This window comes from Enterococcus sp. 6D12_DIV0197 (genome assembly GCF_002174385.1).
GTDB classification, from domain to species: domain Bacteria; phylum Bacillota; class Bacilli; order Lactobacillales; family Enterococcaceae; genus Enterococcus_D; species Enterococcus_D casseliflavus.
In genome coordinates, this window is the sequence record NZ_NIBN01000001.1 from 3,513,363 (window position 1) to 3,604,914 (window position 91,552).

The window sequence follows — 91,552 nt, forward strand, 5'->3', positions numbered from 1 at the left end:
GATAGTAAACCAATCAAGGGATCGGCAGTGAAAATCAAGATAAAAAAACCAACCAAGAAGAAGAAAACGTGCTCAATTCCAGCGATATGCTTTTTGTATTCAGGAACAAGCTCATGACGGTTCAAACTTAAAGTTGTCTCCCAAGCTAGCAAAAACACCATTGCGCTCACAGCCGACAACCCAATCCCACGAATATCTGATCTCCCACGAATTATAGGTCTAATTGGGGAGCTATGATATGTTTCAAATAATATTGCAGCCCCCATAATTATATGATCAATGATGGAATAGATTTTTCCTTTTCGCTTGTATAACGTCACTTGATCCGTTTTCCCCAATACAAAGCCCCCTATTCTATTCATAAATGAGTATATTTTTGAAAAAACTTTTCCTATGGCACTGAGGTATGGACGTAAACTCCGAAGACACTATTTGCGAAATAAAAAGTTTATGGACATGATCCACATATAGAAGAGTGCACCTCCTACTAGAAATAAAAAGCTGTATACATAAATATAGCCCATGTAGCATTTTCTTTTTTTGTAATAAAAGGCTTGATAGTAGTCAAAAGCGAATAAACACCGTATCAAAGCGAACAGTAACATACGTAGATTGAGAAAATACAATCGATCTAAGTGATACATAATCTGTTCCAAAGGTAGTTGGTTTCGAAAAAGCAAATGATTAATTAAGCTTTCTGATCTGAATAAAAGCAAAATAAAAGAGACGAGTAAACCGAGAAAAAAGCTGATTTCTATACTATGTTTTTTTTCTTTAGGAATGTTTTTATGCGCATTCAACAAATAGGTCTTATAAAGAGAGTAGGACATTAATACGCTAAATAAGCCACCTACCATATACTCGTTCGTCCCCGGAATATGTAAATACTTAGGAATCGTAAGCGGAAAAGAATGATATGCACTAAAACAAAGGGCTGAGGTGATCACTAGATAATCAATCAAAGCATACAATTTTCCTTTAGTTGTATCATCGTCGAATATCTTGAATTTTTTCACTTCCCTCCTCTTTTAGTAAGCAAGGTTATCTGCTTAGGGATACCTCCAAAAATTAAGACGAAATAACTAATCCTACATTTTTTAAACAAATTAATCAAATTTAAATAAAATAACTCATTTTTGTCTTTTTATATGATAAATTTAACTTGTATAACACGTGTTGTCAAACTTTAATTATGAGGAGGAATTGAAATGAAGCAAAAATATTCAGTTATATTGTTACTTGTCGTTTTACTGAGTGGTTTTTTCTCACCAATCACGGCATATACTGTCAGTGAGAGTGGCAATTTTGCAGATGTTCCTGATGACCATTACGAAAAAGCGAATCTATTGGTCGCCCTTGAAGAAGAGCTAGTAGAAATCGGTTTATCTTTGGAAATCTTTGCTAATACGAGTATCGATTTTGAAAATTTACAGTACCAGTCACTATTGCCAGCAGAGGAGCGTTCAGAAAGAAATTTACCAGCTGTTACGCCGGTCGTTCCTTTTGAGTTTCCTAAAGTCAAACAATTTGCCACTAGAATTTACGGGAACAATCCCACCAATGATCAACTTATGCACACATTTATGCTTTATTATTTTGATGTGCATGATTATGAGCGCAATGCTGGGCTGGTGGGTGACAGACTTCCCCTTCGTTACTACCCTGAGTATTACACCTTCAATGACACCAACGCTTACAATGCCTTTCTTAGAACCACTACGGGAGCCAAGTACTTGAATTTTGCGTTATCATCTTATAATGCGGTAACTAGTCTTAAAGATTATTTTTCAAATCTAGATATCTACAACCTTAAAAATCATGTCTCTAACGTAAAAAAATCCATTGCGGGATATAAGAACGCTGATGAATTGAAGTCTATTGCCGAGGACCTCTTTGAATATTTCACTGAAGAAAAATTTTCATTAGAATCCATAAACTCCCCAGAAAAATTCATGGAAGAAATTTCCAAGATGATCGATACACAAGAAACCATTGATCAAGCTTCGAAAAAGGCTATAAAAGGGATGTATGACACCGTTTTAGACTCTGTCTTTCTTTTACTCCTGGGTGCAAATCCAATTGGGATAGCGGGAATCGCTACCATGTATGTTACCGCTATGGCGACAATGTACGTATCTATTATTGATCTTGCTGCCATCAATACTTTAGCGGGTACGCGAAACAGCCGGCTAAACTTTAGACAGCTTAATAATTGGGGTATGTGGTAGCAAATAAAAATCAATTTGTTACATAACCCACCAATTAATATATAAAGAAGGAGCCTTCGAAAATCAATTGATTTTCGAAGGCTCCTTCTTCTATCGTTGTTTATTTCTGTAAAGCTTTTTTCATCATACTGATCACAGAATCAAATTGGGAATGCTCATTGACGACTTGATCGGCTTTTTGCCGATTGGGGCGGTCTTTTAGAAAGTCGAAGATTTGGTTTTCATTCTGGATGCCTAATTTAGCCATAAACTCATCCAAGTTCTGAAAATCCGTATACTTTTGTAAGAAGTCATTGTTCAACAACGCCTTTACATCAAGATCCCCTTTTTGATACGCTTGATAAAGGCTAGTCAGTTCACTGAAACTGAAATTTGCTTTTAATTGATCCATCCATCCCATTTATGCTTCCTCCTTTGCAGAAATGATTTTCGCGCCTAGGGTATTTTCAAAATGGCGTAGTGCCCATTCATGTCCGACCGCGTCAAAGCTGGCAACGGTATCTGCATCGATCACCAGTTGGTAGCCTAAATTATAGGCATCCACTGCTGTATGCAAGACACAGATGTCGGTACAAACGCCGGTCAGGTACAATTCCGTAATCCCTCTTTCCCGCAGACGGATGTCCAAGTCGGTACCGCTAAACGCGGAGTAATGACGCTTGTCGATCCAATAGACATTTGGCGCTTCCTGATAGTTTTCATAAAGCGGTGCTAGACGGCCGTAGAGATGTCGCCCCGCACTGCCCGCAAGATTGTGGGGTGGGAACAAGCGGTTTTCAGGATGATAGTTGTCTGTTTCCTCATGACGATCAATGGCAAAAACGACATACTCACCGGCTTCGATAAAGGCTTGCGTCCGAGCCACTAAGGCAGCTTCAATCGCTTGCCCAGCAGCACCCGTGGTCAATCGTCCCTCATCTGCAACAAAATCAAACGTATAATCAATGGATAGTAATGCTCTCATGCTTTCTTCCTCCTCTTACGAATCGGCTCCCCTGTTTTTTAAGTTACTTTAATGTTTCAACGAATGCCAACACCATTTCAGCGGAACGCTTGCCAGCTTCTAAGATAAACTCATCAAAAGAGACGGTTGCTGCGTGGTCGGCGGTGTCGCTGATCGCGCGCACGATCAAGAAAGGAATATTGAATTGCTGCGCGGTCTGTGCGATCGCGGCGCCTTCCATCTCACAAGCCAAGGCATCTGGAAAATGTCCTAAAATCTCCTGTACTTTTTGCGGGTCATGAATGAAGCTGTCACCGGTAACGATCAGTCCCTTTTTCACGGTATGATGAGTCGCTTCTGCGGCTTTCGTCATCTCACTGATCAAATAGCGGCTGGCTTCATAATACAAAGGCATCCCACCAGGCAGCTGGCCATATTCATAACCAAAGCCCGTCACATCGACATCAAAATAGGCCACTTTATCTGAGATCACTAAATCCCCTACTTGTAAACCGGCACCGATCCCACCAGCTGATCCAGTATTGATCACCATATTGACCCCGTATTGTTGGATCAATAAACTAGTGGTGATCGATGCCAGAACTTTGCCGATACCTGAACGAACGACGATCACTTCATGATTGCCGATACTTCCTGAAATAAATAGTGCGCCGCCGCGTTCCCAAGAAAGCGGTGAAATCAACTGTTCCCGCAACGCCTTGATTTCTTCCTCCATTGCACCAATAATACCAATTTTCATGTGTTTGCCTCCTACTTCTCGTTTATTTTTCATCCTTTAAAATGAAAAACAACAGAAATTCCCACGTATCTACTGACGTGTTTTTCTTCTTTCATGATAAACTAGTTTTGACGAAACGAACAGTTTTTTGTCATTATAAAAGGAGGCACTTATGTCTGAAATTTTCAACGCCATGGCAGCAAAATACGATACCCCTGAACGGATCGCGTTAGCACAATTAGTCACCCAAACCCTTGAACCTTATTTTAAAGACAACCAGCATCAAACTCTGATCGATATCGGCGGCGGTACCGGCCTAGTAAGTCTGCCCTTAGCAGCTTATGTCCAGCACTTAGCCATCTGGGATACTGCCCCTAACATGATCGAGGTTTCTGAAAAAAAAATCAACCAACTGCAGCTGGCCAATGCTTCTGCAACTGTCCACGATCTGCTGCAAGAATCCTTACAAGCAAAAGCAGACGCGGTGCTGCTATCTCTCGTCTTGCTGCATATTCCTGACACAGCCGCTATGATGGAAAAACTATACGACTTGCTACAGCCAGGAGGAACCTTTTATCTAGTGGATTTTCTCAAAAATCCCGCCGTGTCTCACCCGCTGGTTCATAATGGGTTCGATCCTGCCGCATTGACTCAACTGGCAGAGACGACTGGGTTTACTGCCACTTCCTTTACCGTTTTTCATGAAGCGGATCATTTGTTCATGAATCAGCCAGCTGCCATGTTTTTAGCTATTTTGAAAAAGCCGACCGAATAACAAAAAAGCCGCACTTGCAGAAGATGCAGGGGCGGCTTTTTCTTAGTACTAGATGAATCACAACAAAAAGATCGCTAAACCAACGACGACTAACAATAAAGTGACGATCACAATGGCTTTCATTAAAAAACGGTTCAGATCCCGAGATTTCTGGTTCTCACCGGCACGGGTCTTCGTGATTTCTTTGTTTTTCTTGCGCACTTTTCGGTAGTGGTTATCAATTTGTTTTTCTTTTTGTTTCCATTCTTTCTTGCTTTGCTTTTCTACGATTTGCTGATTGCGTTCAGCTGCCGCTTGTTCTTCTTCGCGTCTGCGTCGAAGCTCACTGCGGGTGATCAATGGTTCTTTAGGCAAGTCCGTTCCTCCGTTTCAATTCCAGCAACTCCCAAAAATGGATCGCAAACACGGTCTTCGCATCACAGATCGTTCCATCAGCGATAGCGGCTTGTGCTTGCTCTAAGGTCAATTCATAGACTTCCAGCACTTCATCTTCGTCTTGCGGTAAGGGATTTGTCACTTTTTCCAGCTCTTTGGCATAATAGACGTGCAAGAGCTCATTAGCAAAGCCTGGTGAAAGGTACATAGAAGAAACGTGCTCCAGCGTTTTTGCACGATAGCCAGTCTCTTCTTCTAATTCCCGGGCGCCAGTCAAATCTGGACGAGCACCTTCTCCTGGATCGATTTTTCCTGCTGGTATCTCTAAAATCACTCGCTCTAACGGTTTTCTGAATTGACGAACGAACAGCATTTTGTTCTCACTTGTCAAGGCGATCACGGCAACACCACCAGGGTGAAAGACTAGTTCGCGTTTACTGGTCCCGCCATTTGGCAAGGAGACATCATCAACGACCACATCAATGATCTTGCCATGGAAAATTTCATTCCGTTGGATCGTTTTTTCTTCAAAATCTTTAAATTCTAACATCTATCGACACCTAACTTTCCTCATACGTCTTATCTATCAAACACTTTAGCATAATTTAGAAAAAATATCTTCTTAAGAAATAGCAAGAAAGCTTATGAATTTACTAAAAATCGGAAAATCCACCCCAAGTCTGATATTTTTCTTTTAGTGAACATGCTAAAATAAAGATGTCGAATAACCCAATCTACTTGTCCAAGAGATTTTTAGGAGGAGGAAAAATGAAAAAAAACATCTGGCTGATCGTTGGTGCGATCGTCCTCATCAGTATTATTTTTAACGTAGTAGGCGATTCATTTGCGAGCCTATTATTAATCGTCGGTGCGATTTTAGTCTACGTCGGTATTAGAGGGCGTAAAGTTCCAGCAGCCGATCCACAAGTTTTGCCTTCTTTAACGAGAGAACGAGAAGCCCATTACTTGAAAAGCGGAATGACTGCTCGTGAGATCGAATTGTTCCGTGAAACGATGAATCAGACGAAACACCAAATCGATAAATACCAAAAAAATATCACTAGCAATAACAAGTTAAAAGCCATTGACTTGCGTCACGATGCCTTGCGTGCCTCAAAAGCTCTTTTCAAAGAACTCGTGAAAGAACCGACCAAACTGCCTTTGGCAAGTCATTTCCTTTATACACACTTGCCCAACATGGTCGATTTGACCGATAAGTTCATTGAAATCAATAGCCATGAGATCAAAAGTCGTGAGACCTATGATAAAATCGAGGAAAGCACCCAAATCATCGAGCAAATGGCTTCCTTGATCGCCAAAGACTACTCCCAATTTGTAGCAGACGATCTTGATGACATGGATGTTGAGTTATCCATTGCCAAACAAAGCATAAAACGAGATAATGAATAGGGATAGATTCTGATTGGCAACAAGAAAAGAATCTAAAAAAAATCTAGCCCAGGCTAGATTTTTTTCGAAAGCAGACAATTATTAGGAGGAGTTATTATGAGTGAAACACCAAATCAAGTAAAACCCGTAACGGATACGCTTGACGATTTATTGAACAACCCATTTTCAACCCCTGTCGACACGTTGACCACCACTCAACAAGCGGAAATCAGTCAGCTGAAAGAACAGCAAACGGCACCGCGTTTGATTGATAAATTACCGCCAGAGCGTCAAGCACAGGCCCAAGAATTAGCCAGCAAGATCGATGCGACCGACCAGCAAGCGGTCATCACCTATGGTGCAGCTGCCCAAACCAAACTTGGAGAGTTTTCCCAATCCATGTTGAACCATGTCCAAGCAGCTGATATCGGCCCTGTGGGCGACTCATTAACGGAGTTGATGTATCGCTTGCAAGAAGCCAATCCAGACGAACTGCGTGCAGGGGAAGGCAACTTATTCAAGCGAATGTTTGGTAAAGTAAAACAATCCATTTTTGAAATCACCGCTAAATACCAAAAAATCGGTGCCCAAATCGACAAGATCGCCGTCAAATTGGATAAAGAAAAAGACGGTTTGCTAAAAGACAACATGATGTTGGAACAGTTGTATCAAAAGAACAAAGATTACTTTGATGCATTGAACATCTACATTGCCGCTGGCGAGTTGAAGATGCAAGAATTGCAAACCAAAATCATTCCTGAAGCCATGAAAAAAGCAGAAGAAACGAATGATCAAATGGACGTACAGATCGCCAACGATTACACGCAATTTCTTGATCGTTTAGACAAACGGACTCATGACTTGCGCTTGGCACGTCAAATCACGATCCAACAGGCACCGCAAATTCGCCTGATCCAAAACACGAACCAAGCGTTAGCAGAAAAAATCCAAGCTTCTGTCAATACAGCGATCCCACTATGGAAAAACCAAGTGGTCATTGCCTTGACTTTATTGCGTCAAAAAGATGCAGTTACGGCACAACGCCAAGTTTCTGAGACCACCAATGATCTATTGAAGAAAAACTCAGAAATGTTGAAAGTTTCTGCTATTGAAACAGCGAAAGAAAACGAGCGCGGCATCGTCGATATCGAAACCTTGCAAAAAACACAAAACGACCTTGTGGAAACGATCCAAGAAACATTACGGATCCAAAAAGAAGGAAAAGAAAAACGTCGTGCTGCCGAAGTGGAATTGGGTCATCTAGAAGAAGACTTGAAAGACCGCTTATTGGATTTAACCAGCAACAAGTAAACGAAACGCCACACATGAAAGAAAGCCCCTCTTTGGTGACCTGAATGGTCAGCCAAAGAGGGGCTTTCGATGTTGAAAGTAGGAACTGCATTGAGCGTCTACCTATTTTTTCACCAACTCTAATGGTGAATCGATTTGTTCAGCGACTGTTTTTCCTTGGAAATGGTCAAACGCTGCCTGCAATGCAAGGCGGCCCATTTCTTCTGGTTTTTGAGCGATCGTTGCCGTCATTCTACCTTCTTCGATGGCTTTGAGTCCGTCTTCAGTACCGTCAAACCCGACAATCACTACGCCTTCTCGGTTTCCCATCGCTTCGGCTGCCCCTAAAGCCATTTCATCGTTTTGAGCAAAGACGCCTTGAATGTCATTGTTGGCTTGGAGGATATTTTCCATAACCGTTAATCCTTCTGCTCGATTGAAGTTTGCGGATTGCTTTTCAACAACATCCAGTTTGTCTTTGGCATAATCATCAAAGCCTTTTCCTCGCTCTCTGGTTGCAGAAGCGCCAGGGACGCCTTCAAGTTCTACCACTTTTGCGTTTTCCCCTAATTGTTCGAGAATAAATTCTGCTGCCATTTTTCCACCTTCTTCGTTATTGGAGGCAACCGTCGTCAAAAGCGTTCCTCCATCGCTACTACGGTCGATGGCAATAACTGGGATGTTGGCATTATTAGCGGCTTCAACAGCTGGGACGATAGCAGCAGAATCAACGGGATTGATCAAAAGCACATCCACGCCTTGTTGGATCAAATCATCAATATCATTGCTTTGCTTGGCAGTATCATCTTGGGCATCAACAAAGCGTACATCGGTGTCATTTTCCTCAGCCAATTGATTGATCCCCTCTTGCATGGAAACAAAAAATGGGTTATTGAGGGTGGAGATCGATACACCAACTGTCAATTCTGAAGCTGCTTTTTCCTCACTTTGTGTCTCACTACTGCCGCCGTTGTCCAATGTTGCCGCTCCACATCCAGAAAGTACCAATAAGCCTGCTGCCAATAAAAACATTTTTTTCATAATAGATCCTCCTATTTTTTATTTCCTTTTCCGATCCAGTAACACTGCAATTACGATCACGATCCCTTTAACGATTTGTTGATAAAAACTTGAGACACCCAATAGATTTAGACCATTGTTCAACGTACCAATGATCAATGCCCCGATCAACGTGCCAAAAATTCTGCCTCTTCCACCAGATAAGCTCGTACCACCTAAAACGACTGCTGCAATCGCATCCATCTCATAGGCTTGCCCTGCTGTTGGTTGCGCAGAATTCAGCCTAGAAGTGATGATCATGCCACTGATTGAAGCCATCAATCCAGAGATCGAATAAATGATCAGTTTTATCTTATCGATTTTCACCCCAGCAATAAAAGCGGCCTTTTCATTGCCACCGATGGCATAGGTTTTTCGTCCGAAGGCGGTGCGATGAAGCAACAAGAACAAAAGAAAGAACACGAGAAACATCAATACGACTGGAAAAGGAATCCCGAAAAGATACCCACGACCAATAAAGCTGAATAGAAAGCTGTCACCTAGTCCAGTGATTGGATTTCCATTGGTGTACACTAAGGTAGCGCCCCGATAGATCGTCATCGTTGCTAAGGTTGCGATAAACGGCGCCATTTTTCCTTTTGAAATCAGTAGTCCATTCAACGCACCAAGGATCGCTCCACTTAGTAACCCAATCAAAATAGCGACTAAAGGTGACACCCCATTGGCCATCATTCCTGCTGTCAAGGCACTGGAAAGTGCCAAGGTGGACCCTACAGACAAATCAATGCCCCCAGTCAAAATGACAAAGGTCATTCCAAATGCAATAAAGCCATTCGCTGCGACTTGCCGCAAAAGATTCAACAAATTACTGGGTGATAAAAAGCTTGGATTTAAGGCAGTGACAGCAGCCACTAGAGCAATCAAAGCGAGTAAAGGTCCCAATTTACTAATTGATTCCGAGAGTTGTTTTGTTTTCATACCACTTTTTTCCATATTAGTTTCCTCCTGTCGCATACGTCATGATCTTCTCTTGTGTGGCTTCTTGCCGAGAGAGTTCCCCTGATATTTTTCCTTCGTGTAAAACAATGATGCGATCGCTGACACCTAGCACTTCTGGTAGATCACTAGAAACCATCAAAATCGCAATACCACGTTCCGCTAACTCATTCATCAGCTGATAAATCTCTCGTTTGGCACCTACGTCTACTCCGCGTGTCGGTTCATCTAAAATCAATACTTTTGGTCCGACACCGATCCACTTCGCCAAAACCACTTTTTGCTGATTTCCACCAGAAAGCTCGCTGGCTAAATTCTGGGCACTCATCGTTTTGATGCGTAAGCGCTCGATCATTAACGCAACGAAACTGGCTTCAGTCTTGCTATCGACCATGCCTGTTTTGACAAAATTATCAATGCTGGGCAAACTGATATTATCGGTCAGGGAAAAGTCTAAGACCAAGCCTTCCGTTTTCCGATTTTCTGTTAGAAAGCCAAAGCCATTGGCGATTGCCTTTGAAGGCGAAGAGTTTTTCACTTCTTGCCCTTCGACGATTAAGGTACCGCTTTCAATTTCATCTAAACCAAATATTCCTCGCATGACTTCTGTGCGTCCAGCACCCATTAAACCTGAGAACCCAAGGATCTCACCTGCTCTGACTTGAAAATTGATGCCTTGGTAAACTTTAGAAGCTGCTGTTAAATTTTTTACTTCAAAAACGACTTCACCGATCTGCGCTTGTTTTTCTGGATAATAATCAGCTAACTCTCTACCGACCATTTTCTTCACGACCTCTTCCATCGTCGTATCCTCCGTCTTTTTCGTATCGATCGATAGACCATCCCGCATCACAGTGATCTTGTCACTTATTTTGAAAATCTCCTCCATTCGGTGAGAGATATAAACGATCGCTACGCCGTTTTCTTTCAAGCGACGAATGATTTGAAACAAATTATTAATTTCCTTATCCGACAAGGCAGCAGTCGGTTCATCCATGATCAACACCTTGGCATCAGTCATCAGCGCTTTCGTGATCTCGATCATTTGCTGTTGCCCGACTGAAAGTTCATCCACTTCTTTTTGAAGGGGGATCTGAATCCCTAACTGTTCAAAGACTGCCTGCGCTTTGCTTGCCATTTTCTTCGTATCTAGTAGCCCAAAGGTGGTTTTCAATTCCCGATTCAAGAACAAGTTATCCAACACAGTCATCTGTTCCCAGTTATTCATTTCTTGATGGATAAAGCTCACACCGGCTTGTTCGGCTTCCTTCGGATCGGCGTAGTTCGTTTCTTTGCCATCGATCAAAATCGTCCCTGCATCTTTGGCATGTAACCCAGTTAAAATGTTCATCAACGTTGACTTGCCTGCCCCATTTTCTCCCATTAGGGCATGGATTTCTCCAGGGTACAATGTTAGTGAGACATCTCTTAACACTTGATTCTTCCCAAAGGATTTCTCAATATTGCTCATCTCGACTTGCACATGATTTCCTCCTGTCTCTTTAGAAGATAACGGCTGCTTGTAAAATAATGTTTGAATAGGGTGTCGCTTCCCCTGTTCGAATAATGGCTTTGCTTTCCTTTGTTTCTTCTTTGAATGCCTCATGTGGAACAAAACGAATCGGAACATTCGGGAACGTTTTTTGAATCAATTGCCACTGCTCCGCATTCTCCGTTTTTATTTCCTCTGCTAAAACGATCGCCTCGACTGCCATCTCTTGTTGCATTACTAATAACACCTCTTCAAAACTCGGACTACCTAGTTTTAATGCCAGATCGATTTTTTTCACCCCTGTGGGTACTGGCAACCCCAAGTCCCCGATCGTAAGCTGATCGGTGTGGCCTAAATCCGCCAATAATTTGTCGATCTCACTATTTAATGCCCCATGCTTCTTCATACAATGGACTCTCCTTCATTTCCTTTAATGTAGGCATTCCGCCTTGAGCACCATATCCTTTGACGGAGATTGCTGCTGCTAAGTTGGCAAAGGCAATGGCGTTTTCTAAGGGAACACCTGCTAAAATCCCTACTGCTAATGCACCATTGAAGGTATCACCAGCTCCCGTAGTATCGACCGCAGCAACTGGAAAGGCAGGAACTAAGACCTCGGACTTCCCATTATGGAAAATCGCTCCTTTGGCACCTAGGGTAACGATCAATCGATTAGGGTAGGCTGCTAAAACGTCAGCAAGCTTTTGATTGGGGAAAAGTAACTTAAACTCATGTTCATTAGGGGTCAGATACCCCACCTTAGATAACATACGCGGATTGAGCTTTCTCGCAGGTGCTGGATTATATAAAACAGGGATTTTTGCTTCCCAACACCAGTCGATGATGGCTTCATTGGCTTCTTGGGGAATCTCGTTTTGCAAAATCACTAAATCAGCCTCTGTGATGTTTCCTTTTATTTCGGAAAAGCGAGCTAAATCAAGCGCATTATTGGCGCCAGGTATGACAATGATGCTATTGTCATTTTCATGCAAAATGATATGCGCGGCACCAGATGGAAAATGTGTAACGGGTTCCACATTCTCCGTAGAAACGCCGTTCACGTTTAAGTTTTCGACGATTTCATTTCCGAAGCGATCGGTTCCTACATGGCCTAGCATTGCTACTTCTGCGCCTAAACGGCTAGCGGCGATGGCTTGGTTTGCTCCTTTGCCGCCAAAATTCGTGTCAAATTTTTCCCCAAAAACCGTTTCTCCTTGATTGGGTTTCACCTTCGTAGTGACTACAAAATCTGTTGCCATACTACCAATGACGATGATCTTATTCAATTGGCGTTCCTCCATTTCTTACTGTCTCTCTTTCTTCTAAATGAACAGGAAGGATGATTTTTTTCTGTTCAATAAATTGATCGTTGATCAATGCAAAGAGCATTTCTGCTCCTTTGTAACCTACTTGATAAGCAGGCTGATGGATCGTCGTCAAGCGTGGCACCACCAATTTACTGATGGGAATATCGTCATAGCCGATCACTTGAAGTTGTTCTGGGATCTTTACGCCATGATGATAAGCCTCTTGCATGATGGCAATCGCATGGGTATCACTTGGGGCAATCACACTATCGACAGTGGGATGTTCTAAAAAAACTTGTTTCGCTGTCAAGGTCGCATCCTCTAAGAGAAAGGATGTGGATTTCACTAGTGCATAAGGAACTTGTGCTTTTTTCAATGTGTATTCAACACTCAATAAACGATCCCGAGCACGGGTGACAGATTCAGGCCCAGCAATCACGACTACCTTTTTGGGGTCACCTTTTAAGATCGCTTCAGCAGCAAGTTCGCCGCCTTGAAGGTCATCCGAATAAACCCCATATTCGACATCTTGATCGATCCGATCCAAGACGACCGTCGGAATATTGCTTTGGGTACGATTTTTATTTTCGACAGCGGAAAGAATCCCCGCCACATTGTTTTGCTCAAACGCACGTAAATATTCATTGGCTTTCTCATTGTCTTCTTGAATGTTGCCAAGGATGACTTGATAGCCTTTTTTTTGTAGAAAGTCTTCGACGCCTTTGGCTACTAGCGGAAAAAACGGGTTGGATATATCAGGAAGTAGCAAACCAATCAATTTTGACTTTTTCTGATACAGCGAACGTGCGACTTCATTGGGGGAATAATTCAATTCATTGATCGCCTGATGGATTTTCTCACGGGCTTTTTCGCTCACATAGCCAGTCCCATTCATGGCTCTTGAAACTGTCGCCACGGAAAGTCCAGCTAAATTGGCGACATCTTTAATTGTTGGCATGTTGCTCCCCTCCTGTGTAACCGATTACACACATATCATAGCCGAACTTTGTGAAAATTGCAAGGAGAAATAAAAAAACTTTTTCCCCTTGGTGTCCCCTTCTCCTAAAAAATGCGTTTTGCTGCATAAATAGCCGCATTTCGAGAAAGCGAGACTTTCTCGAAATGCGGCAAAAGATTTGATGAGCGCAGCGACATATCTTTTATTTCCTAACGGTAAAGCTCATTTTTCAATGAAATGAAACTTCAAAGTGATTGACGCCGTCTTGATCCACCGTCAAACTGATTTGCGCCTGCAGCATTTCTGTGATGGCTTTGGCGATGGCTAAACCTAACCCATAGCCACCGTCTTGATGGTTGCGAGAAGGATCCCCGCGGTAAAAGCGATCAAAGACATAGGGAATTTTTTCTTCAGGGATCGGGCAACCACTGTTAGAGACTTGCAGCACCGTTTTTCGTTGGCGTTCAACGAGTGCCACTGTGACGGTTTCTCCAGTAGGTGTATATTTCAAGGCATTGTCTACCAATATCATGGTCAATTGCCGCAAGGCTTGCTCATTGCTTTCAAGACTCACCTGTTTAGCGATCTGTTCCTGATAGTGGATCCCTTTTTCCAGTGCAATGGCCTCCATGCTTTGATAAACACTTTGCACGACTTGACTGGCATCGATCACCGAACGCACGACTTCTTGCTCGGCACTTTCGAATTTGGTCAGCATCAATAAGCTATTTACTAGCTCATCCATCCGTTCGGAACCTAACTGGATGTTTTCCAGCCATTTCATTTGGCTTTCCAAGGTTTCTTCTGGACTGCCAGCTAATACCTCAGCATTGACTTGAATGATCGCCAGTGGTGTTTTCAACTCATGGGAAGCGTTAGAAACAAACTCTTTTTGTTTGCGCCAAGCCAGCTCAACTGGTCGTAAGGCTCGATTGGCGACATAAAAGCTAGCGATATAAATACTGGCTAAGGCTAAGACCCCGATGAGCAAAAGCGTGGTTCTTAAGTTGCTTAGACTGGTTTTGTAGTCGGTGACATCAAAGAACAGCACTTGATAAAATGGCTCGTAATTATTGATACTGGTGGAATATTCCCCCGTCGAATCATGATTGATCGAATAATGACTAAAGGAAGTCACCAAAAAGAGCGCATACCGCCAGTCTCGGTCATTTACCTTCACTTCATTGGGAATCTCCTCTTGTTTCGTTGCGGCATCGACCAAGGCTTCATAAAGATCACTCTCATCGACACCCTCATCAATACTTTGAATCACGACATCCATTTGATCCACGTCGACTAGAGCGATCTCTCTGAACTCACTGGTACTATTCGTGATGGTCAATATCATTGGATACTCTGGGTCTGTCAGTGACTGTCGGGTCTCCTCCTCATCCAACGGTACCGCAGCTAAGGTGTTGGCTTCTTGCGAGATCAATGATTGGATCTCGTTTTCAATTTGGGTGGCATTCAAAATATAGATAAAGGTAAAGGCACCTAAGACAATGATTGAGATCAACGCCATATTAAACCACAGCATTTTGTTCCGTAATTTTTTTAACATGGCGGCTCCTTGCTCTGCAAAATATACCCCGCATTGCGGATCGTGCGAATGCCGATATCCGCTTCAAGCAGCGTCAGTTTTTTCCGCAGTAAAGACACATAGATCTCAACGCGGTTTTCTTCCACATCGGGATCAAAGCCCCAAATCTTATTGATGATGGTTTCTTTTGATAAAATCACTTTAGGTCTGGATAAAAATAGCTCCATCAGTTTCATTTCTTTGGGTGACAGCACCACTTGATTGGTCGTCGTAGCCAACTGCAGCTCATTACGCGCCAAGACCACGTTGCCAAATGCTAACTGGTCTTCTTGATAATCCAAGTCTTTTCTTCTACTTAATGAACGAATCCGTGCCAGCAGCTCTTTCATTTGAAAGGGTTTCGTCAAGTAATCATCTGCCCCTGCATCCAAGCCGAGCACTTTGTCATCAACTTCGCTTTTGGCCGTCAACATAATGATCGGCGTGCGAATATTTTGCTTGCGTAACGTCTTTAGCAATGTGATCCCATCTATTTTTGGCAGCATGATATCCAAAACGAGAAGGTCATACACCCCACTTGCTGCGTAGTCCAACCCAGTCTCGCCATCATACGCCAAATCAACGGAATAATGCTGTTTTTTCAATAAGCTGGCAACCGCTTCTGCGATCGATGGCTCATCTTCTACGAATAAGATCCGCATCGGTCAGTCCCCCTTTTACACTCATCATTTCTTTTTTTCAATCACTTTTCGGTCAGCACAATCATTCCTGTAGGATCATTCCAATTGTTCTCCAATAAACCGTTCTGTTGAAACGATCCGCACGTGTTCGCTGGATTGATGAATCCACATGTGTAGCAACAATGCTACCATACCGCTTAACAAAAAGACAAACAGCTTTTTCCTAAGGTCTTGAAAATTCTCTTGATGACGCATGGGTTTCCTCCTTTTTGCAGGTCATCGATAAATCCGCTCGGCTATTCTGGATCAGTAGCCGCTGGGGCTGTCTGATTGCCTAAGCTGATATCGAAGGTGATCGTATCTTCTAACGGTAAAAACTGATTGAACTTGCTCATCCCCACGATTGTCCCGTAGGGTTCTGCTGAATTGACATAACGGACTTGATAGCTGATGTTCGCCCCTTTTGAACGGAATTCATCAAAGAAGAGTTTTTGCAGATCCCCTTCAAGGAGCTCGCTTCGACGGTAATCTTTGATATACGGTTGACCTGCCGAATAGACAACTTCAATGCCTTGGTCATCTTTGCTGGTTAAGACGGTCCCGGCGGTCTCACTTTGCGAGATCAATTGTCCGTAGGGCAGACTCTGAGTAAACTGCATCCGCATCCGCACAGTGACCCCCTCAACAGCGGCCTGGGCATCATCTGGTAAAATCGTTGAAAAGTCAGGGACGGTGACCCCTTTCCCTAGGGAAATCGTTACTTGAAACGCATCCCGTTTCGCGATTTTTTCTTTTGGTGCCACGCTTTGTTCAATGACTTTGCCTTCTTCCACAGTATCCGAAGCCTGTTCTTTGATTTCAAGCTCCAGCTCATGGGCTTTCCCCCATGTTTCTACCTCTGCACGGGTTTTATCACGAAAGTCTGGTACTTCAATATCTTTTTCAAAGGTTTCTTCGCCTTTGGAATAAAAGACTCGTCCGACATCTCGACGATGATAGTTTTCTTGCGAGACTTCTTTATTGGTAAATTCTACTCGAATCGGTGCTTTTTCCTCGATCTCATCGTGGTATTCATCGACGATCGTCAAATTGCTGGCTTGATTTTTTTCGATCCACTCTGCTGCCTCGTCCCTCGTCATTTCCATAAAGTCTGGCAATGCCAATTTCTCTTCTGGATCTGGGCCTTGGCTCACCGTTAGATGCAGGGTGCTTCTTTTTCTGACTCGACTTCTGGCGGCTTCTTCTTGGGCGATCACTTGATTGGCTGGGGCTTCATCATAGGCAGGCGTCACATCGATCGCAAGATCATGTTCCGCCGCCCATTCCCTGACTTCTGAGATCTCTTTGTCCACAAAGTTATCCAGTCGGACGTACGCCAATTGGAAAAATAAAAAGCCGCTGAGTAGAAGTAGCCCGAGTAACGCACCAAGCCCCAGCAGTCGTTTTTTCCGCCGTTTCTTTTTGAAGGAGGGATCGTGTTCGATCCCCTCTTCTAAGGAAGCTGAACCTTTTTCTTTGCGGGAAGCACGGGAAGAAGGTGCTTTAGCTGTAGCTGATTCCTTGTCTGGCTCTTTCGGTTCTTCTTCAAACTTCGATAAAAAATCACTCATAGGCCGTCAACGCACCTTTTTTCAAATAAAATGTCTGATCCGACTGCTTGGCAATTTCAGTCGAATGCGTCACTACGATGATGCACTTGTTGTGTAAAGTAGCTAAATCTTTAAAAATATCCACGATTTCTTGCTCCATGCCTTCATCCAAATTTCCCGTCGGCTCATCGGCTAAAATGATATCAACATTGGTCGCTAAGGCGCGAGCGATAGCGACCCGCTGTTGCTCCCCACCGGAGAGCTGATTGACGAAACGATCGGCTTTCGTGGAGGTGATTCCGATATAATCCAGCAAGCGATACGCAATTTGATCGTGTTGATCGGGAAGCTTGTTGTCTGAGATCGCCATCGAAACAAGGACATTTTCTAATGCCGTCAAATAAGGGATCAAGTTGTAACTTTGAAAAATCAAACTGATCTTGTTGCGGCGATACTCTTCATAGCCGATCGTTTTGATATTTTTTCCTTCAAAAAATACTTCCCCATCAGTTGGTTGATCCAATGCGCTGATCAAGGAAAGAAAGGTGGTCTTTCCTGAGCCTGATTTCCCTAAAATCGTGTAAAATTTACCCTTTTCAAAGGAGATATTGGTTTTATCTAAAATCTTCCGACGATTCTCACCATCTTGGTAGTAATACGTCATCTCTTTGGTTTCTAAAATTGCCATGTTCTTCGCTCCTTACAGCATGATTTTTTTCGGATTCAAACGTAATATATATAACAGCGGCACCACTGCCGAAAGCAAGATCGTCACGATCCCGGTCGCTAAAAAGACAATGATATAAGACAGGGTGTATTGAACGCGAAACGCATCATTGATCGTTGCTTGATCGATTTTCGGTACGCCCACAAAGAATTGCTCCACCCCTGCTTGATTTGCTTCTAGCATACTGCTGGATAACAAAGATTCAGAAACCATCTTGCCCAGCATATTCCCTGTGACCAAGGAGATCAGCATTGCACTGACACCAATCAACAGGAGTTCGAGCACGATTTGTGCAAACACGTATTTCCGTCGTTCCCCTAACGAAAGGTAGATGCCTAACTCATATTTACGATCTCGGGTAAACAAGACAATGACCAAGGAGATAATAATCAAGGAAGCAATCACCGCAATCACTACGACATATGAGGAAATCTGTGATAAGCGATTCATGCTGGTTCCCACGCGGTCATACTCATCCGTAGATGCATTGACCTTATAGCCATTTGGCAAGAGCGGTGTCACCTCTTGTTTGAATTGCTCTGCATCTTCTGGTTGATTCAAAATAAATTGCGGGGTGAAGTAATCTTCACCCGAACCGAAATCTGTCGCTGGAAACGCCGCTTGCTGTCCCGCACGTTCCTCTTCAACAATCGTTTTCACGGCATCATTCGGCATATAGATACGATTGAAGGGCCGGTCATCAAATGCAAACGAGCTGGCCATACCATCTTGTCCTTGATTATTTGCTTTTTCTAAGCTGGTATTTTTAAAGATCCCGACGATTTCGATTGGGTAATCATTGCCTTTTTGCTTTTCAGGGTCCATCCCTGACGAATAATCGACAAACTGTCCATCTAAGACCATAGTGTCCCCAACGGTCAAGCCGTTTTCCTGAGCCATCTCTTCCGATATCAAGCCCACACGTTTTCCGGTGCGCTGTTCCTCTTCAGTAAAAAAGCGTCCCTGTGTTAAATCCACCGTATCTTCTTCAAAATCCAACGGCTTTAAGAGATTGGTTCCTGTTAAATAAACCCAAGGAGATATTCCTCCGAAAATCATGACATTGTCGTCGTCCTCTTCAGGACTAAAACGATAAGGTTTGAAGTTTTCAACAGCAATCGTTGCTTCTCGCAAATAATCGTACTGCTTGACCTCGGAGCGCTCACCGATCTGTTTGATCAGCTCCTCTGGCAACGGCTGAATCTCCTCCATACTTGCACTGCCATCACTATTTGCCATCATCGCTTCATGATCGACTTCAATCGTTGCCAGCGAGCCTAATTGATTTTTGATCTGCTTTTCGACATTTTGAGTCGATTGATTGACCGCAATTGCGCCAGCGATCACATTTCCTAATATCAGAATAACAGCAAACAATATCGCAGATTTCCCTCGCTTTCTCGTCACACTCAACCATGCTCGTTTCATATAATTCAATTGCCAACATCCTCTCTTTTTTTCTCTAACAAAAGCATACTGGATGAACCTTTAGTGAATCTGTCATTTGCAATTTTTTTCAAAAAAAGCAGAATCGTAGGGAACGTTTGATAAAAAAGACTGTCGTTTCAATGATCGACTCAAGCATTCATCAGAATGTGAATGACAAAAGAACATACCTCCCAAAAGATTTCTTTGGGAGGCTATGCTATAGTTAACAAAAAAAGACAAAGACCACATCTGGGTCTTTGTCTTTTCGCTATCTTATTCGTCGATTTTCTCATTTAATTCGCTGTTACGATAGCCATATACAAAATAGATTGCGATTCCGATCACTAAAGAGATCCCAAAAACGATCCAGGTCGCCGTTTGCAGACGGGTCATCAAGAAGAGACAGCTGGCAACGGACAACAAAGGCAATAACGGTACTAGGGGTACTTTAAATTCACCTTTAGCAGGTGGCCCCATCATCTTCCGCAGCTTGATGATCCCTAAGGACATTAAGATCATATACGACAATGCCGCAATGTTGGTCAATTCTGCCAAGATATTCAACGGGAAAGCTGCCGCAAAGAAGAAAGCAAAAACACCAGCGATGTAGGTCGCTTTCTTTGGTGTTTTATGCTTAGGATCGATGGCTTGCATGGCTTTTGGCAATAACCCATCTTTACTGATGGCATATAACAGACGCGCCAAAGAGTACATCATAGCGATCGTCACTGTTAATAAGGTCAAGATCGCCCCTACGGAAATGATTGATCCGACCACTCCATGACCGACATAACGCATCGCAAAAGCCACCGGATCATTGACTCCTAATTCAGCAAACGGCACGATTCCCGTCATGATCAGTGTGACAATGATATAAAGGACTGTTGCGATCGCAATGGACCCAATGATCCCCCGAGGGACATTTTTCTTTGCATCTTCAACTTCTTCCGCCGCCATTGCGACGGCATCAAAGCCAAGAAAAGCAAAGAAGACTAACGCTGCACCATTAAAGACGCCTGAAAAACCAAAGGGCATAAAGGGCTGCCAGTTGTCTGGTTCCACGAAAAAGGCACCAAAGACGATAAACAAGAGGATCACGCCGAATTTCACCCATACCATGGCATTATTCAAACGCAACGCTTTTTTCGCTTCTTGGCTGACCCACAAGGTTACGAAAATAATGACTAAACCAGCAATCAGATCAATGTAGGTCCCCTTGCTTGGATCATAACCGCCCGTCAAAGCGGTTGGTAAATGGATATCCGCACTGGCCAAGAAGCCTTGCACATAGCCTGACCAGCCAGATGCCACCGAAGAAACGGCCAATAAGAACTCGCAAATCAAAAACCAGCCTGCCAGCCACGCGGTAAATTCACCAAAAACGACATACAGATACGAATAGGCGCCCCCTAAAACAGGGATCCGAGAAGCAAATTCCGCAAAAGAAAGCCCTGATAACACAACAACGATACCAGCTACAACAAAGGAAAGAATCAATGCCGGTCCGGCATACTCAGCAGAAGCAGTCCCTGTAACAACAAAGATACCTGTGCCGATAATGGCGCCGATCCCCAACATAATCAAATCTTTTAACTTCAACTCTTTTTTTAAATTCGTCACACTTTCCCGTTGTATGACTTTTTTTCGAAATAAATCCATAACTCCTCCTCAAAAATATAAGTTTATGTTGCTTTCATATACCCCAGCAAAACACCACCGATAATCACCAGCAGACAACCAATCACCACATAACGCAGTTCTTTCTTGGTTTTCTTTTCGCCGAGAATAAAAATCCCGCCTAGCGTTGAAATGATGATCCCCATCTGCGACAATGAGAAGCCCACCGCGAGTCCGACTTGCTGAACCGTGATCAGCATGCAGACATTTCCGATGCCCCATAACAACCCTGACAAAGTATTTTTCCCTACAAAACGGTCGACCTTCGTCTTCCTTAAAGCAAATAGGCTGGCACCGATCAGCATGCCGACACTTTGTGGCAAAATAATCGCCAAGGGGTCCAATCCTGCCCAAGTAATCAAAATCGTATAGGCGCCGTAACCGATCGTTGATGAAATCAATGCCCGAAATCCTTTAGGAAAATCAAGCATCTTGCTGCCAGCTTCTACCGGACTTTCGCCATCTTGACGAGCGGTCAGATACGCCCCGATCACCAACAAGATCAATGCGCTAACACCTAGTGCATAATCGCGGGTCTGTGTCCATTCTGCAAAAAACAATGCACCAGCGACTGTATTTAAAATCAGCTGCATGCCGGTTGAAAGCGGCAGTCCAACAGACACACCTAAATATTTCATGCCATGGAATTGACCATTTTGACCGACGGACCAAAAAAGACCAGACAAAAGACCGATCAAAATCACCTTTCCATCAATCACTGGCATCGTCACAAAAAATACGACCAGAGAAAAGAAAAAGGCACCAATCGTCATTCCAAGCGTTTGCTGGTTCGCATCCCCGCCAAGTTTGGCACTTACTAAACCAATGCTGCCCCACGCAAACATTGGTACTAATGCAACGAGTATCTCCATTTCATTCATCCTTACCATTCAATTTTAAACACAGGCTTTAGTGTATCAGTGAAAACGTTCTAGGGACAAGTGATTTTTGTCAAAAAACACAAAAAGATACTCGAAAAAAAGCAGATTAGCGTTTTTCCTCATAATAACTCAACAATGGAAAGAACAGCGTCATGGTGGTTCCTTTTCCAACTGTCGACGAAGCCGTTAGCTCGATGCCTAATTCCTTCGCCAAACTTTTCGCTAAAAAGAGCCCCAATCCCGTCGAGTGGGTGTCCGTTTGGCGCCCATTTTCGCCCGTAAAGCCTTTATCAAAGATGCGCCGCATGTCTTCTTTAGGAATGCCAATCCCACTATCTTGCAAGTGGAGATAGGTCCCTTGGGCATCTTTTTCGATCCGAATCGTCAGCTGCCCATTTTGTGGTGTGTACTTCACGGCATTGCTGACCAGCTGTCGAAAGATAAAGCCGAGCCATTTTTCATCGGTCAACACTTGCTGATCCTCGCCTTCAACGGCATAGTGCAGGTTCTTTTGGATAAAATAATTGGCCTGACTGCGTAAAACTGGCTGGATGACGGCTTTCAATGAAATTTCTTGCACCAGATAATCTTTTGAAAAGCTGTCCAAGCGGGCGACGTATAAGACTTGCTCGACGTATTCGTTCATGCGGTTCAATTCATTTTCTAGTAAGATGAATTTTTCATCGGGAATATCAAATTCGATCGAATGCAAAAGCAATCGTGATGCAGCTAAAGGGACTTTGATCTCATGGACCCACGAATCGATGTATTCCTTTTGTTCTTCTTGATTGCTGACGACTTGCTGCATCAATTCTTGGTGCTCTCGGATCAACTGATTGATGTAGGATTCGATCCGTTCTTCTTCCGCCGAGCGTGCTCCTTGCAAGTAGTTTTGCAGCAAGCTGTCTCCAGGCTTTGGGGTGATTTTTTGCCAAAAACGCCGCTTAGATAAGTAGCTGACTGCTAAAAAGAACACCATCAAGACACTTTGCATCAAAAAGAGATAGCCGACTGTGCCCCAATCCATCGGGGAATGAGGAGTCAGCCAAAAAACTAAGACCGTCAACACGAAAAAGACTAGCCAACCGATAAACAGCAGCCAACGATCTTTCAAAAAACTGCGCAAAACTCGCCACTTTGTCATGGTACGATATACCCTTGACCAACCTTGGTCTCAATGTAGCCGTTCATCCCCGCTTGTTCGATTTTTCGTCGCAAACGATTGATATTGACCGTCAAGGTATTGTCGTCTACAAATCGCTCGTCATCCCATAAGGCCCGCAAGAGTTTTTCCCGACTTAAAATCTTGCCGTGATTTTTCATTAAAATATACAGCAGGCGGTATTCGTTTTTGCTAAGATCGATGCTTTCGCCATTGATATACATGCTGCTGTTGTCGATATTGAGGGTCAAACCGTTATGCACTAACGTTTCACTGCTGCTTTCTACATAGTTGTAGGAACGGCGCAGCAGCGCATTGATTTTTGCAATCAGAACGTCGATCTCAAAAGGTTTTGTCACAAAATCGTCCGCTCCCATATTCATGGCCATGATCATATCCATATTGGTATTGCGGCTAGAAATAAAAATGATTGGTACTTTGGAAGCTTCGCGGATTTTTTGACACCAATAGTAGCCATCAAAAACCGGCAAGTTGATATCCAGTAAAATCAGTTGGGGCTCTTGTTCTTCAAAGTCAGTCAACACTTGATGGAAATCCGTCGTGCCAAAGGTCTCAAACTGCCATTTTTCTAGTTCTTCGATAATCAGTTGGCGAATCACCGCTTCATCTTCTACTACCATTATTTTTGCCATATCCGTGAATTCCCTCACTTTGTGTAATTTTCTCCTCTTTACTTTATCAAATATCAAAAACGAATGCGAACATTAATCGCCGTTTTTAGCAAACCCTAAAAAACCTCGCCACTGACGGTAGAAGCCAGTGGCGAGGCAAAGCAAAAATGTCTATTGGGTTATTCGATGATCTCTACCGTCTCGATCAGTAATTTACCGATAAACAATAAGATTCCATCGAAAAAAAGCACACTCATGTTGACACCTAATAACATCGATAACCGTTCAACGACATCGATTTTTGGTCGTTTGTTCAAGTAACGAAACAAGAAAAAATTCACACCATACGTCACTGCCATGATCAGCAGCATCAAGATCACCATTTTAGTTCCCTGCTTTTCTTCAAATTTTTGGTTGCTGTGCTAAAAACTGTGTCAGTTTGCTTTGATCGATGGCTTCATACTGCGATAGGAAGCGACCGATCGCTTGAACGACTGCCGGTAGATGACCCGCTTCATCATTTTCGATCTGCAGCACCAGCAGTGGTTCGTGCAGACTCATTCGCAGCAAGAACCAGCCTTGGCCATAGGGCGCTGTCAAGTTGATGCGAATGCCTTCCTCATTTTCTGGATCGATCTGCCAGCCTGGAACCAAATGATCGGCTAAATCCGCGATCACTTGGCGACCATAGTCTTGATAGTCGGCTTGTTGGATCGCAAAGCGCAATTCTTGGGTCTCGTCGGGTTGTTGCAACGCCGCGATCAGCTCATCCAGTGTCGTGCCTTGCTGTTGCAATTGTGGCAGCATCATCAAGAGCTTGGCGATCACGTACGCCCCGTCATCTAAAAAGAAATTTTCTTTAAACGCGGCATGCCCGCTGGTTTCGATGGCTAACTGTGTGTCCAGTCCTGCTTCATTCAATTCGATCGCTTTGTTGATCACATTGCGGTAGCCAGAAATATAGCGTACTTGCTGCCCTCCCAGTGCTTCGATAAAGGTTTTTAAATGATTAGAGGTTGGCGAATTGGTGACGATACGCGTGCCAGGGTGTTCCGCTAAGATGATCTTGCTTAATACAGCGATCATATTGTTGCGGTTCAAGGGCTCACCGCTTTTGGTCACGACGGCCGAGCGGTCGACATCGGTATCGAAAATAATGCCTAAATCAGCTTGTTCCCGCAAGACGGCTTCACGGATACTTGCCATTGCCTCTTTATTGTCTGGATTTGGGATATGATTGGGAAAATGCCCATCCGGTTCTAAAAATTGCGAGCCATTCGTATCTGCCCCTAGCGGCAGCAATACTTTTTCAGCAAAAAAGCCGCCGGCGCCATTGCCTGCATCAACAATGATCTTTAATCCAGCCAAAGGTTTTTCCTCATTGGTTCCTATCCCTTGGCGAATTTTTTGCAGTAGATCTTGGGCATAAGGCGTCAGCAAGTCTTTTTGCTGATAGCTTCCTTTTTCCGCTGCCTCATGAACGGTAGTGTGGGTCAAAATATAGTGGATATCCGTTTTTTCGGCACCGCCTTGGCGGCTGAAAATTTTATTCCATTAAAGTAATAAGGCAAATGACTCGCTGTCAGCATCACACCAGCATCACAGTCGAAATCCGCAAACTGTGTACTCATAAACATGGCAGGTGTCGTTGCCAAGCCGCAATCGATCACTGCCACGCCTTCTTGCTGCAGCTGTGCCATCAACACTTCTTGCAGTGCTTCGCCACTCAAGCGACTGTCACGACCGACTGCCACGCGAAAAGGACCGCTGCCCTTTGTTGCCAACCAGTTGCGCAAGCCCGAAGCAACTTGCCGAACCGCTTGCTCTGTCAGTATCACCTGCTCTTTTTCTGTTGCGATCGCAATTCCTCGAATATCAGAACCATTTTGCAAATCAACGATGTTCATTTCCTCCACCCCTTCTTGTAACCGGAATCAATTTTATTATACCAGAGAAAAAAGGAAATGAAATTGCTTTTTAGTATTTTTTACTATAAATAGTTTGCTTCCCTTACTCTTTAAACGGAATCCCTTCCAGTTGCAGTAGTCGGCGTTTGGTTGCTAACCCGCCCCTGTACCCAGTCAAGCGACCGTTTTTTCCTAACACACGATGACAAGGAACCACGATCATCATCGGGTTACGCCCCACTGCATTTGCGACAGCGCGGACAGCAGTCGGTCGTTGAATGCGCAGCGCCAAGTCACTATACGTAGTGGTTTGTCCATAAGGAATTTGGGTCAGTGCATGCCAAACGGTTTGTTGAAACGGTGTCCCGACAAAATCAAACGCAAAAGTAAATGTCACTGGTTCCCCTGCAAAATAAGCTTGCAGCTGCGCTTCAATTACTGGATCAAGGTCAGCTGTACTACTGATTTCAGCCAATGGAAAGAACTTGAGTAATTCATGATGATCCTGCTGCCGACCAAAATAAACTAGCCCTTTTTCCGATTGGACCACTTCATACCACTCATCATCTAAAACGATCTTTGCCAATGCTAGTTTCATGTTTTCACCTCATGGAATCCATTTTTCGCAGCACAACTGCTGACGTGCTGCCGCCGTTGTGCGGCTGTCTCAGTGACAGTATACCATTTTTTCGAGCTGCGCAAAAAAACCGACTGGCTTACTGCCAATCGGACGTTGCAAACAAGGGAAAAATAGGTAGATCGCCAGTCGCTGCAGCTTCAAGCCGTAGCCATGGCAGGATCAATCCAATTCGATTTTTCCAGTATAGAGCTGATAATAGGTGCCTTTTTCCGCCAATAGCGTTTCATGAGTCCCCCGCTCAATGATACGGCCATGATCCATCACCATGATGGCATCTGAGTTTTGGATCGTAGACAATCGATGGGCAATCACAAACACGGTCCGTCCAGACATCAAACGGTCCATCCCTGATTGGACGATCCGCTCTGTACGGGTATCGATGCTTGAGGTGGCTTCGTCTAAGATCATCACTGGCGGATCAGCGATCGCTGCCCGCGCAATTGCCAACAGCTGACGTTGCCCTTGGGAAAGCCCTTCGCCATCGCCCGTGATTACGGTGTCGTATTTTTCTGGCAAGTGGTTGATAAACATGTCGGCATTGGCTAATTTCGCAGCTGCCAGCACTTCTTCATCACTAGCATCCAGTTTTCCGAAGCGAATATTCTCGCGAATCGTTCCAGTAAACAAATGGGTGTCTTGCAACACGATCCCTAAGGAGCGGCGCAGGGATTCAAGATGGATTTTTTCAATATTGATGCCATCATAACGAATCTTCCCGTCTTGGATGTTGTAGAACCGATTGATCAAATTGGTGATCGTTGTCTTACCAGCACCTGTGGCACCAACAAAAGCAACTTTTTGCCCAGGCTCTGCATACAGATTGATATCATGTAAGACCAGTTGATTATCGACATAGCCGAAATCAACATCTTCAAATCGCACGTCTCCCGTCACTTCCGTATAGGTAATGGTCCCATCCTCGTGGGGATGTTTCCACGCCCACGTGCCTGTTCGTTCTTTGGTTTCAACTAGCTGACCTTGCGACCATTTGGCATTGACCAGTGTGACGTAGCCATGATCGATTTCTGGCGTTTCATCTAATAGATGGAAGATCCGCTCGGCACCAGCTAACGCCATGATCACAAAGTTGATTTGTTGTGACACCTGGCTGATAGGACCATTTAATGAACGGCTCAGCTGCAAGAAAGAAGCGATCATCCCGACCGTTAGGCCAGAAACACCATTGATGGCAAACAGGCCCCCAATGATGGCGATCAAGACATATTGGACATTCAGTAAGTTCATCATGATCGGCATCAAGGTATTGGCATTGACATTGGCTTTAGTGGCACTTTCTTGTAGTTGGTCATTTAAGGCATCAAATTCTTCCATGACGATTTTTTCATGATTGAAGATCTTGACGACTTTTTGCCCGTGCATCATTTCTTCGATATACCCGTTGACAGCGCCTAAATCTCGTTGCTGTGCGCCAAAGAAGCGGCCGCTGCGGCGAGAAATGATGCGGATCACATTCAGCATCAAAATAATCGACAGCATCACGAACAAAGTCAATGGGACACTGATGGAGAACATGGCGATAAAGACAGAACAAAAGGTTACCGCCGCCATCATCAAGTTTGGAATACTTTGGGAGATCATTTGGCGCAACGTATCCGTATCGTTGGTAAAGTGACTCATGATGTCGCCATCTGAGCGGGCATCAAAGTAACCGACGGGTAGAGACTGCATATGCGTAAACATTTGGTCACGGATTTTTTTCTGCGTCCCCTCACTGATCTTGACCATCATAAAGTTATAGATCAGTGCGGCCAAGATCCCAATCAGGTAGATGATCGCCATTTGAACGATCGCCCGAAACAAACCGCCAAAATCAGGATTGGCTTGCCCTAAAAGCGGTGTGATATGATCGTCGATCACGACTTGTAAAAACAACGAACCGCGAACGTTGGCAAAGGCACTTAATAAGATCATAACAACGACGAATAGAAGTTGTCCTTTGTAGTCGCCAAACATCGTCCGCAATAAGCGTTTCAATGTGCGCTTGGGATTTGCTGCTTGTCTATTCTTCACCTTCACCAAATCCTTTCTGCTGCGAATGGTACACTTCTTGATAGATGGCATTGTTTGCCAATAATTCTTCATGGGTACCGATGCCGTTGATTTTGCCATCATCCATTACGATGATCCGATCGGCGTCTTCGATCGAATTGATCCGTTGGGAAATAATGATCGTCGTCGTTCCAGGGATTTCTCGTTTCAAGCCTTCACGAATACTGCGGTCGGTTTTGGTATCGACGGCACTGGTAGAATCATCGAGGATCAAGATTTTCGGTTTCTTCAACAAGGCACGAGCAATCGTCAACCGTTGTTTTTGTCCACCAGAAACATTGTTTCCTCCTTGTGAGATCTGCGTTTCATATTTATCCGGAAATTCTTGAATGAAGGGATCGGCTTGTGCGATCGTTGCCACGCGCTGGATCTCTTCATCCGACGCTTCTTCATTGCCCCAACGTAAATTGTCGTTGATGGTGCCGCTGAAAAGGGCATTGTTTTGCAAGACCATACTTACTTGGTCCCGCAATGCTTCTAAATCATAGTCGCGAACATCATGACCGCCGACGATGACACGCCCTTCAATCACATCATATAAGCGCGGGATCAGCTGGACGAGGGTGGATTTTCCGCTCCCGGTCCCGCCAATGACTCCAATGACTTCCCCGGATTCGATACGCAGATTTGCATCCGTCAGCGCCAGCTTGTTTTTGTCATTGGCGTAACTAAAGCCGACATTCTCAAAAACGATGGAGCCGTCTTTGATCTCTTTGACTGGATCGGCGGGATTTTTCAAGTCACTTTCTTCATCTAATACTTCTACGACCCGTTCTGCCGACGTTCGTGCGATCAAAATCTGCACGAAAGCCATCGACATCATCATCAAGCTCATCAAAATCTGCATCGTGTAGTTGAACATGCTGACTAACTCACCAGTGGTCAGGCTGCTTTGTTCCACGATCAGCTGGGCACCAAACCATGACAGGAGCAGCATACACGTATAGACAGAAAATTGCATCAATGGCATGTTGAAAGAGACGATTCGTTGCGCAAGCGTGAAATTCCGATAAACATCGGTGGACACTTCGCCAAACAGTTCTTCTTGCTGTTCTTCCCGGACATACGATTTCACGACGCGAACCCCTTGTAAATTTTCTTGCACCACATTATTCAGGCGGTCATAAATGCGGAATACTTTTAGAAACAGCGGGTGGGCAAAACGTATAACTAAAGCCAGACCAATCGCTAAGATCGGTAAAACAACCAGATAGATCGTCATAAGTTCTGGACTGATGGTGCTAACCATTGCAAGTGAAAAAATCAGAACTAACGGACTACGGACCAGAATACGAATAATCATTTGGTAAGCATTTTGGACGTTGGTCACGTCAGTGGTCAAGCGGGTGATCAAACTGGAGGAAGAAAAGCGGTCAATGTTTGAAAAGGAAAAATCTTGGATTCGGCGAAACAGATTGTGCCGCAGGTTGCGGGCAAAACCAGCCGAAGCGATCGCTGCCGTTCGTCCGCCAAGCGTTCCTAAAAGTAATGCGATCAAGGAACATAAAAAAAGCAAGCCGCCATCTCTTAGAATCACACCGGCGTCTCCTTTTTCGATCCCTTGGTCGATCATCATGGCCATGATCAGGGGCATAATGACATCTAAGGCAACCTCTCCTGCTACATACACAGGGGTCAGCAAGCTGTCCTTCTTATAGCTGCCAACATTCGCGAGTAATTTTTTTATCATTTGTTTCGTCCCTTCTATAGATGGCACTGCGGAGCCATTTTTTATCGTTACCATCAAGTTTACTTTATCGACCCAGCGATTTCAAGCGGCTCGCTTGTGTTTTTTTTACAATTAGTAAGTAAAAAGCACCCTTCCAAAAAGAAGGATGCTTGCTTTTTTGATGCGGTTTGAAAAAGCACTTAGTAAGGATTATTCGGTAGCGTTTGAACCAGCGGTACTGATCGGTTCATCGACATCGTCGCCCCCATCCTCTACTGGAGGCGTTTGGGTACTGCCTTGCAGATTGCCGCGGCTGATCCCGATGGTGATCCACGTTTCTAGGGGAATAAACTCGCCGTAGCGGCTCATTTCAACAACGGTTCCTTTTGGTTCCGCCGAATCGACATAGTAGATTTCATAATAGACATTGGCGCCTTTTGATTTGTATTCATCAAAGAATAGTTTTGGCAAGTCGCCTTCCGTTGCTTGGAAACGGATGTCTTTTAAATATGGTCGGCCTAATGAGTAGACGACTTTGACGGTTGGCAAAGTATCGCTTTCGCTGTATTCTTTGCCTGCTTCTTCCGACTGGCTCAAGAAACTACCATACGCCACTTGATCGGAATAGACTGTGCTGACTTGCAGCGGGATTTTCGATTCTAGTCCTTGGGCTTCTTCGATCGTGTATTGTGAAAAATCTGGAACGGTCAATGCTTGGCCTTTTGAGACCTTCACCACAAATTCATCTTTTTTCGCGAGTTTGCTGCCTTTGACTGGTTCTTGTGAAACCACCAGATCCAGGGCGACACTGTCAGAAAAGACGGTTTCTTCTTTGTATTTCAAGTCATTCTTTTTCGCCCATTCAGAAGCTTCACTCTTGGCTTTGCCCGTAAAATCAGGTACTTCAATATTTTTTTCAAAGACTTCTTTCCCTTTTGAATAATAGACACTCAAACGGTCTTTGCGTTTGTATTCCGCCAAATCAAGCTCTTTGTTGGCCGCCTCTTGTTTAATAAAGGCTTCTGCTGCTACATTGTCGTCAAATTGTTCGATCAAAGAGAGGTTCTCGGCTTTATTGCTGGCGATCCATTCTTTTGCTTCGGTCACTTGCATCGCTGAAAAATCTGGCAGCTCTAAGCGTTCTTCAGGATCAGGCCCGAGACTCGCCGTCAGTGTCAATGTGGCACCCTTCTTGATCTTTTTGTCAGGGTCAACACTTTGGTCAATCACTTGGTTGACGTCTTTGTCAAAATCATATTCTTGCTCTACTTTGATAGCGACGCCTTCTTCCATGCCCCACGTCCGCGCTTCTGACAGATCTTGGGCAGTGAAATCTGGCACCTTCACATGGGTCATTTGATAGTAGACGATCCCAATCACGGCAACCGCCAAGGCGGTCAGTAGGGCAATTAGCAAGATTTTTTTCTGCTTACGCTTTTTGTAGGTCGGATCAAATTCCGTTTCTTCTTTCCCAAACCGGCTGACTGGTTCCTTTGATGCTACCTTCTCCGTCGAAGAACTCGCCGCTTTTGCTTCAGTCGTCTGTGTTTGTTGACGGGCTGCCGAACGACTCAGTGGCTCACTAGCGGTCGACTCTTCTGATTGGTGAACCGTCGTCGGCTCTGCTGGTTTGCCCGCTTGCTCCGCGCTACTTGCGTTTTGATCTCCGACAGGTTCGCTGGGTTTTTTCTCGTGATCGGGCGTGGGTTTCTTTTTGCCATCATAGTTGTCCGGGCTAAAATTTGATAAAAAATCACTCATGTTTGCTCAACACACCTTTACGTAAATACAATACTTCATCCGCTTGTTGAGCGATCTCGTTGGCGTGGGTCACGACGATCACACATTTGTTGTGGACGTGTGCCAGCTCTTTAAAGATATCGATGATTTCTTGTTCCATTTCTTCATCCAAATTCCCGGTTGGTTCGTCTGCTAAAATGATATCGACATTGGTGGCTAACGCCCGGGCGATCGCTACCCGTTGTTGTTCCCCACCAGATAATTGATTGACGAGACGATCGGCTTTTTCTTTAGTGATGCCTATATAATCCAGCAAATTGTACGCCACTTCTCGTTGATTGTCTGGCAGCTGATTTTTCGTAATCGCCATCGGCACTAAGACATTTTCGACTGCACTCAAATAGGGAATCAGATTATAGCTTTGGAAAATGATACTGATGTCGTCGCGGCGATAATTCTCATGCCCGATTTTTTCGATATCGGTGCCTTCATAAAGTACTTGACCGCTTTTCGGACTATCCAACGCACTGATCAAGGATAAAAACGTCGTTTTTCCCGAACCAGATTGTCCTAAGATGGCATAGAAAGTCCCTTTTTCAAAAGAAACAGAGGTCTCTTTCAGTATATAGCGGCGCTGATCGCCGTCTTGGTAATAGTAATCGACTGCTTTCGTTTCTAATAAAGTCATCGTTGGTTCCTCCTACATCATGATTTTCTTTGGATTCAAGCGTAAAATATACAATAGCGGTAAAATCGCTGAGAGTAAGACAGTTCCTAGACCTAACAGCAGATACGTGATGATGTAGCCGGCTGAGAAGGATACTTGATAAGCATTTTTGATATCCATGTAATCAATATTAGCTGCCATCATACTGCCATAATAAACACCGCCCATCTCATTTTGATTGCTCATCCAATCGTTTTGCATCAAGGTATTTGAAACGGCACCACCTAATAAGTTCCCGGTCACTAAGGACAATAGCAATGCGGCTAAACTAACCAGCAAGACTTCAATCACGATCTGACCAATGACTTTCCCCCGACTTTCCCCCAAGGAAAGATAGATGCCTAATTCTTGTTTCCGATCTCGTAAGAAAAGCAAGACCACTAAGGAAATGATAAAGATGGTAGCGATCGATGCAATGATCACGATGTAATTTGCGATCACTCCTAAACGAGTAAAACCACCGGCGATCTGCTCGTATTGATCCGTATTGGCAACGACGCGGTAGTATTGGGGCAATAACGCACCGGCTTCTTGTTTAAAGGCTTCGACGTCATCCGTTGAATTTAGGACAAAGATCGGTTGATAAAAGTTATCTGCATCTTCATCGATTGTTTCACCCCAAACCTTCTCTGCTTGAATCTTAGTGTAATCGAGGACTAGATTATTACTAGCATAAAACGTATTGATTTGATCCATCACTTGCCATATCGTATCGGAGTTTTGACTACCACTTTGATCCGATGAATCATTTTGATTGCTCTGATCTTTTTTAACTACCGAAAAAATCCCAGCGATCGTCACAGGATAATCAAAGCTGGCACTGTTGCTGTCATCACTAGTTTCTTCTGTGCCATCGTTTTCTTCGTCATCCACGATCTCGCTTCCACCGCCCATCATGGTATCTGTCCGGATATCCCAAACCAACTGATCACCAACGCTCAAGTTATTCAGTTCAGCAACTTCTTTACTGATCAATACCGCATTCGTCAGTTCATTTAAATCTTTTTCCGTTAGGCCTTCGCCTTCATCGAGACGAATCAACCCTTCTTGCATATCTATTGGCTGTGTCAAATTGCCGCCTTTCAATGTGAAATATTGACCGCCCATCTGTATTGAACCATCTTCTGGTACATACGCTTTCAGTTCTTTCGTTTCTAAACTGCCCATCATTTGATAGTCATATTGTTTGACATAGCTTAACTGACCGATTTGCTTATAAACATCCAGCGCTGGTGGTTTCGGATAAAAATCCTCTTGAGACCGCTCTTCGTCCGAAGCATCCGCATGATCTTTTTCAAAACCTTCCCAATCCATTTCCACCGTAGCTACGTTCCCCATTTTGCGTTTCGTCTCTCGCTCCACGTTGGCAGTGGATTGTTGAATTGCAACAGCACCAGCGATCACATTGCCTAGAATAAATAGAACTAAAAATAAAATAAATGATTTCCCTTTTCTTCTGGTGATACTCTTTAATGCACGCTGCCAAAAGTTCATTGTTTTTTCCTCCAGTGACATTATTTTTTAACAATTATTCCATACTTCTCCCTCAAGAACAATCGCAATAAAGGGACGTTTTTCGAATTTTAAATATTAAAAAACGAGTACAAACGATATTTCCATTTAAAAACCCTTATAAAAGAACAAGAAAAAGATGTTAAATAACAAATAAAAGAATGGTGTTTTTGCTAACAGTTTTGTAAGATTTCCCGATTTCAACTTAAATTTTACTTGGATTCCATCAAAAATGCTTGGCGCTTTCGAGCGTATAAAAAAACGAAGGAATTCTCTCACTCTTTCCCAGCGAGAAAATCCTTCGTTTTGTATCACTTATTTTTCTTTCGTATCGATCACGATCGTCACCGGGCCATCATTGACCAAGGCGACTTGCATATCTGCACCAAATTTTCCAGTAGCAACAGTGATCCCTTCTGCTTTTAAGCCTTCATTAAAAGCTTCGTAAAGCGGGATCGCAATACTTGGCGGTGCCGCTTGAATGAAGCTGGGGCGATTGCCTTTCTTGGTCTCCCCATAGAGGGTGAACTGTGAAATACTCAAGACGGCGCCATTTATACTTTCCAGTGACCGATTCATTTTACCTTCTTCGTCTTCAAAAACCCGCAGATTTTTGATTTTTCTTATGAGATAAGCCACATCGTCGCCTGTATCCTCATGGGTGATCCCCAATAAAACCATAAACCCTTGTTGGATCGCACCGACGATAGTCTCCTCAATCGACACACTTGCTTGACTGACTCGCTGAATCACTGCCCGCATTCTTTCTCATCCCTTCGTACGTCTGACGCTGTAAACATCTGGAATCTGCTTGATCTTATCAACGATCGATTTCAAATGAGTCAAATTCTGAATCGCCACCGTGATGCGGATCGTTGCCATTTTGTCTTTGTTGGTTTTGGCTTCGACACTCACTAAGCGCTTCGTGACAGTGTTGACTGTCTGTAAGACATCATTGAGCAACCCAGAACGATCATAGCCGTAGATCTCAAGATCGGCATCGTATTCTTTGTTGATGTCGGTGGCATCTTCCCACTCAACATCGATCAAACGGTTCGCGGCGTCTTTGTTTTGAACATTGGGACAATCGCTACGGTGGATCGAGATTCCTCGGCCTTTGGTAATGTAGCCGACGATCGAATCTCCAGGGACCGGATTGCAGCAGCGGGAGATACGGATCAACAAGTTATCGACCCCTTCAATGACAATGCCGCCTTCGTGACGAACCTTCATTTTTTCTGGTTCTTTTTTCGTCGGTTGATTGATCATCTCTTGGACTTGCTGCTTTTGCTTCTCGATTTGTTTCTCGCGCCGTTCTTCTTCGGTCAAACGGTTGGCTAAAGTCGTGGGACTAACTTCCCCATAGCCGACAGAGGCAAATAGATCATCTTCTGTTTGGTAGTTGAACCGTTCGCAAGCTTCCGCCATTTTGCTTTTCGTCAAAAATTCTTTCGGCACAAAGCCCATATCTTGTAAGGTACGAACCACTGCCTCATGCCCTTTGATGATGTTTTCATCACGATCTTGGGCTTTAAAAAATCGTTTGATTTTGTTCTTCGCTTTGCTGGTAGCCACTAGTTTGACCCAGTCGCGGCTTGGACCAAAGGAATTTGGTGAGGTCAAGATCTCGATAATGTCCCCATTTTTTAGCTTGTAGTCCAATTGGACCATCTTGCCGTTGACCTTGGCGCCGGTGGTTTTGTTACCGATGTCGGTATGGATGCTATAGGCAAAATCCAGGGGACTGGAGCCTTGAGGCAACTCCGTCACATCACCTTTTGGCGTAAATACATAGACTTTGTCGCTGAAAATATCGCCTTTGACACCTTCCATAAATTCAGAAGCATCATAGCTTTCATCTTGTAGTTCCAAGATTTCTCGGAACCAGCCAACTTGTTGGGTCATCTTGTCGGCTCTGACTTTTTCGGTCTTGCCTTCTTTATAGGCCCAGTGCGCAGCAACCCCAAATTCAGCGATCTCATGCATTTCATGGGTCCGAATTTGGATCTCGACAGGATTGCCTTTGGGACCAATGACCGTCGTATGCAGCGATTGGTACATGTTGGCTTTTGGCATCGCGATATAATCCTTGAACCGTCCAGGCATTGGTTTCCATTTTGTATGGATCGTTCCCAAAACCGCATAACAATCTTTGATGGAGTCAACGATCACTCGGATCGCCAACAAATCATAGATTTCATTGAACTGTTTCTTTTGGTCTTTCATCTTGCGATAGATCGAGTAAATATGCTTTGGTCGGCCATAGATCTCAGCATAGATATCTAGTTCCTCGGTGGCGATTCGAATCTCTTCTACGGTTTCAGAAACGTAAGATTCCCGTTCTTCTCGCTTTGTCTGCATCAAATGCACGATTCGGTAATATTGCTGTGGATTCAAATAACGCAAAGAAATATCTTCTAATTCCCATTTGATGCGGCTGATCCCTAAACGATGAGCCAATGGGGCATAGATTTCCATCGTTTCTTGGGCGATGCGGCGTTGTTTGTCTTCCCGCAGATGTTTCAACGTACGCATATTATGTAAACGGTCAGCCAGTTTGACCATGATGACCCGTAAATCTTGCGCCATGGCGATCAACATTTTTCGATGATTTTCTGCTAATTGTTCTTCGTGAGATTTGTACTTGATCTTACCCAGCTTGGTCACGCCATCCACTAGCATCGCTACATCGGCACCGAATTCTTCTTTCAGATCGGCTAACGTCACATCGGTATCTTCGACGACATCATGCAAAAAACCAGTTGCAACGGTATGAGGATCCATCTGCAATTCTGCCAAGATCCCCGCAACTTGGATTGGATGAATAATGTAAGGCTCGCCGGATTTACGGAATTGTTCTTTGTGGGCTTCTGTCGCGTAATCTAATGCTTTTTGGACAAAGGCAACATGCTCTTCACTCATATAATGAGCGACCAATTTGATGACATTGGGCCCGGTCAATATAACTTCTTTTGCCATTCATTCCGCCTCCTGCTTTTCTTTTTTGTGCTATCAAAAAGGCAGACAGAAGTCGCTGTTAACGTTTCGTCACGCACCCAAAGCCTTGCGGACAAACGTTCTAAGCATGGGACTCCTGTCTAACCTGCAGTTCTTATTTTAGTAGTATTATTATACAAATTTTTCAGCTATTTTTCAATCGCTGTTGTTCAAAGCACATCGGGCGACGGCTGGTCCTTAAGCAATTCTTCAAAAACATGATACGAAAGCCCGATTTTCTCAGCGCCAGCAGCCTGTAGTGATTGCAGCGCTTGTTCATCTACTGTGTCAGGATTGATCTGGATCGACAGTTGACTACCACCATCTAAGGAAAACAAGCTCACGTCATGCAATGCTTCTGCTAGTGGTTGTTTTTGCCCTAACACGATCTTTGGCCAAGCTTCTTCTTTCAAGCGTTGTGCTACTTGGATCTTCGTCAATTCATTCATGATCTCGGTTTGCACAGCTAAGCGGATCTCTCCTCCTGTCAAGGTCAAGGAGCGGATCGTTTCAGTCAGCTCCGCAAAGCCACGATCATTTTCCATGAAGGAAGAAGCTGGCAGCCAGACTTCCAAAAAATCGGCGCCTTCCATAAACGCCCGACCAATTTCAAACGCCACCTTTGCCAGTGTTCCTTGGGCAAGGGGGTAATCGATCACTGCGCCGATTTGTAGGGAAGAGCCTTGTGCCAAGATTTTCGCTCGCCGAATGGCACTAGGCAAAACGACGACTTCCTTTAAGGTCGTCTTATATTGATTGATAAAATCCTTCAAGACCCAGTCGGTCAGATCGGCCGTCAACAAACGGACACTGATTGCTTCTTGGTTCTTATTCATCAACTCACATCCTCTTTAATTCCGTTAGCACACTGACAGCACTTAAAAAATAAAACGGTGCTGTTTCTGTTCGTAAAATTCGAGGGCCTAACCCGCATAATTTGGCGTTGTTTTGCTGGGCTTCTTCGATTTCGGAGGGGGTCAGACCGCCTTCTGGACCAAAGATCGCTAAAACTTTGCTGCCAACAGGCAATGCGGTGATCACTTGCAGCAGCATCGCCGCTTCTCCTTGCTTGGCTGATTCTTCATAAGCCACTAGGACCGCATCATACTGACTGAGGCTTTGCCAAAATGCTTTGGCGTTATCCAGCAGCGTGATGGCTGGCGCGATCTGCCGTTGGGACTGCTCCGCCGCTTCTTGAGCGATTTTTTGCAGCCGTTGCTGCTTTTTCTGTAATTTCTTTTGATCCCATTTCACGACCGAAGTTTGCGCAGGAAAACCGATAAAGGCTGCCGCCCCCAGCTCCGTTCCTTTTTGAACGATCAAGTCCAGCTTGTCGCCTTTCGGGTAGCCGCTAGCGATCGTGACCTGCAGCGGCAATTCCTTGTCCTGCTGTTCTTTTTCGACTTCCTCTAAGTACACCGTTTCTTCATCGGCTTCTTTGATCTTGGCGATGATCGCCAAATGATCCTCAAAGACTAAACCGACTTTTGCCCCGGGAGTCATGCGCATCACTCGGATCATATGGTGGAAGGGTTCACCTGAAACGGCAAACACCGCTTTTGCTTCATAAGGCTCCTGTAAAAAATATCGCTGCATCTTACTCTACCTCTGGTTTTTTAAAGGCGATCGCATACCAGTCTTTTTGATTGAACAACTGATCGATCTCAAAGCCTTGTGCGATCATGGCATCGATCACTAATTGTTTTTTCGTCTCAATGATCCCAGAAACGATCAAGGTCCCTTCTTGCTTCAATAGACGCCACGCATCAGGGATCATCAATAAAATGATGTCCGCTAAAATATTGGCAACGATAAGATCAGCAGGGACCGTCACTCCTTGCAAGAGATCATTGGCCTGCACGGTCACATCGTGAGCAATGGGGTTCATCGCCATATTTTCTTGGGCGGACCTCACAGCGACTTCATCTAGATCATAAGCGAACACGTCTTTGGCACCTAAATATTTACTGGCGATACTCAACACGCCTGAGCCCGTCCCGACATCTAAGACGGTTTCACCGCCTCGCAAGTAGACTTCTAGGGCTTGTAATGTCAAGCGTGTCGTAGGATGCGTGCCGGTTCCAAAAGCCATCCCCGGATCAAGGGTGATGATCTTTTCATCTTCTTGCAGCGGTTGATAGTTTTCCCAGCTCGGCACGATCGTCAGATAGCGGGAGATACGGACTGGATGGTAATATTTTTTCCAGGCCGTCGCCCATGCTTCTTCCACGACCTCGCTCGTTGTGATGGTGTTTTTGCCGATCGCCAAACCATATTCTGGCAGACGGTCGATGGCTGCTTTGATCGTCGGCAGCACTTCTGGTAAAAAGATCGTCTCTGGGAAATAGGCACTGACTTGGGCGCCTTCTTCTAAGGTCGTATAGGTTTCTTTATCCAAAATTTCGCCATACGCATCGCTTTTAAAATTTTCGATATCTAAAACGTCCTCGATCGCTACCCCACTTGCTCCGTGTTCCATTAAAATATTGGCGACTGCTTCCACTGCTTCGCTAGCTGTCGCTACGGTTACTTCATTCCATTTCATGTTCGTTCTCCTTAGTAACTAGGGTACGGGATCATGGTTTCCCCAGCTCCCGCTTGATAGTTCGTCATTTTCTCCACAAATTCTTCTTCGTTGAATCGCAATTCAAAGATCGCTTCTTCACTGTCATCGTTCAAGAAATCAAGCAGGTCGCTTTGGCCTTCTTCTAAAATTTCTTGAATGTAATCAACCAATCCGTCTAACAAGGCTTTTTGGATCCCTTTTTTCCCTGCATAAGGGATCGTCGCTAAATAATCTTCTTCATCAAACGTTGATTTTTGTGGATCATACAGCAAAATCCCATCTTCAAATTCAATGATCGCTTCTTCTGATGCCACACCTTGTGCATCGTCGATCTGCACGTGGTGAGGATTTTCAGCAAACAAGCGCAGCACCAATTCGATCGTATGATTTTTGGCATCCCAATCGATCGCCACATCATAGTCGGTGATTTTTTTCGTTAATCGCTGATCTAAGTAAGTCAATATCGTTTCTTTCGCCATCACTATTCCTTCTTTCTTAACACCATCCATGGTCTTGCTGAACAGCGGTTTTTCGTATATTTGTCAAATACGGATTGCCAGCCACCGCAAAACGAAGCGGCATCTGGGTCCATTCCCCTTTATTTGGGATACCGATCCGAGGCAATGCCAAAATTTCTTTTGGGGTACGTCGGCGCTCAGGAACCAAATGCAGCGGGCTTGTAAAAATCGATTCTCCATAAAGCTCAGCGGGGATCTGCAGTGCCTGTACCAGTTTCCCGGGGCCGTTGGCTACATCCGGTCCTGTTTTTTGTCGTTGTTGTTCCATCAAGGCGATCCCATCCACCGGTTCTAGCCCGCGAATCATGATTCCTTGCGGGATGCCTTTTGGCTGCGTAATAAAGTTGACGATTCGATGCGTATGCATCGTATATAAATAAATCGTACCTGGTTCCTGATACATCGCCCGAACTCTTGGTGTGTTTCGCATGCCCACACTATGAGCCGCCAGATCATCGGGACCTAGATACGCTTCACAATCCACGATATACCCACCTACTGTTCCTTCTGGGGTCTCATGTTCCAAATACATTCCTAATAAGGCACGTGCGATGGTCGTTGTCGGCTGTGTCGCAAAAAGTGCCATTAATTCATCCATTCTCATCACCCTCTTTATTCTACACAATTCTCGGCGAACTTACTATCTTTGACTACAGAGTTACGACGTTCTCAACGATTTCTTTTCAACGAACCTGATTTTTGCTGACTGAGTGGAAAATAAGCGCCCTTTTGTTTCTGTAAAGACGCAAATCAGCTTGTTTATGAGAATATACGTTCTTATGTTATACTTACAGGAAAAGGAGAGGATCGTTTTATGCAGCAGCCACTTGCTTATCGAATGCGGCCACGGAACTTAGATGAAGTCGTCGGACAGCAGCATTTGGTTGGCCCGGGGAAAATCATTCGCCGAATGGTCGAAGCCAAAATGCTTTCTTCGATGATCCTATACGGACCGCCGGGAACCGGAAAAACCAGCATTGCCAGTGCGATCGCCGGCTCGACACGCTATGCGTTTCGCATGCTGAACGCCGCCACAGATACAAAAAAAGACCTGCAGATCGTGGCAGAGGAAGCCAAAATGAGCGGTACTGTCATTTTACTGCTTGATGAAGTCCATCGACTAGACAAGACAAAACAAGACTTTTTACTGCCCCATTTAGAAAGCGGCAAGATCATTATGATCGGTGCCACGACGGAAAATCCCTACATTACGATCAATCCAGCGATTCGCAGTCGGACACAGATTTTTGAAGTCAAACCGCTCCAAGAAGAAGACATTTTGACCGCCATTGATCAAGCCTTAGCAGATGAAACTCGCGGACTTGGATCAGAAACCATCGTATTGACCGATGATGCCCGCTTGCATCTCTCGCGAGCGACCAACGGTGATTTACGAAGTGCGCTAAACGGCTTAGAGCTCGCTGCTCGTTCCACCCCAAAAGGACCAGACGGCATTATTCATTTGACCTTAGCGATCATCGAAGAGTGCGTCCAGCGTAAAGCATTGACCCACGATAAAGATGGGGATGCGCACTATGATGTGATCTCTGCTTTTCAAAAATCGATTCGCGGCAGCGATGTGGATGGTGCGCTGCATTACTTAGGTCGTTTAGTAGAGGCAGGCGATCTGGCGATCATTTGTCGGCGCTTGATGGTCATCGGCTATGAAGACATTGGTTTAGCTAACCCAGCAGCCGCTGCTCGAACCGTCAATGCTGTGTTAGCCGCTGAACGTTTGGGCTTGCCAGAAGCTCGGATTCCGTTAGCCGATACAGTGGTCGATCTATGTCTGTCACCAAAATCCAACTCTGCCTACATGGCATTGGATGCAGCGATCGCAGATATTCGCAGCGGTAAAGCTGGCGATGTCCCGGATCATTTACGAGACAGTCATTACAAGGGTGCCCAAAGCTTGAATCGGGGTGTCGGCTATCAATACCCGCATAATTTTGATGATGCCTGGGTCGATCAGCAATACTTACCTGATAAGCTGAAAAATACTCATTATTACCAACCAAAAGCCACTGGTAAATATGAGCAAGCCTTAGGTCAACGGTACCAACAATTGCAGCAGCGAAAGAAAAAAAACTAGGTACTTAAAAAAAATAGCGACTTTTTGGTATCGTTTTCAAACAACTTTATTGCACCTTCGTCATTCCTATGCTACTATAAGGGTGGGAATTCTGTGATGTACGAGTTGTCCCTTTTGTGTGTTGACCGAACATTTTTATTGATATCTTGGGATCCGTCTTGTGTCAATGCTGGTAACATGCCTTTTCCTTTGGTAGTTCGAAGCTTAGACCGTGGAACCCACCTGCTAGAATTTGCGGGATCAATACTATGGGAAAAAGAACGGCATCAACGGATATTACCCATTCTTTTTAGAATGTGCCATCTGTTTTTAACAGATGGCTTTTTTGCGTTTTCTAACCGATAGCAACAGTGAAACGTCCTTGCCTGACATCAGAGTAAGGGTGGCTTTTGCTATTCTTTCTAGGGTTCGCTATACTAAACTTATCAACTTAGGACAGGATGGCGTATGTTTATGATTCTTCTATTATTTACGATCGTGGCACTCGTGTTATTCGGCACCAGTTATTTGCTTTATGCCAAACAAGCGATTTTTTTCACTTTGATCCCTACCACCGAGGCGAATAAGGTCTTCTTAAAAACCTATAGTCTCATTCATTTCCTTTTAGGCGTGGTGGCATTGGTTGTGGGCTTTGTCGATAAGGAGCTGATTGCCTTGTTTTATTTGGCTTTATTGCTGCTCTCTTCCGCATCTTTCAGCATCTTGTTGGCACAAAAAATGAAAAAAAAGAAAGATTAGGTTTTCTTTTTCCAGAAAAAAGCATTACAATAAAAGTAGAAGATAACAGATGGGAGTGTTTCTTATGTTACAACAATATCAACGAATCATGGTAGCCGTCGATGGGTCTAGCGAGTCAGAATTAGCCTTCAAAAAAGCCGTGAACGTGGCACAGCGGAATGATTCTGAATTGGTTTTAGCACATGTGATCGACACTCGTGCCTTTCAAACCGTTTCTTCTTTTGACGGCATGCTTGCTGAACAAGCAACCGAAATGGCCAAACAAACCTTGAAAGACTATGAGGATTATGCCCGCAAGCATCAAGTAACTGCGGTCAAAACGGTGATCGAATACGGCTCGCCAAAACCGATCATTGCCAAACAATTGCCAGAAGATCACGACATCGATTTGATTATGATCGGTGCCACTGGTTTAAATGCCGTGGAACGAATCTTTATCGGTTCCGTTTCTGAGTATGTCATTCGCCATGCCGGCTGTGATGTGTTAGTTGTACGGACAGACCTAGAAAACAAAGTCCCAGCAAAAGACCACACGAAAGCTTAATAGTGAGACGACCTGCCGCTGCTTGGCAGGTTTTTTTTGTACAAAAAAAACCGTGACAAAAGCAAAAGAGGCAACGAGCGCTCAGGTCTCATTGGTCTTTTTGACTTTGGTCACAGCTCTTTGACAAGTCGGTTATCCAAACTTGTACAGCAAAAAATGAAAGCAAAGTAATAGGTACTCCTATCTAACCATGTTTCCGCTTGATTGTAAATAGTTTTTCTGAATTTTCTGAATAAATAGTTAATTTACCCATCCTTAAATAAAAAAAGCAAAGCGTCGCTTCCCTTAGGAAAAACGACGCCAAAATCTATGGTGATAATGGGCTATCCAAAGGACGCTGGTCAAGAGGATCACAAAGAAAACCGGACCATTCAATAACCAAAAATTAACCGAAGTCGCAGCAAAGCCGTAAAGGATGATAACAATGATGGAAAGAAACAGCGTTGCGATCGTTCCAATGGCTAACCCAAGACTCCCCGCCCCTCTCGTAAACAATTGACTGATGTTGGTCCAATCCAAAAGCAGCAGCCGATAATCACGAGCAAAATATTTCAAGCACAAAAGAAAACTGCTCCAAAGTGCCCCGATTAGAAAAGAGACAGCCAAAATCAGCGGCATTCTGAACAGAAGGACTGCTGCCAGCACGATGACTGCCGTTAAGCTCAGCTGCAAAACGACCCCAAAGCGGAATTTTTCCCGCAAGTAGCGCTTCATCGATAGCGGCAAGGAGCGGACAAACAAGAAATTCTCCTGATCCAATGAGATCAAATTACTGATAAAAGAAGTCGGGTTGACCATCAATGCTGCCAAGGCGATCCCCGCCACAAAAACGACACCGATAAACCGCTCATCCAATTCACTTAACTGAATCGCTCCTGTAAACACAAAGGACACTAAGAAAATAATGGGCATCAGCAACGAAGAAGAAAAGACTTGCATGATCAAATTCGGATCTCGGATCAACTGCGAATTGTAATTAAACAACAGCTGGCCCAAGCCTTGATTGGGTTTATGCTTCCGACGAACACTCCCTTGGTTGGGCGCCGCGGCTGCCACTTGCTCATAAAACTTCGGCAAGATCAATCGATAGAGGGCAAAAAGCAACACGCCTGCTGTGGCGATGATCCCTAGCAAGCTAAGCAAACCAGTCGTTTGAAACGGTGCCACCATCACATAATAAAAGGGCAATAAAAAGCTGATCGCTCCCCGATCTACCACGTCTGTCTCATAAGTATTCACCTGATTCATCATTAAGACCCCGATCACAACAACCAGCATCGTCACGCCTAGCAATAAACTAGTGACCAATTTTTTATGCTTCAAGAAAAACTTGGTGCGCGTCAGGCTGAAGACGATCAAGCTGCAAATGCTGAAGATCAAGACTAAAAACAAGCCGAACAGCAAGAACGCCCATAAGATCGTCAGCAAGAAAAAGACATTTGCCCGAATCCCTGTTAGGAGAAATAAGACCAACAGAGGAAAAATAAACGGCGCAACGGTGAGAAATACCACCACGATCTTTGCCAGAAAAATTTCACTCTGTCGAAAGGGCAGCGGCAAATACGCTGGCAGATCTTGACTCTCGAAAAAAACATTGTAAATGGACGAAATCCCTTGGGAAAAGCCTAAGATCCCGAACAAAGCGACATAAGCGGTAAAAAAGCCTGGCATCTGACTAAAATCCAATGTGATCATCGTCAACCCATAGACTAGCAGAAACACTACCCCAGAAAGCGCATATTGAAACAGCAAATAACTGGTCAAGGTCGAACCAGCCTTGCCTTTTTTGCGGGCTTTGTCTGTCAATTGGGGATTGGCATACCGCAAATTAACGGAGGTCAGAGTCAGAAATTGTTGTTTTCGCATCTACGCTTCCTCCGCTTCTGCAAGAATCGCTTCTTCTTGACTTCTCCCAGTCATTTGCAGATAGATCGTTTCCAAAGAAAGCGACGGATGCTGTGCCAGCAAATCTGCCACTGAGCCATTGTACAGCAGCTCGCCTTTTTTCAAAATCGCCAATTGATCACACAACTGCTGGGCGGTGTCTAAGACATGGGTGGAAAAAATCACGGTCTTGCCCTTGGCAGCATGCTGTTTCATCATTTCTTTTAAATCATACGCCGCTTGGGGATCTAAGCCTTGTAACGGTTCATCCAAGATCCAAATGTCAGGATCGGGGATCAATGCCCCAATCAGCAGCGTTTTTTGCCGCATTCCATGGGAAAAGCTGGCGATGGTCTCTTCTTCATGAGATAGCATATCAAACAAGCGTCCTAATTTTTGCAAACGCTCGGCCTTTTCCGCTGCTGGCACCTCATACGCTGCGGCAATCAAGTCCCAATACTCCCCTGCCGTTAGCTGTAAAAACAAATCGGGGGTGTCCGGCACATAAGCAATTTGTTTTTTTATCGCTTCTCGATGTTCCACAAGGGATTGGCCATCAAAATAGATTTCCCCACTCGTTGGCTGCAAAATACTCACTAAGCTTTTGATCGTGGTCGACTTCCCTGCTCCGTTGTGTCCCAGAAAGCCAAAGATCTCCCCTTGACGGATCGTCAGGGAAAGATCAGACAACGCTTTTTTTGGTCCATACTGTTTCGTCAGATTCTTGATCTCAATCATTTTCCTGCCTCCTTATTCCATACCTATTGTTATCTTACGCTGAAAAGCAGGAAATGAAAAATGTTTATTGCCATTTTTAACAAATCAATTGACAGGAGCTGTAAAAACAAAGATAATAAGAGCACTTTAGGGGAGTAGCACATGGATCGTTCCATGATCTTAGATCAACAGCAAGCGGGAATCCGCTGGTTTAAGATGTTTCTTGCAAGACCTAAGTGGCAAGGGGCCGCTTAGGTCTTTTTGCAGTTTAAAATGGAGGGAAAACAGTCAATGAGTTCAAGTAAAATGAAAAAAGTGACCGCCGGCGGACTTTTAGTCGCCATGGGGGTGGTCTACGGTGATATCGGTACGAGCCCGCTTTACGTAATGAAAGCACTGGTGGAGGACAATGGCGGACTACGCACCCTAACACCCGATTTTATCTTAGGTAGCGTCTCGCTCGTCTTTTGGACGCTGACCTTGTTAACGACGATCAAGTACGTCTTGATCGCATTAAACGCGGATAATCATGGAGAAGGCGGGATTTTCTCCCTTTATACTCTCGTTCGTAAAAACAGCCGCTATTTGATTATTCCAGCAATCATCGGGGGCGCAGCCTTGCTAGCAGATGGCGTGTTGACGCCAGCCGTGACGGTGACCACTGCCATCGAAGGATTACGGGGGATTCCAGTCTTTTTTGATCGCTTCGGCAATGACCAATCGATCATCGTCGGCATCACCTTAGCAATCTTATTGGTCCTCTTTGCCCTGCAGCGCTTTGGAACTGAGTTTGTCGGCAAAGCCTTCGGACCGATCATGCTAGGCTGGTTCACTTTCTTAGGGATCGTCGGCGTGATGAACTTTGCTGGTGACCTTTCGGTGATTCGCGCCCTTGATCCCCGTTATGCGATCAATTTGCTCTTTAGTCCCGATAACAGTGCCGGTCTCTTTATTCTCGGCAATATCTTTTTGGCAACGACTGGTGCGGAAGCCCTCTACTCGGACTTAGGTCACGTGGGCAAGAAAAACATTTATGCCAGCTGGCCCTATATCAAAATCTGCTTGATGCTAAATTACTTTGGTCAAGCTGCGTGGTTGCTGCAAGTCTATCAAAACCCGACTTATCAAGAAATCGAAAACTTGAATCCATTCTTCCAAGCGTTGCCGCAAGGGTGGACAGTCTTTGGTGTCAGCTTTGCCACCCTCGCTGCCATCATAGCTTCGCAAGCCCTGCTGTCTGGCTCCTTTACCCTGGTTTCTGAAGCCATCAAGTTGAAACTATTGCCGCGGATGCAAATCATCTATCCGGGGGCGTCTATCGGGCAAATGTATATTCCTGCCTTGAACACCTTGCTGTGGATCGCCTGTTCTGGCGTGGTCTTGTTCTTCCAGACCTCTACTCGGATGGAAGCTGCTTATGGATTGGCCATTACGGTAACGATGTTGATGACCACTATTTTGCTGTATTTCTACTTGCACCAAAACAAGAAGACCCGTTTCTTGGCACCGTTCATCACGCTCTTTTTTGCAGCGATCGAGGGGATTTTCTTTATCTCCAGTGCGACCAAATTTTTCCATGGCGGTTACGTTGCCATCTTATTAGCTAGCGTGATCATCGGCGTGATGCTGATTTGGGAATGGGGCAATCGTATTCAAGAAAATGCTGCCGAAGAAGTTGCGCTTTCTACCTACATCCCTCAATTGAAACAGTTGCGGGAAGATGATTCTTTGCCGTTATCTCAGACGAACGTCGTCTTCATGGTTCCTAAACTGCAAGACGATCAGATCGGTCAGCAGTTCATCTATTCCATTTTAGATAAACGGCCAAAACGTGCCAAAGTGTATTGGTTCGTCAATGTGGAAGTCACCGACGAACCCTATACGAAAAAATATGAAGTTTCGATGGCAGATACCGATTTTATCGTTAAACTAAAGCTTTATCTCGGCTTTCGGGTGCCGCAAGAAGTCAATCTCTACATTCGCCAAATCATTCAAGAATTGATGAAAGATGGTCGCTTGCCGCTGCAGCCGCAACGCTACTCCTTAACGCCTGGACGCAATGTGGGCGATTTCCAATTCGTGATGATCGAAGAAGAGCTGTCGAATGCAACTGCATTAAGCAAATGGCAGAAGCAAGTTATGCAGACGAAGCTTTTTATCAAACGCCATACCATTTCACCTGAACGCTGGTTCGGCTTAGAATACAGCGATGTGGTTCATGAGACCGTTCCATTAGTCATCGGTCAGATGAAAGAAAGCTCTCTGACAGAATTACGCATCGAGGAACGCTAAGAAACCGCCAGTACTGGTTGAACTTTCTGATACTTTCAGGTACACTGAAAAGACAAAGACACAAAGGAGGGGAAACTACCATGATGCGCATGACTAAAATAACAAGTAATGAAAATTACCAACGATACCATATCGCATTTAGCCATGCAATTGGTTTTACAGTTGCTGTTGACGGGACGAGTCTGTCCAAAACAGTTACATTTACGTAAAATCAATGGCCATCTCAAGGTATTTTTCTCAAGAGAATCTGAGTTTAAATAACACTGGCCATGGATATCCATGGCCTTTTTGAGTGGTCTCAAGGAGAGAGATCATGATCATACAAGCAATTGCTATTAAAAAAACCATCGGCGGGAATCCGTTATTTGAGGAGTTAGCCTGCCAAATCGAAGCTGGGGAAAAAATTGCCCTAGTCGGCATCAACGGAACGGGCAAATCAACCTTTTTACAAATCTTGACTGGCAGTGAAGGCGTCGATAGCGGCGTTATCAGCCGCCAAAAAGGCTTGAGGATCGGGACGGTCGAGCAAGAGCTGACAGTTTCTGAAGCAACCGTTACCCACTACCTGCTCCATTCTGCTGCTACCATTCAAGAACTCAAGCAGCAAATGAGCCATTACGAAGCCTTGATGGCAGAACCCGATACTGATTTAGAGAAGTGTCTGATCCGTTATGGCGAGCTGCAGCAGCGCTTTGAAGAGCTGGGCGGCTATGGATTAGAAGACCGAATTTCCGCGATCTTACAAGGCTTAGGAATTCCCCATCGACAGGACGCACGCTTAACAGAGCTTAGCGGCGGTGAACGGGTCAAAGTCGCTTTAGCTAAAGTGTTAGTTGCCGATGCTGACCTGCTGTTACTGGATGAACCAACCAATCACTTGGATCTTTCCAGTATCCGCTGGTTAGAAAATTATTTACAGAACACGAAAAAAGCGGTTCTAGTCGTTTCGCACGATCGGCACTTTCTCGATCAAGTCACCACCAAGACCTGGGAACTGGAAGAAGGCGCCTTGGTTGAGTATCCTGGAAATTACAGCCGATTTCGTGTCTTAAAAGAAGCTCGCTTGGCGGAGCTGACCAAAAATTACGAACTGCAGCAAAAAGAAGTCCAGCGGCTGAAAGTCATGATTCGTCGGTTTCGTCAGTGGGGCCATGAAGGAGACAATGAATCCTTCTTCAAAAAAGCCAAAGAATTGGAACGCCGCCTAGCGAAACTTACACTGGTCAAACCGCCAGCGCCCCCGAAAAATCGGCTGCAAGGCTTGGCAAATGGCGGAAAATCAGGCAAAGAGGTATTCATCGTTCGCGACTTGCACCAGCAATATGCCGATCAGCTCCTATTCAAAGACAGTAGTTTTGCAATCTACCGTGGGGAGCATCTAGCCATCATCGGCGACAATGGTACCGGAAAATCAACCTTACTCAAATTACTTCTCGGTGAGGAGCTTCCTAGCGGCGGCACTATCAAGCGCGGCAGCAGCTTACAAATCGGCTATTTGCCCCAACAGCTGCAGTTTGCCGATCCTGAGAGTCGCTTGTTGGCCTACGTACAGACGTTGACAGGAAACGAAGAGGCTGCTCGTCGGCAATTGGCCAAAAGTGGGTTTTATCAAAGTGATGTGGCCAAACGAATCAAAGATTTATCTGGTGGTGAAAAAATCCGTTTGGCGTTACTGAAACTCTTTTTAGAAAAAATCAACGTCCTGATTTTGGATGAACCAACCAATCACCTCGACAGCTATGCCCGAGAAGAAATTGAAGAAATGCTGCAAGATTATCAAGGGACCCTGCTGGCGGTCAGCCATGACCGCTACTTTTTACAGCAGCACTTCCAAGAAGCTCTGGTCATTGCACAGCAGCAGATCACGCGCCAGTCCCTGAGCCCCTTGATTGACTAAGAGATTGATTCGCAACAAAAAAACTTGATTTTCCTACCGTATGCATGGGTTGTTCAATCCATGCATAGGCGGAAAATCAAGTTTTTATTTTTTGATCAATGAATGTTGCCGATCAAGTTGCGGATCGGTTTTCTAGCTAAATACAAGATGATGCCGACAACAACGGCTACTCCGCCGACGATGCCATAGTACATCCCTTCTGTTTGCGGTGTGTAGAACCGAGCGATTTGCGCATTGATGGCTTGTGAAGAAGCGTCTGCTAACAACCAAATCGCCAAGGTTTGTGCTTCGAAGGCTTTCGGCGCTAGTTTGGTCGTCACCGACAAGCCCACCGGTGAAAGACACATTTCCCCTGCAATCATGATGAAGAAGCTCAATACCAACCATAATGGGCTGACCCGTTCTTCTACTCCAAACAAGAGGCTTGGCAGCATTAGCAATAGAAAAGACAAACCGGCTAAGACTAAACCGATGGCAAACTTCACTTCTGTCCGTGGCTGACGAGAGCCTAGTTTGGTCCACAACCAGACAAAGACAGGCGTCAGTAAGACGACAAAAAGTGGATTTAAGGTTTGATACAAACTTGCTGGAATATTGATGCCGAATAACGTTGATTGCGTACGGTCAGCGGCAAACAATGCCAAGATCGATGAGCCTTGTTCTTCCAATGACCAAAAGACGATCGCTGACAAAAACAGCGGAATGTAGGCCAACACTTTTTTCTTTTCATCTGGTGTGACATCTTTCGAACGGAGCATTTTGGTAAAGTAGTAGATCGGTAAGAAAATACCTAGAACACTGATAAAGTTGATGAAGAAATCAACCGTCAGATGGCCAGTTGCAGCTGCTGCACCAAACAACACTGCCAATGCGAGAAGAACCAGAACGACTGCTCGGAAGAAGGTTTTCTTTTCGGCAGCCGATAAGGGATTCGTTGGCGCGATCGCTACATTTTTCAACGTGGTTTTTCCTTGCACATAATACTGCACCAAACCGATGAACATCCCGATAGCAGCAATCGAAAAGCCTAAGTGGTAGTTGACCTCTTGTCCTAAGATCCCGACGATGATCGGTGCTAACAAGCCGCCAATATTGATCCCCATATAGAAAATCGAGAAACCAGCATCCCGACGGATATCGTCTTTGGTGTATAAATGCCCCACCATACCCGACACGTTGGATTTCAAGAGTCCGGTTCCGATGACGATCAGCATCATGGACACAAACAACGCTGGAATCCCTAAAGGTGTTGCCAAAACGATGTGTCCTAACATGATCAAGGTCCCACCATAAAAGACGGATTTATTTGATCCTAACAGACGGTCCGAGATCCAACCGCCAACAATACTTGACATATACACTAAGGAACCGTAAATCGACATGATCGCTACAGCCGTTCCTTTTGGCAACCCTAAGCCGCCGTTGGCAACTGCATCGTACATGAAGTACACCAAAATCGCCCGCATACCATAATAACTGAATCGTTCCCACATTTCCGTGAAGAATAAAGTCGACAGCCCTCGCGGCTGACCTAAGAATGTTTTTTCTTTTTCCATATGTAATGGCCCCTTATAAAAATTAATGAAAATAAAATAGCGGAATTTTTCTGAAAATTCACAAATGCCAGTTTATTCCCATTTGGCAACTTTTACAAGGGTATTTCCCTGAGAACACCTTGTAAAAAAGGAGAGAAATTTAAATTCAAATGAAAGCAAAATGAGAAGCCCTCCACCTAGGTGCAGTATGAGCCAATTTTAATATGTATAATTATTAAATTATCTGTTTAAAAAATTAGAAAATGGTCTTCACCAATTTTTCTCTCTAGCCCCATTTGCGGACTTTCCTACAAAAAAACACATGCAAGCATTTCTCTTGCATGTGTTTCAGCTTCTATTCTAAGGAAGGTTTTCGCTTAGCCGCGTAAACGTTCCACATCGCGAGCGATCATTAATTCTTCATCTGTTGGGATCAAAAGTACTTTGACTTTTGACTCTTCAGTTGAGATCACTAATTCTTCGCCGCGTTTTGCATTTTGATCGGCATCTAATTCGCAACCAAACCAAGTCATGCCTTTGATAACTTCGCTGCGGACGTGGGCATCATTTTCACCGATACCGGCAGTAAAGACGATCGCATCAACACCGTTCATGGTTGTGACATAGCCACCGATGTATTTACGGATGCGGTCAGTAAAGACGTCATAAGCAACTTTGACTTCTTCTTTGTCGTAGTTTGCTTCTAGATCGCGCATGTCGCTGGAAATACCAGTTAAGCCTAATAAACCAGATTTTTTGTTTAAAACATCCACCATTTCATCGATATTCAAATCTAATTTTTCCATTAAGTAAGGCAAAACAGCAGGATCGATGTCACCTGAACGTGTGCCCATCGTTACACCAGCTAATGGCGTGAAGCCCATTGATGTATCTACTGATTTTCCGCCGTCAACCGCAGTGATCGACGCACCGTTCCCTAGATGGCAAGTGATGATTTTTAATTCTTCGATTGGTTTACCTAACATTTCTGCTGCACGCTCAGAAACATAACGGTGGCTTGTACCGTGGAAGCCGTATTTACGTACTTTAAATTCGTTATAGTACTCTAATGGCAAGCTGTATAGGTAATTGTGTTTTGGCATCGTTGCATGGAAAGAAGTATCAAAAACAGCGACACTGATGATTTCTGGCAAGATTTTTTTGAAAGCAGTGATCCCCATCAAGTTTGCTGGGTTGTGTAATGGCGCAAATTCAGCCAATGCTTGGATGCGTTCCATCACTTCGTCTGTGATCACAACTGAATCAGGGAAATCTTCTCCGCCGTGAACAACGCGGTGACCGACGCCAGTGATTTCATCATAGGCACCTAAAATGTTTAATTCGATCAGTTGATCCAATAACATTTTTACAGCTACTTCGTGATCGTTGATGTCGATGATTTGTTCGAATTTTTGATCTTCCCCATATTTGATGGTAAAGATAGAATCTTTCAAACCGATTCGTTCAACGATTCCTTTAGCGACAACTGTTTCCTCTGGCATTTGATATAATTGCCATTTTAAACTTGAACTTCCAGCATTGATTGCGATTGTTTTTGACATGATGATCTCCTTATCCGAATTATATTACAGATTTGCTGCTTTCCAAGCCGCAAATTGTTCAAAAAGTTTTGTGATGTTCTTTGGTTCTTTCAGTGAGGCTAGCTTGACCAGCAAGACTTCGTCTGCTTGTTTGCTTGTCCCTCCATGGTTTTGTAAAAGCAAAATACTTTTACGTGAATGTTCATTTTTAAAGAGTTCTTCAGGAAGCTGAATCATTCCTTGCAAATAAACCTTTTCTTTCAGCCATTTTTTCAAAAATTCACTCTGTTCCGTTTCCAAGAAGTTGCTTGGTACTAAGAACAAACCGTAACCGCCAGCTTTGACATAGTTCATCGCTTGTTCCATCAACAAATGATGGGCGTAACTGTGCCCTTCTGGAGCCGCCGTAATGAAGCTGCGGGCTTTGTCATCTTGTGGGTAATAGCCCACCGGTAGATCGCTGATCGCCAGATCCATCGGTTCGATCAAAAGCTCTTGCAAGCCATCTTGATGGAACAAATGCAAGGGCGCTTTGGTCCATTCGCCAGTCGCAGCTGCGATCGCCAACAAGGTTTCGTCAATATCCACACCGGTTCCTTCTACTGGACGCTTCGCTAATTGCAGATTCAGCAAGACTGTCAATAAGAGATTCCCCATGCCTACCGATAAATCAAGAAGTTTCACTGGTTGGTCGGCACTACTCAACTGCTCGATCAAATAGACGAATAAAAACCCAAGACTATCTGGTGTCAGTTGGTGATTGGCCTGCAGGCGCTCCGTTTGGCTGCCTTTCAACAAAACCAACTGCGCAAGCTTGCGTTTTTCTTCTGCCGATAGTTCCATTGCTCGAATTTCTTGATAGATGGTTTCTAAACGAGCAGCAGTTGCTTCATCTGGTACCCCATCGATCACGCGAACTTGGTATTGATCAACAAAATTTTCGATCGTCTCTACGTAAGCATCAAAAAAAGACGTTTCCAATGCGTTTTGAAGCAGTTGGATCGCTTCAACGGTCAAATGAAAAGACGTTTCCATTTTTTCTGCGGACATCTTGCACCTCTTTTCAAAACTATAACAACATATATACCTGTTTAATTTTAGCCGATTCATCCAAAATAATCAATCGCTTTCGTTTAGAATAATTTGTGAAGCTGTAAACATTCTTTTTCTATTTCTGTATGAAAAAGGATGGTCGAAACAACCATCCTTTTCCTGTACTATTTTTCTTGGTCATCTGTGTCTATTTCAGGCTCTTCTTCGGGTAACAAAAAGGTAAATGTAAAGCGGCGGCTTTTGACATGGCACTCGATCTGTAAGAGTTGTCCTTGCCGTTCATAGGTTAACTTTCCTACATTATAAAGTCGTGACCCTTGATCTGCCAATTCGTTTTGCAAGAATTCCGCATGAAACAGTTCGCTCATGATGCGGGCTTCATAGGTTTCAATGGTTTTTGTATAAAAAAGGGCTGTTGTGCGGCTGTTTTCTAACACTAGCAATAACATCAAGCTCAACAGCTGCACAAACAACAATGCTGTGAGTAAAATACCGCCTTTATGCCGACTCTTGTGTGTGAATTTTCCATTGTCCAATTTTCTGCTCTCCATTCTCAAAGGAAACGGTAAAGCGGATCGCTGCGCCAATTTTCTCAAAAGACACATCCGTTACTTCTGTCAATAGTGGTTGATACCCATTGTTGTCCCGCTTTCGCAGCACGCGATTGATGCGATCGATGGTGACCGAATTGTTTTGACTGCTTCGCAAATACAGTGTGGTCTCACTGAACGATAGATAGGTACAGGTACTTAATTCCCGTTCCAGCTGAAACAAAAACACATGCCATTCTTGATCTTTGCGAGCCATGATCTGCTGATTGACGGGTGCGAGGTGCTTAACGATCCCGCTGATCAGCAATAAGCAGATCGCCAATACCCATAAAGACAACAGACACTCCAACAAAGTAAAGCCTTTACTCTTCATACACGATCTCCCAGAGCTGCTCGCAACTTTGGATGCGTGCTTGTTGATGCTGCGCTGCTTGCCAAAAGCGAACTTGATAGACTGCCTGACGCTGCGTCGTGTAGGTAATGGTTGACGCATCAAAGGAGTGGTTCTGGACTTCTTCATACAGCACCCGCAGCATTTGGGCTTTTTCTTGCAATGCCGCACTTTGCGTCAGTGAAGCGGTCTGCATTGCTAAAAACAGTAACACACAAGTTGCCAAGACCCCAAAGCCAATCAGGCTTTCTGCTAAGATGAACCCACTATTCAACGATTTTTTCATAACGGCCACTCCCAAATAAAAACTTATAGCTGATGGTTTGCTTTTTCTCCTGCCAATAGAAAATGATCCTTCGCAGACTGCTGTTGTTGCCGGATTGACTACTAAAAAGAATATCGGGAAACGCCTGCATCGCTAGTTGAGGAGGAACGTCGATCTTGGTGACTGGCTCAGTTGCAGCGCCGTAAAATGAAACAGTTGGTGTTGGCTCTGCTTGATAGATTGCTCGGGTTTGTGTGTTATCGATGATGGCCGATTGCTGCAAGGTATAGAGTCCTTTTTCTAAGCGAGCACAAAAGCCGAAAACTTCCGCAGAGCGTTGATAGTACTCGATAGCCACGACGGGGAAAAAGAGAAAGAGACTACTGACCAAGAGTACCAAGAGACTTTCCATCAAGGTAAACCCAGAAAATCCCCTAGTGCCATTGTTCTCACTTTCTCTGCTCATAAATCGCATATTGTTCCTCAGATACATACCCTTCTGCAATCAATTCTTCTTTCGAAGGCACCCGATCTTCATTTAGACGAAAGAGTTCGATCTGGGTTTCCACTACTTTCACGATCGCCGCATTTCCTTTCTCATCAATGATTCCTCTTTGATTGGCAAGATTTGGGACAAACAACAAAACCAAAATACTGATCACTAATAAAACGACTAGCATTTCAACCAATGTAAAGCCTTTTTTGACACGCCAAATCCCCTGCTTGCGAGGAGATGCTACTTTCTTTTCTATCATTCGATCACTCCTTGGATATTTCCATAGATTGGTAAAAACATAGCGGCATAGATCCCAACGATCATTAAAGCAACCAACAAAAAAATCAGAGGCTGAACCCAGTGAATGGCTTTTTCGATTCGTTGAAACAAGCGTTCCATCAATAATTGACTGTATAAAAAAAGCTCTTCTCCTAACTTTCCTCGTACTTCTCCTTGAAAGACGATCAAAGAAAATTCGGGTGTGAGAAACGAGAAATGACGAAGTTTTTCTGGGAGTTCGCCCCCAAGTGTCAAGGTCACTCGCAGTTCTCGTGCTAATTCTTGGATCAAGGTAGCTTTATTGGTGTGCTCCATACACTCAATGATCTGTTGGATATCTAACCCTTGCTGAAACAACTTGCCCCATTCCAATGCGAAAAAACTCGTGTGATAACTCGTGTACAATGCTCCGAACAATGGCAGGTGGCTAAAAAACACAGCTTTTTGCAAGGCAGTGCGGCGGGCAAACACCCAGCGGCTGATCACAAAAAGCAGCACACTTAACAACAAGAAGAGGATAAGTACTGCTGGTGCCCAAGTGATGGCGCGAATGCCCCAATGACCTTCGTCGATCATGCCAGAGGCTAGCAATTGGGGCAATAAAAAGCGGTGCATCCCAAAAAGCGCCGCTATTAAAAAGACCAGTAACAAAAGCGGATAGGCAGCTACTTTGTACAGCAGCTGTTTTTGCTTGTTGACCAATTTATGGTAGTCGACCATCCGCCGCAAGGTCGCCGTGAGATCCCCATGATTTTCTGCTAAATGAAGCTGACTTTTTTCAGTAGCCGATAACGACAACGGCGCTACCGCTGCTGCAAAGCTTTGCCCTTGGGCGAGATGGACAATTAGCTGTTCGATCACAGGTTCAGAAAACTGGCGGCTGCGCAGCAGCACTTGGAGGCTTTCTTGTAGGGAAAAGCCACTCTCCAATAACACCGTGAAGGTGACTAAGAGGGCTTCAGTTGCACGGCGTGGTAGCTGGGGCTTCTTTTTCATAAACTTCATCGCTGATCCACCCACTTTCTTTCACTTGTTTTAATACGTGCTGCCACTGTTTTTCCACTTGCCCCTCATAAAAGTGATATGCCAGCAATCCATGAGGTTCATTCGCTTCATTTGGCAACAATCGCTGATAAATGATCCCTTGCAGCGCATGTGCCAGACGATCGTCTGTCCCGAGCAATTCCAGCAGCCGCGTCTTGGTTTCTGCTACACCTCGGGCATGGATCGTGGCAAATACTCGGTGACCTGTCAGAGCGGCTCGTACAGCGGCTTGCGCCGTTTCTTTGTTACGAATCTCGCCGATCAAAAGCAGGTCTGGACGATGCCGCAAGGACAAGCGAATCAATTCATCATAGTCTTGTTCGATCTTCAAATTGGTTTGCAGCTGTAAAAAGCGCGGCTCCTCGATCTCCACAGGATCTTCGATGGTAATGATTTGCCCCTTGGTTGCCCGAGCTAATTGATACATGAGGGTCGATTTCCCTGAGCCAGTGGGGCCAGAAAACAAATACAGCCCTCTTTGTTTGGTTGCCTGTTGGATCTGCTGGACGTCTTCTGCAAAAAAATAGCGCAGGTGCTCCTGAGTCAAAGGATAAAGAAACCGCATCACGAGACTTTCACGCCCTTGGTAATCACCGACTGTGGAAATGCGCAGCCGCTGCAGCTGATCGCCTAACGGATAACTGACTGCTCCTAACTGAGCTTTGCGTCGTTCTCCCACCTCCATTCCTCCTAAAAATTTGAAGCGAGTGATCAGCTGCTGGGCTTCTTCGTTGGTCAGTACTTGATAGGTCTTTCTGAGATAGCTTTTACTGAAAATCACCTCCATCTGTGTACCGCTCGGCAAAATGGCCAGATCCTGCATGCGTTCTTGTCTGCCATAGTGAATCAACTCATCTGAGAATGCTTGAATATCCACGACTTATCCCTCCTAAAAAGAAATACGCAAGCCTTTTGAGAATAGAAAAAAAAGACGAAGCAAATTTGCTTCGTCTTTCGTCTCTTCTTTATTCCTGCGGGTCTTTTGCCACAAATTGGGCTTCCACCCGATAGATTCGCTGCCCGCGGCTTGAGAATTTTTCTTCATATTCCGTCATGATATTGTTCTCAAAGGTACTGTTATGCAGGTCCAACCAAACTTGTTTGATGATCATGCCATATTGAGAAAAGCTCGCTAAGGAATACTCAAACAATCCTTGGTTGTCCGTTTTGAAATGGATTTCGCCATTAGGTCGTAAAATTTGCTCGTCCACCGCTAAAAAGGCTTTAGAAGTCAAACGGCGCTTCTCATGCTTCTTCTTAGGCCATGGATCAGAAAAATTCAAATAGATCTGGTCTACTTCATTGTCTTCAAAATAGTTGGTCAAAGCCGAACCATCCACATGCAGCAGCTGCAAGTTTGGGATCTCCTGCTCGATCATTTTATCCAGTGCGATCGAAACGACACTGATCTGCATCTCTACCCCAATATAATTGATTTCGGGATGAGCTTTCGCCATTTCCGTAATAAATTGACCTTTTCCCATGCCGATCTCGATGTGTAGCGGATGATCATTGCCAAAGCGTTCATGCCAACGCCCTTTCCATTCGGTAGGCTCTGCAACGACGTATTGTGGATGAGCTTCAATCAGCTCTTTTGCACCTGCACGTTTTCTTACTCTCATGTTTCTTCCTTTCCGAAAAAACAAGATGGAACCAAATTGCCTCGCTCCATCTTCTCTTCATTCACTATAAATTCGTTTTAATTGTAAAATCTCTGCATTCATGGCTTTGTAATCGCCCCGCAGATAATATTTTTTGACCTCTTGCAGCATACTCAACAATGCATACCAATAAATTTTTTCGATCACTTCGCTGCTGCTATGGATACCGTAGCGCACCAGCCAATGGGACCAGCTGGATAGCGGCACATAGTGACCTAAAATAGTCCCGATATCGATTGCTGGATCTGCAAACATCACGGAATCCCAATCGACTAAATACAAATAGTTTTGACAAACCAGCCAATTTCGATAATTGACATCGCCATGGACGACCGCGGCTTTTTGCTCGTCAAAAGCTGGAATATTGGCTTTTAAATACTCGGTAACCAAATGAATAAAACGGTTTTGAGCCACCGCAGAAGGCAGCTGATCTTGATAATCCATCAGCATTTGTTCAGGCGATCTGACTTGTCCGCCGATTTTGCTTAGCATCTGTGCCAGCGTTTTTGAATGATGCAAGTGATACAACACATCAATGACGTCATTTCTTTGGCCGATCTCATCGGGATCTAAGACCCGTCCATCCAGCCATTCTTGTGCGGAGAGCGTATCCCCATTTCCCGTCCGTTTCGTCCAGACGAGTTTGGGTGCAATGCCCTCTTTAGAGAGTGCCGCAAGCATCGGGGTCGTATTTCGTTTGATAAAGACTTTGTCGTTGTCCTTGAGCCCGATATAGGCTTTCCCGGTGTCGCCTTTGATCGGCCGCATACGCCAATCTTGATCCAAGCGAATATCCATCCTAGCTTCTCTCCTTATTTCGCAGTACCTCTTATTCTAGCTTCCTAAAGGGTTGCCGTCAAGCGCATATGCGTTCGCTTTTTGTAAGAGAGGTTTCCTGAGGATCAGGCGTGCATTTTCTTTAATCGCCCTGGCAAGTAGATGCCTAAAAAAAGACCCGCAAAGAGGAAGAAGCCCACAAAAGCGATGCCCCCTTGCCAAACAACGGGCAAGCGCCAGCAACAGATCACGCCGAAAAAAACAGTCGTCACAAGCAAAAGTGACCCGATAATTTTTTTGATTGCTGCGGCTTTTTGTTTTTCTGGCACGGGATACAAATGGGTCAAAACCATGTATTGAAATTCATTGATCAAAGGGATCAGTTGGAAACCGATCAGATAAAGAAACAAGCAGCCGATCAGCAGACTGATCCAAAGCTCATCGACAAAGAATAAGACGAAGCCACCAATCAAGGATAAACGGACATAAAGACCGCCGTATTGCCCACCACGAATCACTCGGCGCAAGTAAAGATAAAGATACGTATTGCTTTGGGCTGGTTTGATCTTTGCCAGCAACCAGTCGAGGTATTTGCGTCGTTTGGCTTCCGTCGTGATTTGGGGAACATCTGTAAACAAGTTGATAAACCGATAGATCCGTAATAAGCGCGATTGCTCGGCTTGGATCATATAGTCCCAATCCAAGAGCTGACGATTAGATTTCACGCCAAAGAGGAACCAGATTGATTGGAGGATGCTGATCACCAACCCTAGCCAAGGTGCTACATAAATACTGGCAAGTGTGGCAGCTAACGCACTGGCGAACCAGATTCCTCGCTGCTGTTTGACTTGCTGCTGTGTTTCTTGATACAACCGAATCCGCTGCAGTGAAAGATCCCCCAGTTTTAACAGCCACATCATTCCTAAAAAGAAGGGAAAGGAAGCAAATGTACTGTTTGCGGTGACCACGACCAAAGGCATCGTTGCTCCTACGGCTAAAAATAAGACCCCAAAGGGCAGCCAGAGGGAATAACGCAGGGCTTGACTGAGGTAACTTCTCATTTGCCCTTCTTTGGCTAACAGAAAAATCAAATCTGCCGGTTTCGTCAGTGTCGCTAAGCGTCCCAGCGGTAAAACGAAGAGCCAAACAGCGACCACGATGATGCCGCCTAATGGAAACGGCCGCGGCAATGTTTTTAGCAATTCTGAATAATACAGCCCCAGACCTCCCACTAAGAAGGTGCTGATCAAAGCAAAATGATCATTGAAGACATAGCGCAAATAGCGTGTCATCTGTTTTTGATGCCGCTGTAAGCGTTGCGAGAAAAACTGCTTCATGCTTGACTCTCCTTTGTCAGTGCGAGGTACAGATCATCAAGGGAGGCTTCTGGTGCTTGAAATTGGCTTCTTAGCTGCGCCAATGTCCCTTGTGCGCGGATCTCACCGTTATGCAGTAGGATGAATTTGTCACAATACTTCTCTGCGGTTGCTAAAATATGGGTGGACATCAAAATTGATGCCCCGGTTTGTTTCATCTCATTCATCAGTTCCAATAACGCATTGATCGCTAAAGGATCTAATCCTAGAAAAGGTTCATCAATGATGTAGACGCTTGGCTCAATCAAAAAGGCACACAGCACCATGACTTTTTGTTTCATTCCTTTTGAGAAGTTTGCTGGGAACCAATCGAGTTTGTTTTCTAAGCGAAAGGTTTTTAACAAACGCTCCGCTCGCTTCATGGCTTCTTCTTGCGGAAGGTCATAGGCCATCGCTGTCACTTCAATGTGCTCTCTTAAGGTCAATTCTTCATATAAAGATGGGGTTTCGGGAATATACCCGATTTGTTTGCGGTATTGCTCTGGGTTTTCCTTTAAGGTCAAGCCGTCGATCGTGATCGTCCCGCTGTGAGGTTGCAGTAACCCGATGATTTCTTTGATCGTCGTACTCTTCCCCGCCCCATTCAAGCCAATCAGACCAACGAGCTCACCATCGCCGATCGTAAAATCAATATTTTTTAAGACTGGCAGCTGGTTATAACCGCCTGTCACATTCGCTACTTGTAAAGTCATTCTTTTCCTCCGATTCGCCTAATTACGGCTTTCTGTCAACGTAGGCTCTTTTTTTCAATCCGCTAGCAAAACCGTTGCTTATTTTTCTTTATTCGTGACTTGTAAGATAAATTCGTTTTCTCCCACTGTAATGGTTTCTTGCGGCAATTCTTGACTGCCAAAGCGTTCTTGCCACAGTTGTGCATCACTCGCTGGAAAAATGACCATTTGAATCGCACCGGCGGCAAGACGGGTGGTAAAGGCTTGAACAGCAGCAGGTTCAGCATAGGAAACCAGACTGATCCTCAACTCTTCTTTTTGATACCCTTGGTCGATCGCCCAGGTCTCAATGGCTGTCTCCAATTCACTCTGCACCGTAGGGTCCATCGCTGTTTCAGTGACGATGGCGGCATTGACTACTTCTTCTTTTGGACGCGTTAGCGAATAGGTGATCGAACCTGCGAACACCACAAAAAGCATGATCGCAATCAACCATTCTTTATAGGCATAAGCCAAGTAGCGGAGCTTCGCTGAAGTCGTTGTTTTTTTCTGTAAGGTTTCTTTGATGATCGGTTTCATAGGTTCCTTCTTTCCAATTGATTTCTGATATTAAGTCTAGGGTTGTTGGAATCTAAATGCAAGCGTTTCTCGCTCGCTTTTCGCATTTCTTTAAAAAAGCGCCTTTGTTGAAGGAACAGTTGCCTTGTTCCGACTTTTTCAAAGAGGAAACCAGACGAAAAAAAGCAAAATATGGTAAAGTAGAGGTAATAGATCAAGGAGGTTTTTTTACAATGGAAAATTGTATTTTTTGTAAAATCAACAATCGTGAGATCCCTAGCTACAAAGTCTACGAGGATGAGCAAGTTTATGCCTTTTTAGATATTTCCCAAGTCACCCCTGGTCATACATTGGTGATTCCCAAAACCCATGTGACGGATATTTTTGAGTACGATGAAACGTTGGCAGCAGCGGTTTTTGCCCGCATCCCTAAGATTGCTCGGGCGATCGAAAAAGCATTCCCTGAGATCGAAGGCTTAAATATCATCAACAACAATAAAGAATTGGCGTACCAATCGGTCTTCCATTCCCATGTCCATTTGATTCCTCGTTACAGCAAAGACGATGATTTCAAGATCCATTTTGGCAATCACGCAGACAATTACACGGGGGAAGAACTAGCGGCAATCGCCGAAAAAATTGGAAAGCAGGTGGACTAAATGATCGGCAATTTTCTTAAAGGACTATTATTCGGGTCCATCGCCGGCGGCTTAGGCGGTTTGCTTTTTGCACCGAAAAGCGGCAATGAAACCCGTGAAGAATTGATTCGCTATTTAGATGACACGACAGAAGCGACCTTAGAATTCAATGACAGCGTCAAACAGCTAAAAGATGCCGTAATGGTGACCCGCAAAACGATCGACGAAACGATCCCTGTTGTTACGGAGTCTTTCACGAAAGATTTGGAAGCCTTCAAATTCCAAGCCCAACCGCGCCTTGCTCGGATCAAGACCCAAATGGAGCAATTGAATCAACACATTACGACGATTCAAGCCCAAAGCGCAGAGGATGACAAACAAATCGAAAATTTGTAGTTTTTATGAATTTTGTTTGAAACATCCACTGTTTTCTTCCCAACCATTTCTAGAAGTGGTATAGTAGGTGCAGTGATTATTATGAATCTTTTTAGAATTAGGAGTGCTTAAACGAATGAAGAAAAAATTACTTTTAGTAGCAGTCAGTGCAATGAGTCTTTTTGCATTAGCGGCTTGTGGAAACTCAAGTGAGGAAATCGCAACAATGAAGGGCGGTAAAATCACTGTTCAAGATTTTTATGATAAAGCAAAAACAAGTTCAGAAAACCAACAAGCGTTGCGTCAAATGATCGTCTTAAAAGTCTTTAATGAAAAATACGGCGATGACGTGACTGAAGAAATGATCGACGAACAATTCAACAACGTGGCTGAACAATACGGCGGTAGTGATTCTTTTGAATCAACCTTGACTGCTTCTGGTTATACGGTGAAATCTTACCGTGCAGAATTGAAAGAACAGCTTGCGTTACGTGAAGGCTTAAAAGCCAACATGGATATTACTGATGAAGAAATGAAAACTGCTTGGGATTCTTTCCACCCAGAAGTAGAAGCACAAATCATCAAAGTAGCAAGTGAAGATGATGCCAAAGATGTCTTAGAAGAAGCGAAAAAAGATGATGCTGACTTTGGCGAAATCGCTAAAGAAAAATCAACGGATGCAGCAACAAAAGAAGATGGCGGAACGATCAAATTCGATTCTACGTCAACTGCTGTGCCAAACGAAGTGAAAACAGCCGCTTTTGATTTAAAAGATGGTGAAATCTCTGAAGTGATCTCTGCAACCAACACGTCGACTTATACGACGGAATACTATATCGTGAAAATGGTGAAAAACCAAGACAAAGGCAACGATATGGATAAATACAAAGATGAATTGACTGAAATTGCTCAAAACACGTTGTTGAATGATTCAACCTTTATGGCAGCAACGATCGGTCAAGAATTGCAAGCAGCCAATGTGAAAATGAAAGACTCTGACTTAGCAGACTTGCTTTCTGATTACATCACAGCTGCCGAAACAGAAGATTCAACTGCTGACTCTTCTGCAACGGATGCAACAGACAGCTCAGCAGCAGATTCTTCTGCTACTGAGGCAACCGATGATTCTACTGCAACAAGTGAAAGTGCTACAGATTCTTCTGCTGAATAAACGAAAAAAGAAGTGCCGTCATAGCGGTGCTTCTTTTTTTGTGCCGATTAGATTTCTATCTACGATTCAACTGCTTTTTCCAGTAGCTAAAAAAGCCACGCTAAGCAAGCCTAACGTGGTTTTTGTTCTTTCTATCATTCACTTTGATCGATCAAGCTGCAACGTCACTGCTACACTTCTTTCGGTACATAAAAACTCCGATTGTCCATGCCAAAAATTCGGTCTGTGTATTGACCAGGTTCTGTCAGGCGGATCGAGGTCAGCATCATTTGCATGGAAGCATCCAAATTATCGATCTGATGGAGGATCTCCGCTTCCATTATGCGGGGCCGAACAGGTGACCCATATTCTAACAAGCCATGGTGGGCTAAGACCATATGCCGCAAAACAACGATGTCTTCTTGTTTGTCATCAAATTTCAAAGCAATACAGGCTTGCGTGATTTCTTCATCCACTAAGACCAAATGCCCTACTAGATTCCCCGCTAAGGTATATTCTGTCGTCATGGGACCTGTCAACTCGATCACTTTTCCTAAATCATGTAAAATAATGCCCGCATACAGCAATGACGCATTTAATTCAGGGTATTCTTTGACGATCGCTTTTCCTAAGCGCAGCATAGTTGTCGTATGATACGCCAATCCACTGGCGAAGGCATGGTGATTGCGCTTCGCAGCTGGAAAGTCAAAGAATTCCTTTTTATACTTGTTCAACAAGAAACGGACGATGCGATTCCAGTGAGGATTTGTGATCTCAAACAAGGTTTGACTGATTTCTTCTTCCATCTCTTCTTTTCGCAAGGGCGCTTTTTCCATGTATTGGCTTGGTTCGTGGGGTTCTTCCGGCTTCGCTAAACGCAAATGCATGATTTTGACTTGCGGATTGCCTTGGTAAACTTCTCGTTTCCCATCTAGTAGTACCACTTTCCCGGGTTCAAAACGGGCGATTTCTTCATCTGATGCATCCCAAAACTTTCCATCGATCGTGCCAGATGTATCCTGAAACGTGAAGGCAATAAACTTTTTGCCGTTTTTCGCGATCCGTACATCGGCATTTTTGATCAGTAAGAAAAGTTGAAACGTTTCATCAACAGTTAATTCACGAATTTTTTTCATGGGCTTATTTGGCCGATCAGCCAAATCTTTCACTTCCTTTACTCAGATCCTGGATAGGCTGCTGGTACTTCTGATAATAGCTTACCATTTCTTGGTCAGAAGACATACAAATTACTTGATAACTTTGTCCAAACTCTTTTAATAGTGCTGCGAAGCGTTCCTTACGAACACTGTCATAATGCAACCAACCATCATCAATAATGATCGGGCACAACGGGTGATTTTTTTGCAGCGCTAGATAACCGAAACGTAACGCCATGATCAACTGATCCTTCGTTCCTGTGGACAAGTCAATGATCGAAAAGGTCTCGCTGGCATTTGCCGCTACTAACAGACCATTTTCCAGAAGAATCTTTTGATAACGTCCGTTTGAAAGCTGTTCAAAATAAGTCGAAGCGGCTGACAATAGCTGCGGCAATTGCTGTTCTGACAATTCAGTCGTGACATCCGTCAAAATTGAAGCCGCCAACTGACGACTGCCCCATGCCACAGCGAGTTCTTCAATGATCGCCTTCAGCTCACTTTCTTCTTGATAAAGCTGATTCAAGGTGCCGTTTTTTTGACTGGCTGCTGCTTCTAATTCCAAGCGTTGTTTGTGCTCCGTCAACTGCTGCATTTGTGCCTGAAGCTGTGTTTGCTGCTGCTTGATCTGGTCTTTTTGCTGCAGCAATTCTGCTTGTGTGACTGGTTTGGGATAGATCGGTGTTAACATCCCCGCCAATTCTTCTGCTCGCTGCTGCGTGCGCTGCGCTGCTTCCCATTGCTTCAACCAGAGGCTGATTTCTGCAGGGTGATCTAACCCTTGCTGCTGCAAGAGCGCACTGGCTTGGGCAAACAGCTGGTCGCGTTCGTTGCGGGTACGGGTCAATTGTTGGGCCAGTAACGTGCTAGGTTGTTGCAACCGCGAAAGCTTGATCGTTTGCATCTCTTCATGAAACTTCTGCAACATCGCCGCTTTTTCTAACAAGGTTTTGTTTTGCAGCGGCAGCCACTCCGCATACGGGCGGAATTGCTCCTCAAAGGGGGCAAATTCTTCCGTGACAGCTTGCCGTTCTTGATAGGCTTGCTTGCGCTGCTGCGAGTAGGCTTGATAGCTAGCAACATCTTCATCATAGGCGAATAGATACGACTGCCAGTTTTCCACCGGCAAATCACCAAAAAAGGGTGTCAACGCTTGGTGGGCACGACTGATCTGCTGTTGCTTTTGCTGCTGTTCATTTTCCAGCTGTGCCAACTCTTCGCTCAGTAGATCCAACTGCATGAGGATCGTCTGCCATTCTTGCTTGATGCCTTGCTGCTTGTTTGGTGCTGCTTTCATCAGCGGCAAAATACTGCCGATGATCGCTGCGATCCCCGCACCTAATGCAAGCCAGCGCCACGGACTTGGCAAAAAGATACCGATCACTGCGACTAGCCCACCGACGATCCCTAGCGGCCATAGTGGGCGAGAAACGGGCTTGCGGCCAATCAATTGAGGATGCTGCTGTTCTAAGCGGGCCGCGGTGTCTTGCAAAGGTTGCGCTTTTTCTTCTAAATGCCTCATGCGCTTTTCGAGCTCTTCTAACTGCACACGTTCTTGCAGTAAACGTGTGGTTTGTTCATGGATCGAAGCCGTTACTAGCGGCGGCGATTCTCTGCTCCACTGGCGCTTTTCAATCAAGCGATTCAACTCTGTGATGGCGACAGTTTCTTGTTGATTGGCTGCTGCTTCACGATCTGCCAAACGCGCCATCGTCACTTGCTGCTGCAGCAAGTGATTGATCTGATGCTCGTGATCAAGGTAGAAGAAATACTTGTCTGATTCTTTTCCTTGCTCCAACTGATCTAATTCGGCTTCTTTTTTGCGAATTTCTTCCGTCAGCTGCTGATACTGCTGATAAAACTGTTTGATGGCTTGGACTTGCTGAGGATCGGCTAGCGTATCTGCTGGTGCCATTTGCTGCCACTCTTTATAAAGGCCCCAGTGACTCAGCTGTTGCTGATTTTCCTGATAAGCGTCATTCAATGCTTGATACTGGTGCCGCAAGTCTTGGATCTGTTCTTGCAGCTGGGCGATCTGCTGATACTGCTGTTGGATGCGGCTTTCTTCGCTTTCTTTTTCCGCAATCGTTTTTTGCAGTTTTTCTAATTGTTTTAACGCTTGGTTCAAAGGCAGCTTTTGCCCTCGTGGCTTGTATTGCTGCTGATTGGTGGTTTCATATTGCGCCACTTGCTGCAGCATTTTTTGACTGCCGCTGATCCCTAGAGAAATCAACGCTTGGTGCAGCTCATTTTCTTCTAGCTTATCGATCTGGGTCAATTGCTCTTGCTGAAAAGTAAAGACATCGAAGAACAATGCTCGATTGAGGGGCTGTAGGTGTTGTGCCAGCCATTGCTCATCGACCGTCTGGCCAGCGACATGGACTTTGGCACGACCACGGTCCACTTGCCGATAGCGTTCCACGATCACTTCGCCGAAGGGTTCCAGCGCCAACCATAACTTGCCACCGTAAGCAGCACCGTTTTTGGGGGTATAGTCTTTTTTCTTGGCTGTCTTTTTCGGAAAGCCAAACAAGATGGCGGCAATAAATTGATACAACGTCGATTTTCCGATCTCGTTGTGCCCAAAGAGCAGCTGATTTTGCGGATGAAAGGCAAAGCTTTGTTCATGGTATTTCCCAAAACCGGTAATCTCTGCTTTTAAAATTCTCATGACTGCTCCTCCCATTGAAAGTCGTCTTTCAACAATTGCTTGGCTTGCTGCAAGACTTCTTCTTGAAATGATTCATGGGTGATCCCCCGCTGGATCAGTGGATGCTGCAATAGATCCGACAATCGATCCGCAAACATCTCTGGCGACTCATACATCGCTAAAAACTGCAGCATATAATCTTCTGATACCGCCAATGCGATCTTGTCTTCATTGGCTTGCTCGACTTCAAGGGCATAGATCACTTGCAGCGGCTCTGTTTGTGCCAACCGTTCATTGAGGTAGGTCAGCCATTCATTTTTTTCCGCAGCTGGAAACCAATCTGGCGGCAGCTGCTGCACATCGGTCAACACCAGATGCAGCAAGCGCGAACCAGGACTTTTTAAGCGCTCGATGATCGCTGGCAATACGGCATTCGAGGCAGTCACATCCGCTAAGGAGACCACTTGCTTTTGCCAAGCGATCTCTGCGATCTCCAAGCGCTCGATCGTTGGTCCCTGCGGTGATAAGTCTGCCAAAATCACCCCAGTCGCCTGTTCTTTCTTGGTCTTTCCTTGAGGTGTGCCGGGATAGAGAATCGGTGGCTGCTCTGAGAGCGTCTTAGGTACATGGATGTGCCCCAAGCCCCAATAATCATAGCCTTTTTGCTTCATTTCACTGATTGAAAAGGGGGCATACCGTTCACCAGCTTGGTCCCCGTGGTAAAGCCCAATATGGTAATCCACCGCTGCTCTTGCAGGAAATTCTGTTACTTTATTTTCAGTGATCCAAGGATGTTGGTAGCTAAATCCACTGATTGCATAGGTTTCACCGTTTTTCGTTGTTCCTTGAACCGTTTGAACTTCTTCTGATGAAAAGAGAATGACATTTTCTGGAAAAGCAAACCAATACCGTTGCGGATCATAATAATCATGGTTGCCGAAAATCATATAGACAGGGATCTGTGCTTCCCCTAGTCGTTGCAGTTGGGCAAAAAAGTCATGCTGCACTTTTAGACTCGGCCGTGCTTGATGGAATGTATCCCCAGCCAGCAAAACAAAATCGACCGCTTTTTCTAAGGCAACATCCACCAAATTACGGATGATTTTTTGATTGATGGCAGGGAGTTGGGTCTTCACTTTTTCAGATAACAAATGAACCCCTTCAAATGACCGGTCGATATGCAGGTCTGCACTATGTAAAAATCGCATTTCTTTCTCCCTCCTTAATGCTTCTATCATAACATTTCTCAGGCATTTCGTCAGCAAAATACGAAAATTTGTTCGCCTTTTTCATAAAAAAAACCAAAGAAGCGATTTTGAAACTTCTTTGGAAAAGGCTCTTGCAGTTGCAGCCGATTGCTCTGAAGATTCACTTGCTTCTTTGGTCTTTGTTGGTTGGCGATTACGCTTCGTATAGATCTCTTACAGGACCCATGATGATGCGGTTCAAGTCATTAGCTACTAAGCTGAAGGCTTGCTCTTTTTGCATCAAGTCAGAAACAATGCCGTCTTGTTGAATTTTTTGCGATAATTCTTGGGCTTTTTGCGCTTCTTCTTCTGTCATTTCTTCGCCAGCCATCATTTTTTGTTGCAGGCTTTGTTGCAACTCTTGAAACTCTTTGAATAACGCATACGCTTCTTCATTTGCTTTCAAGCGGTCGAAAGAACCTTTCAAATCTTGAAACTGTTCTGACTCGCGTAATTCACGTTCTAATTGGTTTGCTGTATCATAAATATTTGCCATTTTGACGCCTCCTCTTTTTTTCTAGTATACCATTCTTCTCAGGTTCTAGACTAGCAGTTGCCTAATTCCTTTAATTTCCGCTGATGGAATTCCACAAGCCGCCAAACAGTTCTTTCGTTCCTTCTTTGATCTTGCTGCCGAATTCCTTCATACCTTCTTTGGCGCTTTCGGCAAAGTCATCGATGGTTTTCTGCCAATCATTGCCATTTTGTGACGTACTGCTCTCAGGATCTGGTACTTCATCGGCTGCCATCAATTTTCCACCTGTCCAATAAGCGTCTGCAACTTGGAATTGGGTGCCTTGACTATAAGGCAGTAAGCTTTCGGCCTCTGCTTTGAATATTTTCCCAACGACTTGTCCGCTAGTTCCCGTTAAGTAATGATCTTCACTCACATGTTCAAATCCTAGCCAGGTTGAAAGAACCATATCAGGGGTATAGCCGACGATCCATTGGTCATTGACCTTAGAAGCATCAAAGTTGGTCTCTGTCGTACCCGTCTTACCGGCGATCGTAAAGCCGTATGGACTGGCACTAACACCCGTCCCGTTAGAAAAGGTGCCGAGCATCATGCTCGTCATTTTATCAGCGGTCTCTTTAGAAATCACCCGTTTGCCTTGCACAGACGTATTGTCAACGATCACGGCACCAGTTGAATCAACGATTTTGGTGATCAAATGCGGTTTGTAGTAATACCCGCCATTTGCGAAAACGCCATACGCTGCTGCCATCGTCATGGGTGATTCCCCTTTTTCCAAACCACCTAATGCTAAGCCATAATATTTGTCGGATTCGGTCAAGGAAAGTCCAAACTCTTGTGCTTTGCTGTACCCACGATCTAAGCCGATCTCATGCAACAGCCAAACTGCTGGCAGATTCAGGCTTTGGGCGAGGGCTTGATACATGACTGCTTCGCCAGCATAGGTCCCATCAAAGTTTTGAGCATCATAAAAATCGAGGGGCTCGTCTTTCAGGATGCTATCGGGTTCAAACCCAGCTTCTAGGGCAGGGGCGAAGACGCTGATCGGTTTGATCGTGGAGCCTGGTGAACGTTTCATTTGCGTGGCAAAATTAAAGCCTCTAAAGACGTGCTCGCCACGACGACCCACCACCGCTTGCACCCCACCGGTATTCGGATCAAGTGCGACAGAGCCTGATTGCACCATCGTACCATCAGCGGCATTTTCAGGGAACAAGGCATCGTTTTTATAGGCAGCTTCCATTTGCGCTTGGTAGTTTTGATCCAGTGCTGTATAGATCTTGTAGCCGCGATTCATGACATCATCGGCGTCCAACCCATAGGATTCGGCTTCATCGATGACCGCATCGAAATAATAAGGATACTTATAGCCAGATTCTGAATTGCCAAATCCATCATACAGTAAATTAGCTAAGGCAACTTGTGATTCTTGGTCAGCAACGGACTGGTCCAACTTGCCGTTATCCACCATCAAACTCAAGACGGTATCGCGACGGTTCGTGGCGTTTTCCAGATTGTCGATCGGGTTATAGATCGAAGGACCTTTGAGCATCCCCACCAACGTCGCAGCTTCTCCCACGCTTAGTTCAGAAGCATTGACACCGAAATATTTTAGCGAGGCATCTTGAATGCCCCAAACCCCGTTACCAAAATAGGAACTGTTCAAATACATTTCCAAAATCTCATCTTTAGAATATTTCTTCTCGATCTCGATCGCTAAGAAAAGCTCCTTGGCTTTTCGACTAAAGGTTTGATCCAAGGACAGATAGGCATTTTTGGCAAGCTGCTGGGTGATGGTACTTCCCCCACCGCCTTCGGCACTGCGGTTGACCAGCATGCGCAGGGCTGCTCGAGCGATCCCCTTGATATCAAACCCGTGGTGATTATAGAAGTTGCGGTCTTCGGTTGAGATCAAGGCGTTGACCACATCACTGGAAATGGCATCAAGAGAAACGTACGTGCCTTTTTGCGAGTACAACTGCCCTGCTTCATCGCCATTGGCATCAAAAATCACCGTCGATTCTTTCAGACCTGACTCTAATTCACTGACTTTCGTATTTTTGGCGATATAAAACAAATACCCGCTCATGATTAAGATAGCAACTAAACTAAGTAAAATAAAAATTTTATTTACGTGGTATTTTTTCCAAACCCGCTTGCGCCATTGATGAAATTGCTGCAAATACGGTTTTAACCAGCGCCAAAAGGTCAGCCAACCGGTCTTTATTTTGTGAAGGATGTGTTTCCAATCCATTACTTCACGCTCCTTTGGTTAAGTGTAGCATAAATGACTTTCTTTGTTATACGGCTCTAGACGTAATTTCATTCGAAAAGAATGCTTTATTATTCTAGCATTGAATGCTCTGTTTTTTATTGTTTTTTTTATAAGAAAAGCTTAAAGATGCTATAATAGTCGGTAGCGAACAGCAAAGAAAGGACGTTTTTATGGAATACACCATGACTTTACCCGAAAATCACCCGCCCATGCCGCTTCGCGATTTGTTGGAACGGGAGTGGCTCGTCCCACGAAAAGTGCGCCATTTTCTGCGCACACGGAAAAATGTTACCGTCAATCAGCAGCCCGCGATGTTTCATCAAGAAGTTCGTGGCGGCGATCAAATCACTTTGATCATTGAAGACAGTGATTACAGCTATCAGCCGATCCAGTTAGGCCAAGCAGACAAAGTCGACGTACTTTTTGAAGATGAGCACTTATTGGTGCTGAACAAGCCTGCGGGGGTCAAGACGCACCCCAATCAGCCATTAGAAGCAGATACCCTATTGAATGATGCAGCTGCTTACCTTGCGCCGAAACAGCAGCAGCCTTATGTGGTCCATCGTCTAGACAAAGAAACCAGCGGTGTCGTTTTATTCGCAAAAAATCCTTTGGTGTTGCCGATCTTGGGTCGAATGTTGGAAAACAAACAGATTTTCCGCCGCTATCAAGCCACAGTTTGGGGCAAACTTACGCAAGATCAAACGATCGCCAAAAAAATCGGTCGTGACCGTCACGATCGTCGCAAGCGGATCATTGACCCCCGCAACGGTCAGTCAGCCGTCACCCATGTAACCATCGCCCACACCCAACAAAAGACGACCGATGTGTATTGTGTGTTAGATACGGGGAGGACGCACCAAATTCGCGTCCACCTTGCCAGTATCGGTCATCCAGTCGTCGGTGACCCGCTTTACCAAAACAAACCAGCGCCGCGTTTGCTGCTGCATGGCTATGAATTGCATCTGGAGCATCCCTTTACCAAAGAACAGTTAGTGATCATTGCTCAACCGGGCTTGTGGTAAACAAAAAAAGCATGACGACTTGAGGAACCCCTCTTGTCAGTCATGCTTTTTGGTTTCAGATGTTTTTTTCAATGTTTCTACTCGATGCTTTGGCTTATAGCGGTAAGTAAGCTGCTGGATCAACGAAATCTGACCACAACGTCTTACTCAATCCAAAGTGCAAATGGACGCCAGTCGAGTTTCCAGTCGTCCCCATCGTACCGACTTGCTCGCCAACTGCAACGGTTGCCCCCTTCGAGACACTGATAGCTGTTAAGTGAAAATAATACGAGTAAAAGCCGTTATCATGAGCCAAAATCACGTAATTCCCCGTACTTGGACCATAACCAGCATCTTCTACCTGACCATCCCGAGCGGCGACGATCTTCTCCCCCGCTTGACCTGTAAAGTCGATCCCGTCATGCTGTGTCCCAGAAAAACCAGTTGGGTCAGCTCGAGTACCAAAACCGCTGGAGATCGACACGGCGCCCGTGATTGGCAGTGAAAATTCACTGGCTGCTGCTTTCTCTGCTGCTTCTTTGGCTTTTTGTTTTGCTTCTTCAGCGGCTTTTGCTTCTTTGTCCACTTTTTCTTGCAAGTCTTGTACTTGCGCTTGCGTTTGCTGCAGCTGCTCTTGTTGGCTCTGCAATTCTTCTTTTGCTGTTGCTAGTTGTTCTTTACTATGTACTAATTGGGCTTGCGTCAAGGTTTGGTACGAAGTGATTCGTTGCTGTTGGGCTTCTTTTTCCGCCAATTGTTGGTTCACTTCCCTTAAAGCCGCTTGTTGTTCACTAAACTTGCGTAGTTGTTGGATCGTGGCTTGTGGTCCGTCGACTACCAGGCTGCTTGGCGCTTGGCTTTCTTGATGCTGGGCTTTTTGGTCATTCAGAGCAGCGATCTGCGTTTGAACTTCCTGGCTTTCTTGTGCTAATTGGGTTAATTCTTCCTGATAATCCGCTAATTGACTTTCCAGCGCTGTGACTTTCTGTTGGCTAGTGGTGACTTCCTCTTCATACGTTGCAAGTTCTGCAGTCAAAACCGTCAGTTCCTCGGTGCTCTTCGTTTCAGCAGCATAACTGACAGCTGGCTGGAAAAGCGGCAACGTAAGGGCAAGCAATAAAAAAATCTTTTTCTTCAATGAGGCAACTCCTTCTTTTTTTTAGTAGCTTGGCTACTTTAACATGCTTATTCATGAAAAAAAAGAGGGTTTTTCCAACAGTTTAAAGTCTATTGTTGCAAATTTTCATGTAAATTACCTATAAAACGGGCTTTTTTTACAAATATTGCAGCCGAATAACAACTTTTATAAGAATTTCTTTAGCTCGCCAATCGTCTTATCCTCGCTCTTGCAGCTTCGCCAATTCCTCAGACGTTAATTCCCGATACTCGCCTAATGCCAAATCATCTGGCAAGGACAGCCCGCCCATGCGAATCCGTTTCAAATAAACGACTTCTTTTCCTACTGCATGGACCATCCGTTTGACTTGATGAAACTTGCCTTCATGGAGGATCAGTTTGATCTCGCTGCGCATTTCGTCTTCATAGACGTTGAGGATCTGCAGCTCAGCCGGCAAAGTCCACTCGCCGTCTAATTTGATGCCTTTGGCAAAGATTTTTTGATCCTCCGCTGTCATGATTCCCTCGACTTGGGCATAATATTCTTTTTCCACATGCTTTTTAGGCGACAATAATTGATGCGCCAATCCGCCATCGTTCGTAATCAGCAAAAAGCCTTCGGTGTCTTTATCCAACCGTCCTACTGGAAACAGATCTTCGCGAAATGCTTCTTCGGAAAACAAATCTAAGACCGTCTCTTCATAGGAATCGACAGTTGCCGAAATCACGCCGGCGGGTTTATTCAGCAAATAATAAAACTGGCTTTGATAGGCGATGGGTTCCCCCTCAAAACAAACGGTATCTTGTGTTTCTTGTACTTGTGCTTTGTCACTTTTGATGACTTGTCCATTGACGGTCACGAGCCCTTTTTTGATCAACTGTTTCACTTCTTTGCGGGAGCCATAGCCCATATCCGCTAAAAACTTGTCTAAACGCATCGGTTTCTTCCTTTCATATAAAACAGCCGCCAAGGTCTCACAAAGGAGGCTCAGCGGCTGCTTCTGGTTTTATTTGATGTGTAATTTCTGGCGTAAACGAACCATTGATGAGCCGAGTAGTTTTTCAGCTAAACGCAATTTCAGCGCAATGTAGATGTATACACTGCCGCCGACTCCTGCTACTAGCAAGCTCAAGATAAAGGCTTGGACTTTTCTTTCAGAGCTCAAGACAAGCCCAAAGAGTTGGCGAGCGATCAACGCTGCGATCACCATAATGATCGTCATCGCGCCAATCAATAATGTCCGTCGCAACGTCAAGTTTACATTGAAATGGCCTTTGCGAATCATTTTGCGAATATTCAGCCAGCAGACGATCCCTAAGGCAATCGTGGTAGAAACCAATGGACCGTAGACTTGGAACAAACGAATCGCTGGATACTGCAAGATCACTTTCACCAGTAACCCTACAAAGAAGAAAACAACCGCTTCTTTGTTGTGGTACATCCCTTGCAGCATACTCGAACTAAGCATAAACAAGCCCAAGACCAGACCAGAAAGACAGGCAGCGACTAAGACGCTCGCCCCTAACGCATCTGGACGATAAAACAAGGTGTATAGAGGATAAGACAGTACGATCATCCCAAAAGTCGCTGGAAACATTACAAAGGAATACAATTGCAAGTTGTTGCTGATCAATTTGGCTAAGTTCTTTTTGTCTTTTTTGGCGACTGCTTCACTGATCAAAGGCAGTCCCGTTGAAGCCATGGAAGTAGCTAATCCGATAACCACCATCGTCAGCTTATCAGGGTTGCTGCCGAAAATCGCCATTAGTTCTAAGAGCTGATCATTTGAAAATTCGGTAAAACTGCTCATCATTCGAACAAAGGTGTACTGATCCACCAATTTTAAAATCGTGATCCCTGAGCCTACGATAATAAAAGGGATCGCTTCTTTGATGGTCGCTAAAACCAATTCTTTGGTTTGCAGCACCGTTTCTTCTTTGCTCATATCGACTAAAACATCCATCCGCACCCGCTGCTTTTGGAAGTAATAGCCTAATACCAAAATGCTGGCTAAGACACCGATAAAGGCGGCAAAGGTCGATTGCGTCACGGCTGCCGTGTATTCGCCTTCGATGACCCGCATAATGATGAAGGTCGCTAAAAGCATATAACAGACACGAGCGATTTGTTCAACGACTTGCGAGATCGCAAAAGGTTTCATGTCTTGGTTTCCTTGGAAATACCCTCGCATGACACTCATACAAGGAAAAACCAATAAAGCAATACTCAATGAGCGCATCGCAGGAATCAATTCTGCGCCTCCGCCTGAAGCCGTTGCCAACCATGGGGCTGCCAAATACATGATTCCAGCGGTCACCACGCCAAAGCCTGCCATCAATTGAAACGCTCGTAAAAAGAGCTTCTGACTCGTGCGGTATTCTTGGCGAGAATTGTAAAAAGAAATCTGTTTGGCAATTGCTGAAGGGATCCCCGCAGTGGAGATCATTAAAAATAAGGCGTAAACATTATAGCCCATTCCAAACAACGCATTTGCTTTATCCGCATTTGCGCCCATCCAATAATACCAGGGTAAAATGTAAATAGCGCCAAGCAAGCGTGAGCCGATATTTCCCATCGTCATCCAAGCAGATCCTTGAGCCATTTTTTCTTGTGTAGTTAATTCTTTTGACACTGAACGCATGTGTTTATCCATCGCCATTATCTCCAACTTTCTACAAACATATCCCTTCCATTTTAATTCGAAAAAGGGTTGGTCGCAATCTATTTTTGCAACATCTTAAAGTTTCTTCAAAATAAGGAGAAAAAAAAGAAAACTTTTCCCTCCCAAACGGCGGTTTTTAGGAGTTATGCTATAATAAGAGAAATCTTTAGAGGAATGAAGGAGAACAACGATGCAAAAGGAACTCATTACCGTGCCACAGATCCGCAAGCTCTTATTGCAGGAAAACCTATTGAAAGAAATCATCACCCCCACTGATTGGGTTTATACCGTGCCGCAAGAAATGACTGATCTTGCCTTTACCTCATTAAGCTACGACTCGCGAACAGCCGATGCGGCGACGCTTTTTTTCTGTAAAGGGGCTTCTTTTAAAGAAAGCTACCTGGCTGCCGCCATTGACCAAGGGATTCAGTGCTACATTTCAGAAACGCCCTATGACAACTTTGCAACTTATGGAATCATCGTCACCGACATTCGAGAAACGATGGCAGTGATCGCTCAAGCGTTTTATGGCCATCCTCAAGAACAGCTGGTGACCATCGGCATCACGGGAACAAAAGGCAAAACCAGCTGCGCCTATTTTGCTCGGGCGATTTTAGCAGAATCGACGGGTCAAAAAGTAGCATTCTTTTCATCTGAGGAAAACTCAGTCGATGGAAAAACCTTTAATGAAGCAGTGTTGACGACCCCCGAAACACTGGATCTTTATAAGATGATGGCCGAGGCTGTCGCAAACGGCATGACCCATCTTGTGATGGAGGTTTCTTCCCAAGCCTATAAAACCAAACGGGTCGCCGGTATTACCTTTGATATTGGCGCGTTCTTAAATATTTCGCCTGATCACATTGGACCAGTGGAACATCCAACTTATGACGATTACCTTTACTGCAAACGGGAACTGATCCGCAACAGCAAACAGATGATTTTGAATCGCCAAAGTGATCACTACCATTTGCTGCGAGAAACTTGTGAAGTCCATCAAGTTCCTTATATCACCTACGGACGTTCAGACGCCGATTATGTCGTCCAAGAAGGGACGGATCTAAAAGGCTTTGCGCTGTCAGCTGCTTCTGATGTGTTGCAAGTCTCTGGGGAATATCAACTGGGGATCTTAGGTTCTTTCAACCATGAGAATGCTGCAGCTGCGATTTTAGCTGCCTGCTTAGCGGGTGCCTCTCGTGAAGACGCTCAGAAAGTCCTGCCGACAGTGATCATCCCTGGACGAATGATCGTTTTAGAAAAAGAAAATGGCGCAGTCATGATCGTTGACTATGCCCACAATTACCTTAGCTTCCAATCATTAAGTGAACTTGCCCGCCAATTGCGCCCAGAAGGCCGCCTGCTTTTTGTCACTGGCAGTGCTGGCGGCAAAGCCCAATCTCGCCGAGCAGATATGGGACGAGCGCTAGGAGAATATGCGGACAAAGTCTACCTGACCAGCGATGATCCTGATTTTGAAGAAGCAGCTGCGATCGCAAAAGAAATCGCAGCTGCGATCACCAATCCTGAAGTTGCCATCATTCATGAGATGGATCGGGCTCAAGCCGTCAAATCGGCGATTGCTGAAGCAGACAGTAAGGATATCGTGATTATTGCGGGCAAAGGCGCCGAACAATACTTGAAAGTCGCTGGAAAAAAAGTCCCTTACATCGGTGACTTGACCTTAGCGCAGCAGCAAGCCAAACACCAATAGCAACAAGTTGCCTCAACAAAAAAACTTTCAGATGATTTAACAGATCATCTGAAAGCTTTTTTTCTGCGTGACTAAGGTTGTTCGTCTTCGTAAGTCTCATAGACATAGGGTGCGCCATCATAACGGAATTCTGTTGAAATGGCGGCGTCAAGGTCTTCGGTAAACATTCGTTTGCTGAAAGGAAACAAAAAGACTTGCCCTTCTTTGGCATCTTCGGCTGCTAAACGATAAAACAGCTCTTCTTCTGTTAATTGTTGATTCAACTGTTCTAAGACATCGGCAGTGACTGCCTCTTCCTCATAGCCAGGTTTGGCAATCCGTGCATAATCTTCAAAAAAAGCCGACTGGCCTTCAAATGATTGATACTCCATGTAAGTCCCCTCTTTCTTTTCTCTTACTTTATTATACGAGAGTCCGTGAGGATCAGCGAATAATATGATCGGTCTACAGGGGAATTTTTACTCTTCTGGTGCTTAAATATGTCAGAAACATTTCAAGTGTATTACGAATCAATTATTTGACAAAATCAGATTGAACACGCATCCAAATTTTGTATAATGATACATAGAGACTATAAAAGGGGCAAATGTAATGAACAACGCAAAGAAAAAAATTTTCGTCGGTACTGGTGCTGCAATTGGTTTTGTCGCAATCGTTGCTATGATGGCTCAGTTCATGATTTCCAATCATCTATTTGGCGGAAGTGATGCTTCATCAGAAATTTTCACTCGCGCTACGTATCCAAACGGCTTTCTACTAGTGATCTTGATTCCATTGGTCGCAACAGCCGCTTTGTTCTATGGGATCATTCGCAAAAAATAACAAAAAAGTGTTGCTGAGAACTACTCAGTAACACTTTTTTTCTTTGTCGTCACCAAAAAGCTGCCTAACAGACCCTCGATCTGCTAGGCAGCTATTTTTTAGCGTTTAGTTTGCAACGATATTGACCAATTTGTTCGGTACGACGATCACTTTACGGATCGTTTTTCCTTGGAGCTGTTCTTGGACAAGTTCGTTTTCTTGCGCCAATTGTTCAAGCACTGCTTTTTCGGCATCCGCTGGCACCATTGCTTTGGCGCGAACTTTGCCGTTGACTTGAAAGACGACTTCGATCTCGTCTTCCACTAGGGCACTTTCGTCATAGGTTGGCCATGGCACATAAGAGATCCCTTGGTCATTCCCGAGGATCGACCATAGCTCTTCCCCGATATGCGGTGCGATCGGAGCCAATAGCTGCACAAATCCTTCGACATATTCGTAAGGCAAGGCATCGGCTTTGTACGCTTCATTGACAAAGACCATCAATTGGGAAATCGCCGTATTGAAGTGCAGCTGCTCAAAATCTTCCGTCACTTTCTTAACGGTTTGATGGTAAACTTTCGACAATTTGCCATCGTTGAATGTCGTGATGCGGTCACGCATTTTGCCATTTTCATCGACGATCAAGCGCCACACACGATCCAAGAATTTACGACTGCCTTCAAGACCATTCTCATTCCAAGCGATCGATGCATCCAATGGTCCCATAAACATTTCATATAGACGCAAAGTATCCGCACCGTATTGATTGATGACATCATCTGGATTGACGACGTTGCCGCGGGATTTTGACATTTTTTCATTGTTTTCCCCAAGGATCATCCCTTGGTTGAACAATTTTTCAAATGGTTCTTTCGTTGGCACGACACCGATATCATACAAGAATTTATGCCAGAAGCGAGCATAAAGCAAGTGCAAGACAGCGTGCTCTGCGCCACCGATATAAATATCGACTGGCATCCAGCGTTTCAATTTGTCGTAGTCTGCCAAAACAGACTTATTATGAGGATCGATAAAGCGCAAGAAATACCATGAACTTCCAGCCCATTGCGGCATCGTATTGGTTTCACGACGTCCTTTTTTTCCAGTTTCAGGGTCGGTGACATTGACCCAATCTGTGACATTGGCTAATGGCGATTCACCAGTACCGCTTGGTTTGATATTGTCGGTTTTTGGCAAACGCAACGGCAGCTGATCTTCAGGAAGCGTCGTAGTCGTCCCATCTTCCCAATGGATGATTGGGATTGGCTCTCCCCAATACCGTTGGCGAGAGAACAACCAATCGCGAAGACGATAGCTGACTTCTTTTTTCCCAACGTGGTTTTCTTCCAACCATGCGACCATTTTTTCGATGGCTGTCTCTTTGTCTAGCCCATCCAAAAAGTCTGAATTGATATGCAGTCCATCTTCGGTATAGGCAGATTCTTCCACGTTGCCCCCTGCCAATACAGGAATGATCTCTAAGCCAAATGTTTTGGCAAATTCGTGGTCACGTTCGTCATGGGCAGGAACCGCCATGATCGCACCTGTTCCATAAGAAGCCAAAACATAATCGGCGATCCAAATCGGGATCTCTTTACCATTCACGGGATTGATGGCATAGGCACCTGTGAAGACACCAGTTTTTTCTTTGGCCAAATCTGTTCGGTTCAAATCAGATTTTTTCGACGCTTCTTCTACATAGGCATCAATGGCTGCTTTTTGTTCTGGTGTAGTGATTTGGGCCACTAGCTCATGTTCTGGTGCCAATACGGCGTAGGTCGCACCAAACAAGGTATCTGGGCGAGTCGTAAAGACGGTAAAGTCTTTTTCCATCCCTGCCACTTTAAACGTAACGTTGGCTCCGACCGAACGTCCGATCCAATTGCGTTGCATTTCTTTGATGCTTTCTGGCCAATCAACTTCTTCTAAATCGTCCAACAAACGATCAGCATACGCCGTGATTTTCAGCATCCATTGGCGCATCGGTTTGCGGATCACATCGTAGCCGCCCCGTTCGCTTTTGCCGTCAATGACTTCTTCATTGGCGATCACGGTTCCAAGCTCTGGTACCCAGTTTACTGGAACTTCGGCTTCATAAGCTAACCCTTTTTCATAAAGCTTGGTAAAGATCCATTGCGTCCACTTGTAGTACTCAGGGTCTGTCGTATTGATTTCACGATTCCAGTCATAGCTGAACCCTAGCGCATTGATTTGACGGCGGAAGGTCTCAATATTTTTCTTCGTGAATTCCGCTGGATCATTTCCAGTGTCTAATGCATATTGTTCGGCAGGCAGACCAAAGGCATCCCAGCCCATTGGGTGCAGTACATTGTACCCTTGGCTGCGTTTGAAGCGGCTCAAGATATCCGTAGCTGTATAGCCTTCTGGATGTCCGACATGTAATCCTTGTCCAGATGGATATGGAAACATATCTAGCGCATAAAATTTTGGTTTGTCCGGCTCATCATGGGTGTTGAATTCATTTTTCTTTGCCCAATATTTTTGCCATTTTTTTTCGATTTCTTTGTGATTGTAATTCACGATGGACTCCTCCTAAAAAATTGGTGTTTTGCTCGTCAAATCAACCAGCAAAACTTAAAAAAAGTCCTATAAAAATCGCTATGATTTTTATAGGACGTTATCAACGTGGTACCACCTAAGTTCATCTGCTCCTCAAAAAAGCAGACCTCGATGTTTTAACGGCCATCGCCGTATCTGCCTAGCCAAACCAGGTTCAGTCAGATATCACTCGAAGACGAGTTCGAAAGGTGTGCTGTGCATTTCCACCAACCATGCACTCTCTAAAAGTCCCACCGTACTTCTACTATTCCTTCTCAAACGTGAAAGTTTCTTTGCACTTATCCTAACAAAAATCATTAGGAATAGCAATCTATTTTACCCTAACTGTTTGTCCTGGGTAAATAAAGTTATTTTGAATATTGTTCCATTGGATAAATTGATCCGTCGTGATGCCGAACTTATCTGCGATCCCCCAAACAGAATCCCCCGATGCGACCTTGTACGTACCATTTGTCGCTGAAGTGCTGGTAGTAGCTGCCGTGCCGCCTTGCTTGACGACCACCTTTTGTCCTGGATAGATAAAATCATTTTTGATGTTGTTCCAGCTGCGGAATTGGTCCATCGAAATCCCGTGTTTATTGGCAACTGACCAGACTGAATCACCAGAAGCCACCGTATAGGTGTTGCCTGCAGCACTGCTGCTGGTTTGGCTGCTGACGGTCGTGCTCGTCGTTGTACTTGTACGGGTAGAACTACCGCTGACAACCACCTTTTGACCTGGATAAACATAGTCGTTTTTAATATTGTTCAAGCTACGGAACTGATCCATCGAGATGCCATGCTTGTTAGCGATCGACCAGACTGAATCGCCAGCTGCTACCGTGTAGGTGCCGCCACTGCTTTGGCTAGCCGTTGATGCCGTGCTGACGGTCGTAGTACTGCTGGTATTCGTAGACGAACCACCGCTAACGACAACTTTTTGACCTGGATAGACAAAATCATTTTTGATGTTGTTCAAACTGCGAAATTGATCCATCGAAATGCCATGCTTATTGGCGATCGACCAAACGGAATCGCCAGAAACTACGGTGTAGGTATTGCCTGATGTAGTTGCTGAAGCATTGCGATTGACGATCGATACCGTTGAAGTTGCCGAAGTACTTTGGGCGCTGCCGTTGACTTTCAAGGTTTGTCCTGGATAAACAAAATCGTTTTTGATATTGTTCAAACTGCGCAGCTGATCCATGGAGATGCCATGTTTGTTGGCGATCGACCAGACTGAGTCGCCCGAAGCGACTGTATAGGTTTGACTGCCGCTCGTGCTGACAGCTGATGTCGTGGTCGTCATACTCGTTGAAGCACTGGCTGTGGCGCCACCACCGGCATTGCCAGAAGCTGGCGTGTCATATTTCGTCAACCCAAATTGCTGGATCACGGCATTCAGTGAAGAGGCATAGTTTGGTGCAGTCGCATAACGGCCTGCTAGCCATGCGGTTGCATCAAGATATGAAGTCGTATTGCTTTTCCAAGCGCCAGAATAATACGCGACACCGCTTTGTAAAGAAGTTGAGCGTAAAGTACGTGCGTTATCTTCAAATGATTGCGTGTAAGATGGGTAACGCTTAAAGGGTTCATTCATAGTCAACCATTGGTTGTTCAAATATTCTAAGGTACTCATATAAACGGTTTGACCGTTATAGCTGCCTTTGATTCCGAAAAGATTGTAATTCGGTGCTTTTGATAAGCTGCTTCGGCCCCAACCACTTTCTAAAATGGCTTGCGCTATCATCACAGAAGCATATAGATCGTTGGCGTTTGCCACAGGTTGGGCGTACGTAGCGATTTCAGCAATAAACGCGGAAGTATTCGGCGCGGCAAAATTGCTAGTAGAAACTTGGGCAATCGAGGTCTCTACGGCTTCTGCTTGAACCGATGACACCAATGGAGCTACAACAGAGCAAGCAGTCAGTGTTGTTCCTAAAACAACTGCACTTTTTTTGATCACTCGATACTTATCGCCCGATTGGTCTGCTTGACGATGTACTTTTCTTGATTGACTCGTGTTCATGTCCGTTATTCCTCCGTTTTTTCCTTATAGTGAACGTAGGTTTAGTATACAATTTCTTAAGAATTTATAAAAGGTATTTGAGCCGATTTCAGAAACTGTAAACTCTTTGTAATCAAACGAACATTTATTGCAATGAAGCAATTGGCCTGCTCCCGATAAACGTATCGCTTGCTCAGACGAGTAACCCCTTGCTCGTTCCCTGCTTTTTCCGACTTGTGATAAATGCTATAATACCTTCTAGATGTCTCTTTGACTTAATGACAATAATTGACAGAAATTCTCTAGAAACGAGGCTTATCCATGCATAAAAAACTTTATTTTCAATTTGCGGGCAGTTGCTTTTTACTGCTGTTCGTTTTTCTCGGCTATGTCGTGAAATTTTACCCTACTTGGTTGGTCTCCTTTGACGAAACCTTGACTCGCATCATCCGCAGCGGCTACCCGTTTTGGACACCGTTTTTTCTATGGGTCACAAAATTTGCGAATCCTACCACGATCATCTTGCTCTTTCTCGCTGTTTTAGCTGTCTTAGTGATCAACAAGTATTATGCTGAAGCTATATGGCTCAGTATTGGTACCATCGGGATTGCTGGGCTCTTTAATCCATTGATCAAACTGGTCTTTTTACGGGAGCGCCCAACTCTTGAACACTTAGTCACGGAATCAAGTTTCAGTTTCCCCAGTGGACACTCGACGGGCAGTATGATTTTTTATGGAACCTTGCTCTTCTTGGTCCCAGTTTTCTTCAAGCAGCCTTTTTGGCAATGGGGCATTCGCCTTTTGCTGGGCCTTTTGATTGGCTGCATCGGCATCAGCCGTATTTATGTTGGTGTGCATTTTCCCAGTGATGTGTTAGGCGGTTTTTGTGTTGGCCTGTCTTGGCTGCTGTTGACCTATCCGTACTACTTGCAAAAACGCTTTGTCTGGCGCTTCACGCGTAAACAATTATAAAAGAAGGTAAAAAAATGAATCCATTTCCTTATGCAGAAGATAAAAACAAACGATACCATTCGTGGAACTTTGCTTTGCGGCAAGAATTTGGCGAAAAAATCTTTAAAGTCCCCATCGATGCGGGCTTCGACTGCCCCAATCGTGACGGCACCGTTGCCAAAGGCGGCTGTACATTTTGCAGTGTGTCCGGTTCTGGCGATATGATCGTAGCTCCTGAAGCCCCACTGCCAGAGCAGTTTGAAAAAGAGATCGCCATGATGCACAAAAAGTGGCCACAAGTGGACAAATACATTGTCTATTTTCAAAATTTTACGAACACCCACGCACCGGTGGCAGTGATCCGCGAGCGCTTCGAGCAAGTGCTGACACTACCTGGTGTTGTCGGGATCTCCATTGGGACCCGACCAGACTGCTTACCAGAAGATGTCGTTGACTATCTAGCAGAGCTCAATCAACGCTTTTATTTATGGGTCGAATTAGGACTGCAAACGACGTTTGAAACCACGAGCAATGCCATCAACCGCGCCCATGATTATCAAACTTACTTAGACGGCGTCGCCAGCCTGCGCAAACACAATATTCGTGTCTGTACCCATTTGATCAATGGCCTGCCAGGCGAGACGATCGAGATGATGCAAGAAAATGTCCGCCGCACCATTCAAGATTCTGATATCCAAGGCATCAAACTGCACCTGCTGCATTTGATGCGCAATACTCGGATGCTGCGGGATTATCATGAAGGACGTTTGCAATTGATGCGGCGCGATACCTATGTGTCATTGATCTGCGATCAGTTAGAAATGATCCCCCCAGAGATCATCATTCATCGCTTGACAGGCGATGCACCATGGGATTCTCTGGTAGGTCCAATGTGGAGTTTGAAAAAATGGGAAGTCTTGAATGAGATCGATCAAGAAATGCTGCGCCGCAACTCCTATCAAGGAAAATTCAACGTGCGAAAGGAGCCTGTCAATGCTGCCGACCGCTATGCGCTATAGCCACACCCTTTTAAAAGAAGTTCTGCAACCGGGACAAACCGCCGTTGATGCCACGATGGGCAACGGCTTCGACACGGAATTACTGGCTTCCTTAGTTGGCCCAACTGGTCAGGTGTTTGCGTTTGATATTCAAGAACAAGCCCTGCAAGCTACCAAAAAGCGGTTGGCTGAAAAAGAGCTGTTGGCGCAAGTCCAGCTGATCCATCAAGGCCATGAGACGTTGGCAGATGTTGTGAGTGGTCCGGTTCACGCCGCCATTTTCAATTTAGGCTACTTGCCGAAAGGGGACAAAGCGATCATCACGCTGCCTGATACAACGAAAACGGCTTTAGAAGCTTTACTGACACGTTTAGCCCCGAAAGGTAGAATCATCCTCGTCTGCTATTATGGACACGCTGGCGGCGAAGCAGAGCTGAAAGAAGTACACTCCTTTTGTCAGCAGCTGCCGCAAGAGGCATTCAATGTCCTTTCCTATCAATTTATCAATCAGCGCAACCAACCGCCGATCTTATTTTGTATCGAACGAAAAAACCATCAGTCCTCGGCACGTTAAGGTGTCGATCGACTGATGGTTTTTTTATTCACTAAAAAGCCATTGCAGGACTCGTTGGATCCATTGATCCCAGAAATTCCAATCATGATCCCCAGTTCCCGATTCAAACGTTACGGCTAGTTTGCGTTTTTGCAGCTTATCCACCGCATATTCACTTGCCGGATACAGCTGATCCTCGGTTCCGCAGCTAATAAAAAAGCGCGGCGCTGTGCTTGGATCGATGGTCTCAATCAGATGGATCAAATCATTTTCTGACCCTTTGAATTGCTCTAATGGTCCAAAAATTCCTTCCCAATAAGCTTGGCTTCGCAGCTGCAGCAAGGAATCCATGCTTTCAGCCAGCGCTAATGCCCCAGACAAAGACGCTACCGCCGCAAACTGGTCAGGCTTTCTCAGCCCGAGTTTTACTGCCCCGTAGCCCCCCATCGAAAGCCCAGCCGCAAAAGTTTTTTCTCGTTTTTGCGTCAGCTGAGGAAACAGCTCATGGCAAATCTGTGGTAATTCTTCGGCGATAAAAGTCCAATACTTCATCTCATAGGTCGTATCGGTATACCACCCCAGATCAGTAGACGGCATGATGACCGCTAGTTGATACTCTGCGGCATACCGCTCGATCGACGTCCGTCGCTGCCAGACACTATGATTTCCGTTCATCCCATGCAATAAATAAAGCACCGGGAGATCTGTGCCCGTCGATTGGCTTTGCGTGCCGATTTTTTTCTTGGTACTTTGAGGCAAGATCACATCGATCATTACCTCCATTTCAAGAACATTTGAATAGATATTTGCTTGTAAAAAAGCCATACAATCACCTGCGATCCTTTTTTTATATTGTACCAGATTCTCGCGAAATCGTGCGGGTCAAACCAATCGCTAGCACAATAAGTAAAACACCGATCCCAAAAACCCAGTGTAGACCGCTATAAAGAATCTCCCGTAATTGCCCTAATAATGCGGTTGGCAGCTGGCGCGCAGCGGCTGGATCTACTAGCTGATTCATGACACTGCTATCATTGACTTGTGCCTGTGCTAAGCCTACGCTATTACTGGTGTTTAAAACGATACCGAAGACCGCTACCATGATGGTTTGCCCGATCGTTCGCAACAGGGTATTGAAAGAAGTCGCCACGCCGACTTGTGTGGGGCCAACGCTGGTTTGGGCAGTAACCGTACAAACCACCATCGTTGCCCCTAACCCGACGCCAGTAATAGAAGAAATGACCAAGAACAACCAGAATGACGTCTGTGCTGGTGTCAAAAACAGCCACAAAGCACCGGTAGCCGTGATCAACAAGCTAACCGTCAAGACCCAGCTGACACTGTGCTGTGTCAACCAACGGCTGGCTAAGAAGGAACCAATCATCCATAAAATCGACAACGGTGCCAACACAAGCCCGCCAATCCCCGCACTCATGCCTAAGACTCCTTGCATCCACATTGGGATATAAACATCGATCCCCATCAAGAAGCCGCTAGCCAAAGCTGCTACGATATTGACCACCACAAATAATTTTGAGTGAAACAGCTTCAGATCAATAATCGGATCTGCTGCTTTTTTCTCCACCCGAACGAAGCCGATGAACATAAGGACAGAAAAAACGAACAGACTGAGGACAGGCAGACTCACACCATAATCTCCCAGCAACTGGAAGCCTAGCAGGAGCCCTACTAGTGTCAACATCAACAAGAGACTGCCTGCATAATCAATGTTGACTGCAGCAAAGGCCTTTTTTTCTTCATGAAAATAAAACCAAATCAAGGCAATCAGCCCTAATCCAATGGGTACGTTGATAAAAAAGATCCAATGCCACCCGATCGTATCTACGATCAAGCCACCGGCTAAGGGACCAACGACACTGGCGATCCCCCAAGCCGTACTATTGAGCCCTAAGACTTTCGCCCGCTTTTCAACGGGATACAGGTCCGCAATGATCGTTAGGGCAACGGGCATCATGGCACCTGCGCCTAATCCTTGCAACGCTCTGGCAATGATCAACGTCAACATCGTGTTGGCCATCCCACAAAACGCCGACCCGATAATAAACAGCAACGTCCCAAATAAAAAGACTGGTTTGCGGCCGATATTATCGGCAAACTTGCCGTAGATCGGGGTCAACATCGCACTGGTCAAAAGATAGATCGAGAAGACCCAGTTCATGATCTCGATCCCTTTCAATGAACTAACGATGGTAGGCATCGCTGTCGTAATGATCGTTCCTTCGATTGCGGTCATAAACGTTGCGACAAAAACCGCAATGGTGACTAATTTTACATTGGTTCGCATATAACTCCTCCTTTTACTCCAAAAAAAAGAACCTCTATTGATAGTCATCAATAGAGGTCGCCTCTTTTAATCCTTCACACTTGCCAAAAGTGCCGCCACCTTGTCGGTGCGTTCCCATGGCAAATCGATATCTGTACGACCGAAATGTCCGTAAGCGGCAGTCTGACGATAAATCGGACGGCGCAAATCTAACATTTCAATAATTCCTGCTGGTCGCAAATCAAAGTTTTCCCGTACCGCTTGGATCAAGCGCTCGTTGCTGACGGTTCCTGTGCCAAAAGTGTTGATGCTGATCGAAACGGGCTGTGCCACACCGATCGCATAGGCTAATTGTACTTCCACTTTTTTGGCTAGCTTTGCTGCTACGATGTTTTTGGCAATGTAGCGAGCCGCATAGCTGGCTGAACGGTCAACTTTGGTTGCATCTTTTCCAGAAAACGCACCGCCGCCATGACGTGCATAGCCGCCATAAGTATCAACGATGATTTTTCTGCCAGTCAAACCGGCATCCCCTTGAGGACCGCCGATCACAAAACGACCAGTAGGATTGATATAATATTTTGTCTGCTCGTCTAAAAGATCGGCAGGGATCACTTCTTTGATCACTTTTTCGATGACATCACGGTGGATCGTTTCATTATCAGCCGCATCATCATGCTGGGTACTAATAACGACGGTGTCCACTCTTTGTGGTTGATCGTTATCATCATATTCAACGGTTACTTGTGATTTTGCATCTGGACGCAAATAGCTTAGTTCGTTGTTTTTCCGCAACTCTGCTAAGCGACGTACCAGCCGATGGCTCAACGCGATCGGTAAAGGCATCAATTCAGGTGTTTCATCAACGGCAAAACCAAACATCAAGCCTTGGTCGCCGGCACCGATATCTTCTTTATCCGTTTCTCCACGACTTTCTAAAGCATCGTCAACGCCTTGAGCGATATCTGGTGATTGCTCATCGATCGCTACCAAAACAGCAACCGTATCGCCGTCAAAGCCGAATTTTGCTCGTGTATAGCCGATTTCTTTGATGGTTTCTCGGACGACTTTTTGAATATCTACATAAGCAGAAGTAGAAATTTCTCCAAAGACTAAAACCAATCCGGTAGTAACTGACGTTTCGCAAGCGACCCGTGCCATTGGATCTTCGGCAAGCAACGCATCTAAGATGGCATCACTGATTTGGTCGGCTACTTTGTCTGGGTGTCCTTCTGAAACGGACTCTGATGTAAATAAGTGTTTCTCTGTCATTTTTGTATTCCCCCTAATATATGTTTCGGTTACAAGGCATCTTCGCAGCTGCGAATCCTTTCGGGAACTTGCAACGGACTGATTATAACAAATTTTGACTGCTCATGCTTGAAAAAATGATAAAAAGATCATTTTTGGGCAATAAAAAAACACTCTCAAGAGTGTTTGCATGATCCGTACGGGATTCGAACCCGTGTTACCGCCGTGAAAGGGCGGTGTCTTAACCGCTTGACCAACGGACCAGTTTAAAAATGTAATGGGCCTAAATGGACTCGAACCATCGACCTCACGCTTATCAGGCGTGCGCTCTAACCAGCTGAGCTATAGGCCCCAAATAAAAAATGCAAAGCGGGTGACGAGAATCGAACTCGCGACAACAGCTTGGAAGGCTGTAGTTTTACCACTAAACTACACCCGCATTCCTATGGCGCGGGACAGAATCGAACTGCCGACACATGGAGCTTCAATCCATTGCTCTACCAACTGAGCTACCGAGCCAAAAACAACGGTCTGGACGGGACTCGAACCCGCGACCTCCTGCGTGACAGGCAGGCATTCTAACCAACTGAACTACCAAACCAGAAGCTTTGTATTGCTGCTTTGCCGTTAAACAAAGCAATTGCGGGAGCAGGATTTGAACCTACGACCTTCGGGTTATGAGCCCGACGAGCTACCAGACTGCTCCATCCCGCGATAAGTAATTACTTTACAGTAATTAAAGGACTGTGATTCTTTTGCTCGCAACAAAAGAGACAGTTAAGGAGGATAAGGGATTCGAACCCTTGCACGGTTTTACCCGCCTGACGGTTTTCAAGACCGTTCCCTTCAGCCGGACTTGGGTAATCCTCCAAAAGTAAAAAATGATCCGTACGGGATTCGAACCCGTGTTACCGCCGTGAAAGGGCGGTGTCTTAACCACTTGACCAACGGACCAATAAAAAACGGAGAAGGAGGGATTTGAACCCTCGCGCCGGTTTCCCGACCTACACCCTTAGCAGGGGCGCCTCTTCAGCCACTTGAGTACTTCCCCAAATGTATGACTACATTTTGATGGGCCTAAATGGACTCGAACCATCGACCTCACGCTTATCAGGCGTGCGCTCTAACCAGCTGAGCTATAGGCCCCAAA

At 44.9% G+C, this 91,552-nt stretch carries 84 protein-coding genes, 10 tRNA genes, 1 other RNA gene, 2 pseudogenes, 1 riboswitch and 1 other annotated feature; of the genes and pseudogenes, 19 read left to right on the forward strand and 78 right to left on the reverse strand.

Annotated elements, in window-relative coordinates:
• Positions 1–338 (reverse strand): annotated as a pseudogene (locus tag A5867_RS16500) (hypothetical protein); the annotation flags it as partial.
• 870 nt (positions 339–1,208) lie between these two features.
• On the opposite strand from A5867_RS16500, the gene A5867_RS16510 reads away from it, so the two are divergent.
• Positions 1,209–2,228 carry a hypothetical protein gene (locus A5867_RS16510; protein WP_087628065.1) on the forward strand — a complete coding sequence of 340 codons (1,020 nt, stop codon included), beginning with the start codon at positions 1,209–1,211 and terminating at the stop codon, positions 2,226–2,228.
• Between the two features lie 100 nt (positions 2,229–2,328).
• Here A5867_RS16510 and A5867_RS16515 read toward each other — a convergent pair whose 3' ends face one another.
• The 3 genes from A5867_RS16515 to A5867_RS16525 are packed head-to-tail and all read right to left on the reverse strand — an operon-like array spanning position 2,329 to position 3,931.
• Complete coding sequence (locus tag A5867_RS16515; RefSeq protein ID WP_005227832.1) at positions 2,329–2,628, reverse strand: hypothetical protein; 300 nt, start codon at positions 2,626–2,628, stop codon at positions 2,329–2,331.
• On the reverse strand, positions 2,629–3,192 hold the full coding sequence (locus A5867_RS16520) for an isochorismatase family cysteine hydrolase (protein WP_074934050.1): 564 nt from the start codon (positions 3,190–3,192) through the stop codon (positions 2,629–2,631). It abuts the gene before it with no gap.
• Positions 3,193–3,235: 43 nt separating this feature from the next.
• Positions 3,236–3,931, reverse strand: coding sequence for a 5'-methylthioadenosine/adenosylhomocysteine nucleosidase (locus A5867_RS16525; RefSeq protein ID WP_005227823.1), 696 nt, complete (start codon positions 3,929–3,931; stop codon positions 3,236–3,238).
• Positions 3,932–4,082: 151 nt separating this feature from the next.
• Here A5867_RS16525 and A5867_RS16530 point away from each other — a divergent pair, with 151 nt between their 5' ends.
• Entirely contained in the window at positions 4,083–4,685 is a 603-nt protein-coding gene (locus A5867_RS16530) for a class I SAM-dependent methyltransferase (RefSeq protein WP_087628066.1), read from the forward strand.
• Between the two features lie 57 nt (positions 4,686–4,742).
• Here the strand turns inward: A5867_RS16530 and macP are convergent, their stop codons facing one another.
• Both macP and A5867_RS16540 read right to left on the reverse strand, forming a co-directional pair.
• Positions 4,743–5,039, reverse strand: coding sequence for a cell wall synthase accessory phosphoprotein MacP (macP, locus tag A5867_RS16535; RefSeq protein WP_005227820.1), 297 nt, complete (start codon positions 5,037–5,039; stop codon positions 4,743–4,745).
• A complete protein-coding gene (locus A5867_RS16540; RefSeq protein ID WP_087628067.1) occupies positions 5,032–5,610 on the reverse strand; it encodes an NUDIX hydrolase in 579 nt (192 codons plus the stop codon). The genes macP and A5867_RS16540 overlap by 8 nt, the downstream gene beginning before the upstream one ends.
• A gap of 218 nt (positions 5,611–5,828) precedes the next feature.
• Between A5867_RS16540 and A5867_RS16545 the strand changes: the two genes are divergently transcribed.
• Both A5867_RS16545 and A5867_RS16550 read left to right on the forward strand, forming a co-directional pair.
• Positions 5,829–6,470: a 5-bromo-4-chloroindolyl phosphate hydrolysis family protein gene (locus A5867_RS16545; RefSeq protein WP_010749055.1), complete on the forward strand. Its 642-nt coding sequence runs from the start codon at positions 5,829–5,831 to the stop codon at positions 6,468–6,470.
• 96 nt (positions 6,471–6,566) lie between these two features.
• Entirely contained in the window at positions 6,567–7,760 is a 1,194-nt protein-coding gene (locus A5867_RS16550; protein WP_005227814.1) for a toxic anion resistance protein, read from the forward strand.
• Positions 7,761–7,862: 102 nt separating this feature from the next.
• On the opposite strand, the gene A5867_RS16555 is transcribed toward A5867_RS16550, so the two are convergent.
• From A5867_RS16555 to A5867_RS16700, 31 genes and pseudogenes are all read right to left on the reverse strand, one after another.
• Complete coding sequence (locus A5867_RS16555; protein WP_016609995.1) at positions 7,863–8,780, reverse strand: D-ribose ABC transporter substrate-binding protein; 918 nt, start codon at positions 8,778–8,780, stop codon at positions 7,863–7,865.
• Between the two features lie 18 nt (positions 8,781–8,798).
• A complete protein-coding gene (gene rbsC / locus A5867_RS16560) occupies positions 8,799–9,752 on the reverse strand; it encodes a ribose ABC transporter permease (protein ID WP_086337773.1) in 954 nt (317 codons plus the stop codon).
• 1 nt (position 9,753) lies between these two features.
• Positions 9,754–11,238, reverse strand: a complete 1,485-nt coding sequence (locus A5867_RS16565; RefSeq protein ID WP_034857601.1) for a sugar ABC transporter ATP-binding protein — start codon at positions 11,236–11,238, stop codon at positions 9,754–9,756.
• A 19-nt stretch (positions 11,239–11,257) separates the two neighbouring features.
• Positions 11,258–11,653 carry a D-ribose pyranase gene (rbsD, locus tag A5867_RS16570; protein ID WP_074934048.1) on the reverse strand — a complete coding sequence of 132 codons (396 nt, stop codon included), beginning with the start codon at positions 11,651–11,653 and terminating at the stop codon, positions 11,258–11,260.
• Positions 11,628–12,533, reverse strand: coding sequence for a ribokinase (rbsK, locus tag A5867_RS16575; RefSeq protein WP_034857599.1), 906 nt, complete (start codon positions 12,531–12,533; stop codon positions 11,628–11,630). Before rbsK ends, rbsD begins: the two co-directional genes overlap by 26 nt.
• Positions 12,526–13,512 carry a LacI family DNA-binding transcriptional regulator gene (locus A5867_RS16580; protein ID WP_060792557.1) on the reverse strand — a complete coding sequence of 329 codons (987 nt, stop codon included), beginning with the start codon at positions 13,510–13,512 and terminating at the stop codon, positions 12,526–12,528. Before A5867_RS16580 ends, rbsK begins: the two co-directional genes overlap by 8 nt.
• Before the next feature lie 229 nt (positions 13,513–13,741).
• Positions 13,742–15,073: a HAMP domain-containing sensor histidine kinase gene (locus tag A5867_RS16585; RefSeq protein ID WP_087628069.1), complete on the reverse strand. Its 1,332-nt coding sequence runs from the start codon at positions 15,071–15,073 to the stop codon at positions 13,742–13,744.
• Positions 15,067–15,753, reverse strand: coding sequence for a response regulator transcription factor (locus tag A5867_RS16590; protein ID WP_015510460.1), 687 nt, complete (start codon positions 15,751–15,753; stop codon positions 15,067–15,069). The genes A5867_RS16585 and A5867_RS16590 overlap by 7 nt, the downstream gene beginning before the upstream one ends.
• Before the next feature lie 75 nt (positions 15,754–15,828).
• Positions 15,829–15,987 (reverse strand): hypothetical protein, encoded by a 159-nt coding sequence (locus tag A5867_RS18025; RefSeq protein ID WP_005233508.1) that lies wholly within the window; start codon positions 15,985–15,987, stop codon positions 15,829–15,831.
• A 41-nt stretch (positions 15,988–16,028) separates the two neighbouring features.
• Positions 16,029–17,342: a PASTA domain-containing protein gene (locus A5867_RS16595; RefSeq protein ID WP_005227808.1), complete on the reverse strand. Its 1,314-nt coding sequence runs from the start codon at positions 17,340–17,342 to the stop codon at positions 16,029–16,031.
• Positions 17,335–18,009: an ABC transporter ATP-binding protein gene (locus tag A5867_RS16600; protein WP_087628070.1), complete on the reverse strand. Its 675-nt coding sequence runs from the start codon at positions 18,007–18,009 to the stop codon at positions 17,335–17,337. Before A5867_RS16600 ends, A5867_RS16595 begins: the two co-directional genes overlap by 8 nt.
• 12 nt (positions 18,010–18,021) lie before the next feature.
• Positions 18,022–19,476: an ABC transporter permease gene (locus A5867_RS16605; RefSeq protein WP_087628197.1), complete on the reverse strand. Its 1,455-nt coding sequence runs from the start codon at positions 19,474–19,476 to the stop codon at positions 18,022–18,024.
• Positions 19,477–19,749: 273 nt separating this feature from the next.
• Positions 19,750–21,135: an amino acid permease gene (locus A5867_RS16610; RefSeq protein WP_081116932.1), complete on the reverse strand. Its 1,386-nt coding sequence runs from the start codon at positions 21,133–21,135 to the stop codon at positions 19,750–19,752.
• A gap of 23 nt (positions 21,136–21,158) precedes the next feature.
• Positions 21,159–22,025: a GRP family sugar transporter gene (locus A5867_RS16615; protein ID WP_015510464.1), complete on the reverse strand. Its 867-nt coding sequence runs from the start codon at positions 22,023–22,025 to the stop codon at positions 21,159–21,161.
• A 115-nt stretch (positions 22,026–22,140) separates the two neighbouring features.
• A complete protein-coding gene (locus A5867_RS16620) occupies positions 22,141–23,178 on the reverse strand; it encodes a sensor histidine kinase (protein WP_010749047.1) in 1,038 nt (345 codons plus the stop codon).
• Positions 23,175–23,849 carry a response regulator transcription factor gene (locus tag A5867_RS16625; RefSeq protein WP_005227794.1) on the reverse strand — a complete coding sequence of 225 codons (675 nt, stop codon included), beginning with the start codon at positions 23,847–23,849 and terminating at the stop codon, positions 23,175–23,177. Before A5867_RS16625 ends, A5867_RS16620 begins: the two co-directional genes overlap by 4 nt.
• Before the next feature lie 158 nt (positions 23,850–24,007).
• Complete coding sequence (locus A5867_RS16630) at positions 24,008–24,211, reverse strand: hypothetical protein (RefSeq protein WP_005227790.1); 204 nt, start codon at positions 24,209–24,211, stop codon at positions 24,008–24,010.
• Positions 24,212–24,230: 19 nt separating this feature from the next.
• A pseudogene (locus tag A5867_RS16635) lies at positions 24,231–25,735 on the reverse strand (phosphomannomutase/phosphoglucomutase).
• Positions 25,736–25,838: 103 nt separating this feature from the next.
• Positions 25,839–26,333: a methylated-DNA--[protein]-cysteine S-methyltransferase gene (locus A5867_RS16640; RefSeq protein WP_016609979.1), complete on the reverse strand. Its 495-nt coding sequence runs from the start codon at positions 26,331–26,333 to the stop codon at positions 25,839–25,841.
• A gap of 201 nt (positions 26,334–26,534) precedes the next feature.
• The gene (locus tag A5867_RS16645; protein ID WP_034857595.1) at positions 26,535–28,406 is read right to left on the reverse strand and encodes an ABC transporter ATP-binding protein; all 1,872 of its coding nucleotides are present in this window, start codon (positions 28,404–28,406) and stop codon (positions 26,535–26,537) included.
• Positions 28,396–30,135: an ABC transporter ATP-binding protein gene (locus A5867_RS16650; RefSeq protein ID WP_087628071.1), complete on the reverse strand. Its 1,740-nt coding sequence runs from the start codon at positions 30,133–30,135 to the stop codon at positions 28,396–28,398. Before A5867_RS16650 ends, A5867_RS16645 begins: the two co-directional genes overlap by 11 nt.
• A 189-nt stretch (positions 30,136–30,324) precedes the next feature.
• A complete protein-coding gene (locus tag A5867_RS16655) occupies positions 30,325–31,875 on the reverse strand; it encodes a PASTA domain-containing protein (RefSeq protein ID WP_087628072.1) in 1,551 nt (516 codons plus the stop codon).
• Positions 31,868–32,542 carry an ABC transporter ATP-binding protein gene (locus A5867_RS16660; RefSeq protein ID WP_005227776.1) on the reverse strand — a complete coding sequence of 225 codons (675 nt, stop codon included), beginning with the start codon at positions 32,540–32,542 and terminating at the stop codon, positions 31,868–31,870. The genes A5867_RS16655 and A5867_RS16660 overlap by 8 nt, the downstream gene beginning before the upstream one ends.
• A gap of 12 nt (positions 32,543–32,554) precedes the next feature.
• A complete protein-coding gene (locus A5867_RS16665) occupies positions 32,555–34,096 on the reverse strand; it encodes an ABC transporter permease (RefSeq protein ID WP_016609975.1) in 1,542 nt (513 codons plus the stop codon).
• Positions 34,097–34,408: 312 nt separating this feature from the next.
• A complete protein-coding gene (gene dtd / locus A5867_RS16670; protein WP_016609972.1) occupies positions 34,409–34,855 on the reverse strand; it encodes a D-aminoacyl-tRNA deacylase in 447 nt (148 codons plus the stop codon).
• A 6-nt stretch (positions 34,856–34,861) separates the two neighbouring features.
• Positions 34,862–37,072, reverse strand: coding sequence for a bifunctional (p)ppGpp synthetase/guanosine-3',5'-bis(diphosphate) 3'-pyrophosphohydrolase (locus A5867_RS16675; RefSeq protein WP_005227770.1), 2,211 nt, complete (start codon positions 37,070–37,072; stop codon positions 34,862–34,864).
• A gap of 188 nt (positions 37,073–37,260) precedes the next feature.
• Positions 37,261–37,926, reverse strand: a complete 666-nt coding sequence (locus tag A5867_RS16680; protein WP_005227769.1) for a hypothetical protein — start codon at positions 37,924–37,926, stop codon at positions 37,261–37,263.
• Positions 37,927–37,930: 4 nt separating this feature from the next.
• On the reverse strand, positions 37,931–38,686 hold the full coding sequence (locus A5867_RS16685; RefSeq protein ID WP_015510470.1) for a 16S rRNA (uracil(1498)-N(3))-methyltransferase: 756 nt from the start codon (positions 38,684–38,686) through the stop codon (positions 37,931–37,933).
• Between the two features lies 1 nt (position 38,687).
• The gene (gene prmA, locus A5867_RS16690) at positions 38,688–39,635 is read right to left on the reverse strand and encodes a 50S ribosomal protein L11 methyltransferase (RefSeq protein ID WP_010749037.1); all 948 of its coding nucleotides are present in this window, start codon (positions 39,633–39,635) and stop codon (positions 38,688–38,690) included.
• 11 nt (positions 39,636–39,646) lie between these two features.
• Positions 39,647–40,135, reverse strand: a complete 489-nt coding sequence (locus tag A5867_RS16695; RefSeq protein ID WP_005227763.1) for a DUF3013 family protein — start codon at positions 40,133–40,135, stop codon at positions 39,647–39,649.
• A 16-nt stretch (positions 40,136–40,151) separates the two neighbouring features.
• On the reverse strand, positions 40,152–40,772 hold the full coding sequence (locus tag A5867_RS16700) for a DNA-3-methyladenine glycosylase (protein WP_010749036.1): 621 nt from the start codon (positions 40,770–40,772) through the stop codon (positions 40,152–40,154).
• A 216-nt stretch (positions 40,773–40,988) separates the two neighbouring features.
• Here A5867_RS16700 and A5867_RS16705 point away from each other — a divergent pair, with 216 nt between their 5' ends.
• The 4 genes from A5867_RS16705 (at position 40,989) to A5867_RS16720 (ending at position 43,548) form a co-directional block, all read left to right on the forward strand.
• Positions 40,989–42,266: a replication-associated recombination protein A gene (locus A5867_RS16705; RefSeq protein ID WP_015510472.1), complete on the forward strand. Its 1,278-nt coding sequence runs from the start codon at positions 40,989–40,991 to the stop codon at positions 42,264–42,266.
• Between the two features lie 85 nt (positions 42,267–42,351).
• Positions 42,352–42,546, forward strand: a non-coding RNA gene (ssrS, locus tag A5867_RS16710) — 6S RNA.
• A 167-nt stretch (positions 42,547–42,713) separates the two neighbouring features.
• Positions 42,714–43,004, forward strand: a complete 291-nt coding sequence (locus A5867_RS16715; protein WP_010749034.1) for a hypothetical protein — start codon at positions 42,714–42,716, stop codon at positions 43,002–43,004.
• Between the two features lie 64 nt (positions 43,005–43,068).
• The gene (locus A5867_RS16720; RefSeq protein ID WP_010749033.1) at positions 43,069–43,548 is read left to right on the forward strand and encodes a universal stress protein; all 480 of its coding nucleotides are present in this window, start codon (positions 43,069–43,071) and stop codon (positions 43,546–43,548) included.
• A 285-nt stretch (positions 43,549–43,833) separates the two neighbouring features.
• On the opposite strand, the gene A5867_RS16725 is transcribed toward A5867_RS16720, so the two are convergent.
• Together A5867_RS16725 and A5867_RS16730 are read right to left on the reverse strand one after the other, a co-directional pair.
• Positions 43,834–45,414, reverse strand: coding sequence for an ABC transporter (locus A5867_RS16725; RefSeq protein ID WP_087628073.1), 1,581 nt, complete (start codon positions 45,412–45,414; stop codon positions 43,834–43,836).
• On the reverse strand, positions 45,415–46,170 hold the full coding sequence (locus A5867_RS16730; RefSeq protein ID WP_005227750.1) for an ABC transporter ATP-binding protein: 756 nt from the start codon (positions 46,168–46,170) through the stop codon (positions 45,415–45,417).
• A gap of 270 nt (positions 46,171–46,440) precedes the next feature.
• Here A5867_RS16730 and A5867_RS16735 point away from each other — a divergent pair, with 270 nt between their 5' ends.
• Together A5867_RS16735 and abc-f are read left to right on the forward strand one after the other, a co-directional pair.
• A complete protein-coding gene (locus tag A5867_RS16735; RefSeq protein WP_005227748.1) occupies positions 46,441–48,441 on the forward strand; it encodes a KUP/HAK/KT family potassium transporter in 2,001 nt (666 codons plus the stop codon).
• Between the two features lie 313 nt (positions 48,442–48,754).
• On the forward strand, positions 48,755–50,338 hold the full coding sequence (gene abc-f, locus A5867_RS16740; protein ID WP_087628074.1) for a ribosomal protection-like ABC-F family protein: 1,584 nt from the start codon (positions 48,755–48,757) through the stop codon (positions 50,336–50,338).
• A gap of 95 nt (positions 50,339–50,433) precedes the next feature.
• Here the strand turns inward: abc-f and A5867_RS16745 are convergent, their stop codons facing one another.
• The 15 genes from A5867_RS16745 to A5867_RS16815 all read right to left on the reverse strand — a co-directional run bounded on the left by A5867_RS16745 (position 50,434) and on the right by A5867_RS16815 (position 62,557).
• The gene (locus tag A5867_RS16745; protein WP_087628075.1) at positions 50,434–51,894 is read right to left on the reverse strand and encodes a peptide MFS transporter; all 1,461 of its coding nucleotides are present in this window, start codon (positions 51,892–51,894) and stop codon (positions 50,434–50,436) included.
• Positions 51,895–52,250: 356 nt separating this feature from the next.
• Entirely contained in the window at positions 52,251–53,435 is a 1,185-nt protein-coding gene (locus tag A5867_RS16750) for an acetate kinase (RefSeq protein WP_005233419.1), read from the reverse strand.
• A gap of 24 nt (positions 53,436–53,459) precedes the next feature.
• Positions 53,460–54,464 (reverse strand): class I SAM-dependent methyltransferase, encoded by a 1,005-nt coding sequence (locus A5867_RS16755; protein ID WP_008382040.1) that lies wholly within the window; start codon positions 54,462–54,464, stop codon positions 53,460–53,462.
• 167 nt (positions 54,465–54,631) lie between these two features.
• A complete protein-coding gene (comGG, locus tag A5867_RS16760) occupies positions 54,632–55,003 on the reverse strand; it encodes a competence type IV pilus minor pilin ComGG (protein WP_231588477.1) in 372 nt (123 codons plus the stop codon).
• Positions 54,966–55,391, reverse strand: a complete 426-nt coding sequence (comGF, locus tag A5867_RS16765) for a competence type IV pilus minor pilin ComGF (RefSeq protein WP_074934032.1) — start codon at positions 55,389–55,391, stop codon at positions 54,966–54,968. Before comGF ends, comGG begins: the two co-directional genes overlap by 38 nt.
• The gene (locus tag A5867_RS16770) at positions 55,381–55,695 is read right to left on the reverse strand and encodes a hypothetical protein (RefSeq protein WP_015510481.1); all 315 of its coding nucleotides are present in this window, start codon (positions 55,693–55,695) and stop codon (positions 55,381–55,383) included. The genes comGF and A5867_RS16770 overlap by 11 nt, the downstream gene beginning before the upstream one ends.
• On the reverse strand, positions 55,676–56,149 hold the full coding sequence (gene comGD, locus A5867_RS16775) for a competence type IV pilus minor pilin ComGD (RefSeq protein ID WP_034857584.1): 474 nt from the start codon (positions 56,147–56,149) through the stop codon (positions 55,676–55,678). The genes A5867_RS16770 and comGD overlap by 20 nt, the downstream gene beginning before the upstream one ends.
• Positions 56,124–56,429, reverse strand: a complete 306-nt coding sequence (gene comGC / locus A5867_RS16780) for a competence type IV pilus major pilin ComGC (RefSeq protein WP_015510483.1) — start codon at positions 56,427–56,429, stop codon at positions 56,124–56,126. Before comGC ends, comGD begins: the two co-directional genes overlap by 26 nt.
• A complete protein-coding gene (gene comGB, locus A5867_RS16785) occupies positions 56,426–57,454 on the reverse strand; it encodes a competence type IV pilus assembly protein ComGB (RefSeq protein WP_034869028.1) in 1,029 nt (342 codons plus the stop codon). Before comGB ends, comGC begins: the two co-directional genes overlap by 4 nt.
• Entirely contained in the window at positions 57,408–58,370 is a 963-nt protein-coding gene (comGA, locus tag A5867_RS16790; protein WP_087628076.1) for a competence type IV pilus ATPase ComGA, read from the reverse strand. The genes comGB and comGA overlap by 47 nt, the downstream gene beginning before the upstream one ends.
• An 88-nt stretch (positions 58,371–58,458) precedes the next feature.
• Positions 58,459–59,115 (reverse strand): tRNA (guanosine(46)-N7)-methyltransferase TrmB, encoded by a 657-nt coding sequence (trmB, locus tag A5867_RS16795; RefSeq protein WP_015510485.1) that lies wholly within the window; start codon positions 59,113–59,115, stop codon positions 58,459–58,461.
• Positions 59,116–59,172: 57 nt separating this feature from the next.
• Positions 59,173–59,952 (reverse strand): phosphotransferase family protein, encoded by a 780-nt coding sequence (locus tag A5867_RS16800; protein WP_005227730.1) that lies wholly within the window; start codon positions 59,950–59,952, stop codon positions 59,173–59,175.
• Between the two features lie 104 nt (positions 59,953–60,056).
• On the reverse strand, positions 60,057–61,268 hold the full coding sequence (locus A5867_RS16805) for an ABC transporter permease (protein ID WP_087628077.1): 1,212 nt from the start codon (positions 61,266–61,268) through the stop codon (positions 60,057–60,059).
• A complete protein-coding gene (locus tag A5867_RS16810) occupies positions 61,265–61,999 on the reverse strand; it encodes an ABC transporter ATP-binding protein (RefSeq protein WP_005227728.1) in 735 nt (244 codons plus the stop codon). The genes A5867_RS16805 and A5867_RS16810 overlap by 4 nt, the downstream gene beginning before the upstream one ends.
• A 78-nt stretch (positions 62,000–62,077) precedes the next feature.
• Positions 62,078–62,557, reverse strand: coding sequence for a hypothetical protein (locus tag A5867_RS16815; RefSeq protein WP_087628078.1), 480 nt, complete (start codon positions 62,555–62,557; stop codon positions 62,078–62,080).
• A 212-nt stretch (positions 62,558–62,769) separates the two neighbouring features.
• Here A5867_RS16815 and A5867_RS16825 point away from each other — a divergent pair, with 212 nt between their 5' ends.
• The 3 genes from A5867_RS16825 to A5867_RS16835 all read left to right on the forward strand — a co-directional run bounded on the left by A5867_RS16825 (position 62,770) and on the right by A5867_RS16835 (position 64,720).
• Positions 62,770–63,195, forward strand: coding sequence for an HIT family protein (locus tag A5867_RS16825; RefSeq protein WP_005227719.1), 426 nt, complete (start codon positions 62,770–62,772; stop codon positions 63,193–63,195).
• The gene (locus A5867_RS16830; protein ID WP_005227717.1) at positions 63,196–63,570 is read left to right on the forward strand and encodes a YtxH domain-containing protein; all 375 of its coding nucleotides are present in this window, start codon (positions 63,196–63,198) and stop codon (positions 63,568–63,570) included. It begins immediately after the preceding gene.
• Between the two features lie 115 nt (positions 63,571–63,685).
• Entirely contained in the window at positions 63,686–64,720 is a 1,035-nt protein-coding gene (locus tag A5867_RS16835) for a peptidylprolyl isomerase (RefSeq protein WP_005227715.1), read from the forward strand.
• Between the two features lie 170 nt (positions 64,721–64,890).
• Here the strand turns inward: A5867_RS16835 and A5867_RS16840 are convergent, their stop codons facing one another.
• From A5867_RS16840 to A5867_RS16860, 5 genes are all read right to left on the reverse strand, one after another.
• Positions 64,891–65,835 (reverse strand): HD domain-containing protein, encoded by a 945-nt coding sequence (locus tag A5867_RS16840; protein ID WP_026008117.1) that lies wholly within the window; start codon positions 65,833–65,835, stop codon positions 64,891–64,893.
• Positions 65,836–65,851: 16 nt separating this feature from the next.
• Positions 65,852–68,527, reverse strand: coding sequence for an AAA family ATPase (locus A5867_RS16845; protein ID WP_170927552.1), 2,676 nt, complete (start codon positions 68,525–68,527; stop codon positions 65,852–65,854).
• Positions 68,524–69,714, reverse strand: coding sequence for a DNA repair exonuclease (locus A5867_RS16850; protein ID WP_249270066.1), 1,191 nt, complete (start codon positions 69,712–69,714; stop codon positions 68,524–68,526). The genes A5867_RS16845 and A5867_RS16850 overlap by 4 nt, the downstream gene beginning before the upstream one ends.
• A 193-nt stretch (positions 69,715–69,907) precedes the next feature.
• Positions 69,908–70,249, reverse strand: a complete 342-nt coding sequence (locus A5867_RS16855) for a YlbF family regulator (protein WP_005227708.1) — start codon at positions 70,247–70,249, stop codon at positions 69,908–69,910.
• 70 nt (positions 70,250–70,319) lie between these two features.
• Entirely contained in the window at positions 70,320–72,482 is a 2,163-nt protein-coding gene (locus A5867_RS16860) for a PBP1A family penicillin-binding protein (protein ID WP_005227705.1), read from the reverse strand.
• A 191-nt stretch (positions 72,483–72,673) separates the two neighbouring features.
• Between A5867_RS16860 and A5867_RS16865 the strand changes: the two genes are divergently transcribed.
• Positions 72,674–73,528, forward strand: a complete 855-nt coding sequence (locus A5867_RS16865; protein WP_005227703.1) for an RluA family pseudouridine synthase — start codon at positions 72,674–72,676, stop codon at positions 73,526–73,528.
• Positions 73,529–73,622: 94 nt separating this feature from the next.
• Here A5867_RS16865 and A5867_RS16870 read toward each other — a convergent pair whose 3' ends face one another.
• The 3 genes from A5867_RS16870 to A5867_RS16880 form a co-directional block, all read right to left on the reverse strand.
• On the reverse strand, positions 73,623–74,645 hold the full coding sequence (locus A5867_RS16870) for a M23 family metallopeptidase (protein ID WP_087628081.1): 1,023 nt from the start codon (positions 74,643–74,645) through the stop codon (positions 73,623–73,625).
• A gap of 196 nt (positions 74,646–74,841) precedes the next feature.
• Positions 74,842–75,561, reverse strand: a complete 720-nt coding sequence (locus A5867_RS16875) for a pseudouridine synthase (RefSeq protein WP_087628082.1) — start codon at positions 75,559–75,561, stop codon at positions 74,842–74,844.
• A gap of 69 nt (positions 75,562–75,630) precedes the next feature.
• The gene (locus A5867_RS16880) at positions 75,631–77,277 is read right to left on the reverse strand and encodes a polysaccharide biosynthesis protein (RefSeq protein WP_015510492.1); all 1,647 of its coding nucleotides are present in this window, start codon (positions 77,275–77,277) and stop codon (positions 75,631–75,633) included.
• Between the two features lie 199 nt (positions 77,278–77,476).
• Between A5867_RS16880 and murE the strand changes: the two genes are divergently transcribed.
• On the forward strand, positions 77,477–78,997 hold the full coding sequence (murE, locus tag A5867_RS16885; RefSeq protein WP_081116952.1) for a UDP-N-acetylmuramyl-tripeptide synthetase: 1,521 nt from the start codon (positions 77,477–77,479) through the stop codon (positions 78,995–78,997).
• 71 nt (positions 78,998–79,068) lie between these two features.
• Here the strand turns inward: murE and A5867_RS16890 are convergent, their stop codons facing one another.
• A complete protein-coding gene (locus A5867_RS16890) occupies positions 79,069–79,368 on the reverse strand; it encodes a DUF5960 family protein (RefSeq protein ID WP_005227682.1) in 300 nt (99 codons plus the stop codon).
• A 220-nt stretch (positions 79,369–79,588) separates the two neighbouring features.
• On the opposite strand from A5867_RS16890, the gene A5867_RS16895 reads away from it, so the two are divergent.
• Positions 79,589–79,819: a hypothetical protein gene (locus A5867_RS16895; protein ID WP_005227680.1), complete on the forward strand. Its 231-nt coding sequence runs from the start codon at positions 79,589–79,591 to the stop codon at positions 79,817–79,819.
• 105 nt (positions 79,820–79,924) lie between these two features.
• Here the strand turns inward: A5867_RS16895 and leuS are convergent, their stop codons facing one another.
• Both leuS and A5867_RS16905 read right to left on the reverse strand, forming a co-directional pair.
• A complete protein-coding gene (leuS, locus tag A5867_RS16900; protein ID WP_087628083.1) occupies positions 79,925–82,339 on the reverse strand; it encodes a leucine--tRNA ligase in 2,415 nt (804 codons plus the stop codon).
• 87 nt (positions 82,340–82,426) lie between these two features.
• Positions 82,427–82,646 (reverse strand) — a binding site (T-box leader).
• A gap of 42 nt (positions 82,647–82,688) precedes the next feature.
• Positions 82,689–84,386: a LysM peptidoglycan-binding domain-containing protein gene (locus tag A5867_RS16905; protein WP_087628084.1), complete on the reverse strand. Its 1,698-nt coding sequence runs from the start codon at positions 84,384–84,386 to the stop codon at positions 82,689–82,691.
• 300 nt (positions 84,387–84,686) lie between these two features.
• On the opposite strand from A5867_RS16905, the gene A5867_RS16910 reads away from it, so the two are divergent.
• The 3 genes from A5867_RS16910 to A5867_RS16920 are packed head-to-tail and all read left to right on the forward strand — an operon-like array spanning position 84,687 to position 86,888.
• Positions 84,687–85,337, forward strand: coding sequence for a phosphatase PAP2 family protein (locus A5867_RS16910; RefSeq protein WP_005227675.1), 651 nt, complete (start codon positions 84,687–84,689; stop codon positions 85,335–85,337).
• Positions 85,338–85,351: 14 nt separating this feature from the next.
• Positions 85,352–86,335: a TIGR01212 family radical SAM protein gene (locus tag A5867_RS16915; RefSeq protein ID WP_087628085.1), complete on the forward strand. Its 984-nt coding sequence runs from the start codon at positions 85,352–85,354 to the stop codon at positions 86,333–86,335.
• Positions 86,310–86,888 (forward strand): class I SAM-dependent methyltransferase, encoded by a 579-nt coding sequence (locus tag A5867_RS16920; RefSeq protein ID WP_034857576.1) that lies wholly within the window; start codon positions 86,310–86,312, stop codon positions 86,886–86,888. The genes A5867_RS16915 and A5867_RS16920 overlap by 26 nt, the downstream gene beginning before the upstream one ends.
• A gap of 24 nt (positions 86,889–86,912) precedes the next feature.
• On the opposite strand, the gene A5867_RS16925 is transcribed toward A5867_RS16920, so the two are convergent.
• The 13 genes from A5867_RS16925 to A5867_RS16985 all read right to left on the reverse strand — a co-directional run bounded on the left by A5867_RS16925 (position 86,913) and on the right by A5867_RS16985 (position 91,548).
• The gene (locus A5867_RS16925; protein ID WP_005227672.1) at positions 86,913–87,692 is read right to left on the reverse strand and encodes an alpha/beta hydrolase family protein; all 780 of its coding nucleotides are present in this window, start codon (positions 87,690–87,692) and stop codon (positions 86,913–86,915) included.
• Positions 87,693–87,714: 22 nt separating this feature from the next.
• Positions 87,715–89,172 (reverse strand): MDR family MFS transporter, encoded by a 1,458-nt coding sequence (locus A5867_RS16930; protein ID WP_016609940.1) that lies wholly within the window; start codon positions 89,170–89,172, stop codon positions 87,715–87,717.
• Positions 89,173–89,238: 66 nt separating this feature from the next.
• Positions 89,239–90,423, reverse strand: a complete 1,185-nt coding sequence (gene metK / locus A5867_RS16935; RefSeq protein WP_005233362.1) for a methionine adenosyltransferase — start codon at positions 90,421–90,423, stop codon at positions 89,239–89,241.
• A riboswitch (SMK box riboswitch) is annotated at positions 90,421–90,502 on the reverse strand. It overlaps the preceding gene by 3 nt.
• 91 nt (positions 90,503–90,593) lie before the next feature.
• A tRNA-Glu gene (locus tag A5867_RS16940) sits at positions 90,594–90,665 on the reverse strand.
• A 15-nt stretch (positions 90,666–90,680) separates the two neighbouring features.
• A tRNA-Ile gene (locus A5867_RS16945) sits at positions 90,681–90,754 on the reverse strand.
• A gap of 16 nt (positions 90,755–90,770) precedes the next feature.
• Positions 90,771–90,841 (reverse strand) — tRNA-Gly (locus A5867_RS16950).
• A 7-nt stretch (positions 90,842–90,848) separates the two neighbouring features.
• Positions 90,849–90,921, reverse strand: a tRNA-Phe gene (locus A5867_RS16955).
• Positions 90,922–90,929: 8 nt separating this feature from the next.
• Positions 90,930–91,003, reverse strand: a tRNA-Asp gene (locus A5867_RS16960).
• Between the two features lie 39 nt (positions 91,004–91,042).
• A tRNA-Met gene (locus tag A5867_RS16965) sits at positions 91,043–91,116 on the reverse strand.
• Positions 91,117–91,182: 66 nt separating this feature from the next.
• Positions 91,183–91,272 (reverse strand) — tRNA-Ser (locus tag A5867_RS16970).
• 12 nt (positions 91,273–91,284) lie between these two features.
• A tRNA-Glu gene (locus tag A5867_RS16975) sits at positions 91,285–91,356 on the reverse strand.
• Positions 91,357–91,365: 9 nt separating this feature from the next.
• Positions 91,366–91,453 (reverse strand) — tRNA-Ser (locus tag A5867_RS16980).
• Between the two features lie 21 nt (positions 91,454–91,474).
• Positions 91,475–91,548: transfer RNA gene (locus A5867_RS16985), tRNA-Ile, on the reverse strand.
• Between the last annotated feature and the right edge of the window lie 4 nt (positions 91,549–91,552).

Coding starts and splice junctions, on each gene's coding strand:
- A5867_RS16510 (WP_087628065.1), top strand. CDS start 1,209: ATGAAGCAAAAATATTCAGTTATATTGTTACTTGTCGTTTTACTGAGT.
- A5867_RS16515 (WP_005227832.1), bottom strand. CDS start 2,628: ATGGGATGGATGGATCAATTAAAAGCAAATTTCAGTTTCAGTGAACTG.
- A5867_RS16520 (WP_074934050.1), bottom strand. CDS start 3,192: ATGAGAGCATTACTATCCATTGATTATACGTTTGATTTTGTTGCAGAT.
- A5867_RS16525 (WP_005227823.1), bottom strand. CDS start 3,931: ATGAAAATTGGTATTATTGGTGCAATGGAGGAAGAAATCAAGGCGTTG.
- A5867_RS16530 (WP_087628066.1), top strand. CDS start 4,083: ATGTCTGAAATTTTCAACGCCATGGCAGCAAAATACGATACCCCTGAA.
- A5867_RS16540 (WP_087628067.1), bottom strand. CDS start 5,610: ATGTTAGAATTTAAAGATTTTGAAGAAAAAACGATCCAACGGAATGAA.
- A5867_RS16545 (WP_010749055.1), top strand. CDS start 5,829: ATGAAAAAAAACATCTGGCTGATCGTTGGTGCGATCGTCCTCATCAGT.
- A5867_RS16550 (WP_005227814.1), top strand. CDS start 6,567: ATGAGTGAAACACCAAATCAAGTAAAACCCGTAACGGATACGCTTGAC.
- A5867_RS16555 (WP_016609995.1), bottom strand. CDS start 8,780: ATGAAAAAAATGTTTTTATTGGCAGCAGGCTTATTGGTACTTTCTGGA.
- rbsC (WP_086337773.1), bottom strand. CDS start 9,752: ATGGAAAAAAGTGGTATGAAAACAAAACAACTCTCGGAATCAATTAGT.
- rbsD (WP_074934048.1), bottom strand. CDS start 11,653: ATGAAGAAGCATGGGGCATTAAATAGTGAGATCGACAAATTATTGGCG.
- A5867_RS16580 (WP_060792557.1), bottom strand. CDS start 13,512: ATGCCAACAATTAAAGATGTCGCCAATTTAGCTGGACTTTCCGTGGCG.
- A5867_RS16585 (WP_087628069.1), bottom strand. CDS start 15,073: ATGTTAAAAAAATTACGGAACAAAATGCTGTGGTTTAATATGGCGTTG.
- A5867_RS16590 (WP_015510460.1), bottom strand. CDS start 15,753: ATGCGGATCTTATTCGTAGAAGATGAGCCATCGATCGCAGAAGCGGTT.
- A5867_RS18025 (WP_005233508.1), bottom strand. CDS start 15,987: ATGCGTCATCAAGAGAATTTTCAAGACCTTAGGAAAAAGCTGTTTGTC.
- A5867_RS16595 (WP_005227808.1), bottom strand. CDS start 17,342: ATGAGTGATTTTTTATCGAAGTTTGAAGAAGAACCGAAAGAGCCAGAC.
- A5867_RS16600 (WP_087628070.1), bottom strand. CDS start 18,009: ATGGCAATTTTAGAAACCAAAGAGATGACGTATTACTACCAAGATGGT.
- A5867_RS16605 (WP_087628197.1), bottom strand. CDS start 19,476: ATGAAACGAGCATGGTTGAGTGTGACGAGAAAGCGAGGGAAATCTGCG.
- A5867_RS16610 (WP_081116932.1), bottom strand. CDS start 21,135: ATGGATTTATTTCGAAAAAAAGTCATACAACGGGAAAGTGTGACGAAT.
- A5867_RS16615 (WP_015510464.1), bottom strand. CDS start 22,025: ATGGAGATACTCGTTGCATTAGTACCAATGTTTGCGTGGGGCAGCATT.
- A5867_RS16620 (WP_010749047.1), bottom strand. CDS start 23,178: ATGACAAAGTGGCGAGTTTTGCGCAGTTTTTTGAAAGATCGTTGGCTG.
- A5867_RS16625 (WP_005227794.1), bottom strand. CDS start 23,849: ATGGCAAAAATAATGGTAGTAGAAGATGAAGCGGTGATTCGCCAACTG.
- A5867_RS16630 (WP_005227790.1), bottom strand. CDS start 24,211: ATGGTGATCTTGATGCTGCTGATCATGGCAGTGACGTATGGTGTGAAT.
- A5867_RS16640 (WP_016609979.1), bottom strand. CDS start 26,333: ATGAAACTAGCATTGGCAAAGATCGTTTTAGATGATGAGTGGTATGAA.
- A5867_RS16650 (WP_087628071.1), bottom strand. CDS start 30,135: ATGATAAAAAAATTACTCGCGAATGTTGGCAGCTATAAGAAGGACAGC.
- A5867_RS16655 (WP_087628072.1), bottom strand. CDS start 31,875: ATGAGTGATTTTTTATCAAATTTTAGCCCGGACAACTATGATGGCAAA.
- A5867_RS16660 (WP_005227776.1), bottom strand. CDS start 32,542: ATGACTTTATTAGAAACGAAAGCAGTCGATTACTATTACCAAGACGGC.
- A5867_RS16665 (WP_016609975.1), bottom strand. CDS start 34,096: ATGTCACTGGAGGAAAAAACAATGAACTTTTGGCAGCGTGCATTAAAG.
- dtd (WP_016609972.1), bottom strand. CDS start 34,855: ATGCGGGCAGTGATTCAGCGAGTCAGTCAAGCAAGTGTGTCGATTGAG.
- A5867_RS16675 (WP_005227770.1), bottom strand. CDS start 37,072: ATGGCAAAAGAAGTTATATTGACCGGGCCCAATGTCATCAAATTGGTC.
- A5867_RS16680 (WP_005227769.1), bottom strand. CDS start 37,926: ATGAATAAGAACCAAGAAGCAATCAGTGTCCGTTTGTTGACGGCCGAT.
- A5867_RS16685 (WP_015510470.1), bottom strand. CDS start 38,686: ATGCAGCGATATTTTTTACAGGAGCCTTATGAAGCAAAAGCGGTGTTT.
- prmA (WP_010749037.1), bottom strand. CDS start 39,635: ATGAAATGGAATGAAGTAACCGTAGCGACAGCTAGCGAAGCAGTGGAA.
- A5867_RS16695 (WP_005227763.1), bottom strand. CDS start 40,135: ATGGCGAAAGAAACGATATTGACTTACTTAGATCAGCGATTAACGAAA.
- A5867_RS16700 (WP_010749036.1), bottom strand. CDS start 40,772: ATGGATGAATTAATGGCACTTTTTGCGACACAGCCGACAACGACCATC.
- A5867_RS16705 (WP_015510472.1), top strand. CDS start 40,989: ATGCAGCAGCCACTTGCTTATCGAATGCGGCCACGGAACTTAGATGAA.
- A5867_RS16715 (WP_010749034.1), top strand. CDS start 42,714: ATGTTTATGATTCTTCTATTATTTACGATCGTGGCACTCGTGTTATTC.
- A5867_RS16720 (WP_010749033.1), top strand. CDS start 43,069: ATGTTACAACAATATCAACGAATCATGGTAGCCGTCGATGGGTCTAGC.
- A5867_RS16725 (WP_087628073.1), bottom strand. CDS start 45,414: ATGCGAAAACAACAATTTCTGACTCTGACCTCCGTTAATTTGCGGTAT.
- A5867_RS16730 (WP_005227750.1), bottom strand. CDS start 46,170: ATGATTGAGATCAAGAATCTGACGAAACAGTATGGACCAAAAAAAGCG.
- A5867_RS16735 (WP_005227748.1), top strand. CDS start 46,441: ATGAGTTCAAGTAAAATGAAAAAAGTGACCGCCGGCGGACTTTTAGTC.
- abc-f (WP_087628074.1), top strand. CDS start 48,755: ATGATCATACAAGCAATTGCTATTAAAAAAACCATCGGCGGGAATCCG.
- A5867_RS16745 (WP_087628075.1), bottom strand. CDS start 51,894: ATGGAAAAAGAAAAAACATTCTTAGGTCAGCCGCGAGGGCTGTCGACT.
- A5867_RS16750 (WP_005233419.1), bottom strand. CDS start 53,435: ATGTCAAAAACAATCGCAATCAATGCTGGAAGTTCAAGTTTAAAATGG.
- A5867_RS16755 (WP_008382040.1), bottom strand. CDS start 54,464: ATGTCCGCAGAAAAAATGGAAACGTCTTTTCATTTGACCGTTGAAGCG.
- comGF (WP_074934032.1), bottom strand. CDS start 55,391: ATGAAGAGTAAAGGCTTTACTTTGTTGGAGTGTCTGTTGTCTTTATGG.
- A5867_RS16770 (WP_015510481.1), bottom strand. CDS start 55,695: ATGAAAAAATCGTTGAATAGTGGGTTCATCTTAGCAGAAAGCCTGATT.
- comGD (WP_034857584.1), bottom strand. CDS start 56,149: ATGCGATTTATGAGCAGAGAAAGTGAGAACAATGGCACTAGGGGATTT.
- comGC (WP_015510483.1), bottom strand. CDS start 56,429: ATGATAGAAAAGAAAGTAGCATCTCCTCGCAAGCAGGGGATTTGGCGT.
- comGB (WP_034869028.1), bottom strand. CDS start 57,454: ATGAAGTTTATGAAAAAGAAGCCCCAGCTACCACGCCGTGCAACTGAA.
- trmB (WP_015510485.1), bottom strand. CDS start 59,115: ATGAGAGTAAGAAAACGTGCAGGTGCAAAAGAGCTGATTGAAGCTCAT.
- A5867_RS16800 (WP_005227730.1), bottom strand. CDS start 59,952: ATGGATATTCGCTTGGATCAAGATTGGCGTATGCGGCCGATCAAAGGC.
- A5867_RS16805 (WP_087628077.1), bottom strand. CDS start 61,268: ATGAAGCAGTTTTTCTCGCAACGCTTACAGCGGCATCAAAAACAGATG.
- A5867_RS16810 (WP_005227728.1), bottom strand. CDS start 61,999: ATGACTTTACAAGTAGCGAATGTGACAGGCGGTTATAACCAGCTGCCA.
- A5867_RS16815 (WP_087628078.1), bottom strand. CDS start 62,557: ATGAAACCGATCATCAAAGAAACCTTACAGAAAAAAACAACGACTTCA.
- A5867_RS16825 (WP_005227719.1), top strand. CDS start 62,770: ATGGAAAATTGTATTTTTTGTAAAATCAACAATCGTGAGATCCCTAGC.
- A5867_RS16830 (WP_005227717.1), top strand. CDS start 63,196: ATGATCGGCAATTTTCTTAAAGGACTATTATTCGGGTCCATCGCCGGC.
- A5867_RS16835 (WP_005227715.1), top strand. CDS start 63,686: ATGAAGAAAAAATTACTTTTAGTAGCAGTCAGTGCAATGAGTCTTTTT.
- A5867_RS16840 (WP_026008117.1), bottom strand. CDS start 65,835: ATGAAAAAAATTCGTGAATTAACTGTTGATGAAACGTTTCAACTTTTC.
- A5867_RS16845 (WP_170927552.1), bottom strand. CDS start 68,527: ATGAGAATTTTAAAAGCAGAGATTACCGGTTTTGGGAAATACCATGAA.
- A5867_RS16850 (WP_249270066.1), bottom strand. CDS start 69,714: ATGCGATTTTTACATAGTGCAGACCTGCATATCGACCGGTCATTTGAA.
- A5867_RS16855 (WP_005227708.1), bottom strand. CDS start 70,249: ATGGCAAATATTTATGATACAGCAAACCAATTAGAACGTGAATTACGC.
- A5867_RS16860 (WP_005227705.1), bottom strand. CDS start 72,482: ATGGATTGGAAACACATCCTTCACAAAATAAAGACCGGTTGGCTGACC.
- A5867_RS16865 (WP_005227703.1), top strand. CDS start 72,674: ATGGAATACACCATGACTTTACCCGAAAATCACCCGCCCATGCCGCTT.
- A5867_RS16875 (WP_087628082.1), bottom strand. CDS start 75,561: ATGCGTTTAGACAAGTTTTTAGCGGATATGGGCTATGGCTCCCGCAAA.
- A5867_RS16880 (WP_015510492.1), bottom strand. CDS start 77,277: ATGGATAAACACATGCGTTCAGTGTCAAAAGAATTAACTACACAAGAA.
- murE (WP_081116952.1), top strand. CDS start 77,477: ATGCAAAAGGAACTCATTACCGTGCCACAGATCCGCAAGCTCTTATTG.
- A5867_RS16890 (WP_005227682.1), bottom strand. CDS start 79,368: ATGGAGTATCAATCATTTGAAGGCCAGTCGGCTTTTTTTGAAGATTAT.
- A5867_RS16895 (WP_005227680.1), top strand. CDS start 79,589: ATGAACAACGCAAAGAAAAAAATTTTCGTCGGTACTGGTGCTGCAATT.
- A5867_RS16905 (WP_087628084.1), bottom strand. CDS start 84,386: ATGAACACGAGTCAATCAAGAAAAGTACATCGTCAAGCAGACCAATCG.
- A5867_RS16910 (WP_005227675.1), top strand. CDS start 84,687: ATGCATAAAAAACTTTATTTTCAATTTGCGGGCAGTTGCTTTTTACTG.
- A5867_RS16915 (WP_087628085.1), top strand. CDS start 85,352: ATGAATCCATTTCCTTATGCAGAAGATAAAAACAAACGATACCATTCG.
- A5867_RS16920 (WP_034857576.1), top strand. CDS start 86,310: ATGCTGCCGACCGCTATGCGCTATAGCCACACCCTTTTAAAAGAAGTT.
- A5867_RS16925 (WP_005227672.1), bottom strand. CDS start 87,692: ATGGCTTTTTTACAAGCAAATATCTATTCAAATGTTCTTGAAATGGAG.
- A5867_RS16930 (WP_016609940.1), bottom strand. CDS start 89,172: ATGCGAACCAATGTAAAATTAGTCACCATTGCGGTTTTTGTCGCAACG.
- metK (WP_005233362.1), bottom strand. CDS start 90,423: ATGACAGAGAAACACTTATTTACATCAGAGTCCGTTTCAGAAGGACAC.